The 113,099-nt window shown below is 71.7% G+C and carries 101 protein-coding genes, 1 tRNA gene, 3 pseudogenes and 1 riboswitch (1 of these 106 running past the window's edge); of the genes and pseudogenes, 41 read left to right on the top strand and 64 right to left on the bottom strand.

Translation table 11 applies throughout. The annotated features are described in order from the left end of the window. From kdpA to MTF65_RS00500, 5 genes are all read left to right on the top strand, one after another. Nucleotides 1-1,202: the 3' portion of a potassium-transporting ATPase subunit KdpA gene (gene kdpA, locus MTF65_RS00520; RefSeq protein ID WP_243626131.1), read on the top strand. The gene continues 463 nt to the left of window position 1, outside the view; 1,202 of the gene's 1,665 nt are visible here — the last part of the coding sequence; the start codon falls outside the window, past its left edge; it ends in the stop codon at nt 1,200-1,202. Beyond that, nucleotides 1,199-3,298, top strand: coding sequence for a potassium-transporting ATPase subunit KdpB (gene kdpB / locus MTF65_RS00515; protein ID WP_243626130.1), 2,100 nt, complete (start codon nt 1,199-1,201; stop codon nt 3,296-3,298). Before kdpA ends, kdpB begins: the two co-directional genes overlap by 4 nt. Before the next feature lie 7 nt (nt 3,299-3,305). Further along, nucleotides 3,306-3,983 carry a potassium-transporting ATPase subunit C gene (locus tag MTF65_RS00510; RefSeq protein WP_243626128.1) on the top strand — a complete coding sequence of 226 codons (678 nt, stop codon included), beginning with the start codon at nt 3,306-3,308 and terminating at the stop codon, nt 3,981-3,983. Nucleotides 3,984-4,090: 107 nt separating this feature from the next. Continuing rightward, a complete protein-coding gene (locus MTF65_RS00505) occupies nt 4,091-4,780 on the top strand; it encodes a response regulator (protein ID WP_243626126.1) in 690 nt (229 codons plus the stop codon). Between the two features lie 74 nt (nt 4,781-4,854). After that, nucleotides 4,855-7,398: a sensor histidine kinase KdpD gene (locus MTF65_RS00500; protein ID WP_243626125.1), complete on the top strand. Its 2,544-nt coding sequence runs from the start codon at nt 4,855-4,857 to the stop codon at nt 7,396-7,398. A gap of 68 nt (nt 7,399-7,466) precedes the next feature. Here the strand turns inward: MTF65_RS00500 and MTF65_RS00495 are convergent, their stop codons facing one another. After that, nucleotides 7,467-7,685 carry a hypothetical protein gene (locus MTF65_RS00495; RefSeq protein ID WP_243626123.1) on the bottom strand — a complete coding sequence of 73 codons (219 nt, stop codon included), beginning with the start codon at nt 7,683-7,685 and terminating at the stop codon, nt 7,467-7,469. 336 nt (nt 7,686-8,021) lie between these two features. Between MTF65_RS00495 and MTF65_RS00490 the strand changes: the two genes are divergently transcribed. The 3 genes from MTF65_RS00490 to MTF65_RS00480 all read left to right on the top strand — a co-directional run bounded on the left by MTF65_RS00490 (nt 8,022) and on the right by MTF65_RS00480 (nt 11,565). Next, nucleotides 8,022-10,010: an APC family permease gene (locus tag MTF65_RS00490; protein ID WP_279398585.1), complete on the top strand. Its 1,989-nt coding sequence runs from the start codon at nt 8,022-8,024 to the stop codon at nt 10,008-10,010. Nucleotides 10,011-10,091: 81 nt separating this feature from the next. After that, nucleotides 10,092-10,652 carry a hypothetical protein gene (locus tag MTF65_RS00485; RefSeq protein ID WP_243626120.1) on the top strand — a complete coding sequence of 187 codons (561 nt, stop codon included), beginning with the start codon at nt 10,092-10,094 and terminating at the stop codon, nt 10,650-10,652. 76 nt (nt 10,653-10,728) lie between these two features. Then, nucleotides 10,729-11,565: a DUF4097 family beta strand repeat-containing protein gene (locus MTF65_RS00480; protein WP_243626118.1), complete on the top strand. Its 837-nt coding sequence runs from the start codon at nt 10,729-10,731 to the stop codon at nt 11,563-11,565. A 52-nt stretch (nt 11,566-11,617) separates the two neighbouring features. Here MTF65_RS00480 and MTF65_RS00475 read toward each other — a convergent pair. Then, nucleotides 11,618-11,890 (bottom strand): annotated as a pseudogene (locus tag MTF65_RS00475) (ATP-binding protein); the annotation flags it as partial. A gap of 309 nt (nt 11,891-12,199) precedes the next feature. Between MTF65_RS00475 and MTF65_RS00470 the strand changes: the two are divergent. The 3 genes from MTF65_RS00470 to MTF65_RS00460 all read left to right on the top strand — a co-directional run bounded on the left by MTF65_RS00470 (nt 12,200) and on the right by MTF65_RS00460 (nt 16,573). Continuing rightward, the gene (locus MTF65_RS00470) at nt 12,200-14,455 is read left to right on the top strand and encodes an MMPL family transporter (protein WP_243626116.1); all 2,256 of its coding nucleotides are present in this window, start codon (nt 12,200-12,202) and stop codon (nt 14,453-14,455) included. Nucleotides 14,456-14,744: 289 nt separating this feature from the next. Further along, the gene (locus MTF65_RS00465) at nt 14,745-15,752 is read left to right on the top strand and encodes an ATP-binding cassette domain-containing protein (RefSeq protein WP_243627241.1); all 1,008 of its coding nucleotides are present in this window, start codon (nt 14,745-14,747) and stop codon (nt 15,750-15,752) included. Then, nucleotides 15,749-16,573 carry an ABC transporter permease gene (locus MTF65_RS00460; RefSeq protein WP_243626108.1) on the top strand — a complete coding sequence of 275 codons (825 nt, stop codon included), beginning with the start codon at nt 15,749-15,751 and terminating at the stop codon, nt 16,571-16,573. The genes MTF65_RS00465 and MTF65_RS00460 overlap by 4 nt, the downstream gene beginning before the upstream one ends. Before the next feature lie 95 nt (nt 16,574-16,668). On the opposite strand, the gene MTF65_RS00455 is transcribed toward MTF65_RS00460, so the two are convergent. The 4 genes from MTF65_RS00455 to merB all read right to left on the bottom strand — a co-directional run bounded on the left by MTF65_RS00455 (nt 16,669) and on the right by merB (nt 21,474). Next, nucleotides 16,669-17,034: a hypothetical protein gene (locus tag MTF65_RS00455; protein ID WP_243626106.1), complete on the bottom strand. Its 366-nt coding sequence runs from the start codon at nt 17,032-17,034 to the stop codon at nt 16,669-16,671. Continuing rightward, nucleotides 17,031-19,430: a hypothetical protein gene (locus MTF65_RS00450; protein ID WP_243626105.1), complete on the bottom strand. Its 2,400-nt coding sequence runs from the start codon at nt 19,428-19,430 to the stop codon at nt 17,031-17,033. The genes MTF65_RS00455 and MTF65_RS00450 overlap by 4 nt, the downstream gene beginning before the upstream one ends. 618 nt (nt 19,431-20,048) lie before the next feature. Next, nucleotides 20,049-20,339, bottom strand: a complete 291-nt coding sequence (locus MTF65_RS00445) for a UDP-N-acetylglucosamine 2-epimerase (protein WP_279398519.1) — start codon at nt 20,337-20,339, stop codon at nt 20,049-20,051. Between the two features lie 784 nt (nt 20,340-21,123). After that, a complete protein-coding gene (merB, locus tag MTF65_RS30580; RefSeq protein ID WP_374207126.1) occupies nt 21,124-21,474 on the bottom strand; it encodes an organomercurial lyase in 351 nt (116 codons plus the stop codon). 237 nt (nt 21,475-21,711) lie between these two features. On the opposite strand from merB, the gene MTF65_RS00440 reads away from it, so the two are divergent. After that, nucleotides 21,712-21,978: a hypothetical protein gene (locus tag MTF65_RS00440; protein ID WP_243626103.1), complete on the top strand. Its 267-nt coding sequence runs from the start codon at nt 21,712-21,714 to the stop codon at nt 21,976-21,978. Between the two features lie 55 nt (nt 21,979-22,033). Continuing rightward, nucleotides 22,034-23,194: a hypothetical protein gene (locus MTF65_RS00435; RefSeq protein ID WP_243626102.1), complete on the top strand. Its 1,161-nt coding sequence runs from the start codon at nt 22,034-22,036 to the stop codon at nt 23,192-23,194. Between the two features lie 64 nt (nt 23,195-23,258). Here the strand turns inward: MTF65_RS00435 and MTF65_RS00430 are convergent, their stop codons facing one another. From MTF65_RS00430 to MTF65_RS00415, 4 genes are all read right to left on the bottom strand, one after another. Continuing rightward, on the bottom strand, nt 23,259-23,738 hold the full coding sequence (locus MTF65_RS00430) for a nucleoside 2-deoxyribosyltransferase domain-containing protein (protein WP_243626101.1): 480 nt from the start codon (nt 23,736-23,738) through the stop codon (nt 23,259-23,261). Nucleotides 23,739-23,844: 106 nt separating this feature from the next. Continuing rightward, nucleotides 23,845-24,330, bottom strand: a complete 486-nt coding sequence (locus MTF65_RS00425) for a hypothetical protein (protein ID WP_243627353.1) — start codon at nt 24,328-24,330, stop codon at nt 23,845-23,847. An 18-nt stretch (nt 24,331-24,348) separates the two neighbouring features. After that, on the bottom strand, nt 24,349-24,705 hold the full coding sequence (locus tag MTF65_RS00420; protein ID WP_243626099.1) for an NADAR family protein: 357 nt from the start codon (nt 24,703-24,705) through the stop codon (nt 24,349-24,351). A 796-nt stretch (nt 24,706-25,501) separates the two neighbouring features. Then, nucleotides 25,502-25,575, bottom strand: a tRNA-Pro gene (locus tag MTF65_RS00415). Nucleotides 25,576-25,656: 81 nt separating this feature from the next. On the opposite strand from MTF65_RS00415, the pseudogene MTF65_RS00410 reads away from it, so the two are divergent. Continuing rightward, nucleotides 25,657-25,827: pseudogene (locus MTF65_RS00410) on the top strand (transketolase); the annotation flags it as partial. 185 nt (nt 25,828-26,012) lie between these two features. Here the strand turns inward: MTF65_RS00410 and MTF65_RS00405 are convergent. The 6 genes from MTF65_RS00405 to MTF65_RS00380 all read right to left on the bottom strand — a co-directional run bounded on the left by MTF65_RS00405 (nt 26,013) and on the right by MTF65_RS00380 (nt 30,481). After that, complete coding sequence (locus MTF65_RS00405) at nt 26,013-26,369, bottom strand: MmcQ/YjbR family DNA-binding protein (RefSeq protein ID WP_243626097.1); 357 nt, start codon at nt 26,367-26,369, stop codon at nt 26,013-26,015. 102 nt (nt 26,370-26,471) lie between these two features. Beyond that, nucleotides 26,472-27,020, bottom strand: a complete 549-nt coding sequence (locus MTF65_RS00400) for a GAF domain-containing protein (protein WP_243626095.1) — start codon at nt 27,018-27,020, stop codon at nt 26,472-26,474. A 15-nt stretch (nt 27,021-27,035) separates the two neighbouring features. Next, nucleotides 27,036-27,623, bottom strand: a complete 588-nt coding sequence (locus MTF65_RS00395; RefSeq protein ID WP_243626093.1) for an ATP/GTP-binding protein — start codon at nt 27,621-27,623, stop codon at nt 27,036-27,038. Continuing rightward, entirely contained in the window at nt 27,601-28,041 is a 441-nt protein-coding gene (locus MTF65_RS00390; protein WP_243626091.1) for a DUF742 domain-containing protein, read from the bottom strand. The genes MTF65_RS00395 and MTF65_RS00390 overlap by 23 nt, the downstream gene beginning before the upstream one ends. Then, the gene (locus MTF65_RS00385) at nt 28,038-28,469 is read right to left on the bottom strand and encodes a roadblock/LC7 domain-containing protein (protein ID WP_243627240.1); all 432 of its coding nucleotides are present in this window, start codon (nt 28,467-28,469) and stop codon (nt 28,038-28,040) included. Before MTF65_RS00385 ends, MTF65_RS00390 begins: the two co-directional genes overlap by 4 nt. Before the next feature lie 47 nt (nt 28,470-28,516). Beyond that, nucleotides 28,517-30,481, bottom strand: a complete 1,965-nt coding sequence (locus MTF65_RS00380) for an ATP-binding protein (RefSeq protein WP_243626089.1) — start codon at nt 30,479-30,481, stop codon at nt 28,517-28,519. Nucleotides 30,482-31,110: 629 nt separating this feature from the next. Here MTF65_RS00380 and MTF65_RS00375 point away from each other — a divergent pair. After that, entirely contained in the window at nt 31,111-31,566 is a 456-nt protein-coding gene (locus tag MTF65_RS00375) for a GNAT family N-acetyltransferase (RefSeq protein WP_243626083.1), read from the top strand. Between the two features lie 264 nt (nt 31,567-31,830). On the opposite strand, the gene MTF65_RS00370 is transcribed toward MTF65_RS00375, so the two are convergent. From MTF65_RS00370 to MTF65_RS00360, 3 genes are all read right to left on the bottom strand, one after another. Then, the gene (locus tag MTF65_RS00370) at nt 31,831-33,048 is read right to left on the bottom strand and encodes an MBL fold metallo-hydrolase (RefSeq protein WP_243626082.1); all 1,218 of its coding nucleotides are present in this window, start codon (nt 33,046-33,048) and stop codon (nt 31,831-31,833) included. A 196-nt stretch (nt 33,049-33,244) separates the two neighbouring features. After that, nucleotides 33,245-34,030: an SGNH/GDSL hydrolase family protein gene (locus MTF65_RS00365; RefSeq protein ID WP_243626081.1), complete on the bottom strand. Its 786-nt coding sequence runs from the start codon at nt 34,028-34,030 to the stop codon at nt 33,245-33,247. A gap of 166 nt (nt 34,031-34,196) precedes the next feature. Then, entirely contained in the window at nt 34,197-35,234 is a 1,038-nt protein-coding gene (locus tag MTF65_RS00360; RefSeq protein ID WP_243626079.1) for a LysM peptidoglycan-binding domain-containing M23 family metallopeptidase, read from the bottom strand. A 4-nt stretch (nt 35,235-35,238) separates the two neighbouring features. After that, nucleotides 35,239-35,444: riboswitch (cyclic di-AMP (ydaO/yuaA leader) on the bottom strand. Between the two features lie 277 nt (nt 35,445-35,721). On the opposite strand from MTF65_RS00360, the gene MTF65_RS00355 reads away from it, so the two are divergent. Further along, nucleotides 35,722-36,528: a tyrosine-protein phosphatase gene (locus MTF65_RS00355; RefSeq protein ID WP_243626077.1), complete on the top strand. Its 807-nt coding sequence runs from the start codon at nt 35,722-35,724 to the stop codon at nt 36,526-36,528. A 53-nt stretch (nt 36,529-36,581) separates the two neighbouring features. Here the strand turns inward: MTF65_RS00355 and MTF65_RS00350 are convergent, their stop codons facing one another. The 15 genes from MTF65_RS00350 to MTF65_RS00280 all read right to left on the bottom strand — a co-directional run bounded on the left by MTF65_RS00350 (nt 36,582) and on the right by MTF65_RS00280 (nt 54,020). Beyond that, nucleotides 36,582-38,000 carry an aspartate aminotransferase family protein gene (locus MTF65_RS00350; protein WP_243626076.1) on the bottom strand — a complete coding sequence of 473 codons (1,419 nt, stop codon included), beginning with the start codon at nt 37,998-38,000 and terminating at the stop codon, nt 36,582-36,584. Beyond that, entirely contained in the window at nt 37,997-39,028 is a 1,032-nt protein-coding gene (gene hpnH, locus MTF65_RS00345; protein WP_243626074.1) for an adenosyl-hopene transferase HpnH, read from the bottom strand. The genes MTF65_RS00350 and hpnH overlap by 4 nt, the downstream gene beginning before the upstream one ends. A 5-nt stretch (nt 39,029-39,033) precedes the next feature. Then, on the bottom strand, nt 39,034-39,705 hold the full coding sequence (locus tag MTF65_RS00340; RefSeq protein WP_243626072.1) for a 1-hydroxy-2-methyl-2-butenyl 4-diphosphate reductase: 672 nt from the start codon (nt 39,703-39,705) through the stop codon (nt 39,034-39,036). Then, nucleotides 39,705-41,774, bottom strand: a complete 2,070-nt coding sequence (gene shc, locus MTF65_RS00335) for a squalene--hopene cyclase (protein ID WP_243626066.1) — start codon at nt 41,772-41,774, stop codon at nt 39,705-39,707. The genes MTF65_RS00340 and shc overlap by 1 nt, the downstream gene beginning before the upstream one ends. A gap of 131 nt (nt 41,775-41,905) precedes the next feature. Further along, nucleotides 41,906-43,006, bottom strand: a complete 1,101-nt coding sequence (locus MTF65_RS00330; RefSeq protein ID WP_374207125.1) for a polyprenyl synthetase family protein — start codon at nt 43,004-43,006, stop codon at nt 41,906-41,908. A 68-nt stretch (nt 43,007-43,074) separates the two neighbouring features. After that, the gene (gene hpnE, locus MTF65_RS00325; protein ID WP_243626059.1) at nt 43,075-44,454 is read right to left on the bottom strand and encodes a hydroxysqualene dehydroxylase HpnE; all 1,380 of its coding nucleotides are present in this window, start codon (nt 44,452-44,454) and stop codon (nt 43,075-43,077) included. Between the two features lie 259 nt (nt 44,455-44,713). Further along, a complete protein-coding gene (gene hpnD / locus MTF65_RS00320; protein WP_374207124.1) occupies nt 44,714-45,685 on the bottom strand; it encodes a presqualene diphosphate synthase HpnD in 972 nt (323 codons plus the stop codon). After that, a complete protein-coding gene (gene hpnC / locus MTF65_RS00315) occupies nt 45,682-46,629 on the bottom strand; it encodes a squalene synthase HpnC (RefSeq protein ID WP_374207123.1) in 948 nt (315 codons plus the stop codon). Before hpnC ends, hpnD begins: the two co-directional genes overlap by 4 nt. 361 nt (nt 46,630-46,990) lie before the next feature. Next, entirely contained in the window at nt 46,991-47,776 is a 786-nt protein-coding gene (locus tag MTF65_RS00310; protein WP_243626050.1) for an ABC transporter ATP-binding protein, read from the bottom strand. Beyond that, entirely contained in the window at nt 47,769-48,698 is a 930-nt protein-coding gene (locus MTF65_RS00305; protein WP_243626046.1) for an ABC transporter permease, read from the bottom strand. Before MTF65_RS00305 ends, MTF65_RS00310 begins: the two co-directional genes overlap by 8 nt. Nucleotides 48,699-48,796: 98 nt before the next feature. Next, complete coding sequence (locus MTF65_RS00300) at nt 48,797-49,669, bottom strand: glycosyltransferase (protein ID WP_279398578.1); 873 nt, start codon at nt 49,667-49,669, stop codon at nt 48,797-48,799. An 8-nt stretch (nt 49,670-49,677) separates the two neighbouring features. Next, nucleotides 49,678-50,457 (bottom strand): CDP-alcohol phosphatidyltransferase family protein, encoded by a 780-nt coding sequence (locus tag MTF65_RS00295; protein ID WP_243626035.1) that lies wholly within the window; start codon nt 50,455-50,457, stop codon nt 49,678-49,680. After that, nucleotides 50,435-51,496 carry an iron-containing alcohol dehydrogenase family protein gene (locus MTF65_RS00290; RefSeq protein ID WP_243626034.1) on the bottom strand — a complete coding sequence of 354 codons (1,062 nt, stop codon included), beginning with the start codon at nt 51,494-51,496 and terminating at the stop codon, nt 50,435-50,437. Before MTF65_RS00290 ends, MTF65_RS00295 begins: the two co-directional genes overlap by 23 nt. Further along, nucleotides 51,484-52,236, bottom strand: a complete 753-nt coding sequence (locus MTF65_RS00285; protein WP_243626033.1) for a sugar phosphate nucleotidyltransferase — start codon at nt 52,234-52,236, stop codon at nt 51,484-51,486. The genes MTF65_RS00290 and MTF65_RS00285 overlap by 13 nt, the downstream gene beginning before the upstream one ends. Beyond that, complete coding sequence (locus MTF65_RS00280; protein ID WP_243627238.1) at nt 52,233-54,020, bottom strand: DUF5941 domain-containing protein; 1,788 nt, start codon at nt 54,018-54,020, stop codon at nt 52,233-52,235. The genes MTF65_RS00285 and MTF65_RS00280 overlap by 4 nt, the downstream gene beginning before the upstream one ends. Before the next feature lie 509 nt (nt 54,021-54,529). On the opposite strand from MTF65_RS00280, the pseudogene MTF65_RS00275 reads away from it, so the two are divergent. Together MTF65_RS00275 and idi are read left to right on the top strand one after the other, a co-directional pair. Further along, nucleotides 54,530-55,258: pseudogene (locus MTF65_RS00275) on the top strand (class I SAM-dependent methyltransferase); the annotation flags it as partial. A 150-nt stretch (nt 55,259-55,408) separates the two neighbouring features. Beyond that, nucleotides 55,409-56,008, top strand: a complete 600-nt coding sequence (gene idi / locus MTF65_RS00270) for an isopentenyl-diphosphate Delta-isomerase (RefSeq protein ID WP_243626032.1) — start codon at nt 55,409-55,411, stop codon at nt 56,006-56,008. Between the two features lie 21 nt (nt 56,009-56,029). Here idi and MTF65_RS00265 read toward each other — a convergent pair whose 3' ends face one another. Further along, on the bottom strand, nt 56,030-56,560 hold the full coding sequence (locus tag MTF65_RS00265; RefSeq protein WP_279398577.1) for an ATP-binding protein: 531 nt from the start codon (nt 56,558-56,560) through the stop codon (nt 56,030-56,032). A gap of 229 nt (nt 56,561-56,789) precedes the next feature. Here MTF65_RS00265 and MTF65_RS00260 point away from each other — a divergent pair, with 229 nt between their 5' ends. After that, nucleotides 56,790-57,533 carry an enoyl-CoA hydratase/isomerase family protein gene (locus tag MTF65_RS00260; RefSeq protein WP_243626030.1) on the top strand — a complete coding sequence of 248 codons (744 nt, stop codon included), beginning with the start codon at nt 56,790-56,792 and terminating at the stop codon, nt 57,531-57,533. 19 nt (nt 57,534-57,552) lie between these two features. Here MTF65_RS00260 and MTF65_RS00255 read toward each other — a convergent pair whose 3' ends face one another. Together MTF65_RS00255 and MTF65_RS00250 are read right to left on the bottom strand one after the other, a co-directional pair. Further along, entirely contained in the window at nt 57,553-58,179 is a 627-nt protein-coding gene (locus MTF65_RS00255) for a DJ-1/PfpI family protein (protein ID WP_243626028.1), read from the bottom strand. 133 nt (nt 58,180-58,312) lie between these two features. Further along, entirely contained in the window at nt 58,313-59,278 is a 966-nt protein-coding gene (locus MTF65_RS00250) for a GlxA family transcriptional regulator (protein ID WP_243626027.1), read from the bottom strand. A gap of 135 nt (nt 59,279-59,413) precedes the next feature. On the opposite strand from MTF65_RS00250, the gene MTF65_RS00245 reads away from it, so the two are divergent. After that, the gene (locus MTF65_RS00245) at nt 59,414-61,051 is read left to right on the top strand and encodes an ABC-F family ATP-binding cassette domain-containing protein (RefSeq protein WP_243626024.1); all 1,638 of its coding nucleotides are present in this window, start codon (nt 59,414-59,416) and stop codon (nt 61,049-61,051) included. Between the two features lie 39 nt (nt 61,052-61,090). Here the strand turns inward: MTF65_RS00245 and MTF65_RS00240 are convergent, their stop codons facing one another. The 4 genes from MTF65_RS00240 to MTF65_RS00225 form a co-directional block, all read right to left on the bottom strand. Then, nucleotides 61,091-61,882, bottom strand: a complete 792-nt coding sequence (locus MTF65_RS00240) for an SDR family oxidoreductase (RefSeq protein ID WP_243626023.1) — start codon at nt 61,880-61,882, stop codon at nt 61,091-61,093. Nucleotides 61,883-61,991: 109 nt separating this feature from the next. Next, nucleotides 61,992-63,173 carry an MAB_1171c family putative transporter gene (locus tag MTF65_RS00235; RefSeq protein ID WP_243626021.1) on the bottom strand — a complete coding sequence of 394 codons (1,182 nt, stop codon included), beginning with the start codon at nt 63,171-63,173 and terminating at the stop codon, nt 61,992-61,994. Further along, complete coding sequence (locus MTF65_RS00230; protein WP_243626020.1) at nt 63,163-63,663, bottom strand: ImmA/IrrE family metallo-endopeptidase; 501 nt, start codon at nt 63,661-63,663, stop codon at nt 63,163-63,165. Before MTF65_RS00230 ends, MTF65_RS00235 begins: the two co-directional genes overlap by 11 nt. A 263-nt stretch (nt 63,664-63,926) precedes the next feature. Then, entirely contained in the window at nt 63,927-66,419 is a 2,493-nt protein-coding gene (locus MTF65_RS00225) for a Tex family protein (RefSeq protein WP_308407081.1), read from the bottom strand. Between the two features lie 275 nt (nt 66,420-66,694). Between MTF65_RS00225 and MTF65_RS00220 the strand changes: the two genes are divergently transcribed. Further along, the gene (locus MTF65_RS00220) at nt 66,695-68,191 is read left to right on the top strand and encodes a M1 family metallopeptidase (protein ID WP_243626019.1); all 1,497 of its coding nucleotides are present in this window, start codon (nt 66,695-66,697) and stop codon (nt 68,189-68,191) included. Between the two features lie 36 nt (nt 68,192-68,227). Here MTF65_RS00220 and MTF65_RS00215 read toward each other — a convergent pair whose 3' ends face one another. Continuing rightward, nucleotides 68,228-69,121, bottom strand: coding sequence for an oxygenase MpaB family protein (locus tag MTF65_RS00215; RefSeq protein ID WP_243626017.1), 894 nt, complete (start codon nt 69,119-69,121; stop codon nt 68,228-68,230). A gap of 130 nt (nt 69,122-69,251) precedes the next feature. Here MTF65_RS00215 and sph point away from each other — a divergent pair, with 130 nt between their 5' ends. Next, nucleotides 69,252-70,241 (top strand): sphingomyelin phosphodiesterase, encoded by a 990-nt coding sequence (gene sph, locus MTF65_RS00210; protein ID WP_243626015.1) that lies wholly within the window; start codon nt 69,252-69,254, stop codon nt 70,239-70,241. A 15-nt stretch (nt 70,242-70,256) separates the two neighbouring features. Here sph and MTF65_RS00205 read toward each other — a convergent pair whose 3' ends face one another. The 3 genes from MTF65_RS00205 to MTF65_RS00195 all read right to left on the bottom strand — a co-directional run bounded on the left by MTF65_RS00205 (nt 70,257) and on the right by MTF65_RS00195 (nt 74,492). Next, nucleotides 70,257-70,988, bottom strand: a complete 732-nt coding sequence (locus MTF65_RS00205; protein ID WP_243626013.1) for a hypothetical protein — start codon at nt 70,986-70,988, stop codon at nt 70,257-70,259. Between the two features lie 38 nt (nt 70,989-71,026). Continuing rightward, nucleotides 71,027-72,133: a hypothetical protein gene (locus tag MTF65_RS00200; protein WP_243626012.1), complete on the bottom strand. Its 1,107-nt coding sequence runs from the start codon at nt 72,131-72,133 to the stop codon at nt 71,027-71,029. Between the two features lie 481 nt (nt 72,134-72,614). Next, nucleotides 72,615-74,492 (bottom strand): long-chain fatty acid--CoA ligase, encoded by a 1,878-nt coding sequence (locus MTF65_RS00195; protein ID WP_243626010.1) that lies wholly within the window; start codon nt 74,490-74,492, stop codon nt 72,615-72,617. Between the two features lie 85 nt (nt 74,493-74,577). Between MTF65_RS00195 and MTF65_RS00190 the strand changes: the two genes are divergently transcribed. Together MTF65_RS00190 and MTF65_RS00185 are read left to right on the top strand one after the other, a co-directional pair. Next, a complete protein-coding gene (locus tag MTF65_RS00190) occupies nt 74,578-75,363 on the top strand; it encodes a MerR family transcriptional regulator (protein WP_243626008.1) in 786 nt (261 codons plus the stop codon). Between the two features lie 10 nt (nt 75,364-75,373). Next, on the top strand, nt 75,374-76,051 hold the full coding sequence (locus MTF65_RS00185; RefSeq protein WP_243626007.1) for a maltokinase N-terminal cap-like domain-containing protein: 678 nt from the start codon (nt 75,374-75,376) through the stop codon (nt 76,049-76,051). A gap of 50 nt (nt 76,052-76,101) precedes the next feature. Here the strand turns inward: MTF65_RS00185 and MTF65_RS00180 are convergent, their stop codons facing one another. The 6 genes from MTF65_RS00180 to MTF65_RS00155 form a co-directional block, all read right to left on the bottom strand. Next, complete coding sequence (locus MTF65_RS00180; RefSeq protein WP_243626005.1) at nt 76,102-78,273, bottom strand: 3-hydroxyacyl-CoA dehydrogenase NAD-binding domain-containing protein; 2,172 nt, start codon at nt 78,271-78,273, stop codon at nt 76,102-76,104. A 50-nt stretch (nt 78,274-78,323) separates the two neighbouring features. Then, nucleotides 78,324-79,538, bottom strand: coding sequence for an acetyl-CoA C-acetyltransferase (locus MTF65_RS00175; RefSeq protein ID WP_243626003.1), 1,215 nt, complete (start codon nt 79,536-79,538; stop codon nt 78,324-78,326). A gap of 41 nt (nt 79,539-79,579) precedes the next feature. Then, entirely contained in the window at nt 79,580-80,722 is a 1,143-nt protein-coding gene (locus MTF65_RS00170; protein ID WP_243626001.1) for an acyl-CoA dehydrogenase family protein, read from the bottom strand. 12 nt (nt 80,723-80,734) lie between these two features. After that, a complete protein-coding gene (locus MTF65_RS00165; RefSeq protein WP_243627236.1) occupies nt 80,735-81,760 on the bottom strand; it encodes an LLM class F420-dependent oxidoreductase in 1,026 nt (341 codons plus the stop codon). After that, nucleotides 81,760-82,899, bottom strand: a complete 1,140-nt coding sequence (locus MTF65_RS00160; protein WP_279398517.1) for a CaiB/BaiF CoA-transferase family protein — start codon at nt 82,897-82,899, stop codon at nt 81,760-81,762. The genes MTF65_RS00165 and MTF65_RS00160 overlap by 1 nt, the downstream gene beginning before the upstream one ends. Nucleotides 82,900-83,016: 117 nt before the next feature. After that, the gene (locus tag MTF65_RS00155; protein ID WP_243625999.1) at nt 83,017-83,397 is read right to left on the bottom strand and encodes an MmcQ/YjbR family DNA-binding protein; all 381 of its coding nucleotides are present in this window, start codon (nt 83,395-83,397) and stop codon (nt 83,017-83,019) included. 96 nt (nt 83,398-83,493) lie between these two features. Between MTF65_RS00155 and MTF65_RS00150 the strand changes: the two genes are divergently transcribed. Next, on the top strand, nt 83,494-84,678 hold the full coding sequence (locus tag MTF65_RS00150) for a trans-acting enoyl reductase family protein (RefSeq protein ID WP_243625998.1): 1,185 nt from the start codon (nt 83,494-83,496) through the stop codon (nt 84,676-84,678). A 15-nt stretch (nt 84,679-84,693) separates the two neighbouring features. Here MTF65_RS00150 and MTF65_RS00145 read toward each other — a convergent pair whose 3' ends face one another. Then, nucleotides 84,694-85,371, bottom strand: a complete 678-nt coding sequence (locus MTF65_RS00145; RefSeq protein ID WP_243625997.1) for an endonuclease V — start codon at nt 85,369-85,371, stop codon at nt 84,694-84,696. A gap of 26 nt (nt 85,372-85,397) precedes the next feature. Between MTF65_RS00145 and MTF65_RS00140 the strand changes: the two genes are divergently transcribed. Further along, the gene (locus MTF65_RS00140) at nt 85,398-85,694 is read left to right on the top strand and encodes a YciI family protein (RefSeq protein ID WP_243625996.1); all 297 of its coding nucleotides are present in this window, start codon (nt 85,398-85,400) and stop codon (nt 85,692-85,694) included. Between the two features lie 153 nt (nt 85,695-85,847). Continuing rightward, the gene (locus MTF65_RS00135) at nt 85,848-86,357 is read left to right on the top strand and encodes a GNAT family N-acetyltransferase (protein ID WP_243625995.1); all 510 of its coding nucleotides are present in this window, start codon (nt 85,848-85,850) and stop codon (nt 86,355-86,357) included. On the opposite strand, the gene MTF65_RS00130 is transcribed toward MTF65_RS00135, so the two are convergent. Continuing rightward, complete coding sequence (locus MTF65_RS00130; protein ID WP_243625994.1) at nt 86,354-87,526, bottom strand: oxidoreductase; 1,173 nt, start codon at nt 87,524-87,526, stop codon at nt 86,354-86,356. The genes MTF65_RS00135 and MTF65_RS00130 overlap by 4 nt on opposite strands. Before the next feature lie 74 nt (nt 87,527-87,600). Here MTF65_RS00130 and MTF65_RS00125 point away from each other — a divergent pair, with 74 nt between their 5' ends. From MTF65_RS00125 to MTF65_RS00100, 6 genes are all read left to right on the top strand, one after another. Next, a complete protein-coding gene (locus MTF65_RS00125) occupies nt 87,601-88,014 on the top strand; it encodes a (4Fe-4S)-binding protein (RefSeq protein ID WP_243625992.1) in 414 nt (137 codons plus the stop codon). A 178-nt stretch (nt 88,015-88,192) separates the two neighbouring features. Then, a complete protein-coding gene (locus MTF65_RS00120) occupies nt 88,193-88,609 on the top strand; it encodes an SsgA family sporulation/cell division regulator (RefSeq protein WP_243625990.1) in 417 nt (138 codons plus the stop codon). A 238-nt stretch (nt 88,610-88,847) separates the two neighbouring features. Further along, nucleotides 88,848-90,506, top strand: a complete 1,659-nt coding sequence (locus tag MTF65_RS00115; RefSeq protein WP_243625989.1) for an ABC-F family ATP-binding cassette domain-containing protein — start codon at nt 88,848-88,850, stop codon at nt 90,504-90,506. A 209-nt stretch (nt 90,507-90,715) separates the two neighbouring features. Continuing rightward, on the top strand, nt 90,716-91,687 hold the full coding sequence (locus MTF65_RS00110) for an acyl-ACP desaturase (protein WP_243625987.1): 972 nt from the start codon (nt 90,716-90,718) through the stop codon (nt 91,685-91,687). A gap of 72 nt (nt 91,688-91,759) precedes the next feature. Further along, the gene (locus tag MTF65_RS00105) at nt 91,760-91,981 is read left to right on the top strand and encodes a hypothetical protein (protein ID WP_243625985.1); all 222 of its coding nucleotides are present in this window, start codon (nt 91,760-91,762) and stop codon (nt 91,979-91,981) included. A gap of 465 nt (nt 91,982-92,446) precedes the next feature. Continuing rightward, entirely contained in the window at nt 92,447-92,638 is a 192-nt protein-coding gene (locus tag MTF65_RS00100) for a hypothetical protein (protein ID WP_243625984.1), read from the top strand. Nucleotides 92,639-92,909: 271 nt separating this feature from the next. Here MTF65_RS00100 and MTF65_RS00095 read toward each other — a convergent pair whose 3' ends face one another. Together MTF65_RS00095 and MTF65_RS00090 are read right to left on the bottom strand one after the other, a co-directional pair. Next, entirely contained in the window at nt 92,910-93,158 is a 249-nt protein-coding gene (locus tag MTF65_RS00095) for a WhiB family transcriptional regulator (RefSeq protein WP_243627234.1), read from the bottom strand. 62 nt (nt 93,159-93,220) lie between these two features. Continuing rightward, nucleotides 93,221-94,015 (bottom strand): VOC family protein, encoded by a 795-nt coding sequence (locus MTF65_RS00090; protein WP_243625982.1) that lies wholly within the window; start codon nt 94,013-94,015, stop codon nt 93,221-93,223. 117 nt (nt 94,016-94,132) lie between these two features. Between MTF65_RS00090 and MTF65_RS00085 the strand changes: the two genes are divergently transcribed. Next, a complete protein-coding gene (locus tag MTF65_RS00085; RefSeq protein ID WP_243625981.1) occupies nt 94,133-94,795 on the top strand; it encodes a TetR/AcrR family transcriptional regulator in 663 nt (220 codons plus the stop codon). Nucleotides 94,796-95,124: 329 nt separating this feature from the next. On the opposite strand, the gene MTF65_RS00080 is transcribed toward MTF65_RS00085, so the two are convergent. Together MTF65_RS00080 and ligD are read right to left on the bottom strand one after the other, a co-directional pair. Beyond that, the gene (locus MTF65_RS00080; RefSeq protein WP_243625979.1) at nt 95,125-95,664 is read right to left on the bottom strand and encodes an HAD domain-containing protein; all 540 of its coding nucleotides are present in this window, start codon (nt 95,662-95,664) and stop codon (nt 95,125-95,127) included. A 21-nt stretch (nt 95,665-95,685) separates the two neighbouring features. Continuing rightward, nucleotides 95,686-96,705, bottom strand: a complete 1,020-nt coding sequence (gene ligD, locus MTF65_RS00075) for a non-homologous end-joining DNA ligase (RefSeq protein WP_243625976.1) — start codon at nt 96,703-96,705, stop codon at nt 95,686-95,688. 75 nt (nt 96,706-96,780) lie between these two features. On the opposite strand from ligD, the gene MTF65_RS00070 reads away from it, so the two are divergent. Beyond that, nucleotides 96,781-97,848, top strand: a complete 1,068-nt coding sequence (locus MTF65_RS00070) for an ATP-dependent DNA ligase (RefSeq protein ID WP_243625972.1) — start codon at nt 96,781-96,783, stop codon at nt 97,846-97,848. A 120-nt stretch (nt 97,849-97,968) separates the two neighbouring features. On the opposite strand, the gene MTF65_RS00065 is transcribed toward MTF65_RS00070, so the two are convergent. Next, nucleotides 97,969-99,351: an NAD(P)/FAD-dependent oxidoreductase gene (locus tag MTF65_RS00065; protein WP_243625969.1), complete on the bottom strand. Its 1,383-nt coding sequence runs from the start codon at nt 99,349-99,351 to the stop codon at nt 97,969-97,971. A 525-nt stretch (nt 99,352-99,876) separates the two neighbouring features. After that, the gene (locus tag MTF65_RS00060) at nt 99,877-100,863 is read right to left on the bottom strand and encodes an NAD(P)/FAD-dependent oxidoreductase (protein ID WP_243625968.1); all 987 of its coding nucleotides are present in this window, start codon (nt 100,861-100,863) and stop codon (nt 99,877-99,879) included. Between the two features lie 66 nt (nt 100,864-100,929). On the opposite strand from MTF65_RS00060, the gene MTF65_RS00055 reads away from it, so the two are divergent. Genes MTF65_RS00055 through MTF65_RS00045 form a run of 3 tightly spaced genes read left to right on the top strand, consistent with a single transcriptional unit; the run spans nt 100,930 to nt 103,569 of the window. Beyond that, nucleotides 100,930-101,589 carry a helix-turn-helix domain-containing protein gene (locus MTF65_RS00055; RefSeq protein WP_243625966.1) on the top strand — a complete coding sequence of 220 codons (660 nt, stop codon included), beginning with the start codon at nt 100,930-100,932 and terminating at the stop codon, nt 101,587-101,589. A gap of 14 nt (nt 101,590-101,603) precedes the next feature. Further along, entirely contained in the window at nt 101,604-102,149 is a 546-nt protein-coding gene (locus MTF65_RS00050) for an NUDIX hydrolase (RefSeq protein WP_243625963.1), read from the top strand. A gap of 1 nt (nt 102,150) precedes the next feature. Next, a complete protein-coding gene (locus tag MTF65_RS00045) occupies nt 102,151-103,569 on the top strand; it encodes an NAD(P)/FAD-dependent oxidoreductase (protein ID WP_243625961.1) in 1,419 nt (472 codons plus the stop codon). A 49-nt stretch (nt 103,570-103,618) separates the two neighbouring features. Here the strand turns inward: MTF65_RS00045 and MTF65_RS00040 are convergent, their stop codons facing one another. The 3 genes from MTF65_RS00040 to MTF65_RS00030 all read right to left on the bottom strand — a co-directional run bounded on the left by MTF65_RS00040 (nt 103,619) and on the right by MTF65_RS00030 (nt 108,235). Beyond that, nucleotides 103,619-105,715: an MDR family MFS transporter gene (locus MTF65_RS00040; RefSeq protein WP_243625960.1), complete on the bottom strand. Its 2,097-nt coding sequence runs from the start codon at nt 105,713-105,715 to the stop codon at nt 103,619-103,621. Nucleotides 105,716-105,751: 36 nt separating this feature from the next. Then, on the bottom strand, nt 105,752-107,101 hold the full coding sequence (locus MTF65_RS00035) for a 6-phospho-beta-glucosidase (protein WP_243627233.1): 1,350 nt from the start codon (nt 107,099-107,101) through the stop codon (nt 105,752-105,754). 144 nt (nt 107,102-107,245) lie between these two features. After that, the gene (locus tag MTF65_RS00030; RefSeq protein ID WP_243625959.1) at nt 107,246-108,235 is read right to left on the bottom strand and encodes a helix-turn-helix domain-containing protein; all 990 of its coding nucleotides are present in this window, start codon (nt 108,233-108,235) and stop codon (nt 107,246-107,248) included. 218 nt (nt 108,236-108,453) lie between these two features. Here MTF65_RS00030 and MTF65_RS00025 point away from each other — a divergent pair, with 218 nt between their 5' ends. The 3 genes from MTF65_RS00025 to MTF65_RS00015 all read left to right on the top strand — a co-directional run bounded on the left by MTF65_RS00025 (nt 108,454) and on the right by MTF65_RS00015 (nt 110,931). Beyond that, entirely contained in the window at nt 108,454-109,119 is a 666-nt protein-coding gene (locus tag MTF65_RS00025) for a helix-turn-helix transcriptional regulator (RefSeq protein ID WP_243625958.1), read from the top strand. A gap of 67 nt (nt 109,120-109,186) precedes the next feature. Beyond that, the gene (locus tag MTF65_RS00020; RefSeq protein ID WP_243625957.1) at nt 109,187-109,744 is read left to right on the top strand and encodes a toxin-antitoxin system, toxin component; all 558 of its coding nucleotides are present in this window, start codon (nt 109,187-109,189) and stop codon (nt 109,742-109,744) included. Next, a complete protein-coding gene (locus tag MTF65_RS00015; RefSeq protein ID WP_243625956.1) occupies nt 109,741-110,931 on the top strand; it encodes an MAB_1171c family putative transporter in 1,191 nt (396 codons plus the stop codon). Before MTF65_RS00020 ends, MTF65_RS00015 begins: the two co-directional genes overlap by 4 nt. Nucleotides 110,932-110,941: 10 nt before the next feature. Here MTF65_RS00015 and MTF65_RS00010 read toward each other — a convergent pair whose 3' ends face one another. Both MTF65_RS00010 and MTF65_RS00005 read right to left on the bottom strand, forming a co-directional pair. Beyond that, nucleotides 110,942-111,718, bottom strand: coding sequence for a DUF4239 domain-containing protein (locus MTF65_RS00010; protein WP_243625955.1), 777 nt, complete (start codon nt 111,716-111,718; stop codon nt 110,942-110,944). Nucleotides 111,719-111,767: 49 nt separating this feature from the next. Further along, nucleotides 111,768-111,983 carry a hypothetical protein gene (locus MTF65_RS00005; protein ID WP_243625954.1) on the bottom strand — a complete coding sequence of 72 codons (216 nt, stop codon included), beginning with the start codon at nt 111,981-111,983 and terminating at the stop codon, nt 111,768-111,770. Nucleotides 111,984-113,099: the final 1,116 nt, after the last annotated feature.

Here is a 113,099-nt window from a genome sequence, read left to right as displayed (position 1 = left end):
CACGCTCTCGGACCGGTGAACTCGGCAACTTCTGGGCCGACCTGGTGCGCGGCACCGTCCGCATCCTGCTCCCCATCTCCGTCATCGGCGCGGTCATCCTCGTCGCGTGCGGCGTGATCCAGAACTTCTCCGGCATCCACGAGGTCGGCCAGTTCCTCGGCGGGCAGCAGCAGTGGAACGGTGGGGCGGTCGCCTCGCAGGAGGTCATCAAGGAACTGGGCACCAACGGCGGCGGCTACTTCAACGCCAACTCGGCCCACCCCTTCGAGAACCCCACCCCGTTCACGAACCTCTTCGAGATCTTCCTGATCCTGCTGATCCCCTTCTCGCTGACCCGGACCTTCGGCCGCATGGTCGGTTCCGTCAAGCAGGGCTACACGATCCTCGCCACGATGGGCATCATCTGGGTCGTCTTCATCGTCCTGATGTGGTGGACCGAGTTTGCCGGCCACGGCCCGGCCTTCGAGGCCGCAGGCGGAGCGCTGGAGGGCAAGGAGACCCGATTCGGCATCGGCGCGTCCTCGATCTTCGCCGTCACCACGACCCTCACCTCCACCGGCGCGGTCGACTCCTTCCACTCCTCCTACACGGGCTTGGGCGGCGGCATCACGATGCTGGGCATGCAGCTCGGCGAGATCGCGCCCGGCGGTGTCGGCTCCGGCCTCTACGGCATGCTGATCATGGCGATCATCGCCGTCTTCCTGGCCGGCCTGATGGTCGGCCGCACCCCCGAGTACCTCGGCAAGAAGATCAGCACCCGCGAGATCAAGCTCGCGGCCTGCTACATCCTCATCACCCCGGCCCTTGTCCTGTGCTTCACGGCGGCGGCCATGGCGCTGGACACCCCGGCGAACTCGATGACGAACTCGGGCGCGCACGGCTTTTCGGAGATCCTCTACGCCTACACCTCGGGCGCCAACAACAACGGCTCCGCGTTCGCGGGCCTCAACGCCGACACGCAGTGGTTCAACAGCACGATCGGCATCGCGATGCTGCTCGGCCGCTTCCTGCCCATGGTCTTCGTGCTGGCGCTGGCCGGTTCGCTCGCCGAACAGAAGCCCGTCCCCGAAACCGCGGGCACCCTGCGCACCGACAAGCCGCTCTACGCGGGCCTGCTCGTCGGCACGATCCTCATCATCACCGGTCTGACCTACTTCCCGGCCCTGGCGCTGGGTCCGCTCGCTGAAGGGCTCGCATCATGAGCACCGACACTCCGACCCGTGCTCCGCACCAGGATGTCCCCACCGGCCACAAGCCGGCTGCCGGCCGCGTCGGCGGCGGGCTGTTCGACCCCAAGGCACTGCTGAAGTCCTTCCCGGACGCGGTGCGCAAGCTCGACCCGCGCGTCATGATCAAGTCGCCGGTCATGTTCGTGGTCCTCATCGGCTCGGTCGTCACCACCGTCCTCGCGATCAAGGACCCGACGGACTGGTTCGGCTGGGCCATCACCGCCTGGCTGTGGCTGACCACGATCTTCGCCAACCTCGCCGAGGCCGTGGCCGAGGGACGCGGCAAGGCCCAGGCCGACACCCTGCGCAAGGCCAAGACCGACACCGTCGCCCGCCGCCTCGTCGGCAAGGACGAGGAGCTGGTCCCGGGAACCGACCTCAAGATCGGTGACCTGGTGGTCTGCGAGGCCGGCGACATCATCCCGGGCGACGGTGACGTCGTCGAAGGTGTCGCGTCCGTCGACGAATCCGCCATCACCGGCGAATCCGCCCCGGTCATCCGGGAGTCGGGCGGCGACCGCTCGGCCGTCACCGGCGGTACGAAGGTCCTCTCCGACCGGATCGTCATCAAGATCACGACGAAGCCCGGCGAGACCTTCATCGACCGGATGATCGCTCTCGTGGAGGGCGCCGCCCGGCAGAAGACGCCGAACGAGATCGCGCTGAACATCCTGCTCGCGTCCCTCACGATCGTCTTCCTGCTGGCCGTCGTCACCCTCCAGCCCTTCGCGATCTACGCGGGCGCCGAGCAGTCGATGATCGTCCTGACGGCTCTGCTGGTCTGCCTGATCCCCACCACCATCGGCGCGCTCCTGTCCGCGATCGGCATCGCGGGCATGGACCGCCTGGTCCAGCGCAACGTCCTGGCCATGTCCGGCCGTGCCGTCGAGGCGGCGGGCGACGTCTCCACCCTCCTCCTCGACAAGACCGGCACGATCACCCTGGGCAACCGCCAGGCTTCGGAGTTCGTGCCGGTCAAGGGCACCACCGAGGCCGAACTCGCCGACGCCGCCCAGCTGTCCTCCCTCGCTGACGAGACCCCCGAGGGCCGTTCCATCGTGGTCCTCGCGAAGGAGAAGTACGGTCTGCGCGAACGCCACCAGGGCGAGCTGGCCCACGCCACCTGGGTCCCGTTCACCGCCCAGACCCGTATGTCGGGTGTGGACGTGGACGGCACGAAGACCCGTAAGGGCGCTGCCGGTTCGGTCATCACCTGGGTCAAGGAACAGGGCGGCCAGGTCTCCGACGACGCCGACCTCCTCGCCAACCGCATCTCCGGGGCCGGCGGCACCCCGCTGCTCGTCGCCGTCGAGGACGAGAAGGGCGCCCGCGTCCTGGGTGTCATCCACCTCAAGGACGTGGTCAAGGAGGGCATGCGCGAGCGGTTCGACGAACTGCGCCGCATGGGCATCAAGACCGTCATGATCACGGGCGACAACCCGCTGACCGCCAAGGCCATCGCGGAGGAGGCGGGCGTGGACGACTTCCTCGCCGAGGCCACCCCCGAGGACAAGATGGCCCTCATCAAGCGGGAGCAGGCGGGCGGCAAGCTCGTCGCGATGACCGGCGACGGCACCAACGACGCACCCGCCCTCGCCCAGGCCGACGTCGGCGTGGCGATGAACACCGGCACCTCGGCCGCCAAGGAGGCCGGGAACATGGTGGACCTGGACTCCAACCCCACCAAACTCATCGAGATCGTGGAGATCGGCAAGCAGCTCCTGATCACGCGCGGAGCCCTCACCACGTTCTCCATCGCCAACGACGTGGCGAAGTACTTCGCGATCATCCCGGCGATGTTCGCGGTGGTCTACCCGGGTCTCGACAAGCTCAACGTCATGGGCCTGCACTCGCCCGAGTCCGCGATCCTGTCCGCCGTCATCTTCAACGCGCTGATCATCATCGCGCTGGTTCCGCTCGCCCTGAAGGGCGTGCGGTACCGGCCGACCAGCGCCGACAAGATGCTCCGCCGCAACCTGGGCCTGTACGGAATCGGCGGCCTGATCGCCCCGTTCATCGGCATCAAGCTCATCGACCTGCTCATCTCCCTCATCCCCGGCATTGGGTGACCCCGCCATGAACAACTCCGTAGGCAACACCGCACGCCTCATCGGTGCGGGCCTCCGCGCCCTTCTCGTCCTGACCGTGATCTGCGGGGTGCTCTACCCGCTCGCCGTCACCGGCATCGCGCAGGCCGCGCTCAGCGACAAGGCCAACGGCTCCGAGATCAAGGACAGGAGCGGCCAGGTCGTCGGATCCTCCCTCATCGGGCAGACGTACAACCTGCCCAAGACCGATCCCGACGACCCGGAGGAGGCGGCGAAGCCGGACCTCAAGTGGTTCCAGCCGCGCCCCTCCAACGGGCTCGGCAGCAACACCGTCAACCAGCAGTACGCCCTCATCCTCTCCGGCGCGACCAACAAGTCCGGCGACAACCAGGACCTGGTCCACCTGGTCAAGGACGCCAAGCAGGCCGTCATCACCGACAACTCCACGGCCTCGTACAAGGTCCAGCCCGAGGACGTGCCGGCCGACGCCGTCACCTCCTCCGGCTCCGGTCTCGACCCGCACATCTCCCCGGCCTATGCCGAGCTCCAGGTCCACCGGGTGGCCGAGCGGAACGAACTCGACGTCAAGCAGGTCGAAAAGCTCGTCGCCGACCACACCGAGGGCCGCACGCTCGGCTTCATGGGCGAGCCCCGAGTCAACGTCCTCGAACTCAACACCGCCCTGAAGGCTCTGTCCAAGAACTGACGGGCCACATCGCACGAACCGGAGAACGGCGGGGCGGGGGGCGGGTTCGCGCCCCGCCGTTCTCCGTTCTCCTACCGTGCCCGCAACGAAGGAAAGGCTGCACACCGATGACCCGGGTGCTGGTGGTGGAGGACGACCCTCAGCTCGTCCGCGCGCTCAAGATCAATCTCCAGGCGCGCAAGTTCGACGTCGAGGAGGCTTCCGACGGCGGCACGGCCCTGCGGCTCGCCGCCGCCCGCAAACCTGACGTCATAGTGCTGGACCTCGGCCTGCCCGACATGGACGGCATCGAGGTGATCAAGGGCGTCCGCGACTGGAGCCGCATCCCCATCCTGGTCCTCTCCGCCCGCCACACGTCCGAGGATAAGATCCGCGCCCTGGACGCCGGCGCGGACGACTACGTGACGAAACCATTCAGCATGGACGAGCTGCTGGCCCGCCTGCGGGCCGCCACCCGCAGGCAGGAGGCCCCGGCGGCGTCCCTGGCCGACGAGTTCACTCTGGTCACGACCGACGAGTTCTCGGTCGACCTTGTGGCGAAGAAGGTACGGCGGGGCGAGCGCACCGTACGGCTGACGCCGACCGAGTGGCACCTGCTGGAGATCCTCATCACCCACCCCGGCCGGCTGATCACCCAGAGCCGGCTGTTGTTGGAGGTCTGGGGACCGACGTACTCCGAGCACACCAACTACCTGCGTGTATACATGGCCCAGCTACGGCGCAAACTGGAGGCGGACCCCGCCCACCCCCGGTACCTGATCACCGAACCCGGCATGGGATACCGCTTCGAACCGTGAGGCCGTCGGCCGGAAACGGGCCGAGGGCACGCACGCACGCACACCTGTCAGCACACACACGAGAAGTCGGCATCATGGGACGCGGAAAGCTTCGGATCTACCTCGGCGCGGCACCGGGCGTCGGCAAGACGTACGCGATGCTCTCCGAGGCACACCGCAGGGTCGAGCGGGGCACCGACTGCGTCGTCGGCTTCGTCGAGCACCACAACCGTCCGCGGACCGAGGTGATGCTGCACGGTCTTGAACTGATCGAGCGGCGGGAGCTGGAGTACCGGGGCTCCGCCTTCACCGAGATGGATGTCGACGCGATCCTCGCGCGCCGCCCCGCCGTCGCGCTGGTGGACGAGCTCGCCCACACCAATGTGCCCGGCTCGCGCAACGCCAAGCGCTGGCAGGACGTCGAGGAGCTGCTCCAGGCCGGCATCGACGTCGTCTCCACCGTCAACATCCAGCACCTGGAGTCGCTCGGCGACGTGGTCGAGACGATCACCGGGGTGCGCCAGCGAGAGACCGTCCCGGACGAGATGGTCCGTCGGGCGGACCAGATCGAGCTCGTCGACATGTCCCCGCAGGCGCTGCGCCGCCGCATGGCGCACGGCAATGTCTACAAGCCCGACAAGGTCGACGCGGCCCTGTCGAACTACTTCCGGCCCGGGAATCTCACCGCCCTGCGCGAGCTGGCCCTGCTGTGGGTCGCCGACCGGGTGGACGAGTACCTCCAGGAGTACCGGGGCGAGCACAACATCCGCTCCACCTGGCAGGCCCGCGAGCGCATCGTCGTCGGGCTCACCGGCGGCCCGGAAGGCCGCACCCTCATCCGCCGCGCCGCCCGCCTCGCCGAGAAGGGCGCGGGCGGCGAGGTCCTGGCCGTCTACATCGCCGCGAGCGACGGCCTCACCTCGGCCTCGCCCAAGGAACTGGCCGTCCAGCGCACGTTGGTCGAGGACCTCGGCGGGACCTTCCACCACGTCATAGGTGACAGCGTCCCCGACGCGCTGCTGGAATTCGCCCGCGGGGTCAACGCCACCCAGATCGTCCTCGGTGTCAGCCGAAGACGATCCTGGCAGTACGCCTTCGGTCCCGGCGTCAGCGCCACCGTCGCCCGCGAATCCGGGCCCGACCTCGACGTCCACATCGTCACCCACGACGAGGCCGCCAAGGGCCGCGGCCTGCCGGTCGCCCGCCGTGGACGTCTGGGACGCTCGCGCATCATCTGGGGCTGGGTGACGGGCATCGTCGGCCCGGCCCTCCTCACGCTGCTGCTCAGCGAGGTCGTCCCGGATCTCGGGCTCGCCAACGACATGCTGCTCTTCCTGACCTTCACCGTGGCGGCGGCGATCCTGGGCGGACTTCTCCCCGCCCTCGCCTCGGCGGCCTTCGGCTCTCTGCTCCTGAACTGGTTCTTCACCCCGCCGCTCTATCAGTTGACCATCGCCGACCCCAGGAACATCGTCGCCATCGCGATCTTCGTCGGCGTGGCGGTGTCCGTGGCCTCTGTCGTCGACCTGGCCGCCCGGCGCACCCACCAGGCGGCCCGGCTGCGCGCGGAGTCCGAGATCCTCTCCTTCCTCGCCGGCAGCATCCTGCGCGGCGAGAACTCCCTCGACGCCCTCCTCGAACGCCTCCGCGAGACCTTCGCCATGGACTCCGTGGCACTCCTGGAACGCACCAGCGAGGTCGACTCCTGGACCACGGCGGCATCGGTCGGCGCCACCCCGGTCAGCCGCCCCGAGGACGCGGACGTCGATCTGCCCATCGGCGACACCATGGCCCTGGCCCTCTCCGGCCGGGTGCTGCCCGCCGAGGACCGCCGGGTGCTCGGCGCCTTCGCCGCCCAGGCAGCCGTCGTACTCGACCGCCAGCGCCTCGTGGACGAGGCGGGCAAGGCGCGCGAACTCGCCGAGGGCAACCGCATCCGTACGGCCCTGCTCGCGGCCGTCAGCCACGACCTGCGCACCCCGCTCGCCGGCATCAAGGCTTCCGTCACGTCCCTGCGCTCCGACGACGTCGAATGGTCCGAGACCGACAAGGCCGAGCTCCTCGAAGGCATCGAGGACGGCGCCGACCGCCTCGCCGCCCTGATCGGCAACCTCCTGGACATGTCCCGCCTCAATACCGGCACCGTCGTCCCGCTCATCCGCGAGACCGACCTCGACGAGGTCGTCCCGATGGCCCTGGGCGCCGTACCGGAGGACAGCGTCGTACTGGACATCCCCGAGACACTCCCCATGGTCGCCGTCGACCGCGGCCTCCTGGAGCGGGCCGTCGCCAACGTCGTCGAGAACGCCGTCAAGTACAGCCCCGATGGCCAGCCCGTCCACGTCTCCGCCAGCGCCCTCGCCCACCGCGTCGAACTGCGCGTCGTCGACCGGGGCCCGGGTGTCCCCGACGAGGCCAAGGAACGGATCTTCGAACCCTTCCAGCGCCACGGCGACGCCCCGCGCGGCGCCGGAGTCGGCCTCGGCCTCGCCGTCGCCCGCGGTTTCACCGAGACCATCGGCGGCACGCTCACCGCCGAGGACACCCCCGGCGGCGGGCTCACCATGGTCCTCACCCTCCCCATAGCGGGCGGCACCCCGCCGGTCACCGCGGACCTCCCGACCTCGGCGGTCACCTGACAACGCGACAACCGGCCGAACCGTCGGGGCCCGCGTACCGGACCCCGCGCCCACCGGGGCTGCCGGCGTCATACGGAGCGCCCCTCCCGCCAGGCTGCCGCGGCGGCCGGCAGCGCGCACGCGAGGGCGGCCACGGCCGCGAAGGCGACGCTGTCCGGGAAGACGGTGAAGCCGAGCACGAGGGTCAGGACGTAGGCGACCGCCCAGGCGCCGATCACCCTGAGGTGCGTGCCGCCGTAGCCGCGCGGGACTACGGGCTGCCGTGTGGCGAACAGGGACAGTCCCATGACCACAAAGGCATTCGACAGCGTACTTGCCACATGAGCAACTAGTTGCCAACCAGGAGGAGTCGGCTTCGCCTACGCGGGAAAACACGCGAGCCGTCCGGCCCTCTGACATCGGCCGCGCGTCCTCCGCGCCCGGTGTTCCAGATGTCGGGCGCGGACTGACCCGCACTCACGAAGTGTGACCCGCACCGCCATTTGCCTGCCTTCGTGACCTCCATTCGGGAATTCCTGCTGCCTCCCGTTCGCTTCGGACGCGCGTGACCTGGCCCTGATGCATACGCTCGCGGCGTGTTCAATGTGACTGGTCTGCTCAAACGCCTGGTAATCGGCCGGGCCATGCGCAGCGAGGAGCTGGGCGAGACCCTGCTGCCCAAGCGCCTCGCCCTGCCGATCTTCGCCTCCGACCCGCTGTCCTCGGTGGCGTACGCGACGCAGGAGATCCTGCTCGTGCTGACGCTGGGCGGGCTGGCGTACCTGTATTTCACGCCGTGGATCGCCTTCTCCGTCGTCTGTCTGATGACGGTCGTGGTGCTGTCGTACCAGCAGGTCGTGCGCGCGTACCCGAGCGGCGGGGGCTCGTACGAGGTCGCCTCGACGAATCTCGGGCCGTCGGCCGGCCTGGTGGTGGCCGCCTCGCTGATGGTCGACTACGTCATGACGGTGGCGGTCTCGGTCGCCTCCGGTGTGGACAACATCATCTCGGCGCTGCCGAACCTGGCCGAGCACCGTGTGTTCCTCGCCCTCGGCTTCGTCGCCCTCCTCACGGCGATGAACCTGCGCGGCGTACGCGAGTCGGGCCGGGCCTTCGCCACCCCCACGTACTTGTTCATCGGCGGCGTGCTGATCATGGTCGGCACCGGGCTCTTCCGGTACCTGATGGGAGACGCGCCGGTCGCGGAGAGCGCCGCGTACGGGATCGCCCCTGAGCCCGCCGACGCGAACCTCGCGGGCTTCGCGCTGCTGATGCTGGTGCTGCGCGCCTTCTCCAGCGGCTGTACGGCGCTGACCGGTGTCGAGGCCATCTCCAACGGCGTGCCGGCCTTCCGCAAGCCGAAAGCCGCCAACGCCGCGAAGACCATGGCGGCCATGGGCATCATCGCGATCACCATGTTCGTCGGCGTCACCACCCTTGCCGTGGTCGCCAAGGTGCACATCGTCGAGGACCCCTGCCGCCTGACGGGGCTCGCGGACTGCGAGGGGTACACGCAGCGCACCGTCATCGCCCAGCTCGCGGCCGCCGTCTTCGGCGGCTCGGACAGCTTCGGCTTCTACTTCATCCAGGCCGCGACCGCGCTGATCCTGATCCTGGCGGCGAACACGGCGTACAACGGCTTCCCGCTGCTCACCTCGATCCTGGCCCAGCACCGCTACCTGCCGCGCCAGCTGCACAACCGCGGTGACCGGCTCGCCTACTCCAACGGCATCATCGCCCTGGCCGTGGTCGCGGGACTCCTGCTCTGGGGCTACAAGGCGAACGTCACCGACCTCATCCACCTCTACATCCTGGGCGTGTTCACCTCCTTCACGCTCTCCCAGCTGGGCATGGTCCGGCACTGGAACCGCGAACTGCGCGACGAACGAGATGTGGCCGTACGCCGCCGCCACATGGTCACGCGGTCCATCAACGGGCTCGGCGCCTGCGTGACCGGACTGGTCCTCGTCATCGTCCTGGCCACGAAGTTCACCCAGGGCGCCTGGCTCGCCGTACTCGCCGCCCTGGTCCTGTGGGTGATGATGCGCGGCATCCGCCACCACTACGACCAGACCGCGGCCGAGCTCGCCGTCACCGATCCGCGCGCCGAGATGGCCCCGCCGCCCCGGGTCATCGCGATCGTGCTCGTCTCCACCATCCACAAGCCGACCCTGCGCGCCCTGGCGTACGCCCGCGCCATGCGCGCGGACCGGCTGGAAGCGCTGACCGTCTCCGTCGACCGCGAGTCCTCCACCGCGCTCCGGCGACAGTGGGACGAGTACGAGATCGAGACCCCGCTGAAGGTCATCGACTCCCCGTATCGGGAGATCACCCGCCCGGTGGTCGAGTACGTACGCGGCATCCGCCGGGACAGCCCGCGGGACATCGTCAGCGTGTTCATCCCCGAGTACGTCGTCGGCCACTGGTGGGAGAACCTCCTCCACAACCAGTCGGCGCTGTGGCTCAAGAGCCGGCTGCTCTTCACCCCGGGCGTCATGGTCACCAGCGTCCCCTGGCAGCTGACCTCCTCCACCCGCGCCGACCACCCGGCGGCCCGCGCCCCCGGCGCCTACCGCCGCGGCGAACCCGTCCGCGACGAGCCGGTCCGCGAGCGGGCGGCGCCGAAGGGCTGAGAGCGTCAGTCGGCTTCGGCTCGCAACCACGGTGGCGCCATCCGACTTGTCATGGCGCCACGATGGTGCCATCATTGCGCTATGGACCTCACTCCCTACGTCGACAACCTCCGGCACGAACTCGGCGTCGCCGCCGAAGCCGGTGGAGACGAAGCCCGCGCCCTGGCCGAGCGGCTCACCGCCCAGCTTGAGTCGGCCGCCCGGCTCACCCTGCTGAACGCCCTGTCCGACGCGATGGACGAGGTCACCCGCGACCTGGCCCCGGGCTCGGTCCATGTACGACTGCGTGGGCTCGACCCCGAGTTCATGGTCACGGCCCCGCCCACCCCGGACGCCTTCGGCGAGGGCGACGCCCCGGCGCCGCCGCCGGCGCCCACGCCGCCGGCCCCGGTGGACTTCGAGGACGGCGCCACCTCGCGCATCAACTTCCGCCCGCCCGCCCAGCTCAAGGTCCGGGTCGAAGAGGCCGCGAGCCGCGAAGGGCTCTCGGTCAACGCCTGGCTGGTCCGGGCCGTCGCCGCCGCCCTGGAACCCACGGCGAACCGCGGCACGGACGGCTCGGGCCGGGCGCCCGCGGCCGGGCAGGCACTCACCGGCCGGACGCCCGCCGCAGGGCAGGGATTCACCGGCTGGGTGCGCTAGTCCACCCCGCACCACTCACGTACTCCCAACCAAGCAGCCATCAGCCAGCAGCCAACAGCCAAAGGACGGCTCAGCCATGCCTACTTTCGACACCCCCGAGCCCCTCTCCGCCACCCTGGAATTCGATTTCGGGCGGATCCGGATCATCGCGGGCAAGCGCACCGACACCGTGGTCGAGGTGACGCCGAGCGACCCCGGCAACAAGCAGGACGTACAGGCCGCCGAGGACACCAAGGTCACCTGCGCGGGCGGGGAGCTCGTGGTCAAGGGCCCCAAGAATCGCTCACCCTTCGGCAAGATCGGCTCGGTCGATGTGACCGTCGAACTGCCCGCGGGCTCGCACCTGACCGGCAAGACGGGTCTCGGCGACTTCATCGGCGAGGGGCGGTTCGGGAACTGCCACCTGACGACGTCCACCGGCGACATCCAGCTGGAAGAGGCCGCGGCCGTACAGCTGAAGACCCCGCACGGGGACGTCCTCGTGGACCGTGCGACGGGCGAGGTCGAGATCCAGGGGTCGGGGCGGGTGCGGGTCGGCCGGGCCGACTCCACGGCCACCATCAAGAACCTCAACGGCGAGACCGCGATCGGGGAGATCCGCGGGGAGCTGACGGTGCGCTCGTCCAACGGGCCCATCAGCGTCCAGCACGCGGGCTCCTCCGTCACGGCCAAGTCCGCGAGCGGCGCCATTCGGCTCGCCGAGGTGGTGCGCGGGCGGATCACCCTGGACACCGCGGCCGGGGCGCTTGAGATCGGGATCGCCGAGGGGTCTGCGGCCTGGCTGGATGTGCGGTCCAAGGCAGGGCGTGTACGAAATGAGCTCGGGGCGGCGGAGGGGCCCCAGGCGTCCGAGGAGACGGTCGAGGTTCGGGGCCGGACCAGCGCCGGCGACATCGTGATCCGCCGGGCCTGAGCCACTCACCGACCCAAGAGGACCCGAGCCGCTCGCCTCTCCAAAGGGGCCTGCCCCCGCCCCGCAGCGTGAGCACCACGGTGGAGGCCGCCACCAGGTGTGTCCTCCGCGCTCAGCATCCCGCCCACCGACTCCGTGAAGCCGCGGGCGACTTCAACGCCGAGGCAGGCGCCCGGCCCGCGTGAGGCGTCTCCGTAGCGCTGGAAGGGCAGCTCCAAGAGGCGGCCCTTGACCTCGTCCGGGACGCCGGGGCCGCGTTCGACGCTACGGACTCGACGCGCTCGCCGAGGGCCCCGGCGGCGACCAGGAGCTGCCCTCCGCGAGGCCACGCACCTCCTGAGCTTCGCCCCGCAGCCGCTGCCATGATCCTGACAGCCGCCATGGAAGCCATGGCGCCACATTTACTCGCGCATAGCGCCACGTTCACGTCATGACGACAACGCGGGTGTTGACCGTTCCCCGCGCGCTTTTCAGCACAGCACCCCTCGCGCAACGAGCCACGCACAACCCATGCGCCACCATGGCGCCATGTCGTGCTGCCCGGATGCCGACCCCGATCGCCGATCGCCGATCGCCGATCCCCGACCCCCGACCACTCAAGCGACCACACGACCGATCCAACGGGAGTCCCACCGTGGCTACGTTCCTTTCCAAACTGGGCCGCCTCGCCTTCAGGCGCCGGGGGGTGACGCTGCTGCTCTGGCTGCTGATATTCGGCGGCATGGGCTTTGCCGCCTCCTCCGCGCCGACGCCGCCCGCCGACACGTTCTCGATGCCGGGCACCGAGTCGCAGAAGGCCTTCGACCTGCTGACGGAGAAGTTCCCGGACGCGAGCGCCGACGGCGCCAGCGCCCGGGTCGTCGTCCGGGCCCCCGAGGGCCAGAAGATCACCGCCCCCGAGCAGCGGGCCGAAGTCGACCGCCTCGTCGCCGAGTTGGGCACGCCCTCCCCACAGGTAGTGGGCGCCGCCGACCCCTACAAGACCCCCGAGATCAGCATCAGCGAGGACGGTACGACCGCCTACACGGTGGTGACGTACAAGGTCCCCGCGATGGAGGTCAGCGACGAGGCGCACGACGCGCTCGACGCCGCCATCGCGAAGGCCGACAAGGCGGGCCTGACCGTCGAGGCCGGCGGCGACGCCGTGAAGATCGACCAGGCGATGGGCGGCACCGGCGAGCAGATCGGCATCCTGGTCTCCGCGATCGTCCTCGTCCTGACCTTCGGCTCGATGATCGCGGCCGGAATGCCGCTGATCACCGCGCTGATCGGGGTCGGCATCGGGATCTCCGGCATCACGGCACTCGGCTCCACGCTGGGCCTGTCCGGGACCACTTCGACCCTCGCGATGATGATCGGCCTCGCGGTCGGCATCGACTACGCCCTGTTCATCGTGTCCCGCTTCCGCGCCGAGCGCGCCGAGGGGCGCAGCCCCGAAGAGGCCGCAGGACGGGCCGTCGGCACCGCGGGTTCGGCGGTCGTCTTCGCGGGACTGACGGTCATCGTGGCGCTCGCCGGACTGGCCGTCGTCAACATCCCGATGCTCACCAAGATGGGCCTCGCCGCGGCCGGCACCGTCGCGGTCTCCGTGCTCGTCGCGATCACCCTGGTCCCCGCCCTGCTCGGCCTCGCGCCGGTCAAGGTGATGGCCCGCAAGGGGCGCCTGCAGTACGCCGTCAAGCCGCTGTCGGAGCGCAAGCAGCGCAAGGCCGCCAAGCGCGCGGCCAGGCTCGCCAAGAACGACAAGCCCAACCTCGGCTCCCGCTGGGCCAGTTACATCCTGCGCCACCCGGTGACCGTCCTGCTCATCGGCGTGGTCGGCCTCGGTACGGTCGCCGTACCGGCCGCGAGCCTAGAACTCGGGCTGCCCGGCGAGGGCTCGATGTCGACGAAGACCACCCAGCGCAAGGCGTACGACATGCTGTCGGAGTCCTTCGGGCCCGGGTTCAACGGACCCCTGATGGTCACCGTGCAGGCCGAGGACGCCAAGAAGGCGGCCGACGCCGCGGGCAAGGTCTTCGACCGGAACCCCGGCGTGGCCTCGGTCTCCCCGGCCACCGCCAACAAGGCCGGCGACACCGCGATCATCAACGTCATCCCGGAGACCGGCCCGACCGAGAAGCAGACCGAGGAACTCGTCCGCGACCTGCGCGCCACGGCCGGCGGTCTGGAGAGCAGCACCGCGTCGACGATCCTCGTCACCGGCCAGACGGCGATGTTCATCGACTTCTCGCAGACCCTGAACGACGCGCTCCTGCCCTACCTGGGCCTGGTCGTCGGCCTCGCCTTCCTCCTCCTCATGGTGGTCTTCCGCTCCGTCCTGGTCCCGCTCAAGGCGGCCCTCGGGTTCCTGCTCTCCGTGGCCGCGGCCCTCGGCGCCGTCGTGGCGGTCTTCCAGTGGGGCTGGCTCGCGGATGTCCTCGGCATCGAGCAGACCGGCCCGATCATGAGCACGATGCCGATCTTCATGATCGGCGTGGTCTTCGGCCTCGCGATGGACTACGAGGTCTTCCTGGTCAGCCGGATGCGTGAGTCGTACGTCCACGGAGCACGCCCCGCCGAGGCGGTCGTCGACGGCTTCCGCCACGGCGGCCGGGTCGTCGCCGCGGCCGCGGTCATCATGATGAGCGTCTTCTCCGGCTTCATCGTGGAGGACAACGACTTCATCAAGATGATCGGCTTCGCCCTCGCGATCGCCGTCTTCTTCGACGCCTTCATCGTCCGCATGGCGATCGTGCCCGCGCTCTTCGCCCTGCTCGGCGAGTCCGCCTGGTGGCTGCCGAAATGGCTGGACCGGATCCTGCCCCGGGTGGACGTCGAGGGCGAGAAGCTCGCCCAGCACGAGCAGTCCGCACCGCGCTCCGGGCGGGAGCGCACCATCGTCGGCTGAGTGAGTTGACACAAGATGGCACCACATTGGCGCCCCGTACCGACTTCCCAGCCGGTACGGGGCGCCATTGCGTGACCTGCATCGATCCAGCCCAGACGCAGCACCACACCAATGGACGGAAAGAATGGCGCCACTTCGGTCTCGCTATGGCGCCACAGATGTGCCATCATGGTGACGCAAGCACGACACGGAACAAGTGCATTGCGCCAGACATGCGCCACCCTGCGCCATGGCCGGCCCGCCGGCCGCATCCGTCCCCGAACTCCCCGAAGAGAAGGGCCCGCCCACCATGAACACCGCGACCCAGGTGTCCACCACCACGCGAGCAGCGGCGATCTCCGCGATCGGCCTGCGCAAGTCGTACGGCGACAAGGTGGTGCTCGACGGAATCGACCTTCGGATCCCCGAGGGCACGATCTTCGCCCTGCTCGGCCCCAACGGCGCCGGCAAGACCACCACCGTGGAAATCCTCTCCACGCTGATCACGGCCGACGGGGGCGAGGCACAGATCGCGGGCCACGACGTGGCCACCGACGGCGACGCGGTACGCCACCAGATCGGCGTCACCGGACAGTTCGCCGCCGTCGACGGACTGCTCACCGCCGAGGAGAACCTGCTCCTCATGTCCGACCTGCACCACCTGAGCAAGCGCGAGGGCCGCCGCCGCGCCGCCGATCTCCTGGAGCGGTTCGAGCTGACCGAGGCGGGCCGCAAGAACGTCGCCACCTTCTCCGGCGGTATGCGCCGCAAGCTCGACCTGGCGATGACGCTGGTCGGCTCACCCCGGATCATCTTCCTCGACGAGCCGACCACTGGCCTCGACCCGCGCAGCCGCCGCGTCATGTGGGAGCTCATCCGCGACCTGGTCACGGATCAGGGCGTGACCATCTTCCTCACCACGCAGTACCTGGAGGAAGCCGACCAACTCGCCGACCGCATCGCGGTGCTGGACCACGGCAAGCTGGTCGCCGAGGGCACCGCCGACGAGCTGAAGCGCAAGATCCCCGGCGGCCATGTCCGCCTCCAGTTCGCCGACGAGGCGCACCTGGCCACGGCGGCCGGCCTCTTCGGTGTCGCCACCCGCGACGACGAGTCGCTCACCCTGCAGATCCCCAGCGACGGCTCCATCACCAATCTCCGCGCCATCCTCGACGTCCTCGACAACACCGGCGTGCAGGCCGAGTCGCTCACCGTGCACACGCCCGACCTCGACGACGTCTTCCTCACCCTCACCGGCCAGCAGAACGCCCCCGCCGCCGCCACCTCCGCGACCGCCCAGAAGGAGTCGAACCGATGAGCACCGTCACCATCTCGCCGGCCAAGTCCGCCAAGCCGACCCGCTCGTACGCGCTGCGCGACTCCATGACGATGCTGCGCCGCAACCTCAAGCACATGCAGCGCTACCCGTCGATGACGATCACGATCGTCATGATGCCGATCGTGATGCTGCTGCTCTTCGTGTACGTCTTCGGCGGCGCGCTCGGCACCGGCATCGGGGCGGGCACCAGCCGCGGCGACTACACCAACTACGTGGTCCCCGGCATCATCCTGATGGCCGTGACCTCCGGCGCCATCACGACCGCCATCTCCGTCTGCACCGACATGACGGAAGGCATCGTCAACCGCTTCCGTACGATGTCGATCTCGCGCGGATCCATTCTCACCGGCCATGTGTTCGGCAGCGTCATCCAGGCCGCGGCGATCCTCGTCCTGATCATCGGAGCCTCCTTCGCGGTGGGCTTCCGCCCCGACGCCTCGCCCGTCGAGTGGATCGCCGCCATCGGTCTGCTCCTCTTCCTGTCCTTCGGTCTGAGCTGGATGACCGCCGCGATGGGCCTGGGTGCCAAGACCGTCGAGGCCGCGTCCAACGCCCCGATGCCGCTGACCTTCCTGCCCTTCCTCGGCAGCGCGGTCGTCACCCCGGACTCCATGCCGACCGCTCTGCGCTGGTTCGCCGAGTACCAGCCCTTCACCCCGATCAACGAGACCCTGCGCGGCCTGCTGCTCGGCACCCCGATCGGCAACGACGGCTGGATCGCCCTCGCCTGGTGCACGGGCCTCGCCCTGCTCGGCTACCTGCGGTCGCGCGCCGTCTTCAACCGTAAGGTCGCACGTTGACCGTCACGTGTTGAACCCAGCGAAACAGGCAGGCGAAGGGGCGGCTCCCGGATTCCACCGGGAGCCGCCCCTTTTGCCGCCTCTCCCCCTCATCCCTACCGGCGGGCACCAGGGACAGAGCCGTGCCCACCCAGGCCCACCTCGCGGTGTCCCGCGATCGGCTCTCGTAGGGCGGCGAACAGGCGGGCGGCCGTGTCGTCCTGGGCGTCGTGCAGGTCTTCGACGCCGGTGACGATGTGCAGGAAGGACTCGTCCAGCCGCAGGGGCCGGTGGCCGCGGTGGCTGAGCGTCTGGGCGCGGCGGAAGTGGGCGTCGCGGCCCTGGTGGGCGCCGACGAGGATGAGCAGGGACCCTCCCGCCGCCGCGCTGACCCTGTACCGCTGCGGGAAGTTGCCACGTGTCGGCGCCGGCCGGAGCGGTGGCGGAGCACCCTCGCTCCGCCACCGCTCCGTATCGCTCAACGCCGGAAGGTACGGTTCATCTCAGCGATCCGCCCGGCGTGGTAGCGGATGCTGGGGTGAATGGTGCGGGCGTCCGGCGGCAAGGCGTCCGCTTGTGCCTTGATCTTGTCGGTCAGTACGGGCTGGTCCGCGCCGGTAAGCCGCAGAACGCCGGCGGTGACACCGACAGCACCCAGGACCCGCAGCGTGCCCGGCGCGTCCTGAAGGCCGTTGACCTCCCTGCCGTCCGGTCCGAGCACCGCGACCAGCCGGGTGCCGGAGCCGAGCAGCGCGGCTGCGCCGCCGGGGTAGTCGGCCTCCTGGCCGATGGTGTAGACGATACGGCTGAAGGTGGAGAGGCGGCCCTGGAGGTCCGTCGTGCCGAACCGGCCGGTGGTGGTGTACCGGACGGTGACGGGCAGGTCGGTCGTACGAAGGGTCGGCTCCCAGACCGGCAAGGAGAAGGCCCCGATCGCCGGCAGGGTGTTGCGCCGGTTGAAACCGCCGCTGACGAAGGTGAGGTCCCGCTGGATCTCCGCCTTCCGGGCGGGGGCGGCCGCGTCCCATTCGGCGCGCAGTCCCTTGGGGTCGAGGGCACCTTCCGGCCCCTTGGGGTAGTCGGTCCCGAGTCTCGCCGGGCGCGCGCCCCAGGTGACCTGACGGGTGACGTAGTGGGCCTGTTCGACCTCGGAGGCGCCGCCCGCTCCGCCGCCGACCACGAGCAGATCGTCGTCCGGACGGTAGCTGGCGCTGGTGTTCTGCCCGCCGTACTGGACCCGGTGTGCCCGGACGAGGGCGTCGAGGCGGGTCAGCGTCTGCGGCGGGAGGGTGGTGCGGTCGACGGGCTCGCCGCTCGCGGTCAGGATGACGGCCCCGGTCATCGGGTGGACCGAGTAGGGGGAGTCGGGGTCAGCGACGAACCGGGGGTCGCGGTAACCCCCGGTCCGGAAGCCGAGCCGGGCTCGCAGGTCCGGATCCAGAGTCGCCGGGTCGACGGCCGCTCCGTCCGGGGCGTAGGCCGTACGGGTCTGCGGATCCACCGAGTGACGGGACTCGGCATCGATCACGCGGCGCTCGGTGGGCCGGCCCTGGGGGTCGAGCAGGAAGGGCTCGTACAGCCGCTTCGGTGTGCCCTCGACGTTCTGCACGCCGAGCAGCCAGCTGGCGTTCGCGGGCAACTGCCCGGTGTACGGCTCGCCCTGGGCGTCGAGGATCCGCGTGTCACCGGCCGGACCGAATGCCACTTGGTAGCCCGTACCCGGATCGACGAAGGTCCGACCGGCCAACTGGTCGCCGACCGCCTGCGGGATCCTGGGTGGGCCGAGCCCCGTGGCCAGGTCCAGTGAGCGCGCGTACAGCGTCCGCCGGTCGCCGGTCGTCAGGCGGTACCGGGCCTCGGCAGGCCAGTCCGCCGCAGCCGTGCCGTCCGGCCGGGCTTCGATCCCCGTGACGTTCGCCTGGTACGTGGGCATGCCGGCCAGGGCCCGGGCCACACCGACCGCTCGTCCGAAGGCGGTGGACATCACGAAGTCGTTGCGGTCCTCGGCGAAGTCACCGGGCTGGAAGGGGGCGCCCGGCAGCTCGTTGTCCATCGCGGGCTGGGTGAGGCGGAAGTCCCCGAGATCGTTGACCACTCCGTAGCCCGCGGACACCGTCAGGACGGGCGGCACAACGGCGCCGGCACTCGCGACCGGGGGCAGGGTGAGGTAGTCGACCGTGGCCGCCCATCCGCCGCCGACGATCACGTGAGGGATGACCGGCAGCTGCGCATCACGCGTGTTCAGGGATTTCGTCAGCTCGGCGTCAGCCGTCGTCCGCTGGGCGATCACGCCGTCGGCTTGTTCGCGCAGCACGCGGCGCTCGCAGTCCCGTTCCGCGCGGATGTCCTTCAGGGCCGCCTGTGAGCCGGCCTGGCGGGCCAGGTCGAGCACCTTGTCGAGAGCGGTCGCGGAGCCGGGCGACAGCGTGCGGACGGAGGCGGCCCGTGCCGTCGCGGCTGCCACGCCGACGAGCGGCACGTTGCCTTCCATACGGTGCACGGGGCGGGCCGGTTCCTCGTCGAGCAGGCCCATCGCGATGGCGGAACCGAGCGCGGCCGACTTCACCCGGGCCGTGGCGGTGGGCAGTTGGTCGCCGAGGATCTTCAGGGCTGTGATCCGGCCGATGTCCTTGGGGCTGAGCGGGATTCGGCCGGCGCTGTCGGCGGTGGTGAGCACACCCTCGGTCAGTCCGCTCGTGACGTCGAGCCGCCGGTTCTCCGACCGGTCGGAGACGATCGCCGCCACCTCGGTGAGCCGCGCGGCGACCGCCAGCCGGATCAGATCGGCCGTCGCCCGGTCGGAGACCCGTACCACGGCCGCGCTCGGCCCGAGAAAGTGCGCGGTCGCCACCGGCGCATAGGCAAGCGTGCCCGGCATGCGTGCGGGCTCCACCCCGATCGTGAAAGACCCCTGGCCGTCGGGGAGCAGTACCCGGCTCCCCACCACCCGGGCCCCGGCGGGGAGGGGCCCGGCGGCCAGCGCGGCCGTGATGGCGGCCGCCGTGCGGGCGGCACTTGCGGTACTGAGCTCCTTGCCACCGAAGTCGAGGCCGGCGGAGGCATGGGCGATCGGCCCCGGAGCCGCACATGTCGTAGCGCGTTCTCGGAATTCCGCCGTGAGCGCGTGTGCGCTCTGAGCGGCCGGGCCGAGCGAACCGCCGAGCACGGCACCAATGCCGCACCACAGTGAAAGCGTCCGCCTGAGCCGTGGGAAGTCACCGTGCATGGAAGCCAGGCCCTCCTGTCACCGTGGGCAGCCTCAGACCGCCTCGCGTCATCACAGTGAGGAATGATCACAGCACGTGGGGTGACATCAAGGAGGGAACGGGCGGAATCACCCGCCTGATCGTTTCGCCGTCGCCCGAATGCCCGCCGTGGGAGCGGTGGCGGCCTCGCGGGTGGAGATTCACCATCCGTCGGAGGCAAGCCGACGAGGGGGCGCCCAACCTTTCTTCTCACCTGCAATCGGAATCATGGACTGACACGACCCCGGCACTTAGCGCGCGGCGATTCCAGCGAGATTGCGGGCAGCGCCCCGGGTCGGCGCCAGGTGCAGCGCGGCAACCTTGGCGATCACGCCCCGGCGCCCTTCCTCGGGGAAGGGCGCCGCCAGGTCGTTCGTGCGCAGCCCGGCTTCCAGGTGGACCACGGGGATCCGCTGCAAGAACGCAGTGACAGCGCCGGCCAGCGCGGACATCATGTCCCCCTGGACCAGGACCAGATCCACGTGATCAGGCGTCAGCATCGGTGCGAGTGCCCCGGTCAAGGCAGAGAGGCGCGGCGCCATACTGCGGTGGGAAGTTCTCCCTGCCCCAGGCGCTCGGGCGGTGATCAGAATCGGCTGCTTCGGAGGGTAACGAACGCAGTACATGCGACGCGAGCACCTGCGGGTTCCTGCCGTCCGCGGCGCGTGCTGCCCCGGAGCAAGCTACACGGAGCGTCCCGCGGGCGTTGACGGTCTCCCGATCACGGTCGCCACCTGAATCGGCCAAGGCGCGTGTTGGTCCCCAAATGGTCCCACCGACCTGGCTGCGCTCCACCGTCAGGCACTCGGTGAGGCGTGGCCGCCTCGACCGATCCTCCAGCCGCCGCCTCTCGTGCGCGGTGGGGCTGGACGCACCCCGCAGGAGAGAGGAACGAGCAGCGATGTCGCGTTCGACGTGTACGACAGGACGCAGCCGGTGAACCGCCGCGCACTCGCCTTCACGTGGCTCGACAGCCACCCGGAGCACGAGGCGTTCAGTTCGGTCCTGGGTCCGCTCCTGCGCGTGCCGGACCTGCCGTCCGCACAGCTCCGGCGTGCCGTCCGTCTCGGATGTGCCGCGCTGTTGTGCGTCCGAACGGTCATGAGCTGATGGCCGTCATGCTCAGCCAACTGGAGGGGCTGACGAGCGATCAAGCGCGGTCCCGCGCCGTCGACAGTGCCATGCGCTGGCTCGAAGAGCACGGCATGCTGCCAAAGGCACGTCTGGTCGTCGAGGATCTGCTCACTCTCCCAGCACTCTCCCGAGCCAAAGAGTCGAACCCCTTGACCCCCAGCGGTTCGCCCGGATTATCTACACATAATAGAATTAATGCGGGCGTAAATTGTGCATGAAAGGCCCTGTCGTGCACCATCGCGCACCCCGTGTGGTCCCCAACTGGTCCCCACGCCCAGTCCTCGAGATCCCGTCGACTCCGGCCCGCTCTCCAGCCTGGAGCGCATTCTCATCCCCGGCGGCCGACGAACACGAACACCGGGTCCGGTTCCCACACCAGTCTCCCGTTCGTGGTGGTGACGGTGACTTTCCGCAGGTGACCGGGACTACTGAGGAGATCACCACGCCCTGGCTGGGCGTTCCGGGGATACCGAGCGCGTAGATCGCGCACATCGACCACACCTGGATGCCGCCCGCGAGCATCTCCCGATGCGGAGTAGGCACGGCGGACAGCGGATACGCCGCCCGGATCTACCCTTCCTTGCCGACGGTCAGGAAGTCCTCCCGGGCCGGCTCAGCCAGTACCTCGCGGGCCGTCCGGCCGGACGTCGGCATCCCGATGGCAGGAAGAAGCGATCTTCAAGCACTACGGGACGGCCTACCAGCCGGGCACCAGCGGCGAACAGCAACTCGCGCGCCGCTGACCGCCCTGAGCCACGTGCCGGAGGAGGTGTTCTCCCTATGGTGATCTTCCTGTTCCTGCTTCTCGTGGCCGTCATCCTGGAACTCATCGGCGCGGTGGCGGAAGGCATGCCCTTTCTCCTGATCCTCGCCATCCTGCTCGTCGTGGGCGACACGGCCTTCATCGCCGCACGACGGCGCCGGCACTCGCATCGCCGCCACCTCCGATGGCACCGGGCCCCATGCGGTCTTCATACCGCGCGGAGGCGCGGGCACAGCCGCTGGCCTGAACGTGATCTGGTCAGACGCTCCCCGCGCTCTACATGATGTGTGCCGACGAGTCGTCAGGACCGTCGACTCGCACACTGCTGGGGGGATCAACATGGGTAAGAGCAGGACCAGACTGGGCATTGCGGCGGGCACGGCGCTCGCCTCACTCGCCCTGGCATTACCGGCGCAGGCAGCACAGGCGGTGCAGGGGGACTCCGCCGAGGCGCTCACCGGGAAGGCCTGCACACCGTCCATCACGGTGCTGCAGTCGCTGCCCGGCACCGCAGACCCGCAGCCCTGGAACCACGACACCCAGGTCAACGGCTTCGGCCCGCTCGCTCTCTCCGTGGGCGTGTCACGCAAGCTCCCCGTCTACTGGCTGGGCACCTCCGTCCACCGCGTCCCGCTGCCCGCCGGCTACACCGCCGGCAGCGTCGCGGCCGTCAACCGTTTCGGGCTGATGGTGGGCACGCTGACCGGCCCCGGGCTCGAACCCGGCGCGTTCAGCTACCGGCCGGGAGCTCGGGCCGTGCGGCTGCTGGCCGGCGGCGGAAGCGCCAAGGACGTCAACGACCAGAGCCGCATCGTCGGCGACAAGCGCACCCAGGACGGCCTGGTCGGCGTCGAATGGTCCGGTACCGCCATCCGGCGCGAGCTCGCCCTGCCCGCCCAGGTCCGCGGGCTGGAAGCGATCGGCGGCATCAACAACGCCGGCGAGATCGTCGGCAACGGCTACGGCGCCACCGAGGACGGAGGATACGACGTCGCACTGCGCTGGCACGCCGACGCCGCCGCACCGGCCACGGAACTTCCGCCCATCTCGCCAGGCGACACCTACAGCCGGTACACGCCGGCCGACATCGACGAGAAGGGCCACATCACCGGCACCTACCTGTTCACCCGCGAAGGCTATTCCCACGGTGTCATCTGGCGCCCGCCCTACACGAACGTGACTGCCGCCGGCCTGCTCGCTGACCGTATGACGGGCGGCTTCGACGACATCAGCCCGACCACCGGCGTCAGCGTGGGAACAGCCGCCGAAGAGGAGGCGTTCCCCCCGGAACCCGTACCGCTCCTACAGGCCCAGATCTGGCCCGGCAGCGGCCCCGTGATGGCCCTGCCCCACCTCGCCCCCATGCGCTGGTCCGCCGCGTACGCCGTGACGGACGACGACCGGGTCGGGGGCGTGTCTGCGGACACCGTAGGCACACCGCACCCGGTCATCTGGAACTGTGCCCTGAAGCAGGCCTACGTACCGACGCCACGTACATGAGGTGAACGGCTTCGGCCCGTCGTAGACGCGGGGTCCTCCACACACGCGGGGGACTCCGCAATGCCTACGACGGGCGCACCACGCCGGTGGGAAGAAGGTCAGTCGCTGCCCGAACCGTCTCGTGCAGATCGTCGTGGACGTGCACATCGGGGCGAGCGTGACGCAGCTGCTCGACTACATCCAGCCGCCGCACATAGGCGGGGTCCGCGCCGACCGCGATCGCGGCTCCGCGCGCGGCGTGGGCGCCCAGTTCGTACAGGACGATCGGCTGCACACTCGTCGTGGAGTCCGGGAACCAGAAGAGAATCACTTCCGCCCGGTGCAGCATCGTGAACTCCCAGGCGATCTGCGACGGCGCGAGCGCGGCATCCCCCACTGGGAAACGAGCACGGCGTGGACTGACGACCGTGACCGGGCACCCCAGCGCCTCCAACTGCCGCACCGCTTCGGATTGCCAGTCCGGACAGCCCGTGATACCCCCGGCGAGAAACAGCGACGGGGTTCCATCCCGCTCGTAGTCGGCCGGCGCCTCGATGTACCTCACGCCCCCACGGTAAGCCCGCCCGGCCGACGACTGGCCGTAGCCGCCGAGAAATCCCGCGGCCTCGGCATCGCCAACCTCATGGTCATCCACCGGCTGTCCGACGTCCTCACCGCCGGCGATGCCGGATCCCGAGGCCGTGCCCTCGCCGAGGGAATCCTCGCCGACTGGTCGACGCCGACGCCTGGATGCAATGAAGAGCCTGTGAGTTCACGAAAGCTGTTGGCCCCTCACTCCTGGTGCCACGCCTGGAGGCGTGGCAATGGGTCCACGTGGGGTCGTGGGTTCGGGAACCCGGGTCATCAGGGCCGAGCTCGGTGTCGAGGCGGATGAGCCAATCTGCATCAGCGAGCCCTGCTGCGACGAGCACGTCGCGCCAGTCCGCCTTCGCCAGTTCGATGGCTCGGCGGAACTTACCGATGTCGCCCTCAGCTAGCACAATGATCGCGGCTCGGATGCGCTCGCTGCGCAGTTGCCGGTAGTCGTAGCCGGCGGTGTCTGGGAGTGCGTCAAGGATCCGCAGGATCTCCGGCGCGGAACCCGGTTCGGGGAAGTCACGCCGGATGCGCCGTTCAAGTCGCGTGCTGCCGATCATGACACCGCCCTGCCCATCTCAGACCTTGCCGTTTCCTGCCAGGCGTGTCCGCGTTCGCATCAGGATGCGGCCCAGCATGTTCTTGCCCATGCCCGTGGCACCTCGCCCCCAGTAGTGGTCGGCGGTGGTGTCTTCTACGAGTTCCTGCTGCCCGGTTGCCAGCAGGATCACCCGGGTTTCCTGGTTCTGCGTGAACTTCTCGTAGACCGCTCGCCGCATGACATCGTCCTTGACCCCTTCCCAGTCACGGCGCAGGGGATACGAGCGGGTGCGCCCGAGTTCGGCGGCCTGCACGGCTGATGGCGCGCGACGTATCCGGTCGGCGTGGGCGGTCCCGGCGAACTTCTGTGCCTGGAGTGTTCCGAGGTCGGCCACCGGAGCCCGTCGACAAAGAAAGCATGCGGGGAGAAGTTCGAGAAGCAACCGTGCGGGATCTCATCGGCTCCGTAGAAGTAGATCGTCACAGGGGTGGCTCACGCGCCTCTTCCGTACGAATGGGGTGGCTCGCATGTCGCCTCTGACGAAGCTCTGTGCAAGCCGCACTGGGCAGTGCTATCCGCCTGACCCATACTCTGCACTTGGTTTCAAGGCCGGGCCCGTTCCCCTTCACTGGGTCCTGGGGCGGCGGGTCGGGGACGACGGCGAGGGCAATGACCTGTTCACCCGGCGTAACAGCTGGGACCGGACGTCGGTGTCCGTCTCGATCCCGGCATGGAGCGGCAGTCCGTGACGAGGGGTGGTGGGTGATGACTGGTGGCTCTGGGCTCTCGTGGGAGTCGGGGCCGGGGTCGCACTCCTCTATCTGTTGCCTCTGAGGATGCTTCTCAACGAGCGTCGGTTTCGTCCAACACCCGAACGATGGGGTTCGACCTCGGGCGCGACGCGCAGGGGAACGTTCTCTTTCTCGACACAGCCAACAATTGCGCCACGGACCGCCTTATCGCCGCCCAGACCCGCCTGTACGCGTACCCCTGGCCTCTCGACCCGAAGGGGTACTGCACCGGACCAGAGCTCTGACTACCACGTCCCCGCTGCTGGAAGCGCACCTTGACCGGGTCAAGGTGCGCTTCGGGCCCAGTCAAGTGCGCTGGTCCCCAAATGGTCCCCAGAAACGAGCCAGAGGTCGTATCGGATGTCTCCGATACGACCTCTGACCTGCGACTCTTTCGAGTCGGGACGACAGGATTTGAACCTGCGACCCCTTGACCCCCAGTCAAGTGCGCTACCAAGCTGCGCCACGTCCCGATGCCCGCTGACCTGGGGTTTCCCCTGGTTTGAACGCGCAGGAGAACAATACCGCACTTCGCGGGGTGGTCGCGCGTGCGTTTCGCCCCGTGGGTATCGGCTGGCTCGGGCACGGTCCGCCGCGCCGGGATCAGGGAACAGCCGCAGGTCGGCGTCTGCGGCGGCGGCCTGGCCCTGACGGGGCTGCGGCCGATCGTCCACACCTTCGCCGGCTTCCTCGTCGAGCGGCCGTTCGAGCAGGTCACGCTGAATTTGGCGGCATCCGCCAACGACGCCCTCGGCGAGGTGCCCCACCGGATCCTGGGCCTCGGTGTGGCCCGCGCCGAGCTGCGCCGCTACGGCACGATCGACGGGCACCACGCGGCCCACGGCGGCCTGGACGCCGCCCCTCGCTGCGCGGGCGGATCACCGTCTTTCTCCGGTGACCGCCGCCGCCCTCAGGCGCCGCCCAGCTCCGGATGCGCCGAGGCCAGCCGTTTCGGCGCCGCCTGGAGCCAGGAATCGGTCAGGATCGCGCGCAGTTCCCCCGCGCCCTCCACCGCCGCCAGCCGGACCCGGAGCCAGGCGTAGTTGTCGTCGTGGCCCTCGCGTATGAAGAACTTCTCCGGCTCCGCCGCGATCAGCTCCGCGCGGTCCTCCTTGGGGCATTTCACCCCGATCGAGGTGTCGTCGTCCCCGAGGGCGGCGAAGATCTTGCCGCTCACCCGGAAGGTCGGCATGCCCCAGGCGAGCTTCTCGCTGCTCTCCGGGAGCGACAGCGCGACCGCCCGGACCTCCTCCGCTGTCGTGGCCATCCCCGCGACCCCTCTCCAGTCCTCTCCAGCCTCCGGTGAACCCTCGTCTCCGACCGTAGACCCCGGCACTGACAACGGCCCCCGGCGGTCCCGGCAGCCCTGTCAGTCCCGCCGCTCCTCCCCCTCGTGGAGCAGCAGCGCCACCAGCTCCGCGGCCAGCGCCTTCATGGTCGCCAGCCCGTCCATCCCCCACCGCCTCGGCACTCCGTCCACCGCGCACACGGTGCCGAGCACGATCCCCTGCCGGTCCGTCAGCGGCGCGCCCAGGTACGACCGCACCCCGCTCTCGTCGACGACCGCGTTCCCCGCGAAGCGCGCGAAGTCCCGTACGTCCTCCAGCACCAGCGCCCGCCGCCGCACCACCACGTGCGGGCAGTAGCCCTGGTCCCGGGCCAGTACCCGCGCCGGATATCCGCTCGCCGGGGCGTCCGCCTCGTGGTGGAGCCCCGCGAAGAACTGCCGTTCCTCCCCGATGAAGTTGACCCCCGCGTACGGTGCGCCCAGCGTCTGCGCGATCCGCCTGGAGAAAGCGTCCAGCTCCGTGTCCGGCCGTTCCCCCAGGCCCAGTTCGCGCAGCCGGACGACGCGCGCGGGTGCCTCCCGGTCCACCGGGGTGAGCAGCAGATGACCGGTCGATTCGTAGTACGTCATGGTGGTTCCCCCGAGTCAGTTCGCCGACGTGGCGGTGAGCAGATGGTGGACGAGGGCGGCCAGCGTCCCCGTACCGGAGCTCGTCAGCCGCGCGTCGCACCGCACGACGGGCACCTCCGGCCCGATCCCGACCGCCTCGCGGACCTCCTCGGCCGCGTAGCGGTGCCCGCCGTCGAACTCGTTGACGGCGACGATGAAGCCGATTCCGCGCCGTTCGAAGAAGTCCACGGCCGGGAAGCAGTCGGCGAGGCGGCGCGTGTCGGCGAGCACCACCGCCCCGAGCGCGCCCGCGCACAGCTCCTCCCACAGGAACCAGAAGCGCTCCTGCCCGGGCGTGCCGAAGAGGTAGAGGACGTGCCGCTCGTCCAGGGTGATCCGGCCGAAGTCCAGGGCGACGGTCGTCGCGCTCTTGCCCTCGACCCCGTCGAGCGGGTCGGCGGCCTCGCTGAGGCCGCTGAGCAGCTCCTCCGTGCGCAGCGGCTCGATCTCGCTCACCGCGCCCACGAAGGTGGTCTTGCCCGCCCCGAACCCGCCGGCGACCAGGATCTTCAAGGTCGCGGGCAGGGTTGCGGGGCGGCTTTCACAGCCGTTTGCGTAGGCCATCGAGCACCGCCCGCAGGAGAGTCTGGTCATCGGCGGCGAACGAACGCCCGCCGCCGCCGGGGAACCGCGGCGCCTGCGCCATGACGGCCCCGTGTTCCATCAGGTCGGACAACAGCACCTTCACCACCACCGCCGGGAGCCGCAGTTGTCCGGCCACCTCGGCGACGGTGACCGCCGCCGCGCCGGCGCACAGCCGTAGCGCGAGGGTGTGTTCCGCGCCGAGCGGCGCGTGCGGGCGTACGCCCGTCGCCGTCACCAGCGAGAGCAGGTCGAGGGCGACCGCCGGCCGGGTCCGCCCCCCGCTCGCCGTGTACGGGCGCATCACGCGGCCCGCCGAGTCGTCCAGCCACGGTGTGTCCCGCCCCGCCCCGAATCCGTGCGCGCCCGTCGCCCTCGCCCCCGTCGTCCTCCCCCTCATCGTCCCGCGTCGGTGACGGGCCGCCGCGGCGGGGCCGCCAGGTACGGTCGTACGCTCTTGACCAGCATCGCCATCTCGTAGCCCATGACGCCCGCGTCGGCCTCCCGGGAGGCGAGCACCGCCAGGCAGGTGCCGGATCCGGCGGCCGACACGAAGACGAGCGCCGTGTCGAGCTCGACCACCACCTGCCGGACCTCCGCGCCGTCACCGAAGCGGGATCCGGCGCTCCGCCCCAGCGAGTAGAGCCCGGAGGCCAGGGCCGCCAAGTGGTCGGCGCTGTCGGGGTCCAGGCCGTGCACACAGGTGACGAGGCCGTCCGCGGTGAGGAGCACCGCGCTGCGCGTGTACGGCACCCGCTGGACCAGGCCGCTGAGCAGCCAGTCGAGATCCGAGAGCCGGCTGGTCGTCGTCGCCACTTCGCCGCCCATGGGGGTGCGCTCCTTGCTGAGGTGAGGGGTCGGGGTCGGGGTCGGGGTCATGCCTGGTTCTCCGACTGGGCGAGGCCGAAGCCCCGCTGGAAGGCGGCCATGAGGCCGGGGTCGTGCACGGGTTGCTCGGATTCCGCCGCGCGTCGCGGGGCGGGGGTGTCGCGCAGCTGCGGCGCGAGATGCTGCTGGGCGCGGCGCCGGGGCAGCGGGGGCGGGTCGCCCTCCGCGCGGGCGGCGGGTACCGGCGCGGGCGCGGGCGCCGCGGTGGCGGAGCCCAGGTCCAGCTCGGTGGTCTCCGCGAACACCTCGGTACGGGTACCCGCGCGCGGGCCGGACCCCGCCCAGGCGGGCACACCGAACACGGGGCCAGGCCCGGGCCCGAACACGGGGCCAGGCCCGGACGCGGACGCGGGGCCAGGCGCGGGCGCGGGGCCGGGCGCGGAGCCGAGCGCGGAGGCAACCGCAGGGCCAGGCCTAGGCGCGGGGGCAACTACCGGCCCGGACCCGAGCGCGGACGCAGCGCCGGGTGCGGTGGCAACCACCGGGCCAGGCCTGGGCGCGGGGGCAACTACCGGCCCGGGCGCGGGCACGGGGGCAGCCGCCGGGCCGGGCCCGGGGGCAGCCGCAGGGCCGGGCCCGGGCGCGGGGGCAACCGCCGGCCCGGGGGCGGGGGCGGGGGCAGCCGCCCGGCACGTCGGCTCCGGCCGCGGCAGGGGCCTCCGTACCGGCTCCAGCGGCGGAGCCGCGGCGCCCCCCTCGCCGGTGGCCCACGTGGTGGCCCGCGAACCCCCCAGCGCGTCGGCGGCGTTCGGCGCCTCCGCCCCCAGCAGGTCCTGCGGCAGCACCAGTACGGCGAGCACCCCGCCGTAGATGTTGGACTTGAGCTCGACTGCGATCCCGTGCCGCCGGGCCAGCGCCGAGACGACGAACAGGCCGATCCGCCCGTCCGCCAGCAACTGCCGGACGCTGAACTGGTCGGGGTCGCCGAGGAGGGCGTTCATCCGGTGCTGTTCCTCGGCCGGCATGCCCAGTCCCCGGTCCTCCACCTCGACGGCGATCCCGGCGGTGACCCGCTCGGCGCGCACCATCACGTCGGTGTCGGGGGCGGAGAACACCGTGGCGTTCTCGACGAGTTCGGCCAGCAGGTGCACCACGTCGGCGACGGCGTGACCCCGGACGGTGCCGCCCGCCGGGGGCACCACCTTGACCCGCGTGTACTGCTCGACCTCCGCGACCGAGGAGCGCAGTACCTCGCTGAGGTCGATGGGCCGGGTCCACTGGCGCCGGGAGGCGGCGCCGCCGAGCACGGCGAGGTTCTCGGCGTGGCGGCGGATGCGGGTGGCGAGGTGGTCGACGTGGAAGAGCTCTTTGAGCAGGTCCGGGTCCTCGACGGTGTCCTCCAGCCCGTCGAGCAGCGAGATCTCGCGGTGCACGAGGGACTGGAGCCGGCGCGCGAGGTTGACGAAGACCTCGACCTTGCGGTCGCTGTCGGACGGCGCGGCCGGTGCGGCGAGCCGTACGAGGGTCGCGTGCGCCTGTTCGCGGGCGCCGCGCAGCTCCTGCGCGAGCAGCCAGAACTCGTCCACCGTCGAGGGGTCGCCGCCCGGCGCGGGCGCGGTGGGTCCGCCGCGTACCGGGCGGGTCGGCGTCTCGCCACGCTCCAGCCGCTCGGCGGCCGTCCGCAGCTCCTGGCGGCCGCGCACGCTGGAGCGGCGCAGCGCCTCGCAGCGGTCCTGGACGGCCTTGGCGGCCCGCTGGGCGCCGAGCAGGGCCGCGGCGAGTGCGCCGACGACGAGCAGGGCGCAGCCGGTGAGCACCGGCCACAGCCGGGCGTCCCGCTCCCCGGCGCCGCCGCCGAGCTGCAGAGCGAAGATCACGGCTGCCGTGCCGCTGAGCCCGGCGGCGAGCGTGGGCAGTACGGCGGCGCGGACGAGCTGGGGGCGTATCTGCCGGCCGGGACCGGTGACGGCGTGTCTCGACGGGGAGTGGCGGGCTGCGCGGAGTCCGGACATCTGCGTCCTCGGTACGTGGGGCCCGGATCCCCGGCACGTCCCGGGGCCCGGTAGTGATCACCGGATACCCACGCTAGACCGCACGCTCCCGCCCTGGACGGCCAGTTGGGGAACTTGGCCGGGGTGCTTCCCGCTCCCGATGGAGCGCTCGTACGACAGCCCGAATGCGCCGGGAGCGCGCACGCCCCGGCGCGGCCGGCCCACGCCCCCGGGCCCGCCGACGGAGCCCGGGTCTGGCAGGCTCCGGCCCCGTCACCAGGCTGCCACGCACGTCCACGGCCCCTGGCCGCCCCGCCGTGTACCGATCCACGTGCTGCTGCGGGCGGCCCCCGTACCGCCCCCGTGGACACCGCGCGCGATCTGGCCCGGCCTGGTGGGCGAGTACGAGGAGAGGAGCCACGCACGCGCGACGGCAGGGAAGCCGGCGCGGTGACCTTCCGGTCACGGCAATAGCATCCCCGGGGGCAGCCATCTGTCCATCGCGGTGCCTTGAAGGCGAGCGTTTCGACACCCCGGCACGCTGCCCGCGAACCCGGGTCAAGCATGATCGGTTTCCTGCCCCAAAGGGGAACCGCATGCTTGAAACACTTGACCGCGGCCAGCAGATTCCACGACAGGGGTTTCCTGACATGTCCCAGATACAGGTACGCGACGCACGGCCGGAAGATTTCGCGCAGTGGCGCGCGCTCTACCGCGGATACGCCGATTTCTACAAGGTGGAGCAGACGGAGGAGGCCGCCGACACGGTGTGGTCCTGGGTGAACGACCCCGGCCACGAGGTCAACGCGCTGGTCGCCGAGGACGCCGACGGCATGCTCATCGGCCTCGCGCACTACCGCCCGTTCGCGCGGCCGCTCTCCGCGACGGTCGGCTGCTACCTCGACGACCTGTTCGTGGCGCCGGAGAGCCGGGGTTCGGGCGCCGTCGACCTGTTGCTCGGCCGGCTGAGCGCGATCGCGGCCGAGCGCGGCTGGAGCGTCGTGCGCTGGATCACCGCCGACGACAACCACCGCGCGCGGTCGAAGTACGACCAGGTGGCCACGCGGACGATGTGGATCACCTACGACATGGCGCCCGGACGCTGATCCCCGGACCGAATACGACGACTTCATCGACCCGTTGAACCCTGAGCGGGCGGCTCGCTACGCCGACGTGAACCACACGACCCTCGACGAGGTGGTGGCGCCCGGGAGCACCCGGCTGAGCACCGAGCGCCTACGCTCCGGCCACCGGACCGCCGCTCGCCCCCCGACGAGGGGCTGAGCGAGGACCAGGTCATCCGACACGGCCGCCGTCGAGGCGCGGACCCCGGACGGTGCCGGGGCCCGCGTCCGACCGGGAGGCAGGGGCTACGAGCCGACGGCCTCGGGTTCCTCGCGGACCCCGGCCTGCGGCCGCTCGGCCTCGGCCGCCCTGGGCGCCGCGTCCGGCCGAGGCGCCGCGGCAGGGGCGGGCGAGCCGCCCGCCACGAAGGGGCGCCACCACGGCTCGGCGGGCGCGTCGGCCGCGCCGGGCTCGAAGGGCTGGCCGGGCAGGGGCAGCGCGACGGCGGCCCCCTCGGCCTCGGCGGCGGCCATCGTGCCCTCGCCCGGCTCGTCCCACGGGTGCAGGGCCAGGTTGAAGGTGCCCCAGTGGATCGGCAGCATCGTGCCGTGCGGGATGCCGCCCTGGAGGTCGAGGTGGGCCCGCATGCCCTCCTGCGGCGTCATGTGGATGTCGGGCCAGTACTCCGAGTACGCACCGATCTGGATCATGGTGGCGTCGAAGGGGCCGTGGGCCGAGCCGATCTCCTCGAACCCGGGGAAGTACCCCGTGTCCCCGCTGTGGAAGATCCGGTGCTCATCGCCCGTGACCACCCAGGAGGCCCACAGGGTGAACTGCTGGTTGCGCAGCCCGCGCCCGCAGAAGTGCCGGGCCGGGGTCGCCGTCAGCGACAGCCCGGCGACCTTGGTGCTCTCGTTCCAGTCCAGCTCCCGCAGCCGGTCCGGCGAGACGCCCCAGCGCTCCAGGTGCGCGCCGACGCCCAGCGGCACCGCGAAGACCGTGTCCGTACCGGCAAGGGCCTTGATCGTCGGAAGGTCGAGGTGGTCGTAGTGGTCGTGCGAGATCACCACGACATCGACATCGCCCAGCGAGGCCAGCGGCACGGGCACGGGGTGCAGCCGCTTGGGACCGGCGAAAGGGAATGGAGAGCACCGCTCACCCCACACGGGGTCGAACAGCACCCGGCGCCCGTCGATCTCCGCGAGCACGCTGGAGTGCCCCATCCAGGTCAGGCGCAGCCCGCTCACCGGCGGCTTCGCCAGCTCGGCGAGGGTCGTCGGGTACACCGGGATCGGCGCGCCCGGGCCGCGCCGGACCCGCTGCTCCTTGTGGAAGTAGATCTTGGCGAACTCCACCAAGGAGCCGGCAGGCCTGGTCCGGGCCCCGACCGGGTTCTGGAAGACGCCGTCGGCGAAGTTCGGCGAGCGGCGGATCCGCTCCATCCGCGCGCCGGACGGGTCCGCGCCGAAGGCTTCGGGCCGCAGGGCGCGCAGCCGCGGACGCAGGGGACGGGAGCCGGTCAAAGCGCCTCCTGGGAGGATCGGGGCAGGACGGGTCGTACAGAGTACGACCTTCCAACGCGCACGGGCCCCGAAGGATTCCGCTCTCGCGGCCCCCGCGGCCCAGCGGCCCCGGTCTCGGTCCCGGTCCCGTGGAGATCGTGGAGATCGGGTCCCCTGAGGCGGAGGCCCTTGAGGCGGAGGCCGGGCCCGGACTCTCCTACAGCGGCAGCAGGTCCGGCCGCTTGGCCTCGACGTGGTCCCCGGAGGACTCCCCGCGCAGCCGCCTGCCGATCCACGGCACCAGATACTCGCGCGCCCACTGGATGTTGTCGCGCGTCACGTCCACCGAGCCGCGCGGCCGCAGCGGCGGCCACGGCTGGTCGGGGTCGGCGGGCACCTCCAGGCCGAGCACCTGCGCCGCGCGCAGGGCGACCCGCGTGTGCCCCTCGGGCGAGAGGTGCAGCCGGTCGGCGTCCCAGGCCCGCCGGTCCTGTACGGACTTCAGCGACCAGAGGTCCAGCACCGGGCAGTCGTACCGGTCGGCGATGGCGCGGACGTGCGCGCTGTACGTGGCCACCTTGCCCCGGATGTGCTTGAGGACCGGTACGCCCCGGGTGTCGAAACCGGTGGTGATCATGACCTGGCCGACGGCCCCGGTGAGGTCGGCGACCGCCGCCTCGAACCGCTCCGCCACGTCGTCCGGGTCGCTGCCGGGCCGGATGATGTCGTTGCCGCCCGCGCAGAAGGTCACCAGGTCGGGGGCGAGCTCCTTGGCCCGGGGGACCTGCTCCTCCACGATCTGGTCCAGGAGCCGCCCGCGCACGGCCAGGTTGGCGTACCGGAATGTGTGTTCTTCCCGCTGATCGGCCAGGAGTACGGCCAGCCGGTCGGCCCAGCCGAGAAAAGTGTCCCCGGGTCCCGGGTCCCCCACGCCCTCGGTGAAGCTGTCCCCGATCGCCGCGTACGAGCCGATGGTCTTGAGTGTCGTCGTCGTCGCTGCCACGGTCCCCTATCCTTCACCGCGGCGCGTGACCTACGCCACCGTAGGCAGGGGTTGACGGACCGTGATCTATACCACCCGGTCAGGTCGGAATAAGCCCGCGAGGCCGGGACCCCCCTCGGGCCCCGGCCTCACGCGTCTGTCGTACTTCTTCCGGCGGCGGCTGCCGTCAGATGCTCACGCCCTTGGAGCGGAGGTAGGCCACCGGGTCCATGTCCGAGCCGTAGGACGGGCCGGTGCGGATCTCGAAGTGCAGGTGCGGGCCGGTCGAGTTGCCGGTGGAGCCGGAGAGGCCGATGCGCTGGCCGGCGGTGACGCTCTGGCCGACCGAGACGGACAGCTGCGAGAGGTGGGCGTACTGGGAGTACGCGCCGTCCGCGTGCCGGATGATCACCTCGTTGCCGTACGCGCCGCCCCAGCCGGCGGAGACCACGGTGCCCGCGCCGACCGCCTTGACGGTGGTCCCGGAGCTCGCGATGAAGTCGACGCCGGTGTGGTAGCCGGAGGACCACATGGCACCGGGGGTCTTGTACGGGGTGGAGATGCCGCCGCCGAGGGGGGCCACGAAGGAGGCGGTCTTGCCCGTGGTGGCGGTCGTGCCTGCGGTCGTGCCGGTGGCCTGCTGCTTCTTGGCGGGCGCGGCGGGCGCGGCGGGAGCCGCCTTGCCCTGGGACGGCGCGGCCTTGGACGGCGCGGCCGGGGCGGACTTGCCGGCCGGCTTCTCCGCGCGCTTCGGAGCCGGGGCGGACTCGGCCGGAGCGGACTCGGCCGGGGCGGCGGCCGCCTCGCCCTTCGCGCCCAGGGTCAGCTTCAGACCGGGGTGGATCAGCGAGGGGTTGGAACCGACGGCCTCGCGGTTGTCCTCGTAGAGCCGCTCCCAGCCACCGTCCAGGTGGCGCTCCGCGGCGATCTTCGAGAGGTAGTCGCCCGGCACGACCGTGTACACGGTCGGCGCGGCCGCCGCGGCCTGCGGGGCGGCCGCCGGCAGGACCTGAACCGGGGCCTGGACCGGGGCCTGGAGCGGGGCCTGGAGCTGCGGCGCCTGCGCCGGAGCCGAGACGGGGGCGGCGGCCGGGGCGCCGGCCGCCGAGGCGCCGGTGGCACCCAGCAGCGGCAGCGCGAGGGCCGCGCCACCGGTACCGGCGACGGCGAAACCGCGCGATATCGAACCGGACTTGGGACGGCGGTGCTTACCCTTTGCGGGCATGGCGGATTCCTCTCCGTCGCCTGCGAGGTGAGCTGTCGGGTTCGGACTGGAGATGTCCGGCCGTACATGAACAGCACACGTACGGCTCCACCCCTAGCCGTCCCGGAAAAGATCCGGAACAGCGGCTTACCTGGTTCCCCCGCTCCTGCCGCGCGCGCTGATAGTCGGGTGCGGTTGCCGGGCGGCGGCAGGATTCGGCGGTCCACCCGGATCGCTCGCGAACGTAATCCAGCCGTGCGCGCGGAACAACCCACGAATTCCCTGACGGAATCGAAGGTATGAGGGATCAACGGAATTCCGGTCACCCTCTGTCCATTCAGCGGCCGCAACAACCGCCCTGGCAAGGGAATTCGGCTTCAGCGATCAGGCACTCAGGGTCACCGTATGATCTGGCTCACGGGGAGGGATCCGATCTCGCCTCCGGATATGGCAAGTTGGCGCCAACCCGTGTAATTCGGACACCCCACGACCACGCGGAGGAGTTCCCGTGACCCAGCAGATACCTCAGGCCCCACCCACGGAGCCGGAACTGTCCGGAGTGCGCAATTTCCGCGATGTGGGCGGAATGTCGACTACGGACGGACGAAGGGTCAGGTCGGGACAACTGTTCCGAAGCGGACATCTAGCACATGCCACCGAAAGCGATGCAGAGTACCTCTCTTCACTCGGCCTGCACACCGTCTTCGACTTCCGCAACGGCGCCGACCAGGCCCTCGACGGCCACGACGTGGAGCTGCCCGGCGTCCGCAACGTCAACATCCCGCTGTCGGATCCGGCCGACGGCGGGGAGTTCTGGAAGATGGTCCGCGAGGGCGACCTCGACCAGCTCCGCGCGATCCTGGGCGACGGCAAGGCCGTGGCCCGGATGGCCGACTCCTACCGCGGCATCATCCGCGACCGCACCGCCGAGCACAGCCGCGTGGTGCACGCCCTCGCCGAGGACAGCGTCCCGGCCCTGATGCACTGCGCCGCCGGCAAGGACCGGGCCGGCCTCTCGATCGCGGTCACCCTGCTCGCGCTCGGCGTCGAACGCGAGGCGATCGTCGCGGACTACCTGGAGTCCAACGCCCCGCACCGCCGCTACCGGATGCGGCGCGGCGGAGAGCCGGCGGGGGCCCGCTCCCCCGAGGTGACGGAGCTCCTCGCGCCCCTCTTCGACGCCCGCGCCGAATATCTGACCGCGGCGTTCGAGACCATCGACGAGACCTGGGGCGGAGTGGACCGCTATCTGGCCGAAGGTCTCGGACTCGCACCCGAGACCCTCGGCCGGCTGCGGGACCGGCTCCTCGAATAGGACGGCCGGAGCGGGGCCGTCAGCCGTAGTCGACGGCCGGCCGGAGCGGGCCGTCAGCCGTTGCCGACGGCCTGCTTCACCAGCGTTCTGCCGAAGTCCCACATCAGGCCGCCCCCGCCGTGGGCCTCGTCCATGACCTCGCGGAAGGCGGCCACGAACCGGTCCACGTCCCCCTCGTCCACGACGAGCGGCGGAATCAGCTTGATGACTTCCAGGTGGTCGCCGGAGACCTGGGTGAGGATCCGGTGCTTCTTCAGCAGCGGTACCACCACCATCTGGGCGAACAGCCCCTTGCGGGCCGCCTGGAGCATGGTCCAGCGGCTGCGCAGCCCCAGGGAGGACGGCCGGCCGAACTCGATGCCGACCATCAGCCCGCGCCCCCGCACCTCGTGCAGCAGCTCGTACTCGTCCACCATCGCCGCGAGCCGCCCGCGCAGCAGGTCGCCCATCGCCCGCGCGTTGGCGACCAGCCGCTCGTCCTCCATGACCGACAGCACCGCCAGCCCCGCCGCCATCGCCTGCGCGTTGGAGCCGAAGCTCGCGGAGTGCACCAGCACCCGGTCCATGGACGAGTAGACCTTCTTGAAGATCCAGTCCTTGCCCAGGGTCGCGCCGACCGGGACATAGCCGCCCGACAGGGCCTTGGCCACACAGACCAGGTCCGGCTCCACGCCCGGCTCGTACTGGTACGCGTAGAAGTCACCGGTACGTCCCAGGCCGGTCTGCACCTCGTCCGCGATGAGCAGCGCCTTGTGCCGGCGCAGCAGTTCCTGCGCGGCGACCAGGAATCCGGGCGGGGCCGCGAGCACCCCCTTGCCCTGGACCGGCTCGACGATGAAGGCGGCCACGTCGCCCCGCCCGAGCTCCCGCTCCAGGGCGGCCAGGTCCCCGAGCTCGATCCTCGTGTCCGGCAGCAGCGGGGCGAAGCCGTCCCGGAATCCGCGCTCCCCGTTGACCGAGAGCGAGCCGGTGGTGAGCCCGTGGAAGGCGTGGTCGCAGTAGATGATCCTGGGGCGGCCGGTGGCGTACCGGGCGAATTTCAGGGCGGTCTCCACGGCCTCGGTACCGCTGTTGCCGAAGAAGACCCGGTCCAGGTGCGGGCTGTACGAGAGCAGCTTCTCGGCCAGCAGCCCCGGCAGCGGCGGGCAGTCGAAACGGGTGAGGTCGGCGAGTTGGGCGTCCAGGACGTCGTGCAGGGCCCGGCGGACCACCGGGTGGTGCCGGCCCAGGCCCATGACCCCGAACCCGGCCAGCATGTCGAGGTAGTCGTTGCCCTCGGCGTCCCAGAAGTGGGCGCCCTCGGCCCGCTCGTAGACGTTGTCGAAGCCGATGGTGTGCAGCATGCGGGGCAGTTGGTGGTTGAGGTGGCGGGCGTGCAGCGCGTACCGCTCCCCGCCTCGCTCGGCCAGCAGGGCGCCGAGGTCGAAGCCCTCGCGCCCGCCCGCTCCTGACGCTCCTGATCCGGGGGTCATGACGACGCGGCCCGGTTGCCGCCGATCGTCTCCCTGGCCGCTCGCAGGGACTCCTTGAGCGAGCCCATGGTGGCCAGGACGGCGGTGGGCTCGTAGCCGCAGTGCGCCATGCAATTCGCGCAGCGCGGATCCTTTCCGCGGCCGTACTTGCTCCAGTCGGTCTCCTCGATGAGCTCCTTGTACGTCGGCACGTAGCCGTCACTCATCAGATAGCAGGGGCGCTGCCAGCCGAAGAGGGAGTAGTTCGGAATGGCCCAGGCGGTGCACGGGAAATCCGCCTTGCCTTCCAGGAAGTCGAGGAAGAGCGGCGAGTGGTTGAGGCGCCAGCGCCGCCGGTTGCCGCCCGCGAAGGCCTTCTTGAAGAGTTCGCGGGTCTGTTCGACACCCAGGAAGTGTTCCTGGTCGGGGGCCTTTTCGTAGGCGTAGGCGGGCGAGATCATCATTTCGTCGACCTGGAGGTCGTCGTTGAGGTAGTTGAGCACCTCGATGATCGTCTGCGGGGTGTCGGTGTTGAAGAAGGTGGAGTTGGTGGTCACCCGGAACCCGCGCTTCTTGGCCTCCTTGATGGCGGCGACCGCCTCGTCGAAGACCCCTTCCTTGGCCACCGACTCGTCGTGCCGTTCGCGCAGCCCGTCGATGTGCACGGCGAAGGCGAAGTACGGGGACGGGGTGAACTTCTCGATCTTCTTGCGCAGCAGCAGCGCGTTGGTGCAGAGGAACACGTACTTCCGCCGCGCCACCAGCTGGCGCACGATCACGTCGATGTGCGGGTGCATCAAGGGCTCGCCGCCCGCGATGGACACCATGGGCGCTCCGGACTCCAGGACGGCGCCGACCGCCTGGGCGACCGGCATGCGCTGCTTGAGCACCCCGGCCGGGTGCTGGATCTTCCCGCACCCCTCGCAGGCCAGGTTGCAGGCGTAGAGCGGTTCCAGCTCGACGATCAGCGGGAACTTCTCACGCTTGCGGAGCTTCTGTTCGAGAAGATAGGTCCCGACCCTGATGGACTGTCGCAGTGGCATGGCCATCTGGCTCACCTCCTGGGGAGCAGCAAAGAACGGTGCCAGTCATGGAACACGGGCAGCACGGCACGAAGAACACGGAAGGCAGATATTCCACCGCGCAGCGTGCCGATGCGGACGAGCTCATGCTCGGGAGCGTCCACGATCACCCGGACGGCCGCAACCGGGCGCTTCCCGTGAGGTGCGGCGCCGTCGCGCCGGGCGGCGGCCCACAGGGTGGCCGCCGATTCCATGTCGACCGCGATGGCGCCGGTGGCGCGCAGCTGCGCGCGCTCCTGGCCGCGGACGACGTGGTCGGATCCGGTCAGCGCGCCGAGGTGCACGGTCCGGCCCGGAACGGCCCGGGCCAGTGCCTCGGCGAGCAGGGCGGTCCCGTCACAGACGACGGTTCCGCGCGGGTCCCGGGTCTCGTCGGCGACGATCAGGTCGCCGGGGTTCATGCCGGGGACCAGCCCGGCGCAGAACCCGGTCGCGAGGACGGCGGCCTCGGCCCTCCCCGGCCCGGCCAGCGCCCTGGTGACGGCCCGCTCGGCGGCGCGCGGCCCCATGCCGGTGCGCAGGACGGCGCACCCCTTCACGGCACGCCGGGCACCGCGTTCCCCGCCGCTGCGCAGGGCCGCCTGCTCGATGCGCAGGGCGCAGGCGATCAGTAGCGCGGCGGGGGCCTCGGCTCGGCCGTCCATCACTCCTCCTCAGCCGGTACCCCGGGTCGGACGTCCGCGCCGGCGCCCGGCTGACGGCCGTCGGAGCCGAACGGCTCCCCGTACAGGTAACGACCGAGTGCGGTGAGGGGGAACACCTGCCGGTACAGGTGGTAGTTGATGGAGAAGTCCCAGGGGAATCCGGTGCCGGTGAAGTACGGCTCGTCCCAGGTGCCGTCCGCCCGCTGGGTCTCCACCAGGTACGCGATGCCCCGTTCGACGGCCTTGCCGTCCCGCTCGCCGGCCGACAGCAGGGCCATCAGCGCCCAAGCGGTCTGGGAAGCCGTGGAGGCGCCCCTCCCGGCCCAGGACCGGTCCTGGTACGAGCGCTGGTCCTCGCCCCACCCCCCGTCCTCGTTCTGTACGGATTCCAGCCAGCGCACCGCCCGCCGGATCGCGGGATGTCCCGGAGCCAGACCGGCGGCCGTCAGGGCCGGGACCACCGACCCCGTCCCGTACACGTAGTTGGTGCCCCAGCGGCCGAACCAGGCGCCCTCCGGCTCCTGTTCGGCGAGCAGCCAGGCGATCCCCCGGCGGGTCCGGGGGTCCGCCGTCCTGCCCTCGAAGGCGAGCATCTCCACGACGTGCGCGGTGACATCCGCGGAGGGCGGGTCGATGACCTCCCCGAAGTCGCAGAAGGGCAGCCGGTTCGGGAAGGGGCTGGTGTTGTCGGCGTCGAAGGCGGCCCAGGCCCCGTTGCCCGACTGCATTCCGAGGGTCCAGGACACCCCGCGGGCGATGGCCGCCTCGACCCTCGCCGGGTCGGGGTGCCGGATACGGCGCAGGGCGAGGACCACCTCGGCGGTGTCGTCGATGTCGGGGTAGGTGTCGTTGTGGAACTCGAACGCCCAGCCTCCGGGGGCCAGTCCGGGTCGGCGCACGGCCCAGTCGCCGCTGCGCGTGATTTCCTCCCCGAGCATCCAGTCGGCGGCCTTCACCAGGGCCGGATGGTCGGGGCGCACCCCCGCGTCGGCCAGCGCGATGGCGGCGAGGCAGGTGTCCCAGACCGGGGACTGGCACGCCTCGATCATCCGGGCACCGTCCTCGCGCCACACGGTGAACCGGTCCAGGGACTCCAGTCCGGCGCGCATCACCGGGTGCTGGAGGTCGTACCCGAGCAGGTGCAGGGCGATGACCGAGTACACGGCCGGTGGCTGGATCCCGCCCCAGCAGCCGTCGTTCTCCTGGCGCTCGATGATCCAGCGGGCGGCGGCGGCCATCGCGGCCTTGCGCAGCCGGCGCGGGGCGAACCGCCGGTAGGCGTGCAGGGCCTTGTCCATCCGCTGGAAGGCGCCGTCCCAGCTGGTCAGCGGAGCCGGCCGGCGGGCCGGGGCCGGGATCCGGGCGTCGGTGTGCAGCTCGTCCAGGGCGAAGGGGGCCGGGCGGACGGGCCGCATCGCGGAGACGACCGTGAGCGGGACGATGGTCTGGCGGGCCCAGCAGCCGAAGTCGTAGATGTTGAGCGGCACCCAGGACGGCAGGAACACCAGCTCGGGCGGGAGTTCGGGCAGGTTCTCCCAGTCCCACCAGCCGAAGAGGGCCAGCCAGACGCGGGTGAAGACCCGGGCGGACGCGATCCCCCCGTGGGCCCGGATCCAGGCCGAGGCGGCGGCCATGTGCGGGGCGTCCGGGGCGTCTCCGGCGAGGCGCAGGGCGACGTACGCCTCGATGGTGGCGGACAGTTCGGGCGGTCCGCCGTGGAAGGTGGCCCAGGTGCCGTCGTCCCTCTGCTCGCCCCGGATGAACAGGGCGGCGGCCCGTGTGGTGGCCTCGTCCCGGATGCCGAGGAACTGCCGCAGCAGCAGGTCCTCGGCATCCATGGTGACGTTGGTCTCCAGGTCGCCCTTCCACCAGCCCTCGGGGTCCTGGCGGTCGAGCAGGTTCCGGACGGCGCGCGCGGTGGCCTCGTGAACGCCCGGTACGAGGCCCGCGCCCGGTCGGATCCGGGTGGCCCCGCAGGTTCCCGGAAGGGCGGGGGCAGGCGGCGTCGCGGCCGTGCTGTCACCCGGTTCGGCGGCGCGGGCCCCGGCGCCGTCGGTCGTCGCTGTCATGGCTTCCCCTTTGCGTGCAGTGTCCTCTGCTGCTGTCCTGGGGTCCGCCGTCGGCCGGCGCCGCCCGGGCATTGCCCGGGCTGGTGGCGCCGGCCGGCGACTCGCGAGTCATATCCGAGCTCGGGTGGCGATCACCTGTTGCGCACGACGACGAAGTCGGCGAGGGCGACCAGCTGCTCCCGCACCCGCTGCGGCATGTCCACGTCGTCCAGCGCGCGGATCGCCACCGCGTGCTGGCGGCGCGCCTCCTCGGCGGTCCACTCGCGGCCGCCGGCCGCCTCGATCAGCGCCGCGCGGGCCGCGAACTCCTCCTCCGAGAAGTTCTCGAAGTCACTGCTCTTCGCGTCGGCGGCGAGCAGCCGGCCGAGCTCCTCGCAGGCGGGCCCGCCGGCCGCGAGGGCGGCGACGACCGGCAGGGACTTCTTGCGCTGGCGCAGGTCGCTCCAGGTCTGCTTGCCGGTGGACTCCGGGTCGCCCCAGATGCCGAGCAGGTCGTCGACCGCCTGGAAGGCGAGGCCGAGGTGGTAGCCGTACTCCTCCAGCTTGTCGGCCGTGCGGTCGTCCGCGCCGCCGAGCACCGCGCCGATGGAGACCGAGCAGGCGAGCAGGGCGCCGGTCTTGTTGCCCTCCATCTCCAGGCACTCCTCGACGCTGACGCGCTCTCGGTGCTCGTACGAGATGTCCTGCGCCTGTCCGTCGATCAGCTTGCGGGTGGCGGTGGTCAGGCGGCGCGCCGCGCGGCCCGCCTCGACCGTGCCGAGCTCCAGCAGCACCTCGTTGGCGAGGGCGAAGAGCGCGTCGCCGACGAGGATGGCCTGGGCCGGGCCGTGCACCTTCCACACGGTGTCGCGGTGGCGGCGCTGCTCGTCGCCGTCCATCAGGTCGTCGTGCAGCAGCGAGAAGTTGTGCACGAGTTCGACCGCGACGGCGCCGGGGATGCCGACCTCGGCGGGGGCGCCCGCCGCTTCGGCGGAGAGCAGCGCGAGCGCGGGGCGCACGGCCTTGCCGCCGTCGCCGTCCGCCGGGTTGCCCTCGGCGTCAATCCATCCGAAGTGGTAGGCGGCGACGGTGTCCATGGGCGCCGCGAGCCGGTCTACGGCGGCGCGGAGCACGGGCGTCGACAGCGTGCGGCCGCGCTCCAGGAGGGCGAGCGTGTCCGCCTTCTCCCCGCCCCCTCCGGCTGTGCCCACACTGGCACCCGTGTTCTCGACAGCCGGATTCCCCGGGTTCACTGGCTCTCCTCTGGTTCCTGTACGTGCTGTGCGTGCTGCGCCGGTGGCGGTAGTGGTGCTGGTGGTCGTCATGCCGCCTCCTGCAGGGGGTGGTCGCGGTGGCGGCCGAGAGCGGCGAGCGCGGCGTGCGCCGCGCCGAGGCCGCTCCGGACGGCGCTCTCCATGGTCGCGGGCCAGCCGGTGGCGGTCCACGCACCGGCGAGATAGAGCCCCGGCGTGTCGGTGCGCGCGCCGGGGCGCAGCCGGCCGACACCGGGGGTGGGGGCGAAGGTGGCCGTCCGCTCCCGGGTGACGAAGAAGTCCCGTACCTTCGCGCCTCGGGCGGCCGGCAGCAGCCGCTCCAGTTCGGGCAGGTACTTGGCCCGCAGGACGGAGACGGGCTCGTCGATGTCGGCCTGGGCCACGGACTGGGACAGGGCCAGGTACTGGCCGCCGTCGGTGAGCCCGGAGGCGTCGGTGCGGTCGAAGACCCACTGGACCGGGGAGCCGAGCGCGGCGAAGAAGGGCCGCTTGAGCACCTTGCGGTCGTAGACCACGTGGACGTTGAGGATGGGCGCGGTGCCGATGTCGAGGAGCTTGTCCGGGTCGGCCAGTGCCCCGGCCGGGAGGAGTCCGTGGGCCTCGCGCTGCGGGACGGCGAGGACGACGGTGCCCGCTTCGAGCGATTCGTCCTCGGTGTCGACGCGCCAGCCGCCGCCTTCGGTGCGGGAGACGGCGGTGACCCGGGTGCGCAGTTCGGTGCGTACGCCGGCGGCGTCGAGCTGCTTGCGGGCGAGGGTGTCGTGCAGCTCGCCGAGGGGGACCTTGGCCCAGCCGATGTCGGCGGCGCCGTTCTCGGAGAGCAGGCCGGTCTTGAAGACCATGGCGGCCAGGCCCAGCGAGGACTGGTCGGCGGTGGCGTTGAGGGTGGCGATGCCGACGAGGTCCCACAGGGCCTCGATGGTGCGCGGGGACTGGCCGTAGCGGCCGAGCCAGGTCGCGAAGTCCAGGCCGTCCAGCGCCGGGTCGGCGGGGTCGAGGCGGCGCAGCGCGAGGGCGGCGCGCCCGACGCTCGCCCGCTCGGCGAGCGAGAGGTGCGGGTAGCGGGCCAGGGAGCCGACGAGGTGCAGCGGTACGGGCAGGGCGCTGCGCCGCAGCCGGCCCAGGCGCGGCCCTGCGGGGTGGGCGGCGTCGAGCACGGGTACGTCGAGCCGGTCCTGGAGGGGTGCGAGGCCGGCGCCCCCGACGCGGTCCAGGAACCACCGGTAGGCGGTGCAGCAGCGCAGGTAGACGTGCTGGCCGTTGTCCACGGTGAGTTCGCCGCGCTTGAAGGAGAAGGCGAGGCCGCCGAGCCGCGGGCGCCCTTCGAGGAGGGTGACCTGGAGCCCGGCGTCGGCGAGTTCGAGCGCGGCGGTGACCCCGGCGAGTCCGCCGCCGACGACGACGGCGCGGTGGTCGCTGTCGCTCATGCGCCCTCCCCGGTGGTGCGGTGGCCCGCCGGGCCGGCCGGTCGGTGCCGCGCGGGCGAGGCCGCCCCGCGGGCGGAGCCCGCCGGAAGAGACGCGCCCGCCGCCGGGGCGGTTGCCCGGGTGCGACCCGGGCCGGGACGGCCCGCCGGGCGCGGGGGCGTCCCCGGGGCGCCGGACATGCCTGCGGTAGCGCCCGCGAGCGAAGCGGCCGGGGCCGGGGGCCAAGTGGCCGCGGCCGGGGGCCAGGGGGTCGGGGGCATCAGGGCCGCCTCCTGGTGGTCTGGCGCGAGATGGTCCGGGCGTCGAGGCCAGAGAGGCCGCGGACGGCGACGTACGCCTTCTCGTGCGTCGGCAGCGAGACGCGGCCGCGGAGCACGGCCTCGGGCTCCCGCTCGATGCGGTCGAGGAGGCGCCGGTAGATCCCGGCCATGGCGGCGACACAGGCTCCGCTGCGGCGGTCGAGCATCGGCAGCAGCCGGTAGCCCTCGACGAACAGGGCCCGGGCGCGCCGGACTTCGTGGTGGACGAGTCCGGCGAAGTCGGAGCCGGCCGGGGCCCGGTCGCCGTGGAAGCCTTCGGAGCAGCCGAACTTGGCGAGGTCCTCGGCGGGCAGGTAGGTGCGCCCGTTCGCGGCGTCCTCACGAACGTCCCGGAGGATGTTGGTGAGTTGGAGCGCGAGACCGAGCGTGTCGGCGTACTCGCCGGCGCGCGCGGCTTCGGGCGCGCCGAGGCCCCCGGCGTTCACGGTGCCGAACACGCCGAGGGAGAGCCGGCCGATGGCCCCGGCGACGCAGCGGCAGTAGACCTTGAGTTCGTCCCAGGTCTCGTAGGTCTCGCCGCGGACGTCCATCAGGACCCCGTCGATGAGCTCGTCGAGCCCTTCGAGCGGGATCGGGAAGCGGCGCGCGGCGTGCGCGAGGGCGACGGCGACCGGGTCGGTGTCGTCCTCGTCGACGTCGTCGGCGCGGATCCGGCCGAGCAGCGCGCGGGTCTCCTCCAGGCGGGTCAGCTTGGCCTCGGGCGGCAGCGTGCCGTCACCGATGTCGTCGACCCGCCGGGAGAAGGCGTACAGCGCGGACATGGCGTGCCGCTTGTCCGTGGGAAGCAGCCGGATGCCGTACGCGAAATTGCGCGCCTGCGCGCCGGTGACGGCCTCGCAATAGCTGTAGGCCGCGCTGATCGGTGCGGACAGTGCGGACGCGTGTGTGGGGCCCTCCACGGTGGGGCTCACCCCTTTCTCGGCGCTGTGCGCAGGACGGCGGCCACCTCGCGGAGCAGGCCGGTCTTGGTGGGCTTGGGCGGGCCGGGAAGCACGTCGAACCCGGCGGCCCCGACGGCGCGCAGCGCGGCGCGCCCCCCGCCCACGAAGCCCGCGAGCAGCAGCCGCAGTCGGCCGTGCACGCTCCCCACGAGCGGGGTGCCCTCGTCCAGGAGGGCGCGTGCGCGCTCCGCCTCGAAGGCGACCAGGGCGCGTACGGACGCGCCGGCGGTGGGGGCTTTCAGGTCGGTCTCGCTCACGTGGAAGCGGCGCATGTCCTGGGCGGGGAGGTAGACGCGGTCCCGGCCGAGGTCCTCGGCGACGTCCTGGAGGTGTTCGGCGATCTGCAGGGCGGTGCAGATCGCGTCGGAGCGGCGGACCCGCTCCGGGGTGCTGGTCCCGGTGAGGGAGAGCACGAGCCGGCCCACGGGGTTCGCGGACAGCTCGCAGTAGGCGAGGAGGTCCGCGTACGTCTCGTAGCGCGTGACGCGCTGGTCCTGGCGGTTGGCCTCGATCAGCCCGAGGAAGGGCTCGGGGGTCAGCCCGCGGTCGCGGACGACGGGCCGGAGGGCCAGCAGCAGGGGATGGCGGGGCGGGCCGTCGGCGCCTCCGAAGACGCGCAGCAGGTCGGCCTCGAAGGCGTCGAGCATGGCGAGCGGGTCGTCCGCGGCGGCGGGGTCGAGGCCGAGGAGTACGGCGTCACGGCCGCCGGGGGCGAGGTCGCCGTCGCCGATGTCGTCGACCAGACGGGCGTATCCGTAGACCGCCGTGAGGCCCTGGCGCCACGCACGGGGAAGGAAGAAGGGGGCGACGGGGAAATTCTCGGCCGCCGCCTTGCCGAGGGTGGCGCGGCTGTGGGCCGCATCGGCCGCCGGAGAAGCCGGAGAATCAGTGCGGATGCCGTGCTCCGGGGTCACCGCCCGCCGCCCGGGGCGGGGACGGCCACAATGCCTGGGGGCCGGAGAATTCCCGTAGCCATTGCCGTCACATCTCCCGTTCTACACTGCTGACCGAAGTCATCCTATTTCGGACACGCCGCCCGGCATTCCCCGGGGTACTTCAGGCCATTTCACCTGCGGGGAATCGTCCCCTCTTGCCGCGATACAGGACCGCTCCAGCTTACGCTGTACAACGCCGTGGGGCCCCGAGGGGTATTCGCTCCGCTACTGAATGTCGTACGCGACCCCCGTCGGCGGCACACCGGCACGCCGAGGCCCCCACCGCGTGGTGCGGCGGGGGCCCGCGGAGGCCTTGGCCTGAACCGGCCGGTCAGGCGCGTCAGGCGTTGGTGTGCTTCTCGTAGGCGCGCACGACCTCGTCGGTCGGGCCGTCCATCACGAGCTCGCCCCGCTCCAGCCACAGCACCCGGTCGCAGGTGTCGCGGATGGACTTGTTGTTGTGGCTCACCAGGAAGACGCTGCCGGCCTTCTCGCGCAGCTCGCGGATGCGGGCCTCTGAGCGGACCTGGAACTTCCGGTCACCGGTGGCGAGCGCCTCGTCGATCATGAGGACGTCGTGGTCCTTGGCGGCCGCGATGGAGAAGCGGAGCCGCGCGGCCATGCCCGAGGAGTACGTGCGCATCGGCAGGGAGATGAAGTCCCCCTTCTCGTTGATGCCCGAGAAGTCGACGATGTCCTGGTAGCGCTCCTTGATCTGCTCGCGGGTCATGCCCATCGCCAGACCGCCGAGGACGACGTTGCGCTCACCGGTCAGGTCGTTCATCAGCGCCGCGTTGACACCCAGCAGCGAGGGCTGGCCGTCCGTGTACACCTTGCCCGACTCACAGGGCAGCAGGCCCGCGATGGCACGGAGCAGGGTCGACTTGCCGGAGCCGTTGGAGCCGATGAGGCCGATGGCCTCGCCCCGGTACGCCGTGAAGCTCACGCCGCGCACGGCGTGCACCTTGCGGACACCCGGCGCGTCGGCGCCCTTGCCGCGGCGGAGTATCTTGCTCAGCGCCGCGGTGGCGCTGCCCCTGCCGGAGCTGCCCGTGTTGACGCGGTAGACGATGTGAACGTCGTCGGCGATGACGGTGGGGACCTTGCTCTTTGCGATCTCAGCCACGGCCGTAACGCTCCTCAGCCTTCCAGAAGTACACGAATCCGCCGACGCCGATCACGACGGCCCAGCCGACGGCGAAGGCCCAGACGTGCGGCGGCAGGTTCTCCGGGCCGTAGTCGTCGATCAGCGCGAAGCGGACCAGGTCCATGTAGATCGCCGCCGGGTTCCACTGGAGCACGTCCGCGATCCAGTGGGGCTTGTCCTTCAGCATCTCACTGATCGAGAACATGACGCCCGAGGCGTACATCCACGTGCGGGTGAGGAAGGGCATCAGCTGCGCCAGGTCGGGCGTCTTGGCACCCATCCGCGCGAAGATCAGAGCCAGGCCGGTGTTGAAGACGAACTGGAACACCAGCGCCGGGACCACCAGCAGCCACGAGAGCTGCGGGTAGTTCCCGAAGGCGAGCGCGACGACGAAGACGACGATCATCGAGTAGAGCAGCTGCTGGAGCTGCTGCATCGAGAACGAGATCGGCAGCGAGGCCCGGGGGAAGTGCAGGGCGCGGACCAGGCCGAGGTTGCCGGGGATGGCCCGGACACCCGCCATCAGCGAGTTCTGGGTGAAGGTGAAGACGAAGATGCCCATCACCAGGAAGGGGATGTACACCCCCTTCTCCATGCCGCGGCCCGCGTCCAGGATGAGGCCGAAGATCAGGTAGTAGACCAGCGCGTTCAGCAGGGGGGTCGCCACCTGCCAGATCTGGCCGAGCTTCGCCTGGCTGTACTGCGCCACCAGCTTGGCCCGGGAGAAGGCCATGATGAAGTGGCGCCGGCCCCAGAGCTGCCGCACATATCCGCCCAGGTTGGGCCGGGCGCCGCTGACTGAAAGACCGTACTTCCTGGCGAGTTCCGCAGGACTCAGTCCCGCGTCTTCGGACAGCGGCTTGCTCGTGGCGAGGGCGCCGTCGTGGGTTGTGTCACTCACAAGTTGAAACTTTCCGTCTTCAAGATGCGGCAGAAGGGGGAACGGGCCTGGGGGCAGGGGATCCGCGATCGGGGCCCATGCTCCCAGATTCGAGCTTGTCAGATGACGGGTGGGCGGCCGAGCCGGGTCAGCCGCCAGACCGTGCGCCACTTCATGGGGCGCCGGGGACCACAGGGGGTGGTCCATCCCTCCTTGAACCCGCCGAACCAGGCCTTGAGCGCGGGTACCGACGGTCTGCGGACGAGCGTCAGCAGGAGCCAGACGCCCAGGTAGACCGGCACCAGCGGGGCCGGCAGGTTCCGGCGGGCGAGCCACACCCGGTTGCGGGCCACCATACGGTGGTACACCGCGTGGCGGGAGGGGGCGGTCGTCGGGTGCAGCAGCACCATGTCCGCCCGGTAGTCGATCAGCCACCCGGCGTCGAGCGCCCGCCAGGCCAGATCGGTCTCCTCGTGGGCGTAGAAGAACTCCCCGGGCAGGTCTCCGACCTGCTCGAACACCTTCGTACGGACGGCGTTGGCGCCGCCCAGGAAGGTGGTCACGCGGGAGGAGCGCATCGGGTCGGCGGCGCGCAGCCGGGGCACGTGCCGGCGCTGGGTGACGCCCGTGTCCGGATCGGCGATCCGGAAGCTGACGATCCCGAGCCCGGGGTCCTCGGCGAAGGCCTGCCGGCACAGCTCGGCGGTGTCGGTGCGCTCCAGCAGGCCGTCGTCGTCGAGGAAGAGCAGGGCGTCCACCTCGCGGCCGCCGGGGCCGAAGGCCTCGATGCCGACGTTGCGCCCGCCGGGGATGCCCAGGTTCTCGGGCAGCTCCACGGTGCGCACGCCCTCGGGAAGCCCGGTGACCTTCACTCCCTGGCCGACGACGACCACCTCGACGGGGTCGCCGTCCTGGCGGGCCACCGAGTCGAGGAGCGCCTTGAGCTCGTCGGGACGGTTGCCCATGGTGATGATCACGGCGCCCAGCCGCATCGGCGACGTCACTTGAGCCTGCTGGAAGCGAGGATCGACACCAGGTGCAGCACCGTCTGGAGCAGGGCGATGGCGGCCAGCACGGCGACGCCGAGCCGGGAGAAGAACAGGTCGCCCCGGACCTGGTCCAGGACGGCCAGCACCAGGATGAGCAGGGAGGCCTCGATGCCGAGGACGAGCCGGTGGAACTTCAGCGCGGCGGCGGCCCGGCGGGCGAGCGCCATGCCGGACGAGCGCGGCTCGGCCGCCGCGTCCTTGACCACGGGCTTGCCGGCCTGGTGGCGGGCGACGCCGACCAGGTCGGTCTCGGCCTTGATCAGCATCGCGCCGACCGCCGCGAGGGTGCCGAGGAAGGCCCACAGCCAGTCGATGCTCCCGCTGCCCCACAGGTCCGCCGCGCGCAGGCCGAAGCCGACCAGGACGGCCGCGTCGCACAGGTAGGCGCCGACGCGGTCCAGGTAGACCCCGGACAGCGAGAACTGCTTCTTCCAGCGGGCGACCTCGCCGTCGACGCAGTCGAGCAGCAGGTAGAGCTGGACCATCACCACGCCGAGGACGGCGCCCCAGATGCCCGGCACCAGCAGGGCCGGGGCGGCGAGGACGCCGGCCAGGGTCATCAGGTAGGTCAGCTGGTTCGGCGTGACCTTGGTGGGGACCAGGAGGCGGGTGATGCGCAGAGAGATCTCGCGCATGTACAGGCGCCCGCCCCAGTGCTCACCGCTGACCCGGTCCTTGACGCCCGCCGGGTGCACGACGGGCCGGAGTTCAGCTACGGATGGTCTTGGCATAGTCGGAGTAAGCGTCCCTGATCTCGGCGGCGGACAGGTTGAGGTGCTCCAGGATCGTGAATCGTCCCGGGCGGGTCTGGGGGGCGTACTCGACGGCCGCGACGAACTCGTCCACGCTGAACCCGATCTCCTCGGGCAGCACGGGCAGTCCGTGGCCGCGCAGCACCGAGGCGAACAGCCCGGTCTGCTCCCGGGCTCCGCGCAGGTGCATGGCGAACGCGGCGCCGATGCCGACCTGCTCGCCGTGGAGCGCGGAGCGCCCCGGGTAGAGCAGGTCGAAGGCGTGGCTGATCTCGTGGCAGGCGCCGGACGACGGGCGGGTGTCCCCGCTGATCGACATGGCGATGCCGGAGAGGACGAGCGCCTCGGAGAGCACGGTGAGGAACTCGTCGTCGCCGCACCCGCCGGGGTGGCGCAGCACGGACTCGCCGGCGCTGCGGGCCATGGCGGCGGCCAGGCCGTCCACGGGCTCGCCGTTGATCTCGTGCGAGAGCTCCCAGTCGGCGATGGCCGAGATGTTGGAGATCGCGTCGCCGACGCCGGCGCGGATGAACCGCACCGGGGCTTCCTTGATCACATCGAGGTCGATCACCATGGCGATCGGCGTGGGCACGCCGTAGGAGCCCCGGCCGTTGTCGTTGTCCAGGATGGACACCGGCGAGCAGATGCCGTCGTGGGAGAGGTTGGTGGCGACGGCCACCATGGGCAGCCCGACCCGCGCCGCGGCGTACTTGGCCACGTCGATGATCTTGCCGCCGCCCAGGCCCACGACGGCGTCGTAGCGGCGGCCCTTTATGTCGTCGGCGAGCTTGACGGCGGAGTCGATGGTGCCGTCGACGACCGGGTACCAGTCGGCATGCGGCAGTACGGGCTCCAGCTTGGTGCGCAACGTCACGCCGGAGCCGCCGCTGATCGCGATCGCCAGCTTGCCGGACGCGGAGATCCGCTGGTCGGCCAGGAGGCCGGCCAGGTCGTCCATCGCCCCGCGGCTGATGTCGACGACGACCGGCGAGGGGATGAGCCTCGTCAGTACTGGCATGCGATCGTCCGGCCCTTGGCGAGGTCGTCGTGGTTGTCGATCTCGACCCACTTGACGTCGCCGATGGGAGCCACGTCGATGGTGAAGCCGTCGTTGACGAGCTGCTGGTAGCCGTCCTCGTAGTAGAGGTCGGGGTCGCGCTCGAAGGTGGTCTTCAGGGCCTCGGCCAGCGCCTCGGCAGCCTCGGGCTCGATGAGGGTGACACCGATGTACTCGCCGGTCGCGTCGGCCGGGTCCATGAGCTTGGTGATCGTGCGGACGCCCTGCCCGTCAGCGGCGACGACCTTCATCTCCTCGTCGGCCAGGTTCTTGACCGTGTCGAGGGCGAGGATGATCTTCTGGCCGTTGCCGCGGGCGTCGAGCAGGGTCCGCTCGACGGAGACCGGGTGGACGGTGTCGCCGTTGGCGAGGATCGCGCCCTGCTTGAGGACGTCACGCGCGCACCACAGGGAGTAGGCGTTGTTCCACTCCTCGGCCTTGTCGTTGTCGATCAGCGTGATCTTGACGCCGTACTTGGCCTCCAGGGCCTCCCGGCGCGCGTAGACGGCTTCCTTGCGGTAGCCGACGACGATCGCGACCTCGGTGAGGCCGACCTCGGCGAAGTTGCCGAGCGTCAGGTCGAGGACGGTGAGGCTGTCCTCGTCGCCTTCGGGTCCGACGGGCACGAGGGCCTTGGGCAGGGTGTCGGTGTAGGGACGCAGGCGGCGTCCGGCACCGGCAGCGAGGACAAGGCCGATCATGCTGGTTCTCCTTCGTCATGTACGGCGGGTGCTCCGGCGGAGACCCAGAAGCGGATGCTCTCCACGAGCACCACCAGAGCCACGAACACGGCCATGGCCGTGAGCGCGACGGGGAACGCGTCACGGGCGAGGACGGCGGCGAGGACCACCGTCAGCAGGACCCGGCCCTCGTGGCCGCCGGTCGCCCGCACCAGCCAGCGCGGGGGCGCGCCCGAGCCACCGCGGATGCGGTAGACCGTGTCGTAGTGATGGTAGGCGACCGCCGCGACCAGGCCGAATGCGGCCGGAAGGGCTCCGGGGACGTCCGCCTTGGCCGCGAGGGCGAGGACGGTCACGTACTCGGCGAACCGGAAGAGCGGCGGGATCAGCCAGTCGAGGGGGCCCTTGAGGGGTCGCGCGACCGCGGCGCCGCTGAAGATCACGTACAGCACGGCGGTGGCGACGACCGTCCAGCTCCCGAACTCCCGGGCCCAGGCGGCCGAGACCACGAGACCGGCGCCGAGGAAGGCGAACAGCAGGTGCAGCCGCCGGTGACCGGGCAGGCGGGCCTCCAGCTCGGCGAGCGGGCCCGAGTCGGCGAGGTCGGCGAGGGCCTGGGCGGCCCGGTCGGTACGGGTGGCCTTGCGGGTCAGGGAGCGCAGGACCCGGCCGGCGGTGGTGTAGAGGGCGCCGAAGGCACAGCCGACGAGCAGGGCGTAGAACACGATCCGCGGCGTGGTGAAGGCGGTCAGAACCGCGATCATCGCCCAGCGCTCACCGATCGGAAGGATGATCATCCGACGGACCCAGACCGTCCAGCCGACGCTGTCGAGCTTGTCGGACAGGGCGGCGGTGGGGCTCGTATTGGCCGTGGCGTCGTGGTTGGCCTCGTTGAAGGAGAAGTCCACGACGTGCCGGCAGGTCATCAGGATCATGGCGCCGAGCGCGAGTGCCCAGACGTCGTCGCCGTTTCTCGACGCGCCGAGCGCGAGGCCCGCGTAGAAGGCGTACTCCTTCGCGCGGTCGAAGGTCGCGTCGAGCCAGGCGCCCATCGTCGAGTACTGGAGCGAATAGCGGGCGAGCTGCCCGTCGGTGCAGTCCAGGACGAAGGAGACGAGGAGCAGCACACCGGCCGCGACGTAGCCCCAGCGGTCGCCGGTGGCGGCGCAGCCGGCCGCGATCAGCGCGGTGAGCAGCGAGGCGGTGGTGACCTGGTTCGGGGTCAGGCCGCGGCGCGCGCACCAGCGGGCGATGTAGCGCGAGTACGGGCTGATGAAGAAGGTGGTGAAGAAGCCGTCGCGGGACTTCACGGCGGTCCGCAGGCGTACGGCCTCGTCGTCCACGGCGGCGACGGCGGCGACCGCCGCGTCACGCTCCGCGGAGGTGGCGGGAACCGCGGCGACCAGCGTGCCGAGCTCGGGGCGCTGGACGGGGGTCCCGGCGTCCTCGACGGCGGCGGCGAGCCGGTCGGCGTACGGGCCCTCGCCCTCGGGCGCGAGCGCCGCGGCCTTGTCCAGAGCCGCCCGGGCGCCCGGCTGGACGGCGAACGCGCCGGTCACGGCGCAGGCGTCGAAGCGCGGATCGGTCAGCGCGAGGCGCAGCGCGTGGACGTGCCCCACGAAGGCGCTGTCCACGACGGCCACCCGCTGATCGGCGGGTACGTCGGCCAGCGCGGCCGTGACGCTATCGGCACTGTTGGGGGTATCGGGCCCGGCCACGGTGCGGACCTCGAAGCCGAGCGAGCGCAGCCCGTCCGCGAGCGGTGATCCGGGGACCGGCAGGCCGGTGAGGATGACGGTCGGCAGACGAACTCACTCCTTGGCAACGAACGCGGAACGCGCGCCACGTGGGACGGCAGCACGTCGGCAGAGGCTATCGGATGAATGGAAGCGGGGATTCACCACCCGTTAACGCCCCGATAAGCCGAAGATTCCCGGGTTCTGGGCGGGCTGGGCCCCCCTCGCTGTGATCATCATTGACGATCACGCCAAGGGACCACAAACCGCCTGGATGTTACGGTGGACGAAGTCGCGTACGGGTCGGTAACGCCCGTGACGCCGGCTTGGGCACGTGAAGGCACCGAACGAGAAGGAGGTGGGTTGATGACCGTCGCAGTGGTCGCCGCCATGCGCAGCGAACTCCGGTCCATCCCCACCGTCCTCCGGGCATCCGGCCAGGGCTGATCACACCGATCCGCCCCCAGGTCTGCCGGAGCCCCCTTTCCCGAGGGTTCACGTTGACCGACACCACTCGCCCCACCACCGACACCGGCGCCGACTTCTCCGACGCCGCCTTCGTTGAGGCGTTCTTCACACTGCACCGCGGCCTGCCCCGGCAGGCTCCCGGCTCCGACGCCACCACCCGGCACCTGCTGTCCCTGTGCGGACCGCTGCCCGAGCGGCCGCGCGTCCTCGACCTGGGCTGCGGTCCCGGCCGCAGCGCGCTGCTCCTCGCCGAAGAGGCGGGAGCGGCCGGCGCCGCCGAGGTGACCGCCGTCGATCTGTACGGCCCCTTCCTCGACGAGCTCCGCACCGCCGCCGAGGCCCGCGGGGTCGCCGACCGCGTCCACACCGTCGAGGCGGACATGGCCGCGCTCCCCGCGCTCCCCTGCCGGGACGGTTCCTTCGACCTCGTGTGGGCCGAGGGCTCCGCCTACACCATCGGTTTCGACACCGCGCTCGCGCGGTGGAAGCGGCTGCTCGCCCCCGGCGGCACCCTGGTGCTCACCGAGTGCGAATGGAGCGTGCCGGAGCCGTCCGCCGGTGTACGCGCCTTCTGGGACCCCCAGTGCCCACTGCGCTCCACGGCCCGCAACACCGCGGCCGCGCGGGCCGCCGGGTACCAGGTGCTGGGCGTCCACCACCTGCCCGACTCCGACTGGGCCGAGTACTACGGCCCGCTCGGCGAGCGGGTCCGCACCCTCCCCGCCGACGCGGCCGCGGCCCCGGGGATGCCGGCCGCGCTGGCCGCGACGCGCGAGGAGCTCGACGTACGGTCGCGGTACGGGCACGAGTACGGGTACACGGGCTACGTCCTGCGCCCGGTGACCGCCGTACGGGGACGCGGCAGGTGAATCTCTGCCCCCCGTCGCTTATACACGCGACGGGGGGCAGACATGCGCGGATCTCCGAAGTGGGGACAAGCCTCTTTTGTACGGCAGACTGAAGGCCGGAGTCCGAAGCGAAGGATGGGTATGCCGACCACACCAGCCACCGCCGCGAACAGCGCGTCCACCGGCACCGGCGCTCAAGAACCGATCATGCTCGAACTGGTCGACGAGTCCGGCAATACCATCGGCACGGCGGAGAAGCTCTCCGCCCATCAGGCGCCCGGGCTGTTGCACCGGGCGTTCTCCGTGTTCCTCTTCGACGAGCAGGGGCGCCTGCTGCTCCAGCAGCGGGCCCTGGGGAAGTACCACTCCCCCGGTGTCTGGTCGAACACGTGCTGCGGTCACCCCTACCCGGGGGAGTCGCCGTTCGCCGCGGCGGCCCGGCGGACCCATGAGGAGCTGGGGCTGTCGCCCTCGCTGCTCGCGGAGGCGGGGACGGTGCGCTACAACCACCCGGACCCGGCGTCGGGTCTGGTCGAGCAGGAGTACAACCACCTGTTCGTGGGGCTCGCGCAGGCGGAACTGCGGCCGGATCCGGAGGAGGTCGGCGACACCGCCTTCGTCACCGCCGAGGAGCTGGCGAAGCGGCACGCCGAGGCGCCGTTCTCGGCCTGGTTCATGACGGTGCTGGACGCGGCCCGGCCCGCGATCCGCGAGCTGACCGGGGACGCCGCGGGCTGGTAGCCCGCCCCTGGGCGGTCGCGGTCAGGAGGCCGGGGCGGGTGCCGGGGCCGGTACCGGGGCGGTGACGGGGGCCGGCGCGGTGAGTGGCAGGGCCGCCCAGATGACCTTGCCGCCCGTCGAGGTGTGCTCGACATCGCAGACCCCGCCGGCCTCCCGCGTGATCTCGCGCACCAGGAGCAGGCCCCGGCCGCCGGTCTGACCGAAATCCGCCTCCAGCGCCTTGGGCCGGTACGGGTGGTTGTCCTCGACGGCCACCCGTACCCACTCGCGGCCGATCGCGACCTCGACCGCGACCTCCGGCGAGAGCAGGGCGGCGTGCCGGACCGAGTTCGTCACCAGTTCGGAGACGATCAGCAGCAGGGAGTAGACCAGGTCCTGAGGGGCCGGCACCCCCTGCCGGCCGAGCAGGTCGCGGACCGCCCGGCGGGCCTGCGGAACGGATTCTTCTACCGCGGGAGCGGTGAACCGCCACACTCCCTCGTACGCGAGGGGATCGGCCGGAGCCTCCGGCTCACCTACCCTGGCTGGCGGGACGTTCCCGCTGTCTTCCATCTTCCGGCCCCCGTCTTCGCGCTCGATCGTCTCCACGCGTCAAGAGTGCGGAACAGCCTGGTCCGGACCGGACCGCTGACCAGAAGTCAGCGTCAATCGGACGCTTTCTGACCGTTGGCGTATGACAGAGTCAGTTGTTCGACCGTTCCTGCTCTTCTGGGGCGCGCTTCTCGGCCGCCTCCCCGGCCGCCTTGATCATGGGTTCGACGCCCGGGATAGCATCCGGCGCATGCACGCAGACCTCCTCCACTCGGTGGCCGACGGGGTCGCCACCGTCGTCATCTCGCACCCCGCCAAGCGGAACGCCATGACGGCGGCGATGTGGCGCGCGCTCCCGGAACTCCTGCCGGGTCTCGCCGCCGATCCGGCCGTACGGGTGCTCGTACTGACGGGGGCCGGCCCGACCTTCTGCGCGGGGGCGGACATCTCGTCGCTGACCGGGGACGACGATCCGCAGGTGCTGGCGGTGGCCGCGGAGGAGGCCCTCGCCGCCTTCCCGAAGCCCACCCTCGCCGCGATCCGCGGGTTCTGTGTGGGCGGCGGCAGCCAGCTGGCGGCGGCGTGCGATCTGCGGTTCGCGGAGGAGGGGGCGTCGTTCGGGGTGACCCCGGCGCGATTGGGCATCGTCTACCCGGCCTCCTCGACACGGCGGTTGGCGGGTCTGGTAGGCCCGGCGGTGGCCAAGTACCTGCTCTTCTCGGCGGAGTTGATCGACGCGGAGCACGCGCTGCGCGCAGGGTTCCTGAACGAGCTGCTGCCGGCCGGCCGACTGGCCGAGCGGGTGGCGGAGTTCGCCGGGATCCTGGCGGCGCGGTCGCAGCTGACCCAGGCGGCGGCGAAGGAGTTCGCGGACGGCCGCACCGGCCGGGACGCGTACTGGACGGCGCAGGCGGCCGGAAGCGACGACACCGCGGAGGGCGTCGCCGCGTTCCTGGAGCGCCGTGCGCCGTCGTTCACATGGACGTTGACGTGAACGTGGACGTGAACGTGGACTACAGCGGGCTGACGGCGCGCAGCCTGGCCACGAGCTCGGCCGGGGCCTTGTCCGGCGAGCCGGCGTCGTAGGGCGGCTGGGGGTCGTACTCGGTCATCAGCTGCACGGTCTGCGCGAACTCGTCCCCGGCGATCCGGCCGAGCAGCGTGAGCCCCATGTCGATCCCGGAGGACACGCCGGCGGCGGTGACGTACTTCCCGTCGAACACCACCCGCTCCCCCGTGGGTTCGGCCCCGAAGGCCGGCAGCCGGTCGAGGAACAGCCAGTGCCCGGCGGCCCGCCGGCCGTCGAGCAACCCGGCGGCGGCGAGCAGCAGCGACCCGGTGCAGACGGAGGTGGTCCAGGTGCTCGTGGCGTCCACGGCCCTCAGCCATTCGAGGACGGCCGGATTCCCCATCTCCACCTCCGGCGCGGGCCCTCCGGGCACGATGACGATGTCCGGCCTTGTCACCTCGTGCAGCCCCTTGTCGGCGACGAGCGCGAGCGACCCGGAATCGTTGCGTACGGGCCCGGGCCGCTCGGCCACGAACACGGTCTCGGCGCCGGGAAGCCGGCCGAGGGTGTCGTAGGGACCGATCGCGTCGAGCGCGGTGAACCGGTCGTAGAGCAGTACGGCGATCTGCATGTCTCTCTCTCCTCCGAAGTGGTCGACGGACCCCTGACGGGTCCTGGCGCGGGCGGCCCGACCGAGCCGCCCGCCGATTCCGGGGCACAGCCCCGCTTCAACAGCCCCGGTTCAGGGGCGGGGCGGGGCGGCGCTAGCCCGCCGGCCTGCCGAAGCGCCGCCGGTACTCCGCCGGGGACTGGCCCAGCGTCTTCACGAACGCCCGCCGCAACGCCTCCGGCGTCCCGTACCCGCACGCCCGCGAAATCTGCGTCACCCCTTCCCCGCTGTCCTCCAGCAGCCGCCTCGCGTGCTCCACCCGCACCCGCTCCACGTACCGCCCCGGCGTCACCCCCGTCTCCGCCTGGAACGCACGCGCGAAGTGCCGCGGCGACAGGCTCGCCCGCGCGGCCAGTGCCTCCACGCTCAGGTCCCCGCCCGGGTGCTCCGTGATCCACTGCTGGACGTCCCGCAGCGGCTCCCGCCGCGCCGTCTGTGCCGCCAGCTGCGCGCTGAACTGCGCCTGGTTGCCCGGCCTGCGCAGGAACACCACCAGGTGCCGGGCGATCAGCAGCGCCACGTCCCGCCCGTGGTCCTCTTCCACCAGCGCGAGGGCGAGGTCGATCCCGGCCGTGACCCCGGCCGAGGTCGCCACCCGCCCGTCGCGCACGTAGATCGGGTCCGGCTCGACAGTGACGGCCGGGTAGTCCCGCGCCATCTGCTCACACGCGTTCCAGTGCGTCGTGGCCCGGTGTCCGTCCAGCAGCCCCGCCTCGGCGAGCAGCAGGCTGCCCGTGCACACGGCCACCAGTCGCCGCGCACCACCCCCGTGGGCCCGCAGCCAGTCGATGAGCCGCGGCTCGAAGTCGGCGGTGTACTGGCCGCCCGGCACCAGCAGCGTGGTGCCCGGGCCGGGGCGTGCGCTCTCCAGTTCCCCGTCCGGCACGAGCGTCAGCCCGCTCTCCGTCCGTACCGGCGCCCCGCCGGGGGAGACGGTCCGGATCCGGTAGCCGGTGCGGCCGGGAAAGTGCCCGATCGCGGCGAACACCTCCACCGGGCCGGTCACGTCCAGGCTCTGCACCCCGTCGTAGAGGAGGACGAGCACGTTTCGCAACGACATGGCCTCATGGTGTGACGCCGGACGCGATGGCCGCAATGACATGTATCCCACCTATCCGGCCATGCCGGCGCCCGAGGCCGTGCCGCGTACGGGCCGGGTCTGCGATCAAGGACTCGCGGATAGGATCGGCGCATCATGACTGCAACCCTCGTCGCCAGGAAACTCACCGCCGCGCACGGTGAGCGCACGCTCTTCGCCGACCTCGACCTCGTCGTCGCCCCCGGCGACGTCATCGGCCTCGTCGGCGTCAACGGCGCCGGGAAGTCCACCCTGCTGCGCCTGCTCGCCGGTCTGGACACCCCCGAGACCGGTGAGCTGCGGCTCTCCCCGCCCGGCGCGGCCGTCGGGCACCTGCCCCAGGAGCCGGAGCGCCGCCCCGGAGAGTCGGTGCGCGAGTTCCTGGCCCGCCGAACCGGCGTCGCCACCGCGCAGGCGGAGCTGGACGCCGCCACCCAGGGCCTCGTCGACGGCACCCCGGGCGCGGACGACGCGTACGCGGAGTCCCTCGACCGCTGGCTGAACCTCGGCGGCGCGGATCTCGACGACCGGGCCCAGGAGGTCGCCGACGACCTCGGGCTCGCGGTGGGTCTCGACCTGCCGATGACCGCCCTGTCCGGCGGCCAGGCCGCCCGGGCCGGACTCGCCTCGCTGCTGCTGTCCCGGTACGACGTGTTCCTGCTCGACGAGCCGACCAACGACCTCGACCTCGACGGCCTGGACCGGCTGGAGCAGTTCGTGAAGGGCCTGCGCGCGGGCACGGTGGTCATCAGCCACGACCGCGAGTTCCTCACCCGGACCGTCACCAAGGTCCTCGAACTCGACCTGGCCCAGCAGCAGATCAACCTCTACGGCGGCGGTTACGACGCGTACCTGGAGGAGCGCGAGCGTGCGCGCGACCACGCCCGCGAGGAGTTCGAGGAGTACGCGGGCAAGAAGTCCGCTCTTGAGGGCCGGGCCCAGATGCAGCGCAACTGGATGGACAAGGGTGTGCGCAACGCGCGCCGCAAGGCGAGCGACAACGACAAGATCGGCAAGAACCTGCGCGGCGAGTCCAGCGAGAAGCAGGCCGCCAAGGCCCGCCAGACGCAGCGCGCGATCGAACGCCTCGACGTCGTCGACGAGCCCCGCAAGGAGTGGGAGCTGCGCATGGAGATCGCGGCGGCCCCGCGCTCCGGCTCGGTGGTGGCGACCCTGCGCGAGGCCGCCGTCAAGCGCGGGGACTTCCACTTCGGCCCGGCCAGCCTCCAGATCGACTGGGCGGACCGCGTCGCGATCACCGGGGCCAACGGCGCCGGCAAGTCCACCCTGCTCGCCGTCCTGCTCGGCCGGCTGGCCCCGGACTCGGGCGCTTCCTCCCTCGGCTCCGGTGTGCTGGTCGGCGAGGTGGACCAGGCGCGCGGCCTGTTCCTCGGCGACGAGCCGCTGCTGGAGGCCTTCTGCGCGGCCGTCCCGGACACCGAGCCGGCCGAAGTCCGCACCCTGCTGGCCAAGTTCGGCCTCAAGGCGGCCCACGTACTGCGCCCGGCGGCCACCCTCTCCCCCGGCGAGCGCACCCGCGCGGCCCTGGCACTGCTCCAGGGCCGCGGGGTGAACCTGCTGGTGCTGGACGAGCCCACCAACCACCTCGACCTCCCGGCGATCGAGCAGCTTGAGTCCGCCCTGGAGGCGTACGAGGGCACCTTGCTGCTGGTCACCCACGACCGCCGGATGCTGGACGCCGTCCACGTGACCCGCCGCCTGGTGGTCGCGAACGGCAAGGTCACCGAGGTCTGAGCGGTCTCGGGGAAGTGGGGCACGCCTCGCGGGGCCGGCTCACGCCGAGTGCTCCGCCGAGCGCTCCGCCGGGGGCCGGCGCTCGCGGGCCATCTTGCGGGCCACGAACGCGCGCGGGAGGTGCCGGGCCGCGGTCGCGTACGCCTGGTAGCGCAAGCCGGTGATGCTGACCGGGCGGCGGCGTGCCAGGTCCTTCAGGGCCTGGGCCACCACCGCCTCCGGCTCCAGCCACACCGCGTCGCGCAGGGCGCTGACGTCCATCCCGGCCCGCTCCTGGAACTCGGTGCGCGTGAAGCCGGGTACCACCGCCAGGACCCGGACCCCGTACGGCTCCATGTCCACCCGCAGTGACTCGCTGAAGGCCGTGATCCAGGCCTTGGCGGCCCCGTACGTGCCGGTCGGCAGCAGTCCGGCCACCGAGGAGACGTTCAGCACCGCGCCCCGGCGGCGCTCGCGCAGGCCCGGCAGCACCGCGTGGGTGAGCCGCAGCGGGACCCTCACGAGCAGGTCGAGCATCCGCTCCTCGTCCTCGACCGGGTTGTACGGGTAGGGCGCGGGCAGCCCGAAGCCCGCGTTGTTCAGCAGGATGTCGACGGGCCGGTCCGCGTCGGCGAGCCGCTCGGCGACGCCGGCGCACTGCGCCGGATCCAGCAGGTCGGCGGGCAGGACCTCCGCGGCCACCCCGAACTCCCGGCCGAGCTCCTCGGCGAGGGCGTCGAGGCGGTCCTTGTCGCGGGCGACGAGGACCAGGTCGCAGCCCTTGGCCGCGAAACCGCGGGCGAAGGCGGCGCCGAGGCCGGCGCTGGCCCCGGTGATCAGAACGGTGGTCAAGAGAACGTCACATCCAGCAGAGGCGGTCAGGGGGAACGAACGGGAAAACGGCGTACGGGACACGGGGTACGGGATGCGGGGTACGGGACACGGGGTACGGGATGCGGAGTCACGCCTTGAAGGCCGTGGTCGAGGGCGAGCCGTAGGCCTCGGCGACGTCCACCAGGAACCGGGCCTCGTCCGCGAGGTCGCCGCCCTCCGCCGAGGGCTGGATCGCGGCCGGGAGTTCCAGCGCGACCGTCTCGCCCGCCTGCTGCGGCAGCCCGGCGAGTTTCGCCTGCCGCGCCTCCTTCAGTACGCAGGCCAGCGCGGCCGCGGTACGCCGCTGCTCGGGAACGCCGGTCCCGGCGACATGGCCACGCGCGAGCTCCGGCACGCCCGGGGCGACGTACTCCCCCAGGATCAGGATCGCGTCCCGGGTCTCGATGACCTTGCGGTACACGACCATGTCGCGCGGAACCGGCGGCCACAGCAGCTCCAGCACCCGCCCGGCCCGCGGTTTGTTGAGGGCGACGTGCGGGACGGCCTCGACCAGATCGCGCCACAGCGGCCACAGCCGCCAGGCGGTGCCGAGGTCGGCGGCGGTACGGCGCAGGGCGAACAGGGTCGGCACCAGGATCGCCGCGGCGCGCAGCAGCCCGTGCAGGTTCATCATCAGCGGCAGGGCGGGCATCGCCCAGGTGCTGTCGAAGAGGGCCTTGAGCAGGTACGCGAACCAGAACAGGCCGGCCAGCCCGGTGCCGAGGGCGAACAGCCGCAGCCCGAGGGCCAGTCCGGTGCTTTCGGCGCGGCGGCTGTAGCGCCAGCAGACGAACACGCAGATGGTGTTGGCGGCCAGGTGCGCGGAGATCAGCACCAGCCAGTACGCGAGGGAGGGCACCGGGTCGCCGACGGGCGGCATGGTGTGCGTGCCGTGTGCCGGCGCGGCCGCGTCCAGCGTGACCAGGGTGGTCAGCCAGACCAGCGTGCCGATCCAGGCGGCGAGTTGGAGCCGGCGCCCGCCGGCGGCCTCGGCGACGAAGTAGAGCACGGCGCCGGCGGACAGCACGCCGATGAGGTTGCGGGTCAGGCCGACGGTGTGCGCGTACCCCGGGTCGCGTTCCATCGCGTACTTGACGACGTCTGGCAGGTTCAGGGTCATCGCGGCGGCCGCGGTGGCGACGGCGAGCCAGAGTCCGCGCTGCTGCGGGGAGCGCAGGGCCCCGGGCGCGCGCAGCAGGACCGCGATCCACAGGCAGACGACGCTGGGGACGGCGAGCCAGTTGCCGACGGCGGTGAGGTCAGCTGCCATCGCGCGGCCCCCGCTCGTACCCCATGGCCGACTCCAGCCGGGCCAGGGTGCCGCCGGAGGCGGGCGGCAGGAGGCCGGTCCCCGAGGTGCGGATGCGGATCATGCTGGCGAGCATCTCCGCCTCCTGCTCCTGGCGGGTGGTGTAGTTGGTCCGGCCGAGGACGGTGGGGGCGCTGCCGTCGGTCTCCTGCCCCTCCAGGGAGTGGTGGCCGAAGAGGATGTGGCCCAGCTCGTGGAGCACGATGTGCTCCCGGTGCAGAGGGGTGGTCTGGGCCTCGTAGAAGACGTAGTCCACGCTGTCGGTGCCGACCCACAGCCCGCAGACGCCGGACTCAGCCGCCTCCTTGGGGAGCGGATGGAGCCGGATGGGGCGGCCGCGCTGTTCGGCTATGCGCTCACAGAGGGCGTCGAGGGAGAACGGATGCGTCAGATCCAGATGGCCGAGAATCATCTCGCAGCGTTTGCGCAGGTTGAGTTGCCGGTGGGACATGTGATCCCTCTTCGGACCCTTTCTCGGGCAGCGTCGGTACGCGTGCGTGGGCATGGGCATGGTGACCTGTGCCTTCAAGGCGGCCTCGGGGAGTGCGGTCCTGGAGGGGGGATGCGGAAAGCCCGTCCGCCGGGTGACGAACGGGCGTTCCACCATGCCTACAGATCTTGTACGCGGGTTGGCAAGGAATGTCCCCACGTGGCACGCCTATTCGGCCAAGCTCCCACGACGTGTCGCGCGCGGCGGTGGCCGAAGGACGGCTGTCAGCGCTTGCGGCGCTCCTCGGGGCCGCCGGTGAGGCCGGCCCGCCGCAGGGCGTCGGCCATCGCGCTGTTGGCCGGTGCCGGGGCGCCGCCGCCCTGGCGCTGTCCGCCCTGTCCGCCCTGACCGCCCTGACCGCCCTGAGCGCCCCGACCCGCCTGACCGCCCTGGCGCTGTCCGCCCCGGCCCTGACCGCCCTGACCTCCCTGGCCGCCCTCGCGTCCGCCGCTCCCGCCCCGCTGCTGCGGGGGACGGCCACCGCCGCCGCGCCGTTCCTCGCGCTGCTTCGGGGTACCGGCGGAACGGTCCGCCCCGGCCTCGTCCTCCAGGCGCAGGGTCAGCGAGATCCGCTTGCGCGGAATGTCCACCTCCATGACCTTCACACGGACGATGTCACCCGGCTTGACCACGTCCCGGGGGTCCTTGACGAAGTTCTTCGACAGCGCCGAGACGTGCGCCAGGCCGTCCTGGTGGACGCCGATGTCGATGAAGGCGCCGAAGGCGGCCACGTTGGTGACCACACCCTCCAGGATCATTCCGGGCGCCAGGTCGCCGATCTTCTCCACGCCCTCCTTGAAGGTGGCCGTCTTGAAGGCGGGGCGCGGGTCGCGGCCCGGCTTCTCCAGCTCGCGCAGGATGTCGGTGACCGTCGGCAGACCGAAGGCCTCGGTGACGAACTGCTCCGGCCTCAGCGAGCGCAGCACCGCGCTGTTGCCGATCAGGGCCGCCACCTCGCTGCCGGCCGTCTTGGCCATGCCCCGGACCACCGGATAGGACTCGGGGTGCACGCTGGAGAAGTCCAGCGGGTCGTCCCCGCCGCGGATCCGGAGGAAGCCCGCGCACTGCTCGTACGCCTTCGGGCCGAGCCGGGCCACGTCCTTGAGCCCCTTGCGGCTGCGGAACGGGCCGTTGGCGTCGCGGTGCGCGACGATGTTCTCGGCGAGACCGCCGCTGATCCCCGACACCCGCGAGAGCAGCGGCGCGGAGGCGGTGTTCACGTCCACCCCGACGCCGTTCACACAGTCCTCGACCACGGCGTCGAGGGAGCGGGACAGCTTCACCTCGGACAGGTCGTGCTGGTACTGGCCGACGCCGATCGACTTCGGGTCGATCTTGACGAGCTCGGCCAGCGGGTCCTGGAGGCGGCGGGCGATGGAGACGGCGCCGCGCAGCGACACGTCCATGTCCGGGAGCTCCTGCGAGGCGAAGGCGGAGGCGGAGTACACCGAGGCGCCGGCCTCGGACACCATCACCTTGGTGAGCCCCAGCTCGGGGTGGCGGGTGATGAGGTCGCCCGCGAGCTTGTCGGTCTCGCGGGAGGCGGTGCCGTTGCCGATGGCGATCAGCTCGACCGCATGCTCCTCGGCGAGGCGGGCCAGCTTGGCGAGGGACTCGTCCCACTTGTTGGCGGGGACGTGCGGGTAGATGACGTCGGTGGCCACGACCTTGCCGGTGGCGTCCACGACGGCGACCTTCACGCCGGTACGGAAGCCCGGGTCGAGGCCGAGCGTGGTACGGGTACCGGCCGGGGCCGCGAGCAGCAGGTCGCGCAGGTTGGCGGCGAAGACCCGCACCGCCTCGTCCTCGGCGGCCTGGCGCAGACGCATCCGCAGGTCGATGCCGAGGTGCACCTGGATCTTCGTGCGCCAGGCCCAGCGGACGGTGTCGCCGAGCCACTTGTCGCCGGGGCGGGCGCGGTCGGCGACGCCGAAGCGGCGGGCGATCATGCCCTCGTACGTGGACGGGCCGGGGGTCGCCGTGTCTTCCGGGGCCTCGGGCTCCAGGGTGAGGTCGAGGACGTCCTCCTTCTCGCCGCGCAGCATGGCGAGGACCCGGTGCGAGGGCAGCGCGGTGAAGGGCTCGGCGAAGTCGAAGTAGTCGGCGAACTTGGCGCCCGCCTCCTCCTTGCCCTCGCGGACCTTCGCGGCGAGCCGGCCGCGGCCCCACAGGCGCTCGCGCAGCTCGCCGATCAGGTCGGCGTCCTCGGCGAACCGCTCGGTGAGGATGGCGCGGGCGCCTTCCAGGGCCGCGGCCGGATCGGCGACGCCCTTGTCGGCGTCGACGAACGCGGCCGCGGCGGCGGCCGGTTCCACCGACGGGTCGGCGAGGAGGCCTTCGGCGAGCGGCTCCAGACCGGCCTCGCGGGCGATCTGCGCCTTGGTGCGGCGCTTGGGCTTGAACGGGAGGTAGATGTCCTCCAGCCGGGCCTTGGTGTCGGCCGCGGCGATCCGGGCCTCCAGCTCGGCGTCGAGCTTGCCCTGCTCGCGGACGGAATCGAGGATCGCCGCGCGCCGGTCCTCCAGCTCGCGCAGATACCGCAGCCGCTCCTCCAGGGTGCGCAGCTGGGCGTCGTCGAGCATCTCGGTCGCTTCCTTGCGGTAGCGCGCGATGAACGGCACGGTGGAACCGCCGTCGAGCAGCTCGACGGCGGCCTTGACCTGCCGCTCCCGTACGCCGAGCTCCTCGGCGATCCTGCCTTCGATGGACATCGTCACTGTGCGGTCCCGCCTGCCTTCGTTTGCGTGGAAGGCTGCCAATTGTGGCAGGTGCCGCCGACAGACGTCGGGAGCCGGGGCGCCGAGAGTCGGGTCGTCAGGGCCGCCATGCGTTCTTTCTGGCCTTTCTGCCGGGCCGCCCACCGCGCTGTGACGGCCGAATGGCGATCGTGTGACAGCGGTGGCCATGGACATGACGTGGGGTGCCAGGGGTGAATACGGTCGACCGACGAGATGTCGAACCGATCTGCCTCCCCTACCACTTGGAGCTCTTCGTGCACCGCAAAGTCATCGCCCCGAGCGTGCTCGCCGCTTCCCTGCTGCTGGTGATCCCGGCGTCGGCGGCCAGTTCCGCTCCGGGCGCCCCGGGTATCGGCGACCCCTACTACCCGGCCAGCGGCAACGGCGGATACGACGTGTCGCACTACGACCTGCGCCTCCGGTACCAGCCCAAGACGGATCTGCTGGAGGGCACCGCCACCCTCCTGACCACCGCCAAGCAGGACCTCTCCCGCTTCAACCTGGACTTCGGGCTCCAGGTCAGCGAGATCCGGGTCAACGGCGTGAAGGCGAAGTTCGCCACCTCCGGCGCCCAGGAGCTGGAGGTGACGCCCGCGTCACCGCTGAAGAAGGACAAGCAGGCGACGGTCGTCGTCAAGTACGCCGGCAAGCCCTCGGAGTTCACGGTGGACGGCTGGAGCGCCTGGCAGCGCACCCCGGACGGCGGGGTGGCGGCGCAGGAGCCCGACTCGGCGGTCTGGTGGTTCCCGAGCAACGACCACCCCCTCGACAAGGCCACCTTCGACGTCTCGGTCAACGTCCCGGACGGCACCCAGGCCATCAGCAACGGCGTGCTCCAGTCGCAGAGTTCCCGGCTCGGCTGGACCCGCTACAACTGGCGCTCGAACAAGCCGCAGGCCACCTACCTCGCCACTCTGGCCATCGGCAAGTTCGACATCACCACCGACAAGACGGCCAGCGGGCTGCCGATCCTCAACGCCTACAGCAAGGACCTCGGCGACAACGCGGGGGCGGCGCGCGCGAGCGTGGAGCGGACGGGCGAGGTCGCCGAGTGGCTGGAGGGGGTCTTCGGACCGTACCCCTTCAACGCGCTGGGCGGGTACGTGCCGAACGTCGGCGCGGGCTACGCGCTGGAGACGCAGACCCGGCCGTTCTACGGCCCCCGCCAGTTCCAGAACGGCGCGAACGTCTCGGTGGTCGTGCACGAGCTGGCCCACCAGTGGTACGGCGACAGCGTCTCCGTCGAGGGCTGGAAGGACATCTGGATCAACGAGGGCTTCGCCCGCTACAGCCAGTGGCTGTGGTCGGAGAAGGAGGGCGAGGGCACGGCGCAGGAGCTGGCGGACTGGGCGTACCGGCTGCGGCCGGCGGAGGACCCGTTCTGGCAGGTCAAGCCGGGTGACCCGGGTGCGGAGAACCAGTTCCACGGCGCCGTGTACGACCGTGGCGCGATCGCCGTCCAGGCGCTGCGCAACGAGGTCGGCGACGAGAAGTTCTTCCAGATCCTCAAGGGCTGGCCGACGGAGCGGGCGTACGGCAACGCCGAGGTCGGCGACTTCGTCCGCTACGCGGAGAAGATCTCGGGCAAGCCGCTGGCCGAGCTCTTCGAGACCTGGCTCTACACGCCGGGCAAGCCGGCGTTCACCCCGCCGTCCGAGGCGGCCCAGTCCCCCCGGGCTCGCGCCGCCGAGCCGGTGGAGCCGAAGTCCTGGAAGAAGATCGCGGCGACGGACACGATCCACGAGCACTGATTCCCGGTCGTACGCGGTCCCGCGCGCCGGCGCCCCTCAGCAGGCGGCGGCGCGCCACCGCGCCCGCGCCTCCCTGGCGATGGGCAGGTACCGCAGCCGCTCCGGAAGCAGGGGTACGAGGAGCCGTACGACGGTGCTGAACGTCCGGAGCCTGCGCTCCTGGGCCGCGCTCCACTCCAGCCCGATGGCGGCGCGGGCGTCGGGCGGCATGTACCCGACGGTGACGAAGGCTCGGAAGCGCAGGAACAGCACCCGCAGCGCCGGCCACGCCACCCGGAGCAGCAGCCGTACGGCGGCCGGACCGCCCTCGGGGCGGGGCAGCGGCACGTCGGTGGCGACCAGCTCGCGGGCGACGCCGGTGGGCTCGATCTCCTCGGCCAGCATCCGGCGGTAGTAGGGCCAGTACTCCTCGATGGTCTGGGGCATGTCCCGGTCATGGAGGCCGAGGATCCGGCCGACCTGGAGCCACTCCCGGTAGAGCTGCCGCTCCTGGGCGGGGGTGAACGGGCGCAGAAGGTACCGCCCGGCGTACAGGTAGACCGGGAAGCCGGTGGCGTGCACCCAGGAGTAGCAGGCGGGGTCGAGGGAGTGGTAGCGCCGCCCCCGGGTGTCCACGCCCTGGATCTCCTTGTGGAGCCGGCGCACCCGGCGCCCCTCCTCGGCGGCCTCCTCCCCGCCGTACACCCACAGCTGGACGGAGCGCAGCGAGCGCTCGCCGCGCCCCCAGGGGTCGGTGCGGAAGACCGAGTACGCGTCGACTCCGGCGGCGATGGCGGGGTGCGCGACCTGCATGGTGAAGGCGGCGGGCAGCATCAGCAGGGCGCGGACGTCCCCGGAGATGGTCCACAGCACCCCGCCGGGGGCGGGCGGCTCGGGGTCGGGGCGGCGCGCGGCCGCCGGTCCGGTGTCGGGGACCCGCGTGTTCTTCATGGCATCCAGTATGCGAGCGCCAGACGTCCTTGCTCCCGACAGAAAGTCTTGTCACGGGTGTTACCCAGAGGTAACCGCGGCTGCTTGGATGACGGAGCCGATCTTCCCCCGCAGGAACGATGGAGACCTCATGCCGCACACCTCCCCCCGCCGCCACCGGGCCGCCGCCGCGGCCGTCGCGGCGATCGCCGCCGGCGCGCTGGCCGCCACCTCGGCGCCGGCCGCCACGGCCGCCGAGTCCGCCACGACCCCGCGGCTCAGCGTCCTTTCGTACAACGTGTTCCTGATGAGCAAGAACCTGTACCCGAACTGGGGCCAGGACCACCGGGCCGCCGAAATCCCGAAGACCGCCTTCTACCAGGGCCACGACGTGGTCGTGCTCCAGGAGGCCTTCGACAACGGCGCCTCGGACGCGCTGAAGGCCAACTCGGCCGCCCAGTACCCGTACCAGACCCCGGTGGTCGGCCGCAGCAAGAGCGGCTGGGACGCGACGGGCGGTGCCTACTCCTCCACCACCCCGGAGGACGGCGGCGTCACGATCCTCAGCAAGTGGCCCATAGTCCGCAAGGAGCAGGTCGTCTACAAGGACGCCTGCGGCGCCGACTGGTGGTCCAACAAGGGCTTCGCCTACGTCGTGCTGGACGTGAACGGCACGAAGGTGCACGTGGTCGGCACGCACGCGCAGTCCACCGACCCGGGCTGCGGCGCGGGCGAGGCGGCGGAGATGCGCGCCCGCCAGTTCAAGGCCATGGACGCCTTCCTGGACGGCAAGAACATCCCGGCGAACGAGCAGGTCATCGTCGCCGGCGACATGAACGTCGACTCGCGTACGCCGGAGCTCGCCGCCATGCTCGCCAACGCCGACCTGGCCGGCTCGGACACGCGCACGGGTCACCCGTACTCCTTCGACACCGCGCTGAACTCGATCGCGAGCTACCGCTACCCGACCGACCCGCGCGAGGACCTGGACTACGTCCTGTACCGCAAGGGCAACGCCCGCCCGGCGGGCTGGGAGAACAACGTGGTGAAGGAGGAGTCGGCGCCCTGGACGGTCTCCAGCTGGGGCACCTCCTACACGTACACGAACCTCTCCGACCACTACCCGCTGATCGGCCGCTAAGACTTGATCCGCAATTCACCAGAGGGTGAGCTGTGGACTGCGGCCGGGGCGGTGACCGGGCTGTCCGGCGTGGTCACGCATGGGGCGTGGCTCATCCGGGGTTGCTCGGTTCCGCTGTCCGGCGGTTCGGGGAGCAGAGGTCTCACGGTGTTGCCGTGGGACTGCCACGCGTCCCGGCCGCCGGGGCGGTTTCGGGCTCGGTGTGGTTGACTCCCGCAGCGCTTCTTCCAGCGCTTGCGCATAGGTGATCTGTGCGTGCCGGGAGAGTGTGGTGTCCAGGTACGCGGTCTTGGGGTCGTCCACGTCGGTGAAGCGGACGAACGCGGCCAGGGCCGCGGACACGAGGTCGCGCTTGCCGACGAGGCCGCAGGCGATGCACTTGTGCTCACGGTCCCGCAGCGTCTTGGAGACGCGCTCGCCGCACAGGCAGTGCTGCGACAGCGCGGTGGACCAGGTGGAGGCCCGCACGAGCCCGCCGCCCGCGGCTTCGCATTCCACCGTGAGGGCGGAGATCAGCATCCCCGGTGTGGTCTGGGAGAGCCGCTTGCCCCACAGCCGGTACCAGGTGCGGATGTCGCAGTCCTCGACCACCAGCACGGGGCCGTGGGCGGCGATGATCTCACGGGCGACCTGGCGGGCGCGGTGCCTGCGGTGCTCGGCGATGCCAGCGGCGTGTTCGGCCTGACGGGCCCGCTGCTCACGGTAGTGGGCGGAGAGCCGATCACGGCGGTACGCCTGCTTCGGCACCCCATCGGAGCGTGCGGCGCGGGCACCACCGGGCACGGTCACCGCCTTGGGCTTGAGGCCGTTCTCGGCACGCCTGGCGGCGCGTGCGGTCTGCTTCTTCGACAGCCCGTACTGGGCCGCGTTCGTCGCCCGGCGGGAGCGCTCCAGCGCCCGCGCCCGGCCCCGCCGCTTCTTCGCCTGCTTGACCAACAGCCGCTGCTCGGCGTCGGTGAGAGTGACCTCGGTGGAGGTGGGCGTGGGCCGAGCACCATCAGGTGCGCCTCGTACACCCAGCCACCCGTCGCGGACGCCTTCCGGCGGCGTACGAGATCCACCTTGTGCCAGGTCAGCGGGTTGGACAGGAAGTGCTGCACCCGCGCCCACTGGCCGGGCTGCTGAGGAATGCGGACGGGGACAACGAGGTCACCCCGGTTGCCGTCGGGGCCTCCGGCGAACACCACGGCGAGCGGGCCGGTGTGGTCCCACCACGTGGCCTTGCGCATGCCGGGCCTGCCCGCAGTGGTGAGCTTGCCCGTAGGCACCCTGCCGTCCGGCGCGGTCGGCTTCGGCATCCGGCGCGGCTGCATCAGCGCCTGCTGACCGCCGTCGGTGTAGGCCATGGCGTGGCCGGTCAGGGTGCCAACGAGGCGGAAGGTCTCCCACTTGTTCTCGGTGGTGTGGGAGCGGGCGCGGCCCGGAATCCGGGTGAAGTCGTGCCAGTTGCCTATCTTCGGCCTGCCGAACCGGTGGCTGGTGGCGTCGGGGAACAGGTGCCGGGAGACGCCGTTCCACACCTCATCCGCGATGTGCATGGCCAGGGCCTTGGATACGTGGTGCTTCAAGTGCCCGGAGCCTTCAAGGTGCTTGTACGCGCAGCGCTCCAGGGCCTCACGGGACAGGCCGAGGCGCTGCCGTACAGCCTTCGGGCCCTGCTCCTCGCGTTCGTGGCAGGCGGCCCAGTAGGCATCAACCTTGGCGCGGGCGTCGCGCTGGACGGCCCGCTTGATCGACCACATCGCCCCGTACAGGCCATTCAGCCGGGCGAGGTCGGCAGGGTTAGTGACGGCCAGCGGCAGCACGATCACGGAGACCTGCCCGCCATTGGGCTTGGTCCACTTCGGGGCCTTGTTCCTTCCCCGGAACTTCCGCGTCTGGCCAGCCTGCACTGTTCGTCACCCCCCGTCACGATTACCTCACTTACAGTACATCATTCGTGAGGTCAGCTTCCGCAGACTCGATAGGTCCACCCTCAGCACAGCGGCCTGCGGCCCCGCTCCCTGCTCGCCGGGTTCGACGTCGGCCTGGCCGCCGTCCACCGCGTCCACGACCGGCGTGTCATCGCCGCCGGCACGCCTGGCCCGGCAACCGCAACGACATCGTGGCCCTCCGCGCCACCATGGCCGAACAGGTCGCCGGGCACCGCCTCGTCATCGGCGACGGCGCGTACCACAGCGCACCCGAGGCCTCAAGTACTACCGCGCCCTACTCCAGCACCGCAGGCGCGGCGAAACGATCAACGACACCACCCGCGCCTTCGCCGTGCTCCACAACCTCAAGATCAACACCATCTGAACTTACGGATCACGTCTCAGCCGCCGCCCCGCGCCCCCGCACCCGGTCCGTCCACCGGGTGCGGGACCGCCCCGCCTACGGGGTGGGCGACGCGTCCTCGTACAAGGCGTCGATCAGTGCCCCGTACTTCTCCCGCACCACCCGGCGGCGCAGTTTCAGCGACGGGGTGAGCTCCCCGGACTCGGGGCCCCATTCCTCGGTGAGCAGGCGGTACTTCTTGATCTGCTCGGTGCGGTTGAGGCGGGCGTTGGCCGTCCCGACCGCCCGGGCGATCTCCTCCCGGACCTGCGGGTGTGCGGCGAGCGCGCTCGGCGAGTCCGCCTCGATGCCGCGGGCGGCCGCCCAGGCGGGGGCCAGCTCCGGATCCAGGACCAGCAGGGCGACGAGGTAGGAGCGGCCGTCGCCGTGCACCAGGGCCTGGCCGATCAGCGGATGCTCCTTGACCGTGTTCTCCACCAACGCCGGTGAGACGTTCTTGCCGGTCGAGGTGATGATCAGCTCCTTCTTGCGGTCGGTCAGCCAGAGGAACCCGTCCTCGTCGAGCCGGCCGATGTCCCCCGTCGGGAACCAGCCCTCGGCGTCGGCCGCGCTCTCCACCGAGCCGTCGGGCCGCAGGTAGCCGCCGAAGACGGTCGCGCCGCGGGTGTGGATCTCCCCGTCCTCGGCGAGCCGCAGCTCCAGCCCCTCGATCGGGCGGCCCACCGAGCCCAGCCGGAAGCCGTCCGGGCTGTTGACCGTGCACACGCCGGAGGTCTCCGTGAGGCCCCACGCGTCCATGATGGCGATGCCCCAGCCCGCCCAGAACCGGACCACGTCGATCGGCATGGGCGCGGTGGCGCTGGCCGTCCAGACCAGCCGGTCCAGCCCCGCCAGGCCCAGCAGCGGGTCGAGCACCTGCTCCTTCGCCCGGGTGTACGAGGCTTCGAGCGCGGCCGGGATCCGGGAGCCGCGCTCCCGGTGGCCGGCCCAGGCCCGGGCCAGGTCGTTGGCGGCCTCGATGGCCTGCCGCTGCTCCTCGGGAAGCCGCGCGAGGACGGCCCGTACGCCGGCGGCGAGCTTCTCCCAGACCCGGGGCACGCCGAAGAACTGCACCGGGTGCAGCTCCCGTACGGCGCTCGCGACGGCCGCGGGATCGGCGACCAGGCGGACGTGCGCGGCCCGCAGGAGCGGCAGGTAGATGCCGAGGATCCGCTCGGCGATGTGCGCGAACGGCAGGTAGCAGATGTGCTCGGCGTGCTCCGGCAGGTCCACGCGCCGGTCGAGGCGGACGGACTGGAGCATGATGTTGCGGTGGGTCAGCCGGACGCCCTTGGGGTCGCCGGTGGTGCCCGAGGTGTAGACGACGGTCAGCGGGTCCTCGGGGCGCGCCTCCCGCCAAGCCTTCTCGAAGGCGTCGCGGCTGTGCGGCCGGGCACCGCCGGCGTGCAGGGAGCCGTACGCCAGGTGCGGGCCGGCCTCCGCCGCCTCGGCCACGACCAGCCGCTCCAGGGCCACGGTGGCGTCGGCCAGCAGCGGTTCCCACCGGGCGAGTTCGCGCGCGCCCTCGACGACGGCGACCCGGGCCCGGCTGTGGCGGGCGATGTGCGCGATCTGCTCGGGCGCGGAGGTCCCGTACACGGTGACGGGGACGGCGCCGAGGTGGACGAGGGCGAGGTCGCTGAGCCAGTGCTCGGGGCGGTTGCCCATCATCAGCAGGACGTGCTCGCCGCGCTCGATGCCGAGGGAGGCGTAGCCGGAGGCGAGGACGGCGACCTCGCGGCGGGCCTCGGCCCACGTGAGGGTCGTCCACCCGTCCGCGTCGGGGGCGGTGCCGGTGCTGGTGCCGGTGCCGGGACCCGTGCCGGTGCGCCACGAGAGGGCGGGGAGGTCCCCGTACTCGGCGGCGTTGCGGGCCAGCAGGGCGGGGAGGGTGAGCTCTTCGGGTTGTCCGGGCAGTCGCAGTTTCGTGGTCATGGGCAGCTCCTGGCCGTTTCACATCGTTGGTGCGACAGCAATACTGTTGAACCCAAGCTGTGGAGCAGAGAGCGAGGCGCAGACGATGACCGACCAGGCACCCGAGCCGATGCTCACCATCGACGAGCTGGCGGCCAGGGCGGGCGTCACCGTTCGCACCGTACGGTTCTACAGCACGCGGGGGCTTTTGCCCCCTCCCGTGATCGGTCCTCGTCGGGTGGGCCACTACGGTCCGGAGCACCTCTCCCGGCTGGCGCTGATCGAGGAGTTGCAGCACCAGGGCATGACCCTGTCGGCCATCGAGCGCTACCTGGACGCGCTGCCCGACGACCTGAGCGCGCACGACCTGGCCATCCACCGGGCGCTGGTGGCCACCTGGGCTCCGGACGCGGCGCGGGAGGTGTCCATGGCCGAGCTGGAGAAGCGGGCCGGACGGACCCTGTCGGACACCGATGTCCGGCGGCTGACGGCGATGAACGTGCTCGCCCCCGCGGGCGACGGCTTCCGGGTGGACGTCGGCCTGCTGCGGCTGGGGGTCGCGCTGCTCGACGTACCGATCGCGCACGAGACGATCCTGGCGGCGCGCAAGGTGCTGCTGGAACACACCCGGTCGGCCGCGCACGAGCTGACGGCGCTGTTCCGGGACGAGGTGTGGGGCCCGTTCACGGAGGGCGAGAGCGATCCGGAGCGGGTCGAGTCGATGAAGGCCCTGTCGGCGCACATGCAACCAATGGTCGTCCAGGCGCTGGTGACGGCCTTCCAGCGGTCGCTGAAGGATGAACTGCGGGCGGCGTTCGTCTCCGAGACGGCTGACACCGCCCGCCCCGGCACCGGACCGGCCCCCGGCGCGGGCTCCGGGGCGCCCGGGTAGGTTCAGGGCCATGGCAGTCATCCACCACACCACCACCATGACCCCGACCAAGCTCGAACTCCTCAGCGGCTGGGTCCCCTTGAAGCCCTGGTACCAGGGATCCGGGGGCACCGCGCGGCTCACCAAAGCGGGCGGCTTCCGGCTCGACGACCCCGAGGGCGAGGTGGGCATCGAGTTCATGGTGGTCACCGACGACTCCGGGGGCGCGCCGGTCGCCTACCAGGTCCCGCTCACCTATCGCGGAGCCCCCCTGGAGGGCGGCGAGGCCGCCCTGATCGGCACCAGCGAGCACGGCGTACTGGGCACGCGCTGGATCTACGACGGCGCCCACGACCCGGTCCTGGTGGACCAGTTGCTCGCGCTGCTGGCGGGCCGGGCGGAGCCCCAGGCCCAGAACGAGAGCGACACCCCCGACCCGACCGTCGAGGTGCGCCCCGACGGGGCCGGCGCACCGGTGGGCCTGACCGGCCCCAGGGCCGTGACGGACACCGCCGACGCCACCGTCCTCACCGTGGGCCCGGCGGGGCTGGAAGGGCCGGTGCCGGCCCTGACCCTGTCCCGGGTGCTGCGCCCCGGGCCCGCCCCCGCCGCGGACGCTGTCCGGGGCCAGGTACTGGCCCGGTGGTCCGCCCCGGACGGCGGTGAGGAGCGCGGGGTGTTCGCGGCCCTGCGCGACCGCGACCGGTAGGCGGAAGTCGCCCCGGGCCCGCGCGGGGGCGGGCCCGGGGCGGGGCGCGGTCAGTCCGTGTAGGTCTCGCCGCGCTCGGCCTTCGCGACCAGCGACGCCGGCGGGGTGAAGCGCTCGCCGTACTGCGCGGCCAGCTCGCGGGCCCGGGCGACGAAGCCCGTCAGGCCGCCCTCGTAGCCGTTGATGTACTGGATCACGCCGCCCGTCCAGGCCGGGAAGCCGATGCCCATGATGGAGCCGATGTTGGCGTCGGCGATCGAGGTCAGCACGCCCTCGTCGAGGCAGCGGACGGTGTCCAGGGCCTCGGAGAAGAGCATCCGCTCCTTCATGTCCTCGAAGGGGATCTCGACGTCCGGCTTGGTGAAGTGCTCGCGCAGCCCCGGCCAGATGCCGGCGCGCTTGCCCGCCTCGTCGTAGTCGTAGAAGCCGGCCCCGCCGCTGCGCCCGGGGCGCCCGAACTCGTCCACCATGCGGTCGATCACCGCGTCGGCCGGGTGCTCGGCCCATGCCCGGCCCTCGGCCTCGAAGGCCTTCCGGGTCTCATTGCGGATCTTGCGCGGCAGGGTCAGGGTCAGCTCGTCCATCAGGGAGAGCACCTTGGCCGGGTAGCCGGCCTGCGCCGCGGCCTGCTCGACGGAGGCGGGCTCGACGCCCTCGCCGACCATCGCCACGCCCTCGTTGATGAACTGGCCGATGACGCGCGAGGTGAAGAAGCCGCGCGAGTCGTTGACCACGATCGGGGTCTTGTTGATCTGACGGACCAGGTCGAAGGCGCGGGCGATGGCCTCGTCGCCGGTGCGCTCGCCCTTGATGATCTCCACCAGGGGCATTTTGTCGACGGGCGAGAAGAAGTGCAGGCCGATGAAGTCGGCGGGGCGCGAAACCCCCTCCGCCAGGCCGGTGATGGGCAGCGTGGAGGTGTTGGAGCAGAGCAGCGCGTCGGGCTCGATGACGTCCTGGATCTCCTGGAACACCTTGTGCTTGAGCGCGGTGTCCTCGAAGACGGCCTCGATCACGGCGTCACAGCCCGCCAGGTCGGCGGCCTCGGCGGTCGGGGTGATCCGGGCGAGCAGCTCGGCGCGCTCGGCCTCGGTCGTACGGCCCCGGGAGAGCGCCTTGTCGAGCAGCTTCTCGGAGTACGCCTTGCCCTTCGCGGCGGCCTCGGGGGTGACGTCCTTGAGCACCACCTCGATGCCCGCGCGGGCGCAGGAGTACGCGATTCCGGCGCCCATCATCCCGGCGCCGAGGACGGCGACCTTGCGGACCTCGCGCGGCTCGATCCCCTGCGGGCGGCTGCGGCCGGCGTTGACGGCCTGGAGGTCGAAGAAGAACGCCTGGATCATGTTCTTGGCGGTCTGCCCGGTGACCAGCTCGGTGAAGTAGCGGGCCTCGATGGTCAGCGCGGTCTCGAAGTCCACCTGGGAGCCCTCGACGGCGCAGGCCAGGATGTTGCGCGGAGCCGGGTACGGGGCCCCGTTCAGCTGCTTCTTCAGGTTCGCGGGGAACGCCGGGAGGTTCGCGGCGAACTTCGGGTTCGACGGCGTGCCGCCCGGGATCCGGTAGCCGGGGACGTCCCACGGCTGCTTCGACTCCGGGTTCGCGTCGATGAAGGCGCGCGCCTTGGCCAGCATCTCCTCGGGGGTGGCGGCCAGTTCGTGCACGAGGCCGTTGTCCAGGGCGCGCCGCGGGGTGTACTGGGTCCCCTGGAGCAGCACCTTCAGCAGCGCGTCGGCGATACCCATCAGGCGGACGGTACGGGTGACACCGCCACCGGCCGGGAGCAGGCCGAGGGTGACCTCGGGCAGGCCGATCTTCGAGCCGGGCGCGTCGAGGGCGACGCGGTGGTGGGAGGCGAGGCAGATCTCGTAACCGCCGCCGAGGGCCGCGCCGTTGATGGCGGCGACGACGGGCTTGCCGAGGGTCTCGATCCGGCGCAGGGAGCGCTTGATCGCGGTGCCGGTGTCGAAGGCGATCCGCGCGTCCTGCGGACGGAGCCGGATCATCTCCTTGAGGTCGCCGCCCGCGAAGAAGGTCTTCTTGGCGGAGGTGAAGATGATGCCCCGGATGGAGTCCTTCTCGGCCTCAGCGCGGTCGGCGATCGCCGCGATGGAGTCCTTGAAGGCCTGGTTCATCGTGTTGGCGGACTGGTTGGGGTCGTCGAGGATCAGGGTGACGACGCCGGTCTCGTCCTGTTCCCAGCGGATCGTGGTGGACTCGCTCATGGTCACTGCTTTCGTGTCGGAAGGTCCAGGGGGCGGGGATACAGGACGGTTCAGAGCCGCTCGACGATCGTGGCGACGCCCATGCCGCCGCCGACGCAGAGGGTGACGAGCCCGTAGCGCTTGTCCTGGCGCTCCAGTTCGTCGATGACGGTGCCGAGCAGCATCGCGCCGGTGGCGCCGAGCGGGTGGCCGAGCGCGATGGCGCCGCCGTTGACGTTGACCTTGTCGAGGGAGATGCCCATGTCCTTGACGAAGCGCAGGACGACGCCGGCGAAGGCCTCGTTCATCTCGATGAGGTCGATGTCGTCGATGGTCAGCCCGGCCTTGGCGAGCGCCTTGCGGGTGGCGGGGGCGGGGCCGGTGAGCATGATGGTGGGCTCGGAGCCGGAGACGGCCGCCGAGACGATCCGGGCGCGCGGGGTCAGACCGTTGCGCTCCCCCGCCTCGCGGGACCCGATGGCGACGAGCGAGGCGCCGTCGACGATGCCGGAGGAGTTGCCCGCGTGGTGGACGTGGTCGATCTTCTCGACCCAGTGGTACTTCTGCAGCGCGACGGCGTCGAAGCCGCCGAGTTCGCCGATGTCCGCGAAGGACGGCTTGAGCTTGGCGAGGGTGTCGGCCGTCGTGCCGGGGCGGATGAACTCGTCCTGGTCCAGGACGATCAGGCCGTTGCGGTCGGTGACCGGGACCACGGACTTGGCGAACCGGCCCTCCTTCACGGCGGCGGCCGCGCGCTCCTGCGACAGGGACGCGTACTCGTCCACATCGCGCCGGGAGAATCCCTCGATGGTGGCGATCAGGTCGGCGCCGATGCCCTGCGGGACGAAGCCGGTGTCCCAGTTGGTCATCGGGTCGGCGAACCAGGCGCCGCCGTCGGAGGCCATCGGGACGCGGGACATGGACTCCACGCCGCCGGCGAGGACCAGGTCCTCCCAGCCGGAGCGGACCTTGGCGGCGGCCAGGTTGACGGCTTCCAGGCCGGAGGCGCAGAAGCGGTTCTCCTGTACGCCGGCCACGGTGTCCGGGAGTCCGGCCGCGATGGCCGCGATGCGGGCGATGTCGGAGCCCTGGTCGCCGACGGGTCCGACGACGCCGAGCACGATGTCGTCGATGGTGGCCGGGTCCAGGCCCGGGTTGCGCTCGCGCAGGGCGTGGATGAGGCCGACGACCAGGTCGATCGGCTTGGTTCCGTGGAGGGAGCCATTGGCCTTGCCGCGGCCGCGCGGCGTGCGGATCGCGTCGTAAACGTAAGCTTCGGTGCTCACTGGTCAAGCCTTTCGAAAGGGCGGGGCGGAGGTGAGGAGGGCTAGCCGAGCAGGGAACGACCGATGATCTCTTTCATGATCTCGGTCGTGCCGCCGTAGATGGTCTGGATGCGGCCGTCGGTGAAGGCCCGCGCGACCCGGTATTCGGTCATGTACCCGTAGCCGCCGTGCAGTTGCAGGCAGCGGTCGGCGACCCGCTTCTGCAGCTCGGTCGCCCACCACTTGGCCATCGAGGCGTGGACGTGGTCCAGCTCGCCGTTGGAGTGGTCGGTGATGCAGCGGTCGAGGAAGGTGCGGGTGACGGCGCACTCCGTGGCCATCTCCGCTATCTCGAAGCGAATGTGCTGGAGCTTGGCGAGCGGCCGCCCGAAGGCCTCGCGCTCCTTCACGTACTGGGTGGTGATCTCCAGCAGGAACTCGGCGGCGGCGATGCCGGCCATGGCGATGCCCATCCGCTCCTGCGCGAGATTGGTCATCAGGTGGAGGAAGGCGCCGTTCAGCTCGCCGAGCAGGTTCTCCTTGGGGACGCGTACGTCGTTGAAGAACAGCTCGGCGGTGTCCTGGGCCTTCTGGCCGATCTTGTCGAGGTTGCGGCCGCGCTCGAAGCCCTCCGTGCCGCGCTCGACGACCAGCAGCGACAGGCCGTGCGCCCCGCCCTCGGGGGTGGTCTTCGCGACGACGATGACCAGGTCGGCGAGGATGCCGTTGGAGATGAAGGTCTTGGAGCCGTTCAGCACCCAGTGGTCGCCGCGGTCCTCGGCGCTGGTGCGGATCCCCTGGAGGTCGGAGCCCGCGCCCGGCTCGGTCATCGCGATCGCGGTGATGGTCTCGCCGGAGCAGAATCCGGGCAGCCAGCGGCGCTTCTGCTCCTCGGTGGCCAGTGAGGTCAGGTACGGCCCGATGATGTCGTTGTGCAGGCCGATCGCGAGCCCGGCGGCGCCCGCCCGGGTGAACTCCTCGGCGATCACGGCGGCGTAGCGGAAGTCCGCGTTCCCGCCGCCCCCGTACTCCTCGGGGACGGCCAGGCCCAGCAGTCCCTGCCGGCCGGCCGCCAGCCAGGCCTCGCGGCTGACGATGCCGTCCTTCTCCCACTGCTCGTAGTGCGGCAGCACCTCCTTGGCGAGGAAGGCGCGGACGCTCTCGCGGAACGCCTCGTGGTCGGCGTCGAAGATCTGGCGTTTCATCGATCGGGCTCCTTACAGCCAGCTCTTGACGGTTTCGATCAGCCGGGCCGGCTCGGGGCCGACGGGCGTGACGTTGAGCATGGTGACGCCCGCCTCCCGGAAGGCTTCGACACGCTCGCGGACGTAACTCCGCGGCCCGCACAGCGTCATGAGCTCGCAGAACTCGTCCGGTACGGCGGCCGCCGCGTCGCGCTTGCGTCCGGACAGGTAGAGCTCCTGGATCTTCCGGGCCTCCTCCTCGTACCCGTAGGCGACGGCGAGGTCGTTGTAGAAGTTCTTGCCGGCCGCGCCCATCCCCCCGACGTACAGCGCGATCTGCGGGCGGGCGAGGTCCCGTACGGCGGCCGCGTCCTCGCCGATGGCGAGCAGTCCGCCCGCCACGGTCCGGAGCGGGCCGAGTTCCGGGGAGCGCCGGGCCGCGCCCTCGGCGAGGGCGCTGCCCCAGACGGCTTCGGCCTTCTCGGGGATGAAGAGCGTGGGCAGCCAGCCGTCGGCGATCTCGGCGGTCATCCGCACGTTCGCCGGGCCGAGGGAGGCGATGTAGACGGGGATGTCGCCGCGGACCGGCCGGGTGAGGATCTTCAGCGGTTTGCCGTGCCGGCCGCCCTTCTCGGGCGGTAGCGGCATGTCGGTGATGCCGTGGTGGTCGATGGTCTCGCGGCGCCAGATCCGGCGGCACAGCTCCACGGTCTCGCGGGTCCGTCCGAGCGGTTTGTCGTACGGCTTCCCGTGCCAGCCCTCGACCACTTGCGGACCGGAGGCGCCGAGGCCCAGCAGGGCCCGCCCGCCCGAGAGCGCGTCCAGGCCCGCGGCCGTCTGGGCGATGAGGGCGGGGGTGCGCGAGTAGACGTTGACGATCGCCGAGCCGATCTTCATGCGTTCGGTCCGGGCGGCGAGGTAGCCCATGATCGTCGGGGAGTCGAAGCCCCAGGCCTCGGCGACCCACACGGCGTCGAGTCCGGCCGATTCCAGTGCCGCGGCCTCGTCGGCGGCCCGGCGCGGGTCCTCGGCGTAGTCGAGCATCATGGACAGTTCCATCATTCGCCCTTTCCGGTCAGGGCCGTCAGGGCCGGGACGTCCCAGTCCGCGGCCACGGAGGCGGTGTCGGCGCCGGGCAGCGCGGGACCGCTGGTGACGGCGGACGGGGTCGCGGAGAAGCGCGGCGCGGGGGCGGGCTGGGTGATCCCGCCGAAGTCGGTGAAGGTGCCGCGGGCGGCGAGGTGCGGATGGTGCGGGGCCTCGCGCAAGGAGAGCACGGGCGCCACGCAGGCGTCGGTCCCCTCGAACACCTCCGTCCACTCCTGGCGCGTACGGGTCCTGAAGCGCGCGGCGACGCTCTCGCGCAGCTCGCCCCAGCGGGCCGGGTCCTTGCGGGCGGGAGCCTGGTCCCCGATGCCGAGGAGCCGGGTGAACTCGTCGTAGAACTGCTGCTCCAGCGCGCCGACCGCCATGTACTGGCCGTCGGAGGTCTCGTAGGTGCCGTAGAAGGGGCAGCCGCCGTCGAGGAGGTTGGCCCCGCGCCGGTCCTGCCAGCCGCCGGCCGCGACCATGCCGTGGATCATCGCGGTCAGGTGGGCGGTGCCGTCGACGATGGCGGCGTCCACGACCTGGCCGGCGCCGCCGGGGGTCCGGGCGTGCTGGAGGGCGGCGAGGACCCCGATGACCAGGTAGAGCGAGCCGCCGGCGTAGTCCCCGACCAGGTTGGCGGGAACCGCCGGGGGCTCGTGCGGATTGCCGATCATGCCGAGGGCGCCGGTGACGGCGATGTACGCGATGTCGTGCCCGGCGGTGTGCGCGAGGGGGCCCTCCTGGCCCCAGCCGGTCATCCGGCCGTACACCAGCTTCGGGTTCCGGGCGTGGCAGTCGGCCGGGCCGACGCCGAGCCGCTCGGCGACCCCGGGGCGGAATCCCTCGATCAGGACGTCGGCCCGCTCCACCAGGTCCAGCACGCGGGCGGGGCCCTCGGCGGACTTCAGGTCGAGCAGGACGGACCGCTTGTTGCGGTTGGTGACGTCGTACGCCGGGTTGACCGCGAGTCCGCCACCGCCGGGCCGGTCCACCCGTACGACGTCCGCGCCCAGGTCGGCGAGGAGCATGGCGGCGAACGGGCCCGGGCCGATGCCGGCGAGTTCGACGACGCGCACGCCCGCGAGCGGGCCGTTCCCTGTCACTGCCATCGAGCCCCCAGCATCCGTACCACCACGGTGTGACACAACTGATGTAACACCAGTGATGCTAGGAACGTGTTCCACTCAGCACAAGCCCCCGGGCGAGCAAACGCTTAGTCGGTTGGCTCAATCCGTGCTCCGTCCGTCCAATTCCTTCAGATGCCGCTTGAGGGCGACACTCCGGTAGCTCTCCTCCACCCACTCGCACAGCACCTCGGCCGACGGAGCCCCCTTCTCCGCCAGCGGTACCGAGACCCAGCCCGCCTTGCCCAGCCCGTACCCGGTGGGCGCCGCGCCCGGCGCGGTCATCGCGTGCCCGTGCAGCGCCTCGTCCTTGAGCTTGACCGAGAGTCCCGGCGGCCCGTCCGTGTTCCCCAGAAAGACGAAGATCTTCTTGTTGACCTTCACCACGCAGTCCTCGGGGCCCCACGGAAACTCCTCCACGGCTTCCGGAAGGCCCAGGGCGAACTCCCGTACCGCCTCCCACTTGCGCACCGCAGGCTTCATCGACGCCTCCACTTACCGCAGGTCACACCTGCTCGCACGGACAGTCGACACTCACGCTAGCCTCAGCCACCGACAACAGCTGGGAGGAGCGGGCACATGACCGCAGAGGGCAACCGAACCTACGACGTGGTGCTCTTCGGAGCGACCGGTTTCGTGGGAGCGCTCACCGCCGAGTACCTCGCCGCGCACGCCCCCGCGGGCTGCCGGTGGGCCCTGGCGGGCCGGGACCTCGGGAAACTGGAGCGGCTGCGCGAGCGGCTGGCCGTCCTCGACCCGGCCTGCGCGGACCTGCCGCTGCTGCGGGCGGACGCGCGCGACACCGAGGCCCTGCGCGAACTGGCCGCCTCCACGCGGGTGCTGGCCACCACGGTCGGCCCGTACATCTGGTACGGGGCGGAGCTGGTCGCCGCCTGCGCCCGGGCGGGCACGGACTACGTGGACCTCACGGGCGAGCCGGAGTTCGTGGACCGGATGTACGTGGAACACGACGCGCGGGCCCGCGAGACCGGGGCGCGGCTGGTGCACGCCTGCGGCTTCGACTCGATCCCGGCCGACCTGGGGGCGTACTTCACGGTGGGCCGGCTGCCGGAAGGGGTCCCGCTGCGCGTGGACGGCTTCGTACGGTCCAACGCGCTCTTCTCCGGCGGCACCCTGGCCTCCGCGCTCACCGCGATGGGCCGCGGCCCCCAGACCCTGGCCGCGGCCCACACCCGCCGGCTGCACGAGCCCCGGCTGCTGGGACGGCGGGTACGGGGGCCCCTGGGCGCCCCGCGGTTCAGCCGCGAGACCGGCACCTGGGCCCTGCCGCTGCCCGCGCTGGACCCCCGGATCGTCGCCCGCTCGGCGGCAGCACTGGAGCGGTACGGACCGGACTTCCGCTACCGGCACTACGCCTCGGTCCGCCACCTCCCGGTCGCGGTGGGCGGCACGGCGGCACTGGGCGCGACCGTCGCGCTGGCCCAGGTCCCGCCGGCCCGGCGCTGGCTGATGAACCGCTGGGAGCCCGGCCAGGGCCCGGACGCGGAACGGCGGGCGCGCAGCTGGTTCACCGTCCGCTTCGTGGGCGAGGGCGGCGGCCGCCGCGTCCTGACCGAGGTCTCGGGCGGCGACCCGGGCTACGGCGACACGGCGAAGATGCTGGCCGAGTCGGCCCTGTGCCTCGCGTACGACACCCTCCCGGACCGGGCGGGCCAGCTCACCACGGCGGTGGCCATGGGCGACGCCCTCCTCGACCGCCTCCAGAAGGCGGGAATCCGCTTCCGCGTGGCCGACGTCCGCTAGCCCGGACAGGGCGGCCTAAGACGCCTCGCGCAGCGCCCGGCGGCACAGCGAGTCGGCGTGCCGCGTCGTCTCCGGAATCCTGAACCGGGGGCTCAACGCGAGCGTCTGCGCACAGGCGTTGTCCAGCGAGACCCGGTGGCCGACGGACACGTACACGGGCTTGATCCCGTCCTGGGTCCGCAGCGCCCGGCCCACGACCGCCCCGTCCGCCGCGACCAGCGGGGCGAAGTCGCCACGCCGGGCGCCCGGTTCCTCGTACGTGAAGGTGAACGGATTCTTCGCGACGCCGATGCTGGGCAGCCCGGTGACCACCCCGAGGTGGCAGGCGAGGCCGAATCCGCGCGGGTGGGCGAGGCCGTAGCCGTCGCAGACGACGAGGCCGGGCTCGGCGGTCAGCGCGTCGAGCGCGGCCAGCACGGTCGGCAGCTCCCGGAAGGCCAGCAGCCCGGGCACGTAGGGGAAGCTGACGTGCCCGACGGCCGTGGCCTCCTCCACCACCTCCAAGGTGGCGGCGTCCAGCACCACGGCCGCGGCGGCCACCAGATCGCGCGCGTCGTCGTACGCGACGTCCACGCCCGCGATCAGCCCGCACCCCGGCGGCGGACCGACCTCGTCGAGCACGACACGATTGCGCAGTTCGTCCTGTATCGCCCGGGCCTCGGCCTCGTCGGCGGGGGTCTTCACACTCGTCATGATGGTGCGAGAGTAGCCTGGCGATCATGTTCGTCATGGAGCTCACCTACACCGCGCCCATCGAAGCCGTCGAAGAGGAGCTGGACGCCCACATCGCCTGGCTGGACGGCTACTACGCCTCGGGAGTCTTCCTCGCGTCGGGCCGCAAGGTCCCCCGCGACGGGGGCGTCATCCTGGCCGGCGGGGTCTCCCGCGCGGAGATCGAGAAGATCGCGGCCGAAGACCCCTTCATCCTCGCGGGCGTCTGCGAGTACCGGATCACGGAGTTCATCGCCACGAAGACCTCGGCGGACCTCTCGACGGTCCGCGAGACCCTCGCGTAACACCGCGCCCGAAGGCCGGAGGCCGGAGGCCGGAGGATCCGGGGCGGCGGCCGGCGGATCCGGGGCGGCGCAGGCGCCTCGCTCCCGAACAGCCGTAGCCCTTCTCCGAACCCGCCCCGCCCCGCCCGCCTCGCCGCGCCCCAGGAGGCCGCCTTGACCGCGCCCGCGCACACTCCCGCCCCGCGCCCCGCGACCCTCGCCGACATCCCCGAGCTGATACGCCTGCGCGCCGTCGCGCTGGCGAGCCTCGACGTTGACCCCGGCCCCGCCGACTCCGCCTGGCGGCAGAACGCCCACGGCTGGTTCGCCGAACGCGTCACCGGCCGAACCGACGTGCACTGCCTGGTCGTCGGCGGCGCCGGCGGCGAGCCCCTGCTGGCCACCGGCATGGCCTGGGTGACGTACCACCTCCCCAGCCCCCAGTGGCCCGACGGCCGCCGCGGCTACCTCGACGGCATCGTCACCGACGAGGCCGCCCGCGGCCGCGGCCACGGCCGCCGGATCGTCGACGGACTCGTCTCCTGGCTGAACGCGGGCGGCATCCACTACATCCAGCTGCACGCCAGCGCCGACGGCGAGCCCGTCTACAAGGCAGCGGGTTTCGTCACCGGCCGCTACCCGGGCATGGACCTGTTCACCACACGTCCCACTCATCACCACTAGTCACCACGTTCGGCCTGCTCCTCCTCACCCCGCTCCAACCTCGCCACCCGCCCCTTCTCCCCCGAGGCCCAGCAGCCTCCGTCCGCACCGCAGTCGACGGTGTCGAACGACCCCACGTCCAGCGCCCGCCAGGTCCGCCCCCCGTCCGCCGTGACATCGGTGCCGGTCGGACCCACCGCCAGAGCCACGCCCCGGGCATACGGATGCCAGGCCGCGCCCGACCGGTAGGCAGGCGGCGGGGCCGCCGCCGGGCGCCAGGTGCGGCCCCCGTCGGAAGAGGTCGCGGCGGCCTGCGGAGAGGTCTGGCCGGACCGGTAGTCACCGCCGACCGCGAGGCCCGTCGTACGGTCGCGGAACGCGAGGGCGAACACGCCCTTCGCCGGGTCTCCCGCCGGAATGCCGGATTCGGCCACCCGCCACGTGCGGCCCCGGTCCGCCGAGTGCAACACCCGCGCGACGGCGCCACCGCCCGTGGCCAGCCAGACGTCCCTCGACCCGGCGCTGACCAGGCACTGGCCGCTCGCCGCGAAGCCCGCCTCACCCGGCAGCGCGTCCGGCATCCCGGTACTCGGCAGCACCTCCCAGCTGCGTCCGCCGTCGGCCGTGGACAGGATGCGGAATCTGCCGTCCACCGGGTCGCTCATCGCGAGTCCGTGCCGGGAGTCGAAGAACGTCAGGCAGTCGTAGAAAGCGCGCGGGTCGGGGTTGCGGAAGGTCTCGGTCCAGGTCGCCCCGCCGTCCTCGGTGCGCAGCACCCGGGAGGCCTCCCCCTCACCGATGGACAGCGCCACCGCGCGCCGCGCGTCGAAGGCCTCGATATCGCGCAGCTCCAGCCCCTCCGCCGCCGCCCCGGAGGGCGACACGTCCCGCCAGCTGCGGCCTCCGTCCACCGTGCGCAGAACCGTTCCCTTGGAGCCGGCCACCCAGGCCGTGCTGCGGCTGACGGCGGCCAGCCCCCGGAACCGGGAGTCCTTCCCGGTGTCCTTGACCCGCCATCCGACGCCGCTCAAGCCCGGCAGCCGGTCCCCTAAGCCACCACCGGAACCCTCATCGGCCACGAGCGACACCGCCTCCATCGAAACCGCCGCCACCGCCGGCGCCCCCGTCCCGCCCACCACCAGAGCCACCGCACACACCCCGGCCCCGACCCCAACTCCCAGAAGTCTCATGGCGCCGGAAGCTAACGCACCCCGGAATCCGCGTCCAGAGTGCGTCCCCGCCGCCGGGTTCCTAGGCTGGGGCCATGCCCTCCAAGGAACCCAAGGCCTACGACGGCAAGCACATCACCGTCACCTACGACGTCGGGCGGTGCCTCCACGCCGCCGAATGTGTGCACGGCCTGCCCGAGGTGTTCGACTCCGGGCGGCGCCCCTGGGTGCAGCCGGACGCGGCGGATCCGGAGCGGGTCGCCGAGGTGATCCGGCGCTGTCCGTCGGGAGCGCTCCAGTACCGGCTCTCCGAAGGACCGGCCGAGCAGCCCGACCGGCCGACCACGACGGTCGTACGGTCGCCCGTCGGCCAATTGATCCTCCGCGGCGAACTGAGCGTGACGACCCCGGAGGGCGTCCGTAACGAGACCCGGGTGGTGCTTTGCGCCTGTGGAGTGAGCAGGAACCAGCCTTATTGCGACCACTCCGGGCCCTGCGGCTCTGACTGAGACCGCTTCTCTCGCCTACCTTGATCGTTACTCTGTGCGATCACACAGAAGCGTTTTCAGCCACTCGGTGACACAGCTCACGCAACTCCGCATGCACGGAACTGCCGATTCCGGCGTCTATCCGGTTGCCGGGCCCCACCCCACGCCCGGCAGCAGATCCGCCGCAAGGGAGCGAGCCTTGATCACTGTCATCGAGCAGGCCGTGCAGGCCCGTCTGATCGCCACCGCCCCGAAGATCGAGACCGTACCCGTCACGCTCAGCTACGACCGTTCGGATCCGTTCGCCGTCCGCATGGCCTTCCCCGCCCCGGCCACGCTGGAGGGCATCGAGATCTCGTGGACCTTCGCGCGGGAGCTCCTGGAGTCGGGCCTGGACCGCCCGACGGGCTGGGGCGACGTGCGGGTGCGCCCGTACGACGCCGACCGGACCACCGTCGAGTTCCACGCCCCCGAGGGTGTCGCGATCGTCCTGATGCTCACCGCCGAGCTGCACCGGTTCCTGGAGCGCGCCGCGACCGTCGTGCCGCCGGGCGCGGAGCACCTCTACCTCGACGTGGACCACGGCCTGGCCGAACTCTTGCGCGGCTCGCACTGATCCGAGGCGCCCGACGCCCCCACCACCCACCACCACCCATCCCCCCACTCCCCCTTAATTCGTTTGCGGGCGGCCCCGGCCGCCCGTAACTTCGTGGACGCCCCATAGCCGCCGAAACGGAGTAGGACATTGCTCGTCTGAGGTCCGAGACACCGACCACGACACCATAGGAATGTCGACCACGGTCCGGCTGTCTCCCCGCGTTGCACGCACCAACTCACGCAACCTGGAGGCCTCCATGAGCCATGCCCATGCGCACACCCCCGCTTTCGTCACCTGCTCCGCGCTGTCCTTCGACTGGCCCGACGGGACCCCGGTCTTCGACGCATTCGACTTGACCGTCGGCCCCGGTCGCACCGGCCTGATCGGCCTCAACGGCTGTGGGAAGTCAACCCTGTTGAAGCTCATCGCCGGTGAACTGACCCCGTCCGACGGCCATACCGCCACCGCCGGCACGATCGACTACCTCCCGCAGAACGTCACCCTCGACACCGGACTCCGTGTGGACCGGGCGCTCGGCATCGACACCGCCCGCGCCGCCCTGCACGCCATCGAGGCGGGCGAGGCCACCGAGGCGAACTTCGCCGCCGTCGGCGACGACTGGGATGTGGAGGAGCGGGCCCTGGCCACGCTCGACCAGCTCGGGCTCGCCCGGATCGGCCTGGACCGCACCGTCGGTGAACTGTCCGGCGGGGAGTCCGTGCTGCTCCGGCTGGCGGCCCTGCTGCTCGCCCGACCGGACGTCCTGCTGCTCGACGAGCCCACCAACAACCTGGACCTGCGGGCCCGTCGCCGCCTGTACGCGGCGGTCGAGTCCTGGTCCGGGGTGATGATCCTGGTCAGCCACGACCGGGAGCTGCTGGACCGGGTCGACCAGATCGCCGAGCTGCGCGAGGGCGAAGTCCGCTGGTACGGCGGGAACTTCACCGACTACGAGGCGATGCTGGCGGCCGAGCAGGACGCGGCCGAGCGGATGGTCCGGGTCGCGGAGGCCGACGTACAGCGGCAGAAGCGGGAACTGGCGGACGCACACGTCAAGTTGGCCCGCCGCAAGCGGTACGGCCAGAAGATGAACGACAACAAGCGCGAGCCGAAGATCGTCATGGGCGCCCGCAAGCGTGCGGCGCAGGAGTCGGCCGGCAAGCACCGCATCATGCACACCGAGAAGCTCGCGGACGCCCGGGAGCGCCTGGATCAGGCGGTGGAGGCCGTCCGGGACGATGCGGAGATCCGTATCGAGCTGCCCGCCACCCAGGTTCATCCGGGCCGACGGGTCCTGACCCTGAGCGGTCTCCACCTCGCGCACGGGGCCAGGGTCGCCGGCGAATGGGAGCTGCGGGGCCCCGAGCGCATCGCGCTCGTGGGCCGCAACGGCTCGGGCAAGACCACCCTGCTGCGTACGGTGGCCGGGCTCGTCCGGCCGGTGTCCGGGGAATCGGTGACGCACGTTCCGACGCGCTTCCTGCCGCAGCGGCTGGACGCGGACGTACTGGACGACGACCGTTCGGTGGTGGAGAACGTGGCGCGGTTCGCCCCGCACGCCACGAACAACCTGATCCGGGCGCGGCTCGCGCACTTCCTGTTCCGGGGTGCCCGGGCGGACCGGCGGGCCGGCACCCTGTCGGGCGGCGAGCGGTTCCGGGCCGCGCTGGCGGCTCTGCTGCTGGCGGAGCCGGCTCCGCAGCTGCTGATGCTGGACGAGCCGACGAACAACCTGGACCTGGCGAGCGTACGGCAGCTGACCGGCGCACTGGAGTCGTACGAGGGCGCGCTCGTGGTGGCGAGCCATGACGTGCCGTTCCTGGAGTCGATCGGCATCACACGGTGGCTGCTGCTCGACGGGGAGCTACGGCCGACCACCGCCGAGGAGGTCCGGGAGTCGCTGTGGCACGAGTAGCTCAGCCGTCAAGGCGGAAAGGCGGACCACCTCTCGGCGTGACTTTGGGCTCTCGTTTTCCCTCGTAGTCGCCCCTCAAACTGCACAGATAACCGGATGTAACCGGGCATAGGTACACCTGGGGCTTGGCTGGCCTTGACGTCGCGCTTAACCTACGGGTTCGTAGGCTACGGAACCGTAGGTAATTCGCTTTGTCCCCAGGAGTACCCGTGACGATCACCTCTCCCCTCCTCGGCAGCTCGGAGGCGTGGACCGACGCCAAGCTGCTGTACGCGCTGGAAGAGGTGGTCGAGAAGGAGCTCAACCGCCATCTGAAGGTCACCAAGGACTGGATGCCCCACGAGTACGTCCCGTGGAGCGACGGCCGGAACTTCCCGGGCTTCTTCGAGGACGGCGAGGCCTGGGACCCGGAGCAGTCCAAGGTCACCGACATCGGCAAGATCGCGCTGGTCGTGAACCTGCTGACCGAGGACAACCTCCCCAGCTACCACCACGAGATCGCGACGCTCTTCGGCCGCAACGGCGCCTGGGGCACGTGGGTGCACCGCTGGACCGCCGAGGAGGGCCGCCACGGCATCGTGATGCGCGACTACCTGCTGGCCTCGCGCGCCGTGGACCCGGACAAGCTGGAAGCCTTCCGGATGCAGCACATGTCGGAGGGCTTCGAGTCCGACAACCGCCACTCGATGCTGCACTCCGTCGCGTACGTCGCCTTCCAGGAGCTCGCGACCCGCATCTCGCACCGGAACACCGGCCACCAGTCCGGCGACCCGGTCTGCGACCGGATGCTCGCCCGCATCGCGCAGGACGAGAACCTGCACATGGTCTTCTACCGCAACCTGCTGGGCGCCGCCTTCGAGCTGGCCCCGGACCTGACGATGCAGGCCGTACGCGACGTCGTGGTCAACTTCCGGATGCCCGGACACGGCATGCCGGGCTTCGAGCGGATGGCCGCGCAGATGGCGATCGGCGGGGTCTACAACCTGCGGATCCACCACGACGACGTGCTGAGCCCGGTGATCCGCTTCCTGAAGATCATGGACATCGACGGCCTGGGCCCGGACGGCCAGAAGGCCCAGGAGGAGCTCGGCCTGTTCATGAACGGCCTGGACTCCGAGGCCCGCAAGTTCGACGAGCGCCTGGCCGCCCGCGCGGCGCGCATCGCCGCCCGCAAGGGCTGACCGGTCTCCGCCCGCTCGGGCGGGTGACGACGATTGCCCTGGCAGAGCCGTGCTCTGCCAGGGTTTCGCGTCATGACCTTCCTCCGGGTGGACATCGACCAGCTGGCCCGCCTCTCGGGCGCCCTCGACGCCTCGCTGACCTCCCTGCGGGAGGCGCGGAGCGCGCTGAGCCACGTCCGGGCCGACCAGCTGGGCACCGCGGACCTCGACGCGGCGTGTGACGGCTTCCAGGAGAGACGGGCGTACGGCACGCGCGACCTGGCCGAACGCGTCAGACGGTCCGCGAAGGCGTGAACACCAGCGCGGTCGCGGGAGCCGCCGCGCTGTCTGCGCGCGGCGCACACCTCGCTGGCGGAGGCGGCCCAGCAGCTCACCGCGTGGCAAGACACCCTGGTCGATCACCGCTCGCTGGCCGCCCGCTACGAGTCCCAGGCCGCCGCGGCCACAACGGAGCACGCCCTCGCCGATGCCCGTCGGCTGGCACGCGAGCCGCGGCCCGCCGGGTGGCGCGAACCCTGAACTCCGCGGCGGACCGGCTGGCGCCGGGGTCACCCTCCTCGGCGACACCGCCGGCGCCGTCCCCGGCGTGGCGGCGGTCGCCGCCGGCGTGAAGGCCGGCGCGATCGCGGCTCGCGCCGCCATGGCCGCCGCCCCCGAGGCCGGCGCCCTGGCGGGCTCGGGATCCGGCGCACGGCCGTTCGCCCGTACGACGTGGTCGACCGCCGACGAACTGCGGGTGGTGGAGATCCCTCTCACGGCATGGGCGCTCCGAACGTCGGCCCAAGAGACGAGCCGGCGGTGGGCACGGGGACGGCTACTCTCGACTACGCCGCCGACAACAAAACCGTCGAGCACAGCTCCACAGCGGCAGACGGTGTCCGCGGTGTACTGGACGAGGCCCCTTCCGCCGGCGCGAAGACCGCCCACGTCTGGTCGGTGATCAGGCCGTGATGCCACCTGTCTGGTTCCGGCTTCCGCCGGGCTTCCACGACATCGGTCCGGGCGACCGGGCCGCAATGGACGGAATCGCCGAAGCCCTGGGCAGCAGCTGGCGCTGCTCATGGCACGCACCGCCCTCGCCATGGCCGGGTTCCGAGGCGCACCGAAGTCTCCCCACGTCCTACCCGGACAGCCCGCGCGTCGTCGTCTCGCGCATCGCGGAGGTGCTCCTGTGAGGCTCCCTGCTCGCCAAAGTGGCGTGGGATCAGCCTCCGACCGTCATTCAGTCGCGCGGGCGCAGCGCGAGGCGTTCGGATTCCGAGAGGCCGCCCCAGACGCCGAAGCGCTCGTCGTTCGCCAAGGCGTACTCCAGGCAGGCCGCCCGCCCCTCGCACGCACCGCACAGCCGCTTCGCGTCGCGCAGCGAGGAGCCAGGCTCCGGGAAGAAGAACCCCGGGCCCGTCTGGGCGCACAGAGCGAGTTCGTACCAAGCGGGGGCAGTGGCGGTCGTCGTCCGCTCACTCGTGTTCATCGACATGTGCCGAGACTGACCGCCCCTGATGGACGTCCGATCAACAGCTGATCAACACGCGTTCACGCACCCGCCGCCGGCGCACTGGCTATCACCGAGAATCTCGCCCCGAAGGGATCCGCGAGCTTGGCGAAGCGGCCGACGCCCTCCATGAACACCGGCGTCAGCCGGACCTTGCCGCCCGACTGCTCCGCCTTCGCCGCCGTCAGATCGCAGTCGGCGACCTCGAAGTACGGGGCCCAGTACGGCTGGTCGGCATCCTCCACGGGGTCCGCCGCGATCGGCACCAGGCCGCCGAACGCCTCGTCGTCCGTCGTCCCCGCCGGCTTGACCATGGTGTAGGTGCCGCCCTCGAACGACGTCTCGGAGATCTCCCAGCCGAAGACCGAGCGGTAGAAATCGGCCGCCGCGGCCACATCGCCCGTGTAGAGCTCCGTCCAGCACAGGGTGTTGACCTCGGTCACCACGTCCAGGCCCGTGTTCCCCCTCGGCTGCCAGGTCGCGAAGGTGACCCCGGCCGGGTCGTTGAATATCGCCATGCGGCCGAAGTCCATGACATCCATCGGCTCGAACACCACCGCGCCGCCCGCCTTGGTCACGGCCGCCGCCGTGGCATCCGCGTCGGAGCTCTGGAAGTACACCGTCCACGCCGCGGGGCCCTGGTCCGGCGTGACGGTCATACCGCCCGCGACCGTCTTGCCGTCGAGCCGGAACATCCCGTATCTGCCGACTTCCTCGCCGCCGGGCTGGTAATGCCAGCCGAAGAGGCCCGCGTAGAACGCGGCGGCGCCTTCGATGTCCGGTGCGCCGAGGTCCACCCAGTTCGGGGAGCCGTCCTTGTATTGCGTCGTGAGCATGGCACCTTCTCCTTCCGTCCCCGGCCTGGCTTCCGCAGTCCTCTTCGAGCATCCCACCCCCCCCTGACAGCGGCCGCTCCACAGGGTGAACGACCGTGCGTTCGTTAAGATGGCCGCATGGCCGACGGACGTGTGGAGCGCGGAAACCGGACGCGGCGGACCGTTCTCCAGCGGACCATGAGCATCGCCTCGGTGGACGGCCTGGAGGGCTTGTCCCTGGGGAAGATCGCCACGGATCTGGGCCTGAGCAAGAGCGGGGTCTTCGCGCTCTTCGGCTCCAAGGAGGATCTGCAGCTCGCCACCGTCCGTGCCGCCACCGACGTGTTCACGGACCTGGTCGTGCGGCCCGTACGCGCGGAGCCGGCCGGTCTGGACAAGGTCTGGCGGCTGTGCGAGCGCTGGATCGACTACTCCGCGGGCCGCGTGTTCCCCGGCGGATGCCTCTTCTGCTCCGCCGCCGCTGAGTTCGACTCGCGGCCGGGCGCCGTACACGACGAGATCGCCAAGGCCCGGTCCGACTGGACGCGGTACGTGGAGCGGCTCCTGGACGAGGCACGGCTGACGGGTGGCTTCCGCGAGGGGACCGACGCCGCGGAAGTGCCGCAGCTGGCTTTCGAGATCATCGCGCTGATGGAGCTGGCCAACGCGCATTCCGTGCTGCACGAGGACCCGGTGGCCTACGAACGGGCGGGCCGCGGCATCCTCTCCCGCCTGCGCGCGGTGGCGGCCGCCCCGGACGCCCTCCCGGACCGCCCGTCGCCCGTCAACTCCCCCGTCTAGGACATCGGGTCTCGACGCACGTCCTGGCGGGCCGTTTCGGCGGTGGCCCGGTTGGCGGTCGTAGGGGGGCCGTCGTCAGGAACGACACCACGGTTGCGGCGAACCTCGACGCGCGTGAGCTCCAGCCGTGCACCACCAGGACGGGCCGGCCGCCCTCCCCCCAGCGGTACGTGGTGACGGGTATGCCCTCCACGGCCTCGGCCATCACCTCCGCCTCGTCGGGGCGGAGCCGGAGCCGGCCGATGGGCCGAACGAACAGCGCGAACGCCGCTCGCCCGGCCAGGCCTGGTGCGACCCGGGCGCCGGGGGGGACACCCCCCTCGGGCCGTTCACAACCGCTGGGGCGCCCCAGGGCGCAGCCATGCGGCGAGGGTCGCGAAGTCCGCGTCCGTCAGGCCTCGGCGGTGGTCGACACGGTGGAGGAGAGCCCTTCCGGGATGGGCCGCGGCCACCCAGGCCCGGTCGACGTCGGTGATCTCGTCGTCGACCCAGGCGAACGGGCGTCCATCGGCCCAGTCCACCAGGGCGGGGGTTTTCCAGTGAACCCCGCCGCGGCCATCGGCGTCGGACGGCTCCGGCCACGGGACGACGGGAAGCTCCGGCAGGCCGAGCCGGGGCGCTACGCAGTCGTTAGCGTCGGCCATCCAGGTCGTGGCCCACACGAGCTCGCACCCCAGCGCCGCCAGGCGCGGCCCGTGGGCGGGGTTGATCCTGGCCAGCAGTGGATGGGCGTCGTCGCCCGCCGGCTCCGTGGGGCTCGACCGATACGTCGGGTAGCCGTCAGGGAGCTGTTGCCCGGTCGCCCCGAACGGGATGAGCGGTCCGTCCACATCGAGAAAGAGCAGGGGGCGCTGCGCGGAACGGGTCACGCTTCGCACGATAGCCGCAGGTCATTCCTCGCGCTTGGCCCTGCTGGGCTGGACCCGCTTCGGCTCGCCCGGCATCTTTGGGTAGTCGGGCGGGTAGGGCATGTCGCCCAGGCCGTGGTCGCGTTCATGCCGCTCCGCGAGTTCGAGTACGGCGTCCAGCTCGAAGGCGTGCTCGTCCATGTCCGCGTGCAGGTCACCGAGTTCGGCGAAGCGCACCGGCATCGTCACGATGTCGAAGTCGCGCGGCTCCGCGTCGTCCACCTCCTCCCAGCGCAGCGGCGCCGACACCGGGGCGTGCGGGCGTGGGCGGACGGAGTACGCCGAGGCGATCGTCCGGTCGCGCGCGGTCTGGTTGTAGTCGACGAAGATCCGCTCGCCACGCTCCTCCTTCCACCAGGCCGTGGTGACCTTGCCCGGCATCCGGCGCTCCAGTTCCCGGCCGAGGGTGATCGCGCACCGCCGGACCTCGGTGAAGGTCCAGCGCGGTGCGATGGGCACGAATACGTGCAGGCCGCGGCCGCCGGAGGTTTTGGGCCAGCCGCGCAGGCCCAACTGCTCCAGCACCGTGCGCAGTTCATGGGCGGCCGCCACCGCGTGGTGGTAGTCGGTGCCCGGCTGCGGGTCCAGGTCGATACGCAGTTCGTCGGGGCGGTCCGTGTCCTCGCGGCGCACCGGCCAGGGGTGGAAGGTGAGGCAGCCCAGATTGGCGGCCCACAGGACGGCGGCCGGCTCGGTCGGGCAGATCTCATCGGCCGTGCGCCCGCTCGGGAAGGCGATGTGGGCGGTCGGAATCCAGTCGGGCAGGTTCTTCGGGGCACGCTTCTGGAAGAAGGACTCCCCCTCCACCCCCTCCGGATACCGCTCAAGGGTCGTGGGGCGGTTGCGCAGGGCGCGCGTGATGCCGGGCGCGACGGCGAGGTAGTACTCGGCCACGTCCCTCTTGGTGAGCCCGCGCTCCGGGAAGTACACCTTGTCCGGGTTGGACAGTCGTACCGTCCGCCCTCCGGCCTCCAGCTCGATCGCATGTCCGGCAGCACCCATGTGCGCCACGGTAGGCGGGCCCGACCCGGCGCGCATACCGGGCGAGTCCGGACGTACCACCGCAGAATCTCAAGTATGGATCTGCCGGTGATGCCCCCCGTGAAACCGATGCTCGCCAAGTCCGTGGCCAAGATCCCGCCGGGCATGCAGTACGAGGCCAAGTGGGACGGCTTCCGGGCGATCGTCCACCGCGACGGCGACCAGATCGAGATCGGCAGCCGCACCGGGAAGAGCCTGAGCAGGTATTTCCCCGAGCTGGTGGCGGCCCTGAAGGAGAATCTGCCGGCCCGCTGCGTCGTGGACGGCGAAATCGTCATCGTGCATGACGGGCGGCTCGACTTCGACCGGCTGACCGAGCGGATCCACCCCGCCGCGTCCCGCGTGAAGATGCTCGCCGAGAAGACCCCCGCCAGCTTCATCGCCTTCGATCTGCTCGCGCTCGGCGACGACGCTCTGCTCGACACGCCGCTCACGGACCGCCGTAACGCCCTCGTCCAAGCCCTCTCCACCGCTCGGCCCCCCGTTCATCTCGCGCCCGCGACCACCGACCCCGCGCTCGCGCAGGAGTGGTTCGAGCAATTCGAGGGCGCCGGACTCGACGGGGTGATCGCCAAACCTCTCGATCTGCCCTATCGGCCCGATGCCCGCCTCATGTTCAAGATCAAGCACGAGCGTACGGCCGACGTCGTCGTCGCGGGTTTCCGTTTCCACAAGAGCGGTCCGATTGTCGGATCGCTCCTTCTCGGGCTGTACGACGACCGGGGCGGCCTCCAGCACGTGGGCGTCTGCGCCGCCTTCCCCATGAAGCGGCGCGCCGAGCTGGTGGACGAGCTCGAACCGCTCCGGATGGCCGATCCCGATGGCCACCCGTGGGCGGCCTGGGCCGAGGAATCCGCGCACGAGAGCGCCAGGCTGCCGGGCGCGCAGAGCCGCTGGACCGGCAAGAAGGACCTGTCCTGGGTGCCGCTGCGCCCCGAGCGGGTCTGCGAGGTCGCGTACGACCACATGGAGGGCGACCGCTTCCGGCACACCGCCCAGTTCCGCCGCTGGCGGCCCGACCGGGTGCCGGAGAGCTGTACGTATGCCCAGCTGGAGGAAGCCGTCCGCTACGACCTCGCCGAGGTGCTCGGCGAGGCGGACTGACGCCGTCGCGGTCGCGGTCGCGGTTTCGCGGTCCCTCGCGGTCGCGGTCGCGGTCGCGCGGTCAGGGTCACGGTCCCGTCGCGGTCGCGGTCGCGGGCAGACGAGCCCGGCGGGCTCGCCTCATCCCGCCGTCAGCTTCTCCCACTCCCCCCGGTCCGGCCCCACCGCGTTCGGCGCGTAGTCCGGCCGGGCGGCCAGCCAGTGCGCCACCCGGGCCTTGATCTGCGGATCCGCGTAAGCCCGCTCCGGCGTATCGGCCAGGTGCCGGACCCTCGCCCGCGCCCGCATCACCTCGGGGTCCTCCAAGGCGCAGTCGAAGAGCGCGGCCACCTCGCGCGCCGTCCCCGTACGCGAGGCCCGGGTGGCGAAGCGCTCGCCGATGGCGGCGTCGGCGACCACCTGGTACGCGAACCACGGCTTCAGGGTCCGTACCGCCCAGTCGTGGTACTCGGCGGCGAACCGGGACGATCCCGGGTCCTGGTGCGCCGTACGGGCCACCCTGAGCGCGGCCCACAGGGCGAGCGACGTGCCCTGCCCCAGCGTCGGGTTGGTGTGGGTGATGGCGTCCCCGACGGGCACCAGCCCGCTCACCACCGGGCCCCGCTCGTCGACCAGGGAGCTCCAGCGGTTGTCCAGGCTCGCGGTGGCCAGTACGTCGGACAGCGGCTCGGCGCCCAGCTCCAGCCAGGCCGCACCGGGCGGGAAGGCCCGGGCGGCGGCCTCGAACACGGCCGGATGGCGCAGCGCGGAGCGTGTGGTGTCCTCCGTGTGCACGAACAGGGTCACGGCGAACACCCGGTTGTCGGCCGGGAAGACCGCGCAGCCCGCGAAGGTGCCGCCGGTCACCGTCCAGGGCCGGCGCGGGCCCTCGTCCCGCCCCTGCGGCAGCCGGTACCAGCGGCAGAAGTACGCGAGTCCCGTGCGGTGCCGCTCCACGACGGCCGGTCGGCAGCCGGCCGCGGCCAGCCACCGCTCGGCGCCGCCGCGCCGCCCGCCCGCGTCCACCACGAGGTCTCCCTCGTACGCCCCCGAGGAGGTGGTCACTCCCGTCACCCGGATTCCGGGGGTGGTGGTGAGCCCGGTGACCGGCTCCCCGTACCGCGTGACCACGCCCGGTTCGGCGCGCAGGGCGGTGGCCAGCGCGCTCTCCAGGACGATGCGCCGGGCCTGGAGCATGACCAGGTCCTCATCGCCGGGGCGCGCGGGCGGGCGTACGTCGAACCAGTCCAGCTCGTGACGCTCGCGGGCGCCGAGCCGGAGCATCTCCTGGTGGACGTCGGGGAGTTCGTCGCGCAGCACGTTGCGCGCGGCGCCGAGGAGCGCGTGCGGTTGGGTGGCCTGGGGAACGGCCGGGCGGCGCCAGCCGAAGAAATCGCGGTCCAGCGCGGTGCCGGGGGCGCGGGTGTCCCGCTCGAAGAGTTCGGCGGTGTGTCCGTGGCGTGCCGCGAGCAGCGCGGTGGCCAGCCCTCCGACGCCTCCGCCGACAACCAGCACGTGTGCCATTTGCGCCCCCCTGAGCCACCAAGCCGATATGCAGATGGGCCGATGCGTCGATTGTGCGGATGCGCGCATCCGCCGTACGACGATCAGACCGCCCAGAGCCTGCGCGGGCGGGGCCCGACCGAAACCCGCACACGCGTCCGAACGCGGGCCGAGCCCGCCGCCGCACGGCCGTCTCGGTGTCTGCCCGTCGGAGGCCCAGGCCGCCGGAGGGCCTGCCCGCCGGAGGCCGGACCACCGGATCGAGACCTCGGGGCCGAGTCGCCCGATCGCGGGATCGAGACCTCGGGGCCAGGGGTCCTCGGGGCCGGGTCGCCCGATCGCGGGATCGCGGCCTCGGGGCCTCGGAGTCGGGGGCCAGGGGGTCTCGGGGCCTCGGAGTCGGGGGGCGAGGTCGGGGGGTCGGGGGCCTCAGGCCAGGGGGCCAGGGGCCTCAAGGCCTCAGCGCCTCAGCGCCAGGGGGGCCATGGCACCCGACCGCCGGAACGCCCGGTCAGCCGCTCAGTCCGCTCCGCCGAGTCAGCTCGCTCAGCCCGCCCGGCCTGCGCGATGGGCCTCAAGCGCTGCGCGCGTCTCCTCCGCGACCAGGTCGGTGTTGATGGCCGCCGCCGCGTGGACGCCCTGGGCGGCCGCGCCGCTCACCTGCTCCGTCGGCGCGGTCACATTGCCGGCCAGCCACACCCCGGCGAGGGCGGTGGCCCCCGTGGCCGGATCCGACTCCACGCAGGTACCGATCACATGGCCGTCCCGGACCACGTCCACGATGGGCAGGCCCAGGCCGGCCAGGACCCCGGAACGGGCGGTGAACCGGGGAGCCACGATCAGCGCCCCGCACTCGACGGTCGCGCCGTCGGCCAGGGTCACCCCGGTCAGCCGGTCTTCGGCGACGATCAGGCCGGACACCTCCCCCTCCGCCACCTCGACCCCCCGGGCGGCCAGCAGCTCCCGGTCCTCGGCGGTGAGGTGCCACGTGTGGGACAGCAACGTCACCTGTGCGCTCCACTGCCGCCAGAGCTGCGCCTGGTACACGGAGACCGGCCCGGTGGCCAGTACGGCGAGGGGCTGGTCCCGGACCTCCCAGCCGTGGCAGTACGGGCAGTGCAGCACGTCCCGCCCCCAGCGCGCCCGGAGGCCGGGCAGCTCGGGAAGCTCGTCCACCAGCCCCGTGGCGACCAGCAGCCTCCCGGCCCGGACGGTGGACCCGTCCCCGCAGCGGACCAGGAAGCCCCCGCCCGGCAGCCGGTCGGCGGCGATGGCGGTGCCGGCCGCCCCGGACCGGATCACGGCCCCGTACCCGGCCACCTCCGCCCGCCCCCGGGCCAGCAGGTCCGCCGGGCTCGCGCCCTCGCGGCCGAGGTAGCCGTGCATGTGCGCGGCGGGGGCGTTGCGCGGGCTGCCCGAGTCGAGCACCAGCACCGAACGGCGGGCCCGCGCCAGGGTCAGCGCCCCGGCGAGCCCGGCGGCGCCGCCGCCCACGACCGCTACGTCGAAGTCATGCGTCATCGTGTTGTCCATACCCGCGAGGGTGTGCCGGAGGGGGGCCGCTTGACAAATGTGCTTGCCGAACCGGCAAATAGAGGCATGGCCACCCAGGAGCAGGACGAAGACCTCGCGGGCGTACTCACCGCCGTGGGCCCGCGTCTGCGCGCACTGCGCCAGCAGCGCGGCACCACGCTGGCCCAGCTCAGCGAGATCACCGGCATCTCGCTGTCCACTCTCTCCCGGCTGGAGTCCGGGCAGCGCCGCCCGACGCTGGAGCTGCTGCTTCCGCTGGCCAAGGCGCACCGGGTGGCGCTGGACGAGCTCGTCGGCGCGCCGGAGACCGGCGATCCGAGGATCCGTCCGCGCCCGTTCGTCCGGCACGGCAGCACGTACGTGCCGCTCACCCGCAATTTCGGCGGGGTGCACGCCTTCAAGATGATCATGCCGCCGCTCGCGGACTCGGCGCCCCGGCCCGCACTGCGGGTCCACGAGGGGTACGAGTGGCTGTACGTGCTCTCCGGACGGGTACGGCTCCTGCTGGGCGAGCACGATCTGGTACTCACGGCCGGGGAGGTCGCCGAGTTCGACACCCGGACCCCGCACGCCTTCTTCAACCCGGGGCCGCGGCCCGCGGAGTTCCTGAGCCTGTTCGGCCCGCAAGGCGAGCGGATCCACGTACGGGCGAGGCCGCGCGGCGCCGCTCCCGATACCGCCGACACACGCGAGGCCCCCGACACTCCCGACACCCCCGACACCTGACCGGAAGGACCTCCATGACCAGCCCCGACGAGCGTCCCGACCGCCCGGAGCACCGCGAGCGCCCCGAGCACCCCGAGCACCCCGGGCGCGCCGCCGCGCGGGCCGTCCCGCAGCCCAACGCCGTGGTCGGCGTCGGGCTGATCGTGGTCGCCGCCGACGGCCGGGTCCTGCTCGGGCAGGCCCACGACGGCCGCTGGGAGCTGCCCGGCGGCAAGGTGGACCCCGGAGAGGGCTTCGAGCAGGCCGCCGCCCGCGAGCTGGCCGAGGAAACGGCCCTGCGCGTGGCACCCGAGGCCATCGACGTGTTCGCCGTCCAGATCGCCGCGGACCCCGCCGAGGTGACCCGGCTGACGGCGGCCGCCGTCACCCACACCGCCGAGGGCGCGGCCACCGTCACCGAGCCCCACAAGATCGTCCGCTGGCAGTGGTTCGGCCCGGCCGAGTTCCCCTCCGCGCTCTACGCCCCGTCGGCTGCCGTCCTCCGCGCCTGGCGGCCCGAGCTGACGAGCCTGCCGCCCGTACCGTCGTACGACTACCTGACCCTGACCGGTGGCTCCTGAGATGCGCGAACCCAGTCAGCCGGTCGACGTCCGGGAAAGCCCCCGCCGGCCCACCGCCATCGTCATCGGCGCGAGCGTCACCGGCCTCTTCGCCGCTGCCGTCCTCACCGAGGTCGCCGATGTGACGATCATCGAGCGCGACGCCCTGCCGGACGGTCCCGAGTGCCGAAAGGGGGTGCCCCAGGCCCGCCACGCGCACCTGGTCTGGAGCGGCGGCGTCCGCGCGTTCGACGAGATCCTCCCCGGTCTCGTCGAAGACATCGTCGCCCGGGGTGCCCGGTTGGTCCCCATCATGGGCGACATGGTCTCCCGGGCCCCGAACGAGGTGTGGTTCCGCCGGTTCGAAACCACCCGCCATCGCAATCTGGTGTGCTCACGGAACCTGCTGGACCACGTCCTGCGAGAGCGTGTCCTCGGTGACGCGCGCATCACCCTCCACGAGGAGACCGTGGCCGCGGGGCTTGTGGGTGATGCCACCCGCATCACCGGCGTCCGCGTACGGAAGGACGCCGGTGAGCGGATCCTGTCCGCCGATCTGGTCGTCGACGCTTCCGGCCGCGGATCCCAGGCGCCGACATGGCTTGAGGGGCTCGGCCTGCCCCGCGTCGCCGAACGCCGGGTGGACGCCGGCGTCGCCTACGCCACACGCGTCTACAAGGCCCCGGCGGCGACCGTCGGAAGCTTCCCGCTCGTCAACATCCAGGCCAACCCCGCCAAGTCCCCCGGCCAGGGCGGCATCATCCTCCCCGTCGAGGACGGCCGATGGATCGTCACCCTCTCCGGCACTCGTGGCGGGGAGCCTACGAAGGACCCCGACGGCTTCGTTGATTTCGCGCTCGGCTTGGGCGACCCCGTCATCGGAGAGCTCATCAAGGGCGCGGAGCCCCTCGGCGAGATCGCCACCACCCGCAGCACCGCCAACCGGCGCCGCTACTACGAGAAGATGAAGGCCTGGCCGGACGGATTCACCGTCCTCGGCGACGCCGTCGCCGGGTACAACCCCGTGTACGGGCACGGCCTCACTGTGGCCGCCCAGAGCGCCGTCACCCTGCGAGACCTGCTGCGTTCGACGAGTCTCACCGCTCCCGGCACGGCCCGCCGCATACAGCGGGCCACGGCCCGGCCCGTCGCCGGCGCGTGGGACCTGGCGGTGGGCCAGGACGTCTTCTACCCCGGCGCCGGCGACACCCCGCCCACGGCCGTCGAGAAGTTCCTCGCTCGGTTCGTCGACCGCGCGGTCGACACCGGGGCGCGCAACCCGCGGGCCCTCGGCGCCCTGCTCGACGTGATGAGCCTTGAGAAGCCCGCGAGCGGACTGTTCGGTCTCGACATGCTGGTGCCCATGCTCTTCGGCCCGAAGAAACCGCACCTGCGGGGCGCGCCGCTGAGCGACGCCGAGCGGGAGCGTGCCCTCTCCTGACTGATGACCAGAGCCTCGGCCGCCCCACATGGCTCACGGCCGGGGCCGGCTATACCGGCGCCGTCGGGCGTGGGGCGAAGGTGCCCTCGCCCAGGTCCTCCGCCAGGAGGCGCTTCGCGATCGCGTCCGCCGCCACTCGCAGTTCCGTGCTGCGCGGCCGCCCGCGGTCCCTCTCCAGCTGGTCCCCCAGCCACTGGGCCCACGCCTGCGAGATGACCCGCGCCTCCCGCTCCCCCGCCGCCGTGAGCGCGAAGAATCCGTTCTCCCGCGTCAGATACCCTTCGTCCACCATCCGCTCGAACACCGGAAGCAACACTTCCGGCGGTACCCCCCGCCGCACCGCGATCAGGCCGAGCCTGGCATGGCCGACGGTCCGGGTCAGCAGGTCCACCTGCATCACCGCCCACGCGCCCGCCATGTCCAGCCGCGTGTCCGACCCGCTCACGATGGCCCGCGCCGTGTCCGGCCCCATGGTCCGTACGAGCTTGCCCACCGCCAGTTCCAGCAGCTTGGCCGAATCCCCCGAGGCGGTGGCGGGCGAGGCGAAGCCGTCGCCCATGTCCGTGGACGCGGCCCGCACGCTGTCGCGCAGCTTGACCTGCTTGAGGAAGAGCGCGATGACGAACCCGAACACCGCCACCGGCACGGTCCACAGGAACACCGTGTGCAGGGCTTCCGCGTACGCGTCGATCACCGGACCCGCGGCCACCGGATCGAGCCCGTGTACCCCTTGCGGGCTCGACGCGGCCTCCGCCAGCTCCGCCGGGTCCTGTCCCGTGAGCCGCGCCGCCTCCGCGACTCCCGCCTCCAGCTCGGGCCCCAGGCTGTTCGCGTAGATCGTCCCGAAGACCGCGGCCCCGAACGCACTGCCGAGCGTACGGAAGAACGTGACCCCGGAGGTGGCCGTGCCGAGGTCGGCGTAGTCCACGGTGTTCTGCACGGCGATGGTCAGCACCTGCATGGACAGGCCGATGCCCGTACCGAGCACGAACATGTACAGCGACTCCAGCCAGGTGCCGGTCCCCGGATGCATCCGCGACAGCAGGTACAGGCCGAGGCCCATGACCGCGCTGCCCACGATGGGAAAGATCCGGTACTGGCCGGTCTTGCTGGTGACGATGCCGCTGAAGACGGACGCGAGCAGCAGCCCGAAGACCAGCGGCAGCATCCGCACGCCCGAGACCGTGGCCGAGTCCCCGTCGACGTACTGGAGGTAGGTCGGCAGGAAGGTCATCGCGCCGAGCATCGCGAACCCGACGATGAAGCTCAGTACGGAGCACACCGCGAAGACAGGGTTGCGGAAGAGCCGCATCGGCAGCATCGGCTGCGCGGCCCGCGTCTCGACCAGGCAGAACAGGGCCAGCGCGAGCGCGCCGCCCGCGAACAGGCCGATGATCGTCGCCGAGCCCCAGGGGTACTCGTTCCCGCCCCAGCTGGTGGCCAGGATCAGCGCGCTCGCGCCGATCGCCACGAGGGCGATGCCCAGGTAGTCGATGACCGGCTTGCCGGCGGCCCGTACCGACGGGATCGTCCGGGCGGCCGCGACGACGACGAGGATGGCGATCGGGACGTTGACGTAGAAGCACCACCGCCAGTTCAGCTGGTCGGTGAACAGCCCGCCGAGCAGCGGTCCGATCACGGTGGCGACGCCGAAGACACCGCCGATCATGCCCTGGTACTTGCCGCGCTCGCGCAGGGGCACCACATCGGCGATCAGCGCCATCGCGGTGACCATCAGCCCTCCGGCACCGATGCCCTGGAGGCCGCGCCACATGATCAGGTAGGTCATGTTGCCGGCCAGGCCGCACAGGAACGAGCCGGTGATGAAGACGATGGCGGAGATCTGGAAGATCAGCTTCCGGCCGAAGAGGTCACCGAACTTGCCCACCAGCACCGTGGCCACGGTCTCCGTGAGCAGGTAGGAGGTCACCACCCACGCCATGTGGTCCCCGCCGCCGAGATCCGCCACGATCGTGGGCAGGGCGGTTCCCACGATCGTCTGGTCGAGTGCCGCGAGCAGCACACCCAGCATGATCGTGCCGAAGACGACATCGCGCCGCCTCCGGTCGAGCACGGGTGGCGCGGCGGCTACGGCGGGGGCAGTGGTCACATCTCGCACTCTCACAGCGCACCCGCCGCACCGCATGCGGCACGGGTCCGTACGGGTCACCCGCGCGGGCGATCAGCGCAGGTAGGCCAGCCCCGGGTGCTCCGCCGCGTACCCGTCGACCAGCCGCCGCGCCACCCCGACGGAGTCCACCAGCGGATGCAGCGCGAAGGCCTTGACCGCGTCCGCCCGGGACCCGCTCGTCGCGGCCGCCAGGATCTCCCGCTCGACCGCCTTGACCGATGTCACGAGCCCCACCGCGTGCAGCGGCAGCGGAGCGACCCCCACCGGGTGCGCGCCGTTGGCGTCGACCAGGCAGGGCACCTCGATCACCGCCTCGGCGTCGAGCACCGACAGCGTCGAGCGGTTGCGCACGTTGAGGATCAGCGTGGCCCGCTCGTCCCGGGCGATGGCCCGCATCAGCGCGAGCGCGACCTGCTCGTACCCGCCCGCCTCCAGGTCGCTCTCCTCGCGCTCGCCGACGCCCGCCACCTCGCGGTTCTCGGCCATGTACGTGGCTTCGCGCTCGGCCCGGGTCCGGTCCCAGGCGGCCAGCGCCGCGCCGAGCGGCTGCCCCGGCTGCCCGGCCTCGGCGTAGAAGCGGCGCTGCTGGTCGCGCAGGAAGGCGCCGCGCGTCCGCTCGGCCTCCTGGTAGGCCCGTACGGTGTCGCGGTTGAAGTAGTAGTAGTGCAGGTACTCGTTCGGGATGGCGCCCAGCGAACGCAGCCACTGCGCCCCGAAGAGCCGCCCCTCCTCGAAGGACTCCAGTGCCACCGGGTCGGCCAGCAGCCGGGGCAGTTCGTCCCGGCCCGCGACGCGCAGCCCGCGCACCCAGCCCAGGTGGTTGAGGCCGACGTAGTCGATCCAGGCCTCCTGCGGGCGGGCGCCGAGCAGCCGGGCGATGCGCCGCCCGAGCCCCACCGGCGAGTCGCAGATCCCGATCACCCGGTCGCCGAGCTCCTCGGCCATCGCCTCGGTGACCAGGCCGGCGGGGTTGGTGAAGTTGATGACCCACGCATCGGGGGCGATACGGGCGATCCTGCGCGCGATCCCGCGGGCCACCGGCACGGTGCGCAGGCCGTACGCGATCCCGCCGGCGCCCACCGTCTCCTGGCCCAGCACTCCCTCGGCCAGGGCGATCCGCTCGTCCGCGGCACGGCCCGCCAGGCCGCCGACACGGATGGCGGAGAAGACGAAGTCGGCCTCGCGCAGGGCTTCGTCGAGGTCGTTGGTGGCGGCCACGGACGGGGCGTCGGGAACCCCCTCGGCCTGGTCCGCGAGTACCCGGGCCATGGTCGTGAGCCGGCCCGGATCCTCGTCGTAGAGCGTCACACGGGACACCCGGCCCTCGGCGTGGTCGCCGAGGAGTGCTGCGTACACGAGCGGTACCCGGAATCCGCCCCCGCCGAGGATGGTCAGCCGCACGCCCTTACCGCCCTTCGCCAGTGCCACGATCGGTGCCACGATCCGCGGCACGGACACACATGGCATCCGACGCGGGCGGGCATCCGACCGGCGCGGCATCCGGTCCGCGCGGCACGATCGAGGGCTCCAGTGTCCCCCGGAGGGTCAGTCTCCCAGCGGCGGCACGGCGCGCAACCGGGCCTGCGGTCGGTTCTCGACGCCGGCCCCGCCGCGTACCGGACCGGCCGGCACCCCCTGCGGCGCCGAGAGGACCAGGGTGATCCGGGTGAGCCCCATGGCCTCCAGCATGCGGCTGGATTCGGCCACCATCCGGCAGCGCACCAGGCCCCCGTGCGGGTCGGGGTGGCGCACGGAGCGCACCGCCCCGTCCTGTTCGGCGGCCTCGGAGCCGTGGGCGGTCAGCCAGTGCGGCACCCCGTACCGGTAGGCCGCCTCCATGAACGGGTCGCGGGCCACCTCCTGGCGGATGCTGCGCAGGCCCTCGTCGTCCGGGGAGGCCGCCAGAGCGGTCGCGAACTGGGCCAACAGCGGTACGCACCAGGCCGGTTCGTGGTCCTCCAGCACCGCGGCAGCGTCCGGGTGGAACAGCACGAAGCGCAGGAAGTTGTCGTCCGGGAGGGCGGTCGGGTGCGGGCGCACCGACTGGAAGAGCCTGTCGAAGGCGGAGTTGGTGAGCGCCACGTCCCAGCGGTGGTCCACCAGGAAGCTCGGGTACGGCACGGCCTCCATCAGGGCCGCGTAGTCGCACAGGTAGTCGCGCTGGGCGGGGTCCTCGGGCAGCCGGTTCTCCTCGGCCGCGCGCCAGGTGGGAGGGGGGTCCCGGTCGACCATGACGCGGAAGAGCCAGAAGCACTGCCGCTCGCTCATCTCCAACGCCTCGGCCAGGGCGAGCAGTTTGCGGTCCGTCCACTCCTTGACGAGGCCGCGTTCCCAGTTTCCGTAGGCGCGGACGCTGATGCGCAGCCGTGCGGCTACGTCCTCCTGGCTGAGCCCCAGCTCCTCGCGGCGCTGGCGCAAAATCTCCTTGCGTCGCTCCGACCGCACTGCGCCACGCACGGACTCCTCGCCCGCCAGGCGTTCCTCACCGGCTCGGGCGAGGCCATCGGACGGGCCCACCGCTGCGAGATATGGCACCGAGAGCTCCCCCTCCTCACGGTCTGGATCTTCATTTCCGTGTGGCGATCCTGCTACCGACCTCATTCGAGTGTCAACTATTGTGGCAATTCCAGCCTCTTGACAGCTCATTCCCGCCACAGCTGTGGCAAGTTCTAGCCCTCCGGAACCAGACCGGATAGATTCTTTAGGCCGACCATGTGCCCGTACCGACCTCGCGCGATCTAGGAGAACCACTGGTGACAGACGGCTTCCCGGCTCCCGTCGCGGCGGCCAACGCGCCCCTGGCAGCCACCGTCGCCCGCGTCGCCGAACTCGCGGGCAAGATGGGCCGCGACCTGAACCAGGTCTTCGACCTGCGACGGCTCTCGGATGCCTCCGGCGTCCCCGCGGACGTGGTCAAGACCCTGCTGGACGGCCGTCCGGCCGGCGAACCCGACCTGCAGACCCGCTTCCTCCAGCGTCTGGACCTGCTGCGGCGGACCCGGGTCAAGCCCAACGGCCGCCGCTACACGCAGCAGGAGATCGCGGACGGCGCCGGGATGTCCCGGCAGCAGGCCGGCGCCCTGATCAACGGCGACCGCCGCCCCACCATGGAGCACTGCGACGCGATCCAGCGCTTCTTCAGGGTGCACGCGGGGTTCCTCACCGCCCACGACGCCGACGCCCTCACCGACGCGCTCCAGCGCACCGAGCAGCAGCTGCTCCAGGACTTCGCGGGGCGCGAGCGGCAAACCGCACCCGCCGCGGCGGCTTCGGCGGGCGATCCGCTGGCAAGACTCCTCCAGAACCACGGCGTACGGGGCATCGCCTGGCGCGCCGCCCAACTGCCCAGCGACAAGCACCGGGACAAGGTGACCGAATGGCTGGACATGCTGCTCGAGAGCGTCAAACCGAACGAATAGGGACCCAGTCGAAAGTCTGGGTCTGATCCTTGAATCCTGATCCGGATCCACGCCGACGGGGAGAACGGTGAGCATAGGCAGAGCGCAGCGGCGGTTGTGCGGGGAACTGGTGGCCGGCATCAAGCTGACCGCCCCCGTGGAACCCGTGGACCTCTACGCCGCCCTCTGCGAGGGCATGAGCAAACACCGCGGCCGCCGGGTGGAGTTCCGGATGGCGGCGTTCCCGCCCGGAACGGCCAGCGGACTGTGGCTCGACATGGCGGACCGCGATCTCGTCGTCATCGAGGAGCGCACGGCCCCGGACCACCAACTGGTGATCCTCGGCCACGAGCTGTGGCACATGAAGGCGGGCCACTGCAGCCACCACGTCGACGGAGCCGCCGTCGCCGCCCGGCTGCTCTCCGACGGAGCCGATCTCGGGGAAACGGTCCGCCGGGTCGCCGCGCGCACCCGCGCCGACGTCCAGGAGGAGACCGAGGCCGAGTCCTTCGGCTTACTGCTGGGCAGCCGCTGCCGGAGCTGGCTGGCCGGATCCGCCGGCCACCGGGCACCCGCCCAGCGCGACCAACTGGCCGGGCGGATCGAGACCTCACTCGGCTACCGGGGGCACAGGACCGAACGTTGAACGGACAGGACTACTACATTCCGGCGGCCGCGATGGCGGTCTCCCTGGCCTGCAAGCTGCCGGCGCTCCGCAACAGCTGGCGCGATCCGCTCCAGCGCTCGGTCTGTGTCCTGCTCGTTCTCGCCGGAGCGGTGTTCACCTTCGCCGCCCCGCCCACGATCCACGCCGTCAACCACTGGACCGGCGTACCGAACATCTCGGCCCCGCTCGTCTACTGCCTGATGACCCTGTTCAGCGCTTCCTGCCTGGTGCTGATCGTCAACTGGCGGGGTGGCCCGCCGGAGGAGACCCGGCGCGTCTCCCGTCGCTGGATCGTCGGCTACTCCGCCGTCGCCGCCGTGCTGGTCGTCCTGTTCGTGCTCGGCGACGCGCCCGACGAGCGGCTGCGCGACTTCGACACGTACTACGCGAACACCCCGTACATCCAGATCCTGATCGCCCTCTACCTGCTGGCCCACAGCGTCGCGGCGCTGACGATGTCGGCGATGTGCTGGCGCTGGTCCCTCCAGGTGCACGGCTGGCTCCGGATCGGGCTGATGATCATCGTGTCGGGCTACGGCTTCAGCCTCGCCTACGACGCCGCCAAGTTCACGGCCGTCATCGCCCGCTGGACCGGCCACGACCTCGACCGCCTGAGCACCTTCGTCGCCCCGCCGCTCGCCTCGGCGGGCGCGCTCGTGAGCGCGGTCGGGTTCGTCCTCCCGCTGGTCTGCCAGCGGCTCTCGGACAGCTGGCAGACCTGGACCACGTACCGCAGGCTCGGCACCCTCTGGCACGAGGTGCGGAGCGCCGGCCCCGGCGGCACCCCCGCCGTGCGGATGTCCTGGTGGACCCCGGCCGAGATCCGGGTGATCCAGCGGGAGTCGGACATCCACGACGGATTCCTGCACCTCGGCCCGTACTTCGACAGGGACCACCGGGACTGCGCCTACGGGCGCGCGCTCGCGGCCGGTTCGGACGAGGAGACGGCCCGCGCGATCGCCGACGCGGCCATGGTCGCGGCGGCCGTGCGGGCCCGCTCCGCGGACCCCGAGGGCGAGGTGATCGGGGCCGGCGAGGAGAGCGACGTAGCCGGGGCCGCCGGGGCCGCCGCCGGGCCGCGCGATCTCGTACGGATCTCCCACGCGCTGCGGCATTCGCCGGTGGTGGCGGCGGTCCTCCGGCAGCAGGCGGGGCTCTCCGGCTGAACCCCGCCCGTCAGCGGGCGGCGGTCACCGACAGCGTCGGGAACAGGTCCTCGAAGGGCGCCGCCGAATCGATTCCGTCCCGGCCGTAGGGCGCGTCGAAGCTCCACACCATGAACAGCAGGAACACGATCAGCGCGCTGAACAGCCCGGCGAGCAGCAACTCCCGGCCGGAGCGGCGGATCTGCAGGGTGAAGATCAACCCGACGGTGACCACCCCGCCGACCAGCAGCCCGAACCAGACCACGCCCGGCAGCGTGGACCCGGAGCTCTGCGTGCGCGAGTGCCGGGCGTCGTCGGCGGAGGCGATGTGGTCCAGCAGCGGCTGGTAGGCCTGGGCCTGGAGTTCGGTGGAGGGGCTCTGGTGGGTGACGTCGCCGCGCAGTTTGGAGAGCAGCTGGGCGCCTTCGGTGGACGCCGCCTCGCCGGAGGTCAGCCGCGGCCAGTCCACGTTGACGGTGTGGGAGACGTACGCGCCCACCTCGCCCCGGATCCGGTCGCGGACGGGGGCCGGGTAGACGTCGGCGCGCTGGGTGACCTCGTACAGCGCCTGGGCCTCGCGGCGCACGCTGTCCTCGGCGGCGCCACGCGCCTCCCAGACGCCGGCGATGGCCAGGCCCAGGACGATCGCGTAGACCACGCCGACCATCATCGTCATGTACTCGATGACGTCGGGGGTTTCGCTGGTGTCCTCGTCCTCGGCGACCCGGCGGTGCCGGATCGCGGTGAAGGTGAGGACGAGGGCGCAGACGAGCGCCATGGCGATGGCCAGGACCAGCCATTCGGACACGAGGGTTCTCCCGTTTGTGGGTCGGGTCGGTGGTGTGCGGCGTTACGCGCTACCGGCGGCTCTTGCCGCGGGGGCGGAGCGCGGCCGCGGCGAGGACGGCCGGGGTGGTGACGACGACCATGAGCATCACGGTGGACAGACCGTCCGGGCCGCGCCGCTCCAGGGCCTTCGAGTGGTACGGGCGCACGTGGAACCGAGTGGCCGGGGCGACGGCCACCGGTGGCCGGGGCGGAGCGGTGACCGCCTCGGCCACCGGTCCGGGCACGGGCCCGGGATCCGGCGCGGGCGCCGGTGCCGATGCCGGTGCGGGTGCCGGTGCGGGTGCCGGTGCGGGTGCCGGTGCGGGTGCCGGTGCCGGTGCGGGTGCCGGTGCCGGTGCGGGTGCCGGTGCGGGTGCCGGTGCGGGTGCCGGTGCCTTCGCGTCGTCCCCCGGCACCGGGGCGACGGCCCGGGCGGGGGCGGCCCGGGCGGGGGCGGGGGCGCGCCCCGGGTGGTGCACGGTCGGCCGCTCGGCGCGGGGCACGGTCACCCGTACCGACGGCCGCGCGGAGGGGGGCTGCGGGGGTGACTGCGCGGGCGGCTGGGGCCGGGCCTGCGGTGGCCGCCCGGCCGGCACGCACACCTCATCAGGAGCGCGGTCACCACCGCCGTGGCCGTGACCCGGGCCGTCGACGTCGCCGTCGACGCTCGCGACCGCCACCTGGCCCTGCAGTGGGCAGAGCGCCACCACCAGGCCCGCCCCGGCGATGTACTGCCAAGCGGTCGCCACACGTCCTCCCGTTTCCACCGCAGATGTGGGGGTTACGAGTGAAGAAACGATGACGGCACCGCTTCGATACGCGGCAGACAGGTCAAGATCCCTTGCCCGAGGGGTTACTTCCGGCCATCGGCGGCGCGGATGGCGGCGCAGGGCAAGGCACGGAGCGGCCGGTTCCCCTGGAAGGCCGCAGCGGCGGACGCGCACCACGGAGCCTGCGGGGAGCTTCCAGCCTCGCCGGCGTTTGAGGCGCGGGCCCGGCCAAATTCAGCCTCGCCGGCGTTTTTGGCGCGGGGTGTGGGGCGGGGCCCCGGGGGGCACCACCCACCGGGAGGTGGGCCCCCCCCCCCGGTGCTGGGGGGTGACACCCCGGCCGCCCCGGGCCCGGGGGCCCCCCCCGCCCCCCCCCAACACCCGCCGGCGAGGCTGGAGTGGGCCAGGGCGAAACGAGGCCGTAGCGCGCGGCGCCGCACGGCGCGGCCGGGGTAGTACCGCCGCCGCGCCGGGGCCGGGCGGCGTGGCCCCGGCGCGGACACGGGGGCCGGCCCCGGCGGGCGGCGCAGGGCGGGGGCGGCGCGGCGGCGCGGCAGCGCGGGGCGGGGCGGCAGCGCGGCGGGGCGGCGC

Source organism: Streptomyces sp. APSN-46.1 (genome assembly GCF_022815725.1).
Lineage (GTDB): Bacteria > Actinomycetota > Actinomycetes > Streptomycetales > Streptomycetaceae > Streptomyces.
This window is presented reverse-complemented; position numbering and strand designations above follow the sequence as displayed.

Coding starts and splice junctions, on each gene's coding strand:
- MTF65_RS00285 (WP_243626033.1), bottom strand. CDS start 52,236: ATGATCGGCCTTGTCCTCGCTGCCGGTGCCGGACGCCGCCTGCGTCCC.
- MTF65_RS00450 (WP_243626105.1), bottom strand. CDS start 19,430: ATGCCGGGCACGCTTGCCTATGCGCCGGTGGCGACCGCGCACTTTCTC.
- hpnH (WP_243626074.1), bottom strand. CDS start 39,028: ATGGCCATGCCACTGCGACAGTCCATCAGGGTCGGGACCTATCTTCTC.
- sph (WP_243626015.1), top strand. CDS start 69,252: ATGCCGCACACCTCCCCCCGCCGCCACCGGGCCGCCGCCGCGGCCGTC.
- MTF65_RS00300 (WP_279398578.1), bottom strand. CDS start 49,669: ATGCGGCTGGGCGCCGTGATCATCACCATGGGCAACCGTCCCGACGAG.
- idi (WP_243626032.1), top strand. CDS start 55,409: ATGCCGACCACACCAGCCACCGCCGCGAACAGCGCGTCCACCGGCACC.
- MTF65_RS00360 (WP_243626079.1), bottom strand. CDS start 35,234: ATGCCCGCAAAGGGTAAGCACCGCCGTCCCAAGTCCGGTTCGATATCG.
- MTF65_RS00145 (WP_243625997.1), bottom strand. CDS start 85,371: ATGACGAGTGTGAAGACCCCCGCCGACGAGGCCGAGGCCCGGGCGATA.
- MTF65_RS00340 (WP_243626072.1), bottom strand. CDS start 39,705: ATGGACGGCCGAGCCGAGGCCCCCGCCGCGCTACTGATCGCCTGCGCC.
- MTF65_RS00390 (WP_243626091.1), bottom strand. CDS start 28,041: ATGAGGGGGAGGACGACGGGGGCGAGGGCGACGGGCGCGCACGGATTC.
- MTF65_RS00505 (WP_243626126.1), top strand. CDS start 4,091: ATGACCCGGGTGCTGGTGGTGGAGGACGACCCTCAGCTCGTCCGCGCG.
- MTF65_RS00050 (WP_243625963.1), top strand. CDS start 101,604: ATGACCAGCCCCGACGAGCGTCCCGACCGCCCGGAGCACCGCGAGCGC.
- MTF65_RS00435 (WP_243626102.1), top strand. CDS start 22,034: ATGGGTAAGAGCAGGACCAGACTGGGCATTGCGGCGGGCACGGCGCTC.
- MTF65_RS00190 (WP_243626008.1), top strand. CDS start 74,578: ATGACCGACCAGGCACCCGAGCCGATGCTCACCATCGACGAGCTGGCG.
- MTF65_RS00445 (WP_279398519.1), bottom strand. CDS start 20,339: ATGGCGCCGCGCCTCTCTGCCTTGACCGGGGCACTCGCACCGATGCTG.
- MTF65_RS00140 (WP_243625996.1), top strand. CDS start 85,398: ATGTTCGTCATGGAGCTCACCTACACCGCGCCCATCGAAGCCGTCGAA.
- MTF65_RS00440 (WP_243626103.1), top strand. CDS start 21,712: ATGGTGATCTTCCTGTTCCTGCTTCTCGTGGCCGTCATCCTGGAACTC.
- MTF65_RS00230 (WP_243626020.1), bottom strand. CDS start 63,663: ATGTCCCACCGGCAACTCAACCTGCGCAAACGCTGCGAGATGATTCTC.
- MTF65_RS00160 (WP_279398517.1), bottom strand. CDS start 82,899: ATGGCAGTGACAGGGAACGGCCCGCTCGCGGGCGTGCGCGTCGTCGAA.
- shc (WP_243626066.1), bottom strand. CDS start 41,774: ATGACAGCGACGACCGACGGCGCCGGGGCCCGCGCCGCCGAACCGGGT.
- MTF65_RS00095 (WP_243627234.1), bottom strand. CDS start 93,158: ATGAACACGAGTGAGCGGACGACGACCGCCACTGCCCCCGCTTGGTAC.
- MTF65_RS00380 (WP_243626089.1), bottom strand. CDS start 30,481: ATGTCCGGACTCCGCGCAGCCCGCCACTCCCCGTCGAGACACGCCGTC.
- MTF65_RS00495 (WP_243626123.1), bottom strand. CDS start 7,685: ATGGGACTGTCCCTGTTCGCCACACGGCAGCCCGTAGTCCCGCGCGGC.
- MTF65_RS00510 (WP_243626128.1), top strand. CDS start 3,306: ATGAACAACTCCGTAGGCAACACCGCACGCCTCATCGGTGCGGGCCTC.
- ligD (WP_243625976.1), bottom strand. CDS start 96,705: ATGGGTGCTGCCGGACATGCGATCGAGCTGGAGGCCGGAGGGCGGACG.
- MTF65_RS00480 (WP_243626118.1), top strand. CDS start 10,729: ATGCCTACTTTCGACACCCCCGAGCCCCTCTCCGCCACCCTGGAATTC.
- MTF65_RS00085 (WP_243625981.1), top strand. CDS start 94,133: ATGGCCGACGGACGTGTGGAGCGCGGAAACCGGACGCGGCGGACCGTT.
- MTF65_RS00400 (WP_243626095.1), bottom strand. CDS start 27,020: ATGACGTACTACGAATCGACCGGTCATCTGCTGCTCACCCCGGTGGAC.
- MTF65_RS00125 (WP_243625992.1), top strand. CDS start 87,601: ATGCCCTCCAAGGAACCCAAGGCCTACGACGGCAAGCACATCACCGTC.
- MTF65_RS00155 (WP_243625999.1), bottom strand. CDS start 83,397: ATGAAGCCTGCGGTGCGCAAGTGGGAGGCGGTACGGGAGTTCGCCCTG.
- MTF65_RS00245 (WP_243626024.1), top strand. CDS start 59,414: ATGACTGCAACCCTCGTCGCCAGGAAACTCACCGCCGCGCACGGTGAG.
- kdpB (WP_243626130.1), top strand. CDS start 1,199: ATGAGCACCGACACTCCGACCCGTGCTCCGCACCAGGATGTCCCCACC.
- MTF65_RS00040 (WP_243625960.1), bottom strand. CDS start 105,715: ATGCGGTGCGGCGGGTGCGCTGTGAGAGTGCGAGATGTGACCACTGCC.
- MTF65_RS00290 (WP_243626034.1), bottom strand. CDS start 51,496: ATGCCAGTACTGACGAGGCTCATCCCCTCGCCGGTCGTCGTCGACATC.
- MTF65_RS00105 (WP_243625985.1), top strand. CDS start 91,760: ATGACCTTCCTCCGGGTGGACATCGACCAGCTGGCCCGCCTCTCGGGC.
- MTF65_RS00260 (WP_243626030.1), top strand. CDS start 56,790: ATGCACGCAGACCTCCTCCACTCGGTGGCCGACGGGGTCGCCACCGTC.
- MTF65_RS00255 (WP_243626028.1), bottom strand. CDS start 58,179: ATGCAGATCGCCGTACTGCTCTACGACCGGTTCACCGCGCTCGACGCG.
- MTF65_RS00395 (WP_243626093.1), bottom strand. CDS start 27,623: ATGGCCTACGCAAACGGCTGTGAAAGCCGCCCCGCAACCCTGCCCGCG.
- MTF65_RS00490 (WP_279398585.1), top strand. CDS start 8,022: ATGCGCAGCGAGGAGCTGGGCGAGACCCTGCTGCCCAAGCGCCTCGCC.
- MTF65_RS00425 (WP_243627353.1), bottom strand. CDS start 24,330: ATGATCGGCAGCACGCGACTTGAACGGCGCATCCGGCGTGACTTCCCC.
- MTF65_RS00185 (WP_243626007.1), top strand. CDS start 75,374: ATGGCAGTCATCCACCACACCACCACCATGACCCCGACCAAGCTCGAA.
- MTF65_RS00130 (WP_243625994.1), bottom strand. CDS start 87,526: ATGAGACTTCTGGGAGTTGGGGTCGGGGCCGGGGTGTGTGCGGTGGCT.
- MTF65_RS00500 (WP_243626125.1), top strand. CDS start 4,855: ATGGGACGCGGAAAGCTTCGGATCTACCTCGGCGCGGCACCGGGCGTC.
- MTF65_RS00265 (WP_279398577.1), bottom strand. CDS start 56,560: ATGGAAGACAGCGGGAACGTCCCGCCAGCCAGGGTAGGTGAGCCGGAG.
- MTF65_RS00250 (WP_243626027.1), bottom strand. CDS start 59,278: ATGTCGTTGCGAAACGTGCTCGTCCTCCTCTACGACGGGGTGCAGAGC.
- MTF65_RS00055 (WP_243625966.1), top strand. CDS start 100,930: ATGGCCACCCAGGAGCAGGACGAAGACCTCGCGGGCGTACTCACCGCC.
- MTF65_RS00045 (WP_243625961.1), top strand. CDS start 102,151: ATGCGCGAACCCAGTCAGCCGGTCGACGTCCGGGAAAGCCCCCGCCGG.
- MTF65_RS00295 (WP_243626035.1), bottom strand. CDS start 50,457: ATGCCAAGACCATCCGTAGCTGAACTCCGGCCCGTCGTGCACCCGGCG.
- MTF65_RS00060 (WP_243625968.1), bottom strand. CDS start 100,863: ATGGACAACACGATGACGCATGACTTCGACGTAGCGGTCGTGGGCGGC.
- MTF65_RS00350 (WP_243626076.1), bottom strand. CDS start 38,000: ATGACCCCCGGATCAGGAGCGTCAGGAGCGGGCGGGCGCGAGGGCTTC.
- MTF65_RS00405 (WP_243626097.1), bottom strand. CDS start 26,369: ATGGCCACGACAGCGGAGGAGGTCCGGGCGGTCGCGCTGTCGCTCCCG.
- MTF65_RS00180 (WP_243626005.1), bottom strand. CDS start 78,273: ATGAGCGAGTCCACCACGATCCGCTGGGAACAGGACGAGACCGGCGTC.
- MTF65_RS00090 (WP_243625982.1), bottom strand. CDS start 94,015: ATGCTCACGACGCAATACAAGGACGGCTCCCCGAACTGGGTGGACCTC.
- hpnE (WP_243626059.1), bottom strand. CDS start 44,454: ATGAGCGACAGCGACCACCGCGCCGTCGTCGTCGGCGGCGGACTCGCC.
- MTF65_RS00195 (WP_243626010.1), bottom strand. CDS start 74,492: ATGACCACGAAACTGCGACTGCCCGGACAACCCGAAGAGCTCACCCTC.
- MTF65_RS00485 (WP_243626120.1), top strand. CDS start 10,092: ATGGACCTCACTCCCTACGTCGACAACCTCCGGCACGAACTCGGCGTC.
- MTF65_RS00385 (WP_243627240.1), bottom strand. CDS start 28,469: ATGGGCGGCGAAGTGGCGACGACGACCAGCCGGCTCTCGGATCTCGAC.
- MTF65_RS00215 (WP_243626017.1), bottom strand. CDS start 69,121: ATGAAGAACACGCGGGTCCCCGACACCGGACCGGCGGCCGCGCGCCGC.
- MTF65_RS00100 (WP_243625984.1), top strand. CDS start 92,447: ATGGGCGCTCCGAACGTCGGCCCAAGAGACGAGCCGGCGGTGGGCACG.
- MTF65_RS00165 (WP_243627236.1), bottom strand. CDS start 81,760: ATGGAACTGTCCATGATGCTCGACTACGCCGAGGACCCGCGCCGGGCC.
- MTF65_RS00170 (WP_243626001.1), bottom strand. CDS start 80,722: ATGAAACGCCAGATCTTCGACGCCGACCACGAGGCGTTCCGCGAGAGC.
- MTF65_RS00150 (WP_243625998.1), top strand. CDS start 83,494: ATGACCGCAGAGGGCAACCGAACCTACGACGTGGTGCTCTTCGGAGCG.
- MTF65_RS00065 (WP_243625969.1), bottom strand. CDS start 99,351: ATGGCACACGTGCTGGTTGTCGGCGGAGGCGTCGGAGGGCTGGCCACC.
- MTF65_RS00070 (WP_243625972.1), top strand. CDS start 96,781: ATGGATCTGCCGGTGATGCCCCCCGTGAAACCGATGCTCGCCAAGTCC.
- MTF65_RS00465 (WP_243627241.1), top strand. CDS start 14,745: ATGAACACCGCGACCCAGGTGTCCACCACCACGCGAGCAGCGGCGATC.
- MTF65_RS00235 (WP_243626021.1), bottom strand. CDS start 63,173: ATGGCAGCTGACCTCACCGCCGTCGGCAACTGGCTCGCCGTCCCCAGC.
- MTF65_RS00460 (WP_243626108.1), top strand. CDS start 15,749: ATGAGCACCGTCACCATCTCGCCGGCCAAGTCCGCCAAGCCGACCCGC.
- MTF65_RS00115 (WP_243625989.1), top strand. CDS start 88,848: ATGAGCCATGCCCATGCGCACACCCCCGCTTTCGTCACCTGCTCCGCG.
- MTF65_RS00375 (WP_243626083.1), top strand. CDS start 31,111: ATGTCCCAGATACAGGTACGCGACGCACGGCCGGAAGATTTCGCGCAG.